Here is a 115,343-nt window from a genome sequence, read left to right on the forward strand (position 1 = left end):
GTGCGGCATGACGACGTCTCCTCCCATGCTGGGGGCCGGGGGTCAGAGGGCGAGGGGGTTGTCGAGGGTGACGTAGACGGACTGGGTGTCGACCGGGCCGACCAGCTCGTCCATCCCGTGCAGGCGGGTGAGCAGGTTGGCCTTGCAGCGGAGCGTGGAGGACTCCAGGAGGAGCGCGGGCAGCGGCGATACGGGCTCGTCCCCGCTGCCGCGCGCCGCGCCCTCCAGGAAGCGCCGGAAGGCGGCGAGCAGGAGATGTTCGTCGGCGAGGCGCTGGGCGCCGAACGCACCGATGAGACCGAGGACGTTGTTGATACCGAGGTAGTAGGCGAAGCGTTCGTCGGTGACGTCGTCGGCGACGAAGGTGTCGCTGGATACTCCGAGACCCGTGCCCGGCAGCCGCTTGTCCAGCTCCTCCCTGCGGGAGGCTCGGAAGTAGTAACCCTGGTTGTCGCGGTAGCGCCCGCCCTCGGGCCAGCCCTCGGCGTCGAGGAGCACAAGGGTGTTCTGCTGGTGCGCCTCCAGCGCGATCCCGGCGTGTGCGTCGAGCCAGAGAATGGGGCGGACGACGGCGTCCAGATACCGCAGGAACCACTCGGCGGCCACGGCCGCGGACGGGCGGCCCGTCCGCGCGGCCAGGGAGGCGATCACCCGGGCGAGCCGAGATCGCAGCGCCATCGGCGGCCCGGCCGGGTCAGGCACGGGCGCGGTCAGTCCGGCGACACAGACGGCGTCGTCGGAGGGGCCGAAGGGGTTGTGCCGGATGACGGTGTCGAAGCCGTGGAGACGTCCCTCACCGGGGAGGTCGACGCCGAGCCAGGCGGGGTCGCGGACGATGTCGAAACCCGGGTGCGCGGCGCGCCACGCCGCGCCCAGGTCGCCGCGCAGCAGCCGGTGCACTTCGACGCCGCGCAGCAGCTCCTTGCGCAGGTTCTCCCGACGGGAGTTGGTGATACGCAGCCCCAGGGAGAGCTTGAGCATGGCGGTGCCGCCCGGCCGGAAGACGGTGCGCACGGAGGAGGTCGGATACCAGTGCTCCCCGCCTTGCCCCAGGTCGTGCAGCAGACCGGCCTCCAGCAGCACCGCGACGGCGGGGCTGTGGCTCAGCTCGCGGGCCTGCCAGGGGTGGAGGGGCAGGGGCACCCGGCCCTCGGGAAGGCGTCCGCTGAGCGCGGGCCCCGCCATCCGGCGCGCCAGTTCGGCGGCCGGGACCGGCTTGCCCCGGTCGGTCCATGCCGAGTCCCCGGCCAGAACGGAGGGGTCGACGGCCATCCAGCGCAGCGGAAAACTGCCGCGCAGCTCGGGTGAGAAGACCCGGGCTTCGCCCTCGGAGAGACCCTCACGGCTCTTGGGCGTGGGGTGGAGGGGGTGTCCGAACAGAAGTGCCTGCTCGCCGTCGAGGAACGGGCAGGTGTCCTCGGGCCGTTCCGGGTGTGCCCTGCGCTCGCTGATGAAGACGGCGGTGCGCTGGAGCGAGTCGGCGACCCGGCCGACCAGGGCGGCGCTCTCCGGCTCGGGCGCGGGGCGCGCTCCGTGCGTGGCCTCGCGCCCGATGAGGGCGGCGAGCGCGACGGCTTCGAGGGGCGGCGCGTCGTCGGGAGCGCGGTCCAGGGTGGGCGGGTCGAAACGGTGGCAGCCGACGGGCGACCAGTGGCGCACCGGAACGGCGAGGGTGGTGCCGGTGGCGGCGAGCGGGACGCGCAGGATGCCGTCCTCGGGGCGGGTGAGTCCCGTCTCGCGTACCCAGCAGCGCAGCAGATTCTCCAGCGCGGCGGCATCGGCGGCCCGCTGCGCGCTGGGGTGTTCCAGGGGGTCGTCGCCCGGGTGGACGGGCTTCCCGCTCTCCGGGTCCGGCGGAAATGTCGCACCATCCGGTCCACCGGTCGAACCGGCGGGCGTCTCTCCTTCCGCCGCCGTGGGTTCGGCCGCCTCCTGATCGCGGACGGCCGGCTCTCCGCCACGGGCGGCCGGCTCTTCACTGCGGCCGTCCAGTACTCCGGTGGGCGCCACCGCACCGCTGGGAGCAGCCGCAACGCCGGGCGCCGCCGCGTCGTGAAGCGAGGAGTCGGTGCACGGATGGCCGGGACCGTGGACCAGCCCTGGGCCGCTCAGCTCCTCGTGGCGTCCGGTGCGCCGCGACTGCCGGGGCACAGCCGGCTCGATGAGCCGGGCGAGCCTCTTACGGACCGGGCCCTTCGGGGCGCCTTCGGCTCCGGAGCGCGCGTTCACTGAGGTGTCCTCCGATGGTGTCGACTGGGCGCGCTGGGCAGCGAGCCACTGTCCCCCGTACGTACCAACGAAGCGAACGGCGGCGGATCACGGGCACGTTGAAGATCCCTTCGGGCTCCGGGAGGCGGTGCGGGGCCCCCTCCTCGCGCGTACGACGCGGCCGGTGCGGGGCAGCCCACGACGCGGCCGGTGTGCGGAACCGCCGACCCTGCTGTGCCCGTCCCCCACCTCACCGGGCATAGTGGGGTGCCGCCCCTCCCGGCGGGATGCATGACAAAAACACAGGCACGAGATCCACTTCAGGGGGAGTTCAGCCATGCCATCGATAGCCAGGCCCGCGCGGCGCCGCTCGGCGCTGGCCGCGGCAGCGGTCATCGCCGCTCTGACAGTGACGGTGAGCGCCTGCGGCCCGGAGGACGACAAGGCGGACGAGAAGCCCAGCGCGTCCCCGACAGAGTCCAAGAAGACCAGGGACGTCAAGGACGATCTCGGGCTGCCGGACGACCTCCCCAAGGACCTGCCGACGTCGCTGGACGATCTCGACAAGTGGCGCAACGGCCAGTGGAAGAACTGGGACCAGGACAAGTGGCTGAGCGAGGCCAAGGAGTTCTTCAACCCCATCATCGATGACCTGTGGGACCCGGATCGCATGAAGGACGCGGACGGGAACGACCGCAAGGTCGACGATTCGGACATCGACGACAGTGAGAGCGGCGGCAAGGACGGCACCGGCGAGGACGAGGGCGTCACCGATGCGACGCCCAAGCCGGTCAAGGCCGCGCCCATGAAGACGCCGTACAACAAGGACAACTTCCCCGTCGGCAAGGTGTTCATGGACACCCCGAAGGGCGCGATGGTCTGCTCCGGCACCGTCATCAAGGACCCGAACAACCCGGGCAAGTCCAACCTCGTGGCCACGGCGGGCCACTGCGTGCACGGCGGCGCCGGCAAGGGCTGGTTCCGCAACGTGGTCTTCGTGCCGGACTACAACCCCAACGGCCTGCCCAACGCGCAGTTGGAGAACGCCCCGAAGAGCGCGGTCGCACCGGACGGCATCTGGTGGGCCAAGCACGCCCGCACCACCAACCACTGGATCCGCAACGGCGCAGACCGGGGCGGCAAGGGCGCGCAGCAGGACTTCGCCGTCCTGAAGGTGCAGCCCGAGGACAAGAGCAGCACCACCTCGCTGGAGGAGAAGGCCGGCGGCGCCGTGCAGGTCGCCTTCAACACCCCGCGGGTCAAGTCGCTGAAGAGCCTGAGCGCCGTCGGGTACCCGGCCGCACCGCCCTTCGACGGCTCGAAGATGTACCGCTGCTCCGACAAGCCGGGCCGCCTCACGCTCGACCCGGCACAGCCGACGATGTACCGCATCGGCTGCACCATGACAGCAGGCTCCTCCGGTGGCCCCTGGCTGAGCGCCTCGGGCAAGCGGCTGCTGTCGGTGACGTCGATCGGTCCGGTCACCGCCGACTGGCTGGCGGGCGCCCGCCTCGGCAAGGAGGCCAAGGGCGTCTTCGACGCCGTCAGCAAGCAGGGCTGAACCAGCGCCTTCCCGCTCCGCCCCCGGTTGCCCTCGCGACCGGGGGCGGAGGAACACCGCCGCACAGGAGCCGTCGCCGCGCAGCAACGCGGCGCAGCACCGCCGCGGCACAGAAACAGGGCGCGCCCACGCGCCGATCCACCTCAGGGGGACACCTTCCATGTCACGCACAAGCAGATCCCGCCACGGACGTCCAGCCGTGGTCTTCGCCGCCCTCGCGGCGGCCCTCGCCGTCACCGCGACCGCCTGCGACTCGGGCGGGGGCGACGACAAGAAGAACGACGCCAAGCCCGCGGCCTCGACACCGGCGAAGGACTCCGGCAAGAAGCAGGACCAGCTCGGCATTCCCGACAAGCTGCCGAAGGACCTTCCCACTTCGCTGAAGGATCTGGACGAGTGGCGCGGCGGGGCCTGGAAGAACTGGAAGAAGGACCAGTGGGTGCGTGACGCGGCCGACTTCATCAACCCGTACATCAAGGGTCACTGGAACCCGGGGCGAATGAAGAAGGCGGAGGACAACGAGAAGCAGGTCCCCAAGAACGTCAAGAGCACCTCGGGCTCGGCCGCGACGGCCCCGGAGCCCACCGCGGTCAGGGCCAAGGGTGTGCGCACGCCCTACACGCGCAACGCGGCACCGGCCGGCAAGGTCTTCATGGAAACCCCCGACGGCCCGATGGTCTGCTCCGGCACCGTCGTGAAGGACCCTCGCCACCCGGGCAGGTCCAACCTCGTGGCCACGGCGGGCCACTGCGTGCACTCCGGCAAGAGCGGCGGCTGGCTGCGCAACATCAGCTTCATCCCGGCCTACAACAACCGGGGCCTCTCCGCCGCCGCGGTCAACAACGCGCGGCCCGAGCAGGTCGCGCCGTACGGGCAGTGGTGGGTGAAGTGGGCGCAGACTTCCGACTACTGGATCCAGAAGGGCGCCAAGTCCGGAGGCGGCGGCTCCCAGCAGGACTTCGCCGTGCTGCGCGTCGAGCCCGTCAACAAGAGCGGCAAGTCCCTTGAGGAGACGGTCGGCAACGCCGTGAAGGTCAACTTCCACGCGTCGTCCTCCCGTATCCGGGGCGTCAGCTCCTACGGGTATCCGGCGGCACCGCCGTTCGACGGCTCGAAGATGTACTCGTGCACCGACCGGCCCAGCGATCTGACCATCGACCCGCAGCAGCCCGCGCTGCACCGTGTCGGCTGCACGATGACAGGCGGGGCCTCGGGCGGCGCCTGGCTGGTCAAGGGCTCGGCAGGCAAGCCGGAGCTGATCTCGGTCAACTCCATCGGCCCCCACCCGGCGACCTGGCTCGCGGGGCCGCGCCTGGGTGCGACGGCCAAGGGGGTCTTCGACACCATCAGCAAGAAGTACGGCGGCAGCTGACCGGAGCGCTCCGCTCCAACGGCAGCACCAGCCACAGCACAAGGCACGGCATAAGCGAAGGCCCCGCCTCCCTCCGGATTCCGGAAGGGAGGCGGGGCCTCCGTCGTTGTGCTCGACGCCCCGCCGGGGGCGGGCTCATGGGTGTGCCGCTCAGGCCACAGGCTGGAACTTCCGCAGCTCGGCCGCCAGCTCCTCGTGCACCCTGGCCTTGAGGACCGTGCCCTGGCCGGTGTGCTCCTCGGAGAGCACCTCGCCCAGGCTGTGCACGCGGGAGACCAGCTTGCCCTCGGTGTAGGGAAGCAGGACCTCCAGCTCGACGGAGGGATGCGGCAGTTCGTTGTCGATCAGCTCGCGCAGGTCGTCGATGCCCTGGCCGTTGCGGGCCGATACGACGAGCGCGTGCTTCTCGGCGTGCAGCAGCCGCTGGAGGACCACGGGATCGGCGGCGTCCGCCTTGTTGACCACGACGATCTCCGGCACCTGTGCGGCGCCCACGTCCCGGATCACCTCGCGCACGGAGGCGAGCTGCTCCTCGGGCGCCGGGTGGGCGCCGTCCACCACGTGCAGGATCAGATCGGCGTCGCCGACCTCTTCCATGGTGGAGCGGAACGCCTCCACGAGGTGGTGCGGGAGGTGCCGTACGAAGCCGACCGTGTCGGCCAGGGTGTAGGCCCTGCCGCTCGGCGTCTCGGCCTTGCGCACAGTCGGGTCGAGGGTGGCGAACAGCGCGTTCTCCACCAGCACGCCCGCGCCGGTGAGGCGGTTGAGCAGCGAGGACTTGCCTGCGTTGGTGTATCCGGCGATGGCGACCGAGGGGACCTTGTTGCGCCTGCGGTCCTGTCGCTGGACGTCGCGGCCGGTCTTCATCTCCGCGATCTCCCGGCGCATCTTCGCCATCTTCTCGCGAATACGCCGGCGGTCCGTCTCGATCTTGGTCTCACCGGGGCCACGCGTCGCCATGCCGCCGCCCGCCGAACCGGAGCCACCGCCACCCATCTGCCGGGAGAGCGACTGGCCCCAGCCACGCAGCCTGGGCAGCATGTAGTTCATCTGCGCCAGCGCGACCTGTGCCTTGCCCTCACGGGACTTGGCGTGCTGCGCGAAGATGTCGAGGATCAGCGCCGTGCGGTCCACGACCTTGACCTTGACGACGTCTTCCAGGTGGATGAGCTGGCCGGGGGTCAGCTCACCGTCGCACACCACGGTGTCGGCGCCGGTCTCCAGGACGATGTCCCGCAGCTCGGCGGCCTTGCCGGAGCCGATGTAGGTGGCGGCATCGGGCTTGTCGCGGCGCTGGATGACGCCGTCCAGGACCAGCGCGCCCGCGGTCTCGGCGAGTGCGGCCAGCTCCGCGAGGGAGTTGTCCGCGTCGGCGGCGGTGCCGGAGGTCCAGACGCCGATCAGCACGACGCGCTCCAGGCGCAGCTGTCGGTACTCGACCTCTGTGACGTCCTCCAGCTCGGTGGAGAGACCTGCCACCCGCCGCAGCGCCGCTCGCTCGGAGCGGTCGAACTGATCACCGTCACGGTTCTCGTCGAGCGTGTGACTCAGAGCGACATCCTCTTCCATCAGGGCGTCGGCTCGGCGGTTCGACTGGGCGATGCGCTGGCCGTTCTGTGGAAGGGAAGAGGAGAGGGTCAAGTGGATCCTTAAGGTCGAGGAGAGATTTCTGTTCCGGACAACGCCCGTGCGGCCGAGAAGATTCCCCGCCGGCCGGGGCCAGGCCCGGAGGCCGCGGCCCCCCGGGGGGGGTGCGGCACAACGATGGTGGCACGCTGGAGCGGAGCAGTCACCCTGGTTTCGAGCGAGGGTATCCGGCGGCCCGCCTCAGCCCGCCGCGGCTCGCCTCCCCTCAGCCCGCCGCGGCTCGCCTCCCCTCAGCCCACCGCAGCTCGCCTCCCCGCACCCCCAAGCCTTCAGCCCTTGGTCCAGCGCGGGTGGCCGGGCATGGGCGGGGTGGTCTTCCCGTAGAGCCACTTCTTCAAGAACGCGCTCTGGTCCTGTCCGGAGATCTCGCTCGCCAGGACGATGAAATCGGCCGTGGTGGCGTTGCCGTCGGCGTACCGCTGGGGCCAGGCCCGCTGGAGCCGTGCGAAAGCCGCGGCGCCGATCCGCTCGCGCAGCGCGTAGAGCACCACGGCCGAGCCGTCGTAGACCATGCTGCTGAACAGCCGCGTCTTGCTGCCTTCCTCGGCGGGCCGCAGCGCGGCAGGTGGACCGAAGCGCTTGCGCCAGGCGTCGGATTGCCGGTACGCCTCCCGCGTCCTGCGCTCCAGAGAGGGGCCGCCGCGCTCCGCGCCGTAGGACCACTCGTACCAAGTGGCGTGGCCCTCGTTGAGCCACAGGTCGGTCCACATACGAGGCGTGACGCTGTTACCGAACCACTGGTGCGCCAGCTCGTGCATCATCAGCGATTCCTTGTACCAGGCCGGGTACGTGCGCGAAATCAGCAGCTCCTGTTCGAACAGCGACAGGGTCTGGGTCTCCAGTTCGAAGCCGGTCTGCGCGTCGGCTGCCAGCACGCCGTAGTTCTCGAACGGGTAGCGCCCCGCCCTGCGCTCCATCCAGATCAGCTGCCGGGAGGTCCGCTCCAGCCACGGCTTGAGCGCCGTGCGCTGTTTGGCGGGTACGACGTGACGCAGCGGCAGGCCGTGCGGCCCGGTGCCCCTGACGACGGCGGAGCGGCCGATGGAGATCTGCGCCAGTTCGGTGGCCATGGGGTGCACCATCCGGTACCTCCATACGGTGTCGGCACCGGCTCCGGCCCTCCCCGCGGGCAGGCCACCCGCCACGACGGTCAGTCCCCGGGGCGCGGTGACGCGGAAGGTGAACAGCGCCTTGTCCGAGGGGTGGTCGTTGGAGGGGAAGACACGGTGGGCCGCGTCGGCCTGGTTGGCCATGGCCAGCCCGTCCTTGGTGCGCAGCCATCCGCCGTCGGGCTTGGAGGTGTCGCTGGTGTGCCTCACATCGATGCGCAGCCGGGAGCCGCGCGCCAGGGGCCGGGCGGGGGTGACCACCAGATCCTCGCCCGCCCGCACGTGCCGCGCGGGCAGCCCGTTGACCCGTACGGAGCGCACCTCACCGGCCGCGAAGTCGAGGTTGAAGCGCTCCAGGAAGTCCGCGGTGACCCCCGCGTCGATCTTCGTACGGGCCGTCAGCGGCTTGGTGTTGTCGCCGCTGTAGTGGAAGTCGAGGTCGTACGCGCGTACGTCGTAGCCCGGGTTTCCCAGGTGGGGGAAAAGGCGGTCGCCGATGCCTGCGGGCCGGGGAGCGGGGAGAGCGGCGGCGACGAGGCCGAGAACAGCCGCTGTGACCGTCCCCGCCAGTACGCAGCGGCGGCGGAGTCCGGAGCGTGAGCGTGTGAGGGGCATGCCCCATCGCTACCAGCGCCCGGCACCCGCTCCGGCGTGGCGCGGGCGCGTCCACCCGAACGGACGGGTACGGCTCAGCCCGCGGCGACCTGGCGGACGGCCCGGGTCACGTCGTAGACGCCGGGCACCTGCTGCATGGCGCGCATCAGCGCGGGGAGCCCGGCGGCGTCGGGCAGTTGGAGCGTGTAGGTGTGCCGTACGCGCTGTTCGCGCGGGGGTTCGACGTCGGCGGAGACGACGGCGGCGCCCTGTGCTGCGATGGTCTCGGTGAGGTCGGCGAGCAGGTGGGGCCTGCTGAACGACTCGGCCCGGAGGGTGACCCTGCATCCCACGGCGCCCTGCTCCCACCGTACGGAGAGCGCGGTGCGCCCGGCGGAGGCCATCCGGGCCACCGACTGGCAGCTGTCGCGGTGCACGGTGACGGCGCCCCCGCGCACCGGGAATCCGGTGACCGCGTCGGTCGGTACCGGTGTGCAGCAGCGGGCGAGCCGGACCGGTGTGCCGGGGTGACCGGGGACGACGGGGGTGTTCTCGGCAGCCGGGTCACCGGATGGTGCGAGAACGGGGCTGTCCGGGCCGGGCTCGCCCGGTGCCGGCGGTGTGGACGAGGCCGCCGCGCCGTCGGCGACGGCCGCTTCGTCGCCGGCGGGGGCCGGGAATCCGGTGACTCCGGAGCGCTCCGCCTGGGGACGGTCCTGGGGCTGGGTGTGGGCGGCCTGCCACTGCCGGATGGCGATGCGGGCGGCCGGGGTGCGCACGTGATCGAGCCACTCGGGGGACGGCCCCGAGGGGCTGCCGCTGCCGGGCTCCAGGAAGAGCTGAAGCGCGTCGCCGTCCCGCAGCACTGTCGTGAGGGAGGTCAGCCGGCCGTTCACGCGCGCGCCGATACAGCGGTGTCCGGCCTCACCCAGCCGGGCGTAGGCGGCGTCGACGCAGGTGGCCCCGGCCGGGAGGGGCTGCGTTCCGCCGCCGGTGCCCTCCGGGGCGGCTACGGCGCAGTAGACGGTGATCTCGCGATCCTGCGCCAGCTCGTCATGGAGCTCGGCCCAGAAGGTGTTCGAGTCCGGCGCGTTGCTCTGCCACTCCAGAAGCCGGGAGAGCCACCCGGGGCGCGTGGGGTCGGCCCGCTCCCCCGGTGCCCCCTCGGATGCTGCGGCCTCGGCGGCCTCGGCGCTCTCGACGGCATCGGCGGCGTGCGGGTCGCCAAGGGCGACGACCCCCGCCTCCGCGACACGGTGCATCCGGTGGGTGCGTACGAGCACCTCGGCGACCCTGCCGTCGGTGTCGGCGATGGCGGTGTGCAGCGACTGGTAGAGGTTGAACTTCGGCGCGGCGATGAAGTCCTTGAACTCGGAGATCACCGGGGTGAAGCAGGTGTGCAGTTCGCCGAGGACGGCGTAGCAGTCCGCGTCCTCGCCCACGAGGATCAGCAGCCGCCCGAAGTCGCAGTCGCCGAGCTCGCCGCGTTTGAGCCGCAGCCGGTGCACGGAGACGGCGTGCCGGGGACGGATGAGCACCTGGGTCGCGATCCCGGCCTCGCGCATCGTGCGGCGCACCTCGGCGGCGATGCCCGTGAGCGGGTCGGGCCGCGCGGTGTGCTCGCGGATCAACTCACGGGTCGTGGCGTGCTCTTCGGGGTGCAGGATGGCGAAGACGAGGTCTTCCAGCTCGCTCTTGAGTGCCTGCACGCCGAGCCGTTCGGCGAGCGGGATGAGCACGTCCCGGGTGACCTTGGCGATCCGGGCCTGCTTCTCGGGGCGCATCACGCCGAGGGTGCGCATGTTGTGCAGCCGGTCGGCGAGCTTGATCGACATGACGCGCACGTCGCTGCCGGTGGCGACGAGCATCTTGCGGAAGGTCTCGGGCTCGGCGGCCGTTCCGTAGTCGACCTTCTCCAACTTGGTGACGCCGTCGACCAGATAGGAGACCTCTTCGCCGAACTCCTCCCTCACCTGATCGAGGGTCACCTCGGTGTCCTCGACGGTGTCGTGCAGCAGGGAGGCGGTGAGCGTCGTCGTCTCGGCGCCGAGCTGCGCCAGCAGGAGTGTGACGGCCAGGGGGTGGGTGATGTAGGGCTCGCCGCTCTTGCGCATCTGGCCGCGGTGGGAGGATTCGGCCAGCACATAGGCCCTGCGCAGGGGGCGCAGATCGGCGCCCGGATGGTGGGCCCTGTGGACCTTCGCCACATGTTCGATGGCGTCCGGCAGGGAACCCCTGGGCGTGACGCCCAACAGCGCCGCCTTGCTGAGCTTCCGCAGACTGCGCACCGCGCTCATGGGCACCTCCCGCTCCTGTGCACCCCGGCAGGGGGTGCGATGCTATCGACCCCATCATGTGCCGCTGACCGGGTCGCGCTCACAGTGAGCGGGATCACCCCATCGTGCGACGTTTAGGACCGGCCTCTCATGGAAGCAGGCCCGAATCGACCCTGCCCTCGGCGATGATTTCCGCGGGGCCGGTCATCTCGATCTCGCCGTCGGGCCGCTCGGTGATGACGAGCCGGCCGCCGGGCACATCCACGGTGTAGGTGGCGGGAACACCGTCCCGCCTGGGGTCGGCGCCGTCCCTGCGCGCGGTCGCCGCCATCACGGCGCAGGCGCCGGTGCCGCAGGAGCGGGTCTCGCCCGCGCCCCGCTCGTGCACCCGCAGCGCCACGTGACGCGGGCCCCGGTCGACGACGAACTCGACATTGACTCCGTCCGGGTACGCGGTGGCGGGCAGCGTCTCGGGCGCTTCCAGCAGCGGTCCGGCTTCCGCCAGATCGGCGACGAAGGCCACGGCGTGCGGATTGCCCATGCCGACCTTGCGCGCGGGCCAGGCGCGGCCCCCCACGCCGACGGTGACCTCGCCGTCGGCGCCCTCGGGCAACTGGGCGGTGCCCATGGCGACGGTGATGTCCCCGCCTTCCTTGGCGATGTGGATCTGCCGCACCCCGGCCCTGGTCGCGATGGCGAGGTCGCCGGGCTGGGCCAGGTCCTCGCGCTCCAGATAGCGGGCGAAGACCCGGGCTCCGTTGCCGCACATCTCGGCCACCGAGCCGTCCGCGTTGCGGTAGTCCATGAACCACTCGGCGTCACCGGCCATGGCCCTGGCCTCCGGATGGGCCGCCGAGCGGACGACGCGCAGGACCCCGTCGGCGCCGATGCCCGCCCTCCGGTCGCACAGCCGTGCTACCGCCTCCGGAGACAGATCGAGCAGGCCGTCCGGGTCGGGGATGATCACGAAGTCGTTCTCTGTGCCGTGTCCCTTCAGGAACGGCACGCCCTGTGCGCTGGTCACGCTTTCGATCGTACGGGACACGTGCACGGCTCAACCACGAAGCCGGGCGACCCGCCAGACCGCCAGGACGACCACCGTGCAGACGACCACGGCGTAGATCAGGACGACGCGCCAGTCGGGCCGCTTGCCGGAGCCTCTCGCCGGAAGCCCCGGCCAGGTCTGGCCGACCCTGCGGGCCGCCATGACGCCCCAGCCCGCGGCGCAGCCGCACAGCAGCAGGCCCAGCATGGAGACCACGGCACCCGAGCTGCCGCCCGGCTCGAAGGCGAGGGGGAAGGCGAACATCAGCGACCCGAGGGCACCCAGCACGACGATGGGGGCCAGCTGCCACAGCCGCAGCTTGCGTTGGGGGCGCAGTTCGTGGGGCTCGACCGGGGGCTCGGCGCCGTCGGGCACCGCACCGTCCTCGCCCTCCTCGGACACCACGTCCTGAGGTTCCGCTTCCTGTTCCGCTTCGAGGTCCTGCTCGGGTTCCGGTTCCGCCCCGGGCGCCGGGACCGAAGCGGCCGGGGCGTCCTTCGTACGGGATACCCCGTTGACCAGATTCATCGCGGGCTCTGCCGTCTCGGGGGACTCTCCGTTCACCGGGATCTCTTCGTTGTCACGAGGGCCGGCCTCCATCGCCACGCGCCCTCCCAACTTCGGCTCAACGGCTCGAACGATGGTCGATGATGGCATGCCGGGGGTAACGGGACGGTCGCACAGTGCCTCCCGATGCCATCACGTGATCAGGCTGTGACCGCGCTCGCGTGCAACGCCAGCGCGGCACCGGGCAGTTCCGCCCTGTCCGCCTCGGCTCCGCTGAGCCAGTGCACCCGGGGATCGCGCCGGAACCAGGAATCCTGACGGCGCGCGAACCGCTTGGTGGCACGGACCGTCTCGGCACGCGCCGCCTCGTCGGTGTACTCGCCCGCCAGGGAAGCGAGCACCTGCTGGTATCCGAGGGCGCGCGAAGCCGTGCGCCCTTCGCGCAGCCCCTCGCCCTCCAGCGCACGCACCTCGTCGACCAGACCCGCCTCCCACATGCGATCCACCCGGCGTGCGATCCGCTCGTCCAGTTCGGGGCGCGCGACGTCGACTCCGATCTGGACGGTGTCGTAGACGGCCTCGTGGCCGGGCAGGTTGGCGGTGAAGGGCCGGCCGGTGATCTCGATGACCTCCAGGGCGCGGACGATACGGCGCCCGTTGCTGGGCAGTATCGCGCGGGCCGCCTCCGGATCCTCGCGGGCGAGCCGAGCGTGGAGCGGGCCGGGGCCGCTCTCGGCCAGCTCCGCCTCCAGCCGGGCGCGCACCTCCGGATCGGTGCCGGGGAAGTCCATGGCGTCCAGCGCACCGCGCACATACAGGCCGGAGCCACCGACGAGAACGGGCACGCGCCCCTGGGAGCGCAGCTTGTCGATCTCGGCGCGGGCGAGCCTTTGGTACTCGGCGACGCTGGCCGCCACCGTGACGTCCCAGATGTCGAGCAGATGGTGCGGCACACCCTGCCGCTCCTGGACGCTCAGCTTGGCGGTGCCGATGTCCATCCCGCGGTAGAGCTGCATGGAGTCCGCGTTGATGACCTCGCCGCCCAGCTCCCGGGCCAGGAAGACGCCCAGGTCCGACTTTCCGGCCGCTGTGGGGCCCACGACGGCGATGACCGGCGGGGCGCCGGGAGAGGCGGGCGGCGGCTGCGGGGTTGCGGCTTGGGCGTTCACGGCTTAAGTCTCGCAAACGCCGCTCCCGCTTCCCGAACGAGCGACGTGACGGGCCGCGCATGGGGTCGTTGCCAGTTGCGAGGTTCCGACAGCCGGTTTGCGCGCCGGTGCCTCGGGGCGGCGCAATGAGACGCTCCGCAAGGCGCGGGATTTCGCCCACACGAGTAAGGTCTGGAGTAGATATGGGCGTTTTTGCGAGGCTTCTCGGTCGTTCGTCCGGCAAGTCAACAGAGGACACCGCTGAGGCCACTCCCGCGAAGGAAACCGCAGCCGACGAGCCGACGGAAAGGGCGGACGAGAAGTCCGCACCGTCCGAGGCCGACCGGACCGACGGGGCCGCTGAAACCCCCGGAGCCGCCGACGCCCCCGGAAGCCCCGCTTCCGGCGCGGAGGCCGGAACCGGGGACACAGCCGGTGACGCCGCCGCCACGGAAAACCCTGCACCATCCGGTGAGCGGGAAGAGCCCTCGGGCACGAACGGGCAGAGCGCGAAGCGCGAGGGCGAGGAGCCCGCCGCCACGGCCGAGGCGGGTGGCGGCGATGATGGCGGTGACAGTGGTGACGGCGGCGTCGGCATCCCCAAGCAGCAGTCGGCCGAGGAGGCCGCCGACAGCGAGAGCGGGGAGAACGCCCGCAAGTAGGCCGTGCGGAGAGCCGGACGGCCTGGGAGAAAGGTGATCACGATGGGCTTCATGGACAAGGTCAAGGGCCTCATGGGCCAGCACGGCGACAAGGTCCAGCGAGGCCTGGACAAGGCCGCGCAGACCGCGGACTCCAAGACCAAGGGCAAGTACAGCGCCCAGATCAAGTCCGGTACGCGAAAGGCCAAGGAAGCGGCCGAGCGGCTCTCCGACGACAGCGGCGGCGGTTCGGGCAAGAGGGGCGGCGGACAGGGCCCGCAGGGCGGTGGGAGCGGCTCCGGACCGCGCGCCTGACGCCGACGGCCCTGGGCCTCGTCCGGCGCGCCGTAGGGGCGCTCGCGGGGGTGTGCGGGACACCGCGCACCCCCGCTGCCATGCGCTCCCCGTGACGCGTTACGGATCAGCCCCGTGACGCGTCACGGCTCAGCGCCCCTACGACCAGCTCGCGACGAGGTAGCCGACACCGTACGGAGCCTCGTCGTACAGGAGGCGGCCGGCGAGCCCCGCGCCCTCCCCCGCGCCCGCGAGGGTCTGCCAGGAGGAGCGCCCCGCCGCCTTCAGGTCGTAGGCCAACTCCTCGTCCAGCGCGAGGATCGCGTCCACATCGGCCGAGCCCAGCGACCGTGCCGCCTCGGCGTCGAAGGCTGCGGCGCGGTCGTCGAAGTATCCGGGAGCCTTCAGAGTGCGGCAGTTGCTGCCGTCGCCCATCACCAGCAGCGCGACGCGGTCCGCGCCCGCGGCCAGTTCGCGCCCGGTCTCCTGGCAGCGGGACCTGGCGAGCGGTTCGCCGATGCCGAGCCCCTCGACCGGGGAGCCCGTCCAGTCCGTGCGCTCCAGCAGCCAGGCGCCGACCGCCAGGGATGGCGGCAGCTCGCGGCGGGCGGGGTCGCCCTTGCCGAGGCTCACTTCCAGGGGGACGCCGAAGCCCGCGAAGGACCCGCGAGTGCCCTGCGGGTGGGGGCCACGGCCGGGCTGCTCGGCGGGGCCGAGGACATACAGCCGGTCGGGGCGCGCGGCGGCCAGGACGCCGAGGGCGTCGTAGCAGGCGGCACGCGCCGGCTCCATCTCGGGGGCAGCGCCACTGGCGACCTCGGGGACGAGCAGCGGCGGACAAGGGCATACGGCTGCGGCGACAAGCATGGCGCGCAGCTTAAGCGCCGTACGTGCCACTTCCCACCCTGCCCGCGCCGTGACTCACCCGCCCGTGCGAGAGCGTTGACGCGGGCCGCGACGGCGGGGATCTCATCTGCCCGCCGTCGCACGGCCGTTCCGCGGCGCTGAGGGTTCAGTGTGTGCCGCAGCCGCCGGTCGCGGCGGGCAGCGGCGCGGGCACGCCGACCGTGGGCAGCCCGAGCATCACGCCCTGGCCCTCCTGGGGAGCGGGATCGGGGGCCGTGGTGCGGCGCTCCCAGGCGTCTCCCGCGCGGGTGCGGCGCACCGCGAGCGGGCCGCCCTCGGCGAGCAGGTGGTGGGGTGCGGCGTAGGTGACCTCGACGGTGACGACGTCGCCGGGGCGTACCGGCTCCTGCGGCCGGGTGAAGTGCACCAGCCGGCTGTCCGGGGCGCGGCCGGACAGGCGCTGGGTGACGTCGTCCTTGCGGCCCTCACCCTCGGCGACCATCAGCTCCAGGGTGCGGCCCACCTGGCGCTTGTTCTCCTCCCAGGAGATCTCCTCCTGGAGCGCGACAAGGCGCTCGTAGCGCTCCTGGACGACCGCCTTGGGGATCTGCCCGTCCATCTCGGCGGCGGGCGTCCCGGGGCGCTTGCTGTACTGGAAGGTGAACGCCTGCGCGAAGCGGGCCTCCCGTACGACGTGCAGCGTCTCCTCGAAGTCCGCCTCGGTCTCACCGGGGAAGCCCACGATGATGTCGGTCGAGAGCGCGGCCTCGGGGATGGCGGCGCGGACCTTCTCGATGATCCCGAGGTAGCGCTCCTGGCGGTAGGAGCGGCGCATGGCCTTCAGGACGCGGGAGGAGCCGGACTGGAGCGGCATGTGCAGCTGCGGCATCACGTTGGGCGTCTCGGCCATGGCGGCGATCACGTCGTCGGTGAAGTCGCGGGGGTGCGGAGAGGTGAAGCGCACCCTCTCCAGCCCCTCGATACGGCCGCAGGCGCGCAGCAGCTTGCTGAACGCCTCGCTGTCGCCGATGTCGGAGCCGTAGGCGTTGACGTTCTGGCCGAGCAGGGTGATCTCGCTGACGCCCTCGTCGACCAAGGCCTCGATCTCGGCGAGGATGTCGCCGGGCCTGCGGTCCTTCTCCTTGCCGCGCAGCTGCGGAACGATGCAGAACGTACAGGTGTTGTTGCAGCCCACGGAGACGGAGACCCAGGCCGCGTAGGCACTCTCGCGGCGGGTGGGCAGCGTCGAGGGGAACGCCTCCAGGGAGTCGGCGATCTCGACCTGCGCCTCTTCCTGGACGCGGGCGCGCTCCAGGAGGACGGGGAGTTTGCCGACGTTGTGGGTGCCGAAGACCACGTCGACCCAAGGGGCCTTCTTCACGATGGTGTCGCGGTCCTTCTGGGCGAGGCAGCCGCCGACCGCGATCTGCATGCCGGGGCGCGCGGCCTTCTTGGGCGCGAGCTGGCCGAGATTGCCGTAGAGGCGGTTGTCGGCGTTCTCCCGGACGGCGCAGGTGTTGAAGACGACGACGTCGGCGGCCTCGGCGCCCTTGGGCGCCGGCACATATCCGGCGTTCTCCAGCAGACCCGCCATCCGCTCGGAGTCGTGGACGTTCATCTGGCACCCGAAGGTGCGCACCTCGTATGTACCCTTGACACCCACTGCCTGGCTCCGGTCGCTGCTGCTCATGCGACAAGAGTAGGCGCTGGACCGGATGCTTCTCGCCCCGGAGGCGGTCGGCGGGCGGGCGGACGACGATCAGCTGTGACGTAGCTCACTGGCCGAATTCGACGGGCAACGGAAGCGTCGCCCACACCGCGTTGCCGCGCGTGAGCGGGGAGCGGCGTACGCCCCACTCGCCCGCCAGTGCCGCCACGATGCACAGCCCGCGCCCGCTCTCCTCTTCGGCGTCGCCGTACCGGGGGCGCGGCACTCTTTCGCCCTCGGCCTGGTCGTGCACCTCTATGCGCAAGAGGCCACCGCCGGATGCTCCCGGACCGGTGGCCGGAGCGAGGGCCGCGCGGCACACGAGGCCGGAGCCGGTCGGGCAGTCCGCGTGGACGACGGCATTGGCGGCCAGCTCCGAGAGGAGCAGGACGGCGCTCTCGGCAACACTCAGGGGCACCGTCGGCTCGCGCCGGCCCTCCAGCCACCGCGTGAACAGGGCGCGCACCCGCGCGACGTGCCCCTTGCGGGCGGGGAAGCTGAGCTGCCAGTCCTGGCACGCGGCCGAGCCGTCCAGGGCGGGGGCGGCGGGTACTGGGTCCCGGCGAGCGGGGGCGGCGTACACGTGAGGCGCCTTCCGTCGGACTGGTCCGGGCCCTGCCACAGGGCCGTGAAGCGTGGTCTGCCCGTCACTATGGCCTCTGGCGCCCCACTCAGCAACCGTCAGGATGAAATTTTCACTTCACTCCCCGCACCCTGCCCCCGGACGGATTTTGCTGTCACACTCTCGCCGGTGCTGATGCGCGGTCAGGAGGTAGATGGATGTGAGTCGTCCAGTGCAGTCGGGAAGCGGAAGCCCTCCCTCCGTACTCCGCATGGTCCTCGCGAAACGGCTGCGGCAACTTCGTGAGCAGGCGGGCGTCTCCCAGGAGGAAGCCGCTTCCGCCCTGGATGTCAGTTTTGCAACGCTTTGGCGGATGGAGGGCGCCAAGACCGCGCTGCGCACGCTCTACCTGCGCTCGCTGCTCCAGTACTACGGCGTGCCCGGCAAGGAGAGCGAGGAATTCCTGCGGCTCGCCAAGAAGGCGGAGGAGCCGGGCTGGTGGCACTCCTTCCGGGACGCGGCGCCCGACTGGTTCGGCGTCTACCTCAGCCTCGAGAGCGGGGCCCGGATGATCGCCGTATATGAACCGCACTATGTCTCGGGCCTGTTGCAGACGCCGGAATACGCCCGCGCCATGCTGCGCGTCGGATTCCCCCACGAGTCCGAGGAGAAGATCGAACGCCGCGTCGGGCTGCGAATGGAGCGCCAGCACATCCTGAGACGCGAGGACCCGCCCACGCTGTGGCTGGCACTGGATGAGACCGCGCTGCGCCGGACCGTCGGCGGTCCCGCCATCATGCGTGCCCAGATCGACGTGCTCCTGGAGGCCGTCGAGCAGCAGCACATCGCGCTGCGCGTCCTGCCGCTGAGCGTGGGCCCGCACCCGGCCGCCGGCGGCCACTACAGCTACCTGCGCTTCGCCGAGCCCGAGATACCGGACACGGTCTACGTCGAGAACCTCACCAACGCGCACTACCTCCAGGAGAGACGGGACATCGAGCCCTATCTGGAGGCCCATACGCGATCGGCGGCCATGGCCTCCGAAGCCGTTCCCGATGTCGGCCGCTGGCTGAGGGCGCTGCGCGAGGAGTACGCGTGAGGCCGACGGAACGGACCGCCGAGCGCCCGCGACAGCCCGCCGAGGAGCGAAAGGGAAGGCGAAGCACACCATGACCGGCGACCCCGCGGCCTCCCGTTCCATCGACACCAGCCGCCCTCACGGCGCCCGGATCTACGACTATCTCCTGGGCGGAAAGACCTACTTCGACGTGGACGTGCAGGCGGGCGAGGACCTGCTGAAGGTCCTCCCGACCGCCCGGAGCGTGACGCGCACCAACCGCGACTTCATGGCCCGCGTCACCCGGACCCTGGCGGCGGAGTACGGCGTACGGCAGTTCCTGGACATCGGCACCGGCATCCCCACCGAGCCCAACCTCCACCAGGTCGCGCAGCGGGTGGCGCCCGAGTGCAGGGTCGTCTACACGGACAACGACCCGATCGTGCTGGAGCACGCGCGCGCCCTGATGCGCGGCGACGCCCAGGGCCGCACGGCGTATCTGCCGGCGGACGTGCGCGATCCGGACCGGATATTGCGCTCGGAGGCCGTCCGGAGGGTGCTCGATTTCGAGCGGCCGGTCGCGCTGTCGCTGCTCGCGCTGCTGCACTTCCTGCCGGACGGGGACGGCCCCTACGAGATCGTCACACGGCTGCGGGATGCCCTGCCGCCGGGCAGCTTCCTCGTCCTGTCGCACTGCACCGCGGACTTCGCCCCCGAGGCCATGGCGGAGGGCGTAAGGATCTACCACGAGCGGGGTATGCACACCCAGGTGCGGACAGAAGCGGAGATACGCCGCTTCTTCGGCGACGCGGCGTTCCTGGAGCCCGGGCTGGTCATGCCGCACCAATGGCGCCCGGACCCGGACACGGAGGTGCTCACGCCCGCGGAGTCGTCCTTCTACGCCGGGGTCGCGCGCACGCCGTGACGCGGGGTCGCGCGCACGCCATGAGCGGCGGCGTGGGGGCCGTACATCTCGCGCGTCACCCCCGACGGCACGGACAAGCCCACAGGGCCCGCAGCGCGCCACCAGCCGGCCCGTACGCGCTCCGGATGGCCGCCGGGCGTGCCCGCCTCTCCCCTCCACCGGCGTGTGCTGGCAGTATCCGTGCCATGGTCAGCACGCGTTCCCTCCTGAAGGCGCCTCATCCGGTGCGGCCTCCCGGCGCGGGTGACCGGCTCCGTCCGGGGCAGCGCCGTGCCCTGTGGGCGGCGGGAGCCATGGTGGTGGTGTGCGGGCTGCTGACCTGGTGGCTGGTGCCGCCCTCCCCGCCCTCGCCCGGCGGGCGGGTCACCTTCGGCACCGGTGTCCGCACCGGCGTGTACGAGCGTTACGGCACGCTTCTGAAGCAGCGCCTCTCACGCGACCTGCCGGATGTCGACCTGCGACTGCGGCGCAGCCAAGGCTCGGTCCAGAACGTGGAGCGCGTGGCCACAGGGGAGTCGGACTTCACCATCACGGCATCCGACGCGCTGGCCACCTACAAGGCCGCGGGCGGCAAATACGCCTCCCGTATCCGGGCGTGCGCGCGGCTGTACGACGACTACATGCAGCTGGTCGTTCCCAGGGACTCTCCGGTGCGCAGCGCCAAGGACCTCAAGGGCCTGCGGGTGGGGGTCGGCGAGCGGCGCTCAGGGGTCTCGCTGGTGACGGGACGGCTGCTGGAGGCCGCTGGGCTGGACATGGACCGGGATGTGGACGCCGTGCGCGAAGGCATCGACCGGATGCCGCGACTTTTGACCGAGGGCAAGCTGGACGCCTTCTTCTGGTCCGGCGGCCTGCCCACGACGGCGGTCGAGCGGCTGGCCGACCGCACCGACATCCGCCTGGTGCAGCTCGGCGACCTGGTGCCGCGGCTGCACGAGATCGAGCCGGAGACGCGCTATTACCGGGCGGCGGTGATGGCACCGGACGCGTACCCCACGGTGCAGCGCGGCCAGTCGGTCAAGACGGTGGCGATCGCCAACCTGCTGGTGACGACGGACCGCACGGATCCGGCGCTCACGGAGGGCATCACGCGTTCGGTCATCAAGAGCAGGGATCAGATCGGTCGCGAGGTGCACGCGGCGCAGAAGGTGGACCTGCGCACCGCCATCTACACCGACCCGGTCCCGCTGCACGAGGGAGCGCGCCGCTACTACCGCTCGGTCAAGCCCTGATGAGGCGCCCTGTCCGGGGCGCTCCGGGGCACGGTGATCACCACGCGCAGGCCTTCGGGCTCGTTGTGCGCGAAGGAGAGCGTGCCGCCTGAGCCGGCGAGCAGCGCACGGGTGATGGACAGGCCCAGCCCCGACCCGGACACGTTCTGGTGCCGGCCGCTGCGCCAGAAGCGGTCCCCGACCCGCTCCAGTTCCTCGTCGGTCAGTCCGGGGCCGCCGTCGGCCGTCTCCACGGTGACACGGTCGCCCCCCGCGGTGACGGTGACCGTGACGGAGCCCGATTCCGGGGTGAACTTCACAGCGTTGTCCACGACGGCGTCCAGCGCGCTGGAGAGCGCCACCGGATCCGCCCACCCGGTGGCGGCCGACTGGCCCGCCGTCGTCAGCTCGACGCCCTTCTGCTCGGCCACCGGCCGCCATGCCGCCACGCGCTCGGCCGCCACCTCGGCGACATCGGTGAGCACGGCGTGCGCGGCGTCCGCGTGCTCGGCCAGCGCGAGGCCGAGCAGGTCGTCCAGGACCTGGGCCAGCCACTTGCCCTCCGCGCGTACGGAGGCCATCTCCTCGCTGTCCTCGGGCAGCTCCAGGGCGAGCAGCTCGATGCGCAGCAGCAGTGCGGACAGCGGGTTGCGCAGCTGGTGGGAGGCGTCGGCGACGAAGGCGCGCTGCTGTTCCAGGGCGTCTTCGACGTTGCCGGCCATCTCGTTGAAGGAGTGGGCGAGCCTGCGCAGCTCGGGCGGGCCGCCGGAGGCGACGACGCGGGAGGTGAGCTTGCCGGTGGCGATCTCGTGGGTCGCCCGGTCCAGGGTGCGTACGGGCCTGAGCACCCACCCGGTCAGGCGCAGCGCGGCACCGACGGCGAGCAGCATCGCGGCGGCCTCCCCGGCGACGATGGCGAGCCACCCGTGCAGGATGCGCGAGCGCATCGGTCCCGTCGGGGAGTCCGTGAGGACGACGGCCGCCACATCGCCGTCCCGGATGACGGGCGAGGCCACCGCGATCCGGCCGTCCTCCTGCCAGGGCCACACCTGTGGCGGGTCGTGGCTGCGGCGTCCGGCCAGCGCCTCGGCGAAGGCCCGCGCGCCGTCCTCTCCCTGCCCGTCGGCGCTCTCCTCGCCGTCGCCGGGAACGCGCCAGCCGTCGGGCGAGGAGGCCATCACCCGGCCGTCACGGTAGAAGACGCCCGCCCGGATGCCGTAGAGAGCGTGGTAGCGGTGCAGCTCCTTCTCCAGGATGGCCTGGCGCTCGTCCGGCTGGCTGGGGGCCGTGACGAACTGGGCGAGGGAGGCGAAGCGCGCCGTGTCGTCGATCCTGTCGACCACCACGCGCTGCTGTTCGCCCTGCGCCTGGCTCACGGCGAGGGGGAAGCCGAGGGCGAGCAGCACCCCGGCCAGCAGGATGAGGAGCAGTGGAAGCAGTCGTGAGCGCATCGTCGTCCGTCCGGCCCGGCCCCGCCCGGGTCAGGCGCCCCGGGCGGCCATGCGGTAGCCGACCCCGCGCACCGTCTCTATGAGAGCCGGCCGCTGGAGCTTGGCGCGCAGCGAGGCGACGTGTACCTCGAGGGTGCGCCCCGTGCCCTCCCAGCTCGTGCGCCAGACCTCGCTGATGATCTGTTCCCTGCGGAAGACGACGCCGGGCCGCTGGGCGAGCAGTGCCAGCAGATCGAACTCCTTTCGGGTGAGAGAGACCTCGGAGCCGTCCACGCTGACCTGCCGGGTGGGCAGCTCGATGGTGACTCCGCCCAGGCGCAGGGTGCCGTGGTCCGCGCCGCCCGCTTTCCCCGCGGTGCCCCCGGCGCTCGCCGTGTCGCGTGCGCCGCTCTCGGGAGCGCCCGCTCCGTCCTCGCCGGTGCGACGGCGGCTGACCGCGTGGATACGGGCCAGCAGCTCGCCCATGTCGTAGGGCTTCACGACGTAGTCGTCCGCGCCGAGGTTGAGGCCGTGGATGCGCGAGCGGACATCGGCGCGCGCGGTCACCATGATCACGGGAGTGGAGCTGGTGCGGCGGATCTTGCCGCAGACCTCGAAGCCGTCCTGGTCGGGCAGGCCGAGGTCGAGCAGGACAACGGCGAAACCCGGTGCGTCCTGTCCGCCCGCGAGCAGTTCCTGGAGAGCCTCGGCACCGCTGCGCACATGCGTGACGTCGAAACCGTGCCGCGCCAGCACAGCGGAGAGCGCCGCGGCAACCCGGTCGTCGTCCTCGACAAGCAGCAGTCTCAACCGACGCTCCTCCTGTCCTTTTGTGACCGCCCCCTGCGAAAGGTCCGACAGTGCATCCACGCCGACAGGCGCAGGTGAGTCAAGAGCCTGTTGAGCACGCCGGGGCATCCGTTATACAGCCGGTACGGCGACGGCCGGAGGGCTGCCGCGAGGAGAGCCCTTACGGGTCCGCGCCCGGGGGCCGGGGGCACCCACCGTCTCCTTCAGCCAGTGTGCCCGGTCGCGGCCAGATCGTTATGCTCAATTTCAGCTCAGATGTAATGACGGTCACGTCAACAGCTCACTAAGGTCCTCGCAACCGACGAGGACGGAGCTATACGCCGATGAGTGAAGTATCGGTGATCAAGGACGCCGGCGGCCCTGACCCGGCGACCGACGAGCTGGTCGTGCTGGACAACGTCAACAAGCACTTCGGTGCGCTGCATGTCCTTCAGGACATTGACCTGACCATCGCGCGCGGCGAAGTCGTCGTCGTCATCGGTCCTTCGGGATCCGGCAAGTCCACGCTGTGCCGCACCATCAACCGTCTGGAGACGGTCGACTCGGGCAGCATCACCATCGACGGCAAGCCGCTGCCCGCCGAGGGCAAGGAGCTGGCGAGACTGCGTGCCGATGTCGGCATGGTCTTCCAGTCCTTCAACCTCTTCGCACACAAGACCGTGCTGGAGAACGTGACCCTCGGACAGACCAAGGTCCGCAAGGCTGACAAGCGGACGGCCGACGAGAAGGCCCGTGCGCTGCTCGACCGGGTCGGCGTCGGCAACCAGGCCGACAAGTACCCCGCGCAGCTGTCCGGTGGCCAGCAGCAGCGGGTCGCCATCGCACGGGCGCTCGCGATGGACCCGAAGGTGATGCTCTTCGACGAGCCGACCTCGGCCCTCGACCCCGAGATGATCAACGAGGTCCTCGAGGTCATGCAGCAGCTGGCCAGGGACGGCATGACGATGGTCGTGGTCACCCACGAGATGGGCTTCGCCCGCTCGGCGGCCAACCGCGTCGTCTTCATGGCGGACGGCCGCATCGTCGAGGAGGCCACTCCCGACCAGTTCTTCAGCAACCCGCGCAGCGACCGTGCCAAGGACTTCCTCTCGAAGATCCTGCACCACTGAGCACCGGGCCCGTGGACGGGCGCGGACCACGCGGGGTGCCGGGAGGCACCTCGGAGCACGGCAGAGCACCGCACGGCGACGACGGCAGCCACTGGCTGGGCCAACGACTGTTAAGTAAGGGATGTTCACCATGAGATTCCACAAGACTGCCGCCTCGGCAGCCGTGATCCTGGCTCTCGCCGCCACCGCGGCATGCGGGGGCAAGGAAGGCTCCGCCGGCGACAAGCCCAAGGACCAGACGAACGAGAAGGCGCTGCCGTCCTACAAGGCCGCCAAGGACGTCAAGGTCGACTCCCCCGCCCTGAAGAAGGCCCAGAAGCGCGGGAAGATCATCATCGGCGCCAAGGCCGACCAGCCCTACCTCGGCTTCCAGGACCAGTCGACCAAGAAGTACTCGGGCTTCGACATCGAGATCGCCAAGATGGTGGCGGCCGACCTCGGCTTCTCCGCCAAGCAGATCGAGTGGAAGACGGTCGACTCCAACGCCCGTGAGACCGCCGTCTCCAAGGGCGACGTGGACCTGATGATCGGCACTTACACGATCAACCCCGAGCGCAAGAAGCAGATCGACTTCGCGGGCCCGTACTTCCACGCCGGCGCCTCGCTGCTCGTCAAGAAGGACCAGAAGGCGGTCAAGGGCCCGGACAGCGTCAAGGGCAAGAAGGTCTGCTCCATCGTCGGCTCGACCCCGCTCCAGACCATCAAGGAGCCGAAGTACGGCGCCAAGGTCACCGAGCTGAGCAAGTACTCCGAGTGCGTCTCGCAGGTGCTCGACGGACAGGTCGACGCGGTCACCACCGACGACGCGATCCTGATGGGCTACGCCGCGCAGAACCCCGGCAAGCTCAAGGTCGTCGGCAAGCCGTTCTCCGAGGAGCCCTACGGTGTCGGCCTGAAGAAGGGCGACAAGGGTCTCCAGAAGGCCGTCGCGGACGCCATCAAGGCGCACCAGGACAACGGTGACTACAAGAAGGCGTTCGACGCGACGCTCGGCAAGTCGGGCTCGAAGTTCCAGGACCCCCCGGCCCTCACCGAGAAGTGACACCGCGCGCCCCGCTCCCCGGCGCACGAGCCGTGCGGGGCGGGGCGCGTGCTGTGGCCGTGCGGTGCGCGCGCCGTGAACCCGTCCGCTCAGCCGGCCCGTTCCCGGTTTCCTCGTCCGCCCCGTCGGTCTTCCCTGCCGTTCCGACGCGATTCCTCGCGGAGAATTCATGAACGTACTGCTCGACAATCTCGCGCTGTTCCGCGAGGGATTCCTCGGCACGCTGTCGTTGACCGTCGTCAGCGGCCTGCTCGCCGTGGTGCTCGGCCTGGTGATCGCCGGCTTCCGGGTCTCACCCGTACCGCCGCTGCGATTCTTCGGCACGATGTGGGTGACGGTGCTGCGGAACACCCCGCTGACGCTGCTTTTCCTCGTGGCGTTCTTCGTGGTGCCCAAGGTGTTCTTCCCCGGCATCAACTCCTTCGTCCTGGCCGTCCTCGCCTGTGGCTTCTACACCTCGGCCTTCGTCGCCGAGGCCGTGCGCTCCGGCATCAACACCGTTCCGCTGGGGCAGGCCGAGGCCGCCCGCGCGATCGGTATGTCCTTCACCCAGATCATGCGGATCGTGGTTCTCCCCCAGGCGACGCGCTCGGTGGTACCCCCGCTGAGCAGCATATTCATCGCCCTGACCAAGAACACCGCGATCGCCGGGGCCTTCGACAACGTCGACCTGTTCAACGTCGGAAAGACGCTGAGCAACGACGGCTACGACATCGCCGTCATCTTCATCTGGATCACCATCGGCTACCTCGTCATCACCTACGCCATCAGCGGCCTGTTCAAGCTGCTGGAAAACCGCCTGGAGGTGGCCCGATGAGTGCGAGCGTCCTGTTCGACGCGCCGGGTCCGAAGGCCCGGGCGCGGAATATCGTCTACACCGTTGTCGGCGTTCTCGCGCTGCTCGGACTCGTCGCATGGGCCGGCATACGGCTCTACGACAAGGGGCAGTTCGAGGGTGAACTCTGGGACATCTTCAACTACTCGGGAATCCGCGAGAACATTCTCGACGCGCTGCTGTCCACACTGAAGGTCTTCGCGCTGGCAGGCGTCCTCTCGCTCGTCTTCGCCGTGATCCTGTGCGTCGCGCGGCTGTCCGACCACAAGCCGGTGCGCTGGGTGGCGGTCGCCTTCATCGACCTGTTCCGGTCGATCCCGCTGCTGATCACGATCTTCGCGCTGTGGGTCGGCATCATCGGCGACATGACCCCGATGTGGGCACTCGTGATCGGCCTGACCATCTACAACGGCTGTGTCCAGGCAGAGGTGCTCCGCGCCGGTGTCAACGCCGTGCCCAGGGGACAGGCCGAGGCCGCCTACGCCATCGGCCTGCGCAAGACACAGGTGACGGCGTCGGTCCTCTTCCCGCAGGCCGTCCGGTCCATGCTGCCGACGATCATCAGCCAGCTCGTGGTCACCCTGAAGGACACCTCGCTCGGCTTCATGATCCTCTACCCGGAGCTGCTCTACTCGGCGCGGCTCATCGCCAACAACACCCCGGTGGGCGGCACCTATCCGATCGTCCAGACGGTCATCGTCTTCGGTCTGATCTACATCGTGCTCTGCCTCGCCCTGGCCGCGCTGGCCAACTGGATCGAGCGGCGCGGACGCCGGTCCAAGGCCGGCATCGTGCCCGCGAAGGCGAAGGAGCTCAAGGAGACGGTGACTTCGGGGCCGTAGAGCTGCGTGCGGCCGGAGGCGGCGGGCCCCTGTGGCCCGCGCCTTCGGCCGTTCGTCGTCTGCCGGCCTCACTTGACGCCCGCTCAGGCAGTGGGTTGCATACGATCGTGATCGTGCACCAGGCTCCAGGAACAGCGAACCCCGGCCCCCGTCAGCACCACCAGGGCTGTGAGGTCTCCCCGCTGTGGACCCGGTGATCGTGGTAGGCGCCGGACCTGCCGGACTCGCGCTTTCTCTTGCCCTTGCCCGGCACTCCGTGCCCTCCGTCGTTCTGGACGCGACCGACGGCAGCACGCCACCCCGCGCGGCCCGCACCTGCGTGCTGCGCGCGGACACCGCGGCCCAGCTCCCGCCGCTGCCCGGGCTGCGCTGGCGCTCCTGGCGCACCCAGCGGCGGGCCCAACCCGTCGAACGGGTCGACCTGCCACCGCACGAGGCACCCGTGCACGTCGAACAGCACGCGCTGGAGCGGGCTTTGCGCACCGCGCTGGAGAGCGAGAAGCTCGTCAGGATCGTCACCGGCAGTCACGTCGACGTCCTGGAGCAGGACCCGCACGGTGTCACGGCCCACACCCGCGGCCCGCAGGGCACCTGGTGGCGCGGCAGCTACGCCGTCGGCTGCGACGGAGCGCGCTCCACCGTTCGCAAGCTGCTCGGAGTCCGCTTCCCCGGCAGGACCGCCGTCGAGCGGCACGCGGTCGCGACGCTGCGCGTACGGCTCCCCTGGGAGGACGAGGGCTTCGGCGCGGGCGGGGAGGGGCGCGGGCCCATCGCGGCGCTGGAGCCCGGACCCTCCGGCCGATCCGGTGAAGCATCCGTCCCCGTACTCGGATCCGAGTACGGGGACGGAGACAGGGACAGGGACGGGGAAGCGGTGTGGGAGCGGGGCGACGCGGGTGCCGCGGGTGCCGCCCTGCTGCACCGGGACCCGGGCGGGACCCCGGGCGAGGTGACAGCCCGTCCGATCGCCGGGGGACTGTGGCGCCTGGACTGGCTGCTGGCGCCGCGCGGCGGCCTGGTGACGCCGGAGGAGATGCTGGAGCGCGTCGGCGACACTCTGACGGTGTGGTCCCAGGAGGCCCTCGCATCCGGCCCCGGCGGGTCCGGCGCCAGTGCGTCCCGCGCCGGCGCGTTCCGCGCCGGTGGCGCCAAGGCGGGCCGGGGCAAGGGAGCCGGCGAGGGCGCAAGCGGCGGCGTCGGCCCGTACGAGCTGGTCGACACCGGAGTGCACACCTCGCATCAGCGGCTGGCCCGACACTGGCGCGTCGACCGCGTCTTCCTCGCGGGGGACGCCGCGCATCTGACGGGCGCGCTGGGCGTGCAGTCCGTCGACGAGGGGCTGCGGGACGCGGCGAACCTCTCCTGGAAGCTCGCACTCGCCTGGCACGACGGCCATGACAGAGCCACGGGCACGCTGCTGGACAGCTACGAGGCGGAGCGGCGCGGCGCCGTCGCCCACCGGCTGCGCTCCGTCGACCAGGCGCTTGCCCTGGTACGGCGCGGCAGTGGGCTGCGCTCGCTGCTGCCCGGCGGAGGCGCTCGGTCCCATCTCGGGCTGCTGACCGACGGCCACTTGGGGCGCGGGCTGCTGGGCGCGCCCCCGGCGTACCCGCGCACCCCGCTCGCGCCCCCGCGCGCTTCTGTGAGCAGGGTGCCCGTAGGCACGGCACCGGGTGCCCCGGTGCACGACGTGCCGGTCACCGCGTCGGACGGCACACGCGGCAGGCTCCGCGACTGGCTGGGCGGCCCGGGCGGCGAGCTGCTGGTCATGCTGGTGGCACCCGGCACCGGCGTGTGGGACAGCCGCCACTGGCTGTCGGCCGGAATGATGCCCGAGCTGGCCGCGCTGGTAGCCGAACTGCCGCTGCGCGCCACGCTGCTGGTCGCCGAGAGCTACCCGGGAGCCGCGGCTCACACGGTCCTGGCCGTCCGCGCCGACGGCCACCTGTCCGCCGCCGTCCCCGCCGGCCGCACCACGGAACTGCGCGCGTGCGCGGTGGCTGTGCGCGGGGGCCCGGGCCAGCAGATCGAAAGGACGACCGGCAAAGAGCTCAACGGGGGTGGCGGTGGCGGGCGTTGAGGGCTCGCGCCCCGTTGAGCGCTCCTCCCGTGTCCGCAGAAACACCCTTTCGTGTAAGGCGTTCTTAGAGCGCCCCTATAAGCGCTCCCCACGCTGACGGCCATGGACGGGCCGACGCCCTCCCCCTTACGGGGACCACGAAGAGCGCGGAACGAGCGGGATGCCGGAGGCAGCCGGGACGTCGGGAGCTTTGGAGCAGCGCGGAAGGAGCGGAACGCACAGACGGCGGAGGACGAGGCGGGCCCTCGGGATCACCGGCGCGCTCGTCGTGACCGCGCCTAGACGTCGGGGAGGTGCTCCTCCAGCAGCTCCGGGTCTTCCCCCTCCTCCTCCAGCGCCCGGCGGACGACGCGCAGCGCGAGCCCTTCCGAATAGCCCTTACGGGCCAGCATCCCGGCCAGGCGCCGCAGCCGCTTGTCCCTCTCCAGGCCCCTGGTGGAGCGCAGCTTGCGCTCCACCAGCGCGCGGGCAGTCTCCTCTTCCCGCTCCGAGTCCAGCTGGCCGACCGCCTCGTCGATCACCGTGGATTCCACGCCTTTGGTACGCAGCTCACGGGCGAGCGCACCACGGGCCAAGCCCCTGCTGTGGTGCCGGGACTCCACCCAGGCGGCGGCAAAGGCGCTGTCGTCGATGAGACCGACGTCCTCAAGTCTGGCCAGCACCTCCTCGGCCGCCTCCTCCGGCACCTCCCGCTTGCGGAGCGCGTCGGCGAGTTGCTGGCGGGTGCGCGGAGTGCCGGTGAGGAGCCGCAGACAGATGGCCCTGGCGCGCTCCACCGGGTCCTGCGGCTCTTGCCCCCGGCCGCCCCGCTCCCCCTCGTCGGGGCGGCCCTGTCTCCCTCGCCCGCCTCGTGGGCTGCGAGGCGCATGCGGTGATCCCGCTCCGGCCCTCGACGAAGCGGGATCACCGCTGTCCTGGGGATCGGCCGCCGGCCCCTCGGCCCGGCCCGAACAGGCCGAGGGGTCTTGGCGCTCCGCGTGCGCGTACTCGTACTCCGGCCAGTCGCTGCGCCGCGTCACGGACTAGCTCTTGGCCGCGGCGGTCTTGGCGGTCTTGCTCGTTTTCGCTGTCCTACTGGCCGCCGGAGCCGGGACGGTCTTGGCCGCCGCCGCATCCGCCTCCCCGCCCGGGGTGCCCGGCGCCGGGGCCGGGGCGGCCGGGTCGGCCGTGCTTCCCGCGGCGTCCGTCCCGGGCTCGGCCGCCGGCTCCTCCGGCTGCACCCCGATGCCCAGCTTCTCCTTGATCTTCTTCTCGATCTCGTTGGCGAGGTCGGGGTTGTCCTTGAGGAAGTTGCGGGAGTTCTCCTTGCCCTGGCCGAGCTGGTCGCCCTCGTAGGTGTACCAGGCGCCGGACTTGCGGACGATGCCGTGCTCCACGCCCATGTCGATCAGTCCGCCCTCGCGGCTGATGCCCATGCCGTAGAGGATGTCGAACTCGGCCTGCTTGAAGGGCGGCGCGACCTTGTTCTTGACGACCTTGACGCGGGTGCGGTTGCCGACGGCGTCGGTGCCGTCCTTCAGCGTCTCGATCCGGCGGATGTCGAGCCGTACGGAGGCGTAGAACTTCAGCGCGCGGCCACCGGTGGTGGTCTCCGGCGAGCCGAACATCACGCCGACCTTCTCGCGGAGCTGGTTGATGAAGATCGCGGTGGTCTTGGACTGGTTGAGCGCACCGGCGATCTTCCGCAGCGCCTGGCTCATCAGCCGGGCCTGGAGGCCGACATGGGAGTCGCCCATCTCGCCCTCGATCTCCGCGCGGGGCACCAGAGCGGCGACCGAGTCGATGATGATCAGGTCGAGCGCGCCGGAACGGATGAGCATGTCGACGATTTCGAGGGCCTGCTCGCCGTTGTCCGGCTGGGAGAGGATCAGTGCGTCGGTGTCGACCCCGAGGCGCTTGGCGTACTCGGGATCCAGGGCGTGCTCGGCGTCCACGAAGGCGACCGTGCCGCCCGCCTTCTGTGCTTGGGCCACCGCGTGCAGGGTCAGGGTGGTCTTACCGGAGGATTCGGGGCCGTAGACCTCCACGACCCGGCCCCGCGGCAGACCGCCGACGCCCAGGGCGACATCGAGGGCGGTCGAACCGGTAGGGATGACCTCGATCGGCTCGTTAGGCCGCTCACCCATGCGCATCACGGCGCCCTTGCCGAATTGCCGTTCAATTTGGGCGAGGGCGGCATCGAGTGCCTTCTCGCGGTCGGTTCCTGCCATGGGGGCCACCCGGTTAGTTGCTTGAGTCGATCGCTTCACGTCAAAAGACGCTAGCGCCTGCCACTGACAATCGGTCCGGCACTCGGCGCGGACCCGCGCTCCTCCGGCCCCGGCCCGAGCGGTCGGGCTCGCCGGAACACCTATAAGAATCGATGTTCGATTTCTGCGTCAAGTCACCCCTCAACCCTGTGGATAACTCGCAAACCAGCAGGTCACAGAGGTATAGCGGCGGTTCAGGACCGACGTCGTCCCCGCCTCTGCGGGCCCTTTTCATCCCTCGAACCCAGCCTGACCCGGACATCCGTCACGTCGTAGCGCCTCACATAGGCGCCGAGAAATCCCTGGAGTGTCGCCGTCACCGGGATCGCGATCAGCGCACCGGCCACCCCCATCAGCGAGGTGCCCGCGATCACCGAGCCGAAGGCGACGGCGGGGTGGATGTCCACGGTCTTGGCGGTGATGCGCGGCTGGATCACATAGTTCTCGAACTGCTGGTAGACCACGACGAACGCCAGCACCCACAGCGCGGACCAGGGGTCGACGGTGAAGGCGAGCAGCATCGGAAGCGCCCCTGCCAGATATGTGCCGACCGTCGGCACGAACTGGGAAAGCACTCCCACCCAGACCGCCAGTGCCGCCGCGTAGGGCACCCCGAGCAGTTGGAGGAAGACGTAGTGCGCCACCCCGGAGACCAGGGCCATCAGCGCCCGCGAGTAGATGTAGCCGCCGGTCTTGGCCACCGCGATCTCCCACGCCCGCAGCGCCTCCGCCTGGTGCGCCGGGGGCAGCACCGAGCACAGCGCCACCCGCAGCCGGGGCCCTTCGGCGGCGAAGTAGAAAGTGAACAGCACGACCGTCAGCAGCTGGAAAACCCCGCCCAGCACGGTCGCCGAGATCCCCCACACGTTCTGCGCGCCGCTGCGCAGGGATCCGCGTACCCAGTCGGAGTGGATGACGTCCGACTGGAGCTTGTCGGCATCGAGATGGGTGTGGAAGGTCGCGTTGATCCAGTCGATGACGTCGCTGACGTAGGCGGGCAGGTTGTCGACGATTTTGGTGATCTGGTCGGCGAAGAGCGAGCCGAGAGCGGTGAAGAACCCGGCGCCGGCGATCAGCACCGCCAGGAAGACCACACCCGTCGCCAGCCCGCGCCGCATTCCCCGCCTGGCGAGGCCGTCGACCGCGGGCTCCATGGCCAGCGCCAGGAAGAACGCGACCAGGATGTTCAGCAGGAGTCCGAGAGCCCTCAGAACAGCCCAGCCGAGGAGCTGGTAGGCGCCGACCAGCGCCAGAGCGAGCACGAGGGCCCGCGGCAGCCAGCGCGGCATCCGGGGCGTGTCACGGACCGTGCTGCCGGATGGTGCCTCGCCCCTGCCGCCGTGCCCGGCCTCTTCCCGGCCGGGACCCTCGCCCTGATCGTCCCGGCCGCCGTCATCTGGTGCGCCCATCGGGCAAGTTTCGCGCTCCGGGACAGAACGCCCGCTTACGACGCGCCTCGTGTCGGGGCCTCGCCCCGGCGGCGCCACCATCCGGCAGCCGGCCTCGGCCCGGAACCGGGCCCGCGTCACGCGGCGTGAGTGCCTTCCCGTACAGCGTGGGCGCCGCCTCGTCCGGCGTTGTGCCGCACCATCCGGCTCAGCCTCCGCCGGTGCGGCTCAGCGCTTGTGCGCGGGGACGTCCATCACCGCGCACACCACCCGCCAGACCTCCTTCGCCTCCCACCCGGCCACGAACGCCTCGTGAACCGTCCGGCCGCCGAGTTCGGACATCACATAATCGCGCGCGAAGGAATCGGCGTACGCCTCACCGAAGTGATCCGCCATGCGCTCCCAGAAGACCGTCAACCGCATGCGTCCATTATCCCGCCCTCCGGGTTGGCTCCTGTCTGTGGCCGTGACCCGGCCGCCGCTCACGCCTACCGTCAGAGGATGGCTCCCTCTGGATCGACTCCTCTCTCCCGTGCCGAACATTTCATCTGGCTGACGGCGCGCGTGCTGGAGCAGCGGCGCTTCGAGCACCACTTCCTGGACGGCGACCCGGGCACCGTCGAGACCGCACTCGACGCCTACCGCAACGTCGACGGCGGCTACGGCCACGCCCTGGAGCCCGACCTGCGCGGTCCGGTCAGCCAGCCGCTGCACACGGCGGCTGCCATCCGGGTGCTGGACAGCATCGGGCGCTGCGCCGGACAGCGGGTGGAGCGCATCGGACGCTATCTGACGGCCGTCTCCACGCCCGAGGGCGCGCTGCCCGCCGTGCACCCCTCGCTGCGCGGGTATCCGGCGGCGCCCTGGATCCCGGTCGTGGACTCCCCGCCGAGCGACCTGCTCGCGACCGGCCCGGTGGTCGGCACGCTGCACCGCAACAGCGTCTGGCACGCCTGGCTGTTCCGTGCGACGGACTACTGCTGGCACACCATCGAGTCCCTGGACAAGACCCACCCCTACGAGGCGCAGGCCGCGCTCGCCTTCCTGGACGGAGTCCCCGACAGGCCGCGCGCCGAGGCGGCGGCCGACCGTCTGGGCACGCTGGTGCGCGAGCAGCGGCTGGCCGTGACGGACCCGGACCGCACGGAGGACTTCCCCGTCCCGGACGGCTACGCGCCCAAGGAGCACCACTACGTGACCGACTTCGCCCGTACCCCCGGCTCACTGGCCCGGCGCTGGTTCACCGGGGACGAGCTGGAGCGCGGCCTCGACCACCTGTTGCGCCGTCAGGAGGAGGACGGCGGCTGGAACATCGCCTGGCGCCGCTGGGCCCCGGGAACGGAGCTGGAGGGACGTCCCCTGGCCACCCTTGACGCGCTGCTGACCCTGCGCGCCTACGGGCGGCTCTGAGAGGACGCTCACGAGCGTGTCAGGGCGGGAGCCGGCCCCAACGCGGCCAGCCGCCCCGTCGGCCCTGGCAAGCCCTCTCCACGGGCCAGGGCCGACGTGCGGCGGGAGGGGACGTCTAGCCCAGTACCCGGACCCCCGCGGTCACCAGCACGGCAGCCGCCACGACCACCAGGAAGGGTGCGCGCAGCAGCAGAGCGACGGCAGCCGCCGCGAGGCCCGCCGTGCGGGCGTCGAGGACCAGCGCGGCGTCCTTGCTGAATGTCTGCTGCGCTATCAGCGCGGACAGCAGCGCCACCGGCACCAGGGCCGCCAGCCGCTTGGTGAGCGGTCGCTCCAGCACCCCCGCGGGCACCGACAGACCGAGCAGCTTCACCAGATAACAGCCGACGATCGTCGCACCGATCGCGATCCACACACTCATCGGGATCCCTCCCCCTTCGCCTCGTGCCGCTCCCGCCCGGACCGGTTTTCGTCCTTCATCCGGTCCGCTTCATCGCTCGTTCCCCGGCCTCGGGACAGCGCCCTCCCATGCGCCAGCAGCACCACGGGGGCGGCCAGCGCAGCCACCAGTACCGGCACCCCGGCCGGCAGCACCGGCAGCAGGCCCAGGCCCAGTACGACGGCCAGCCCGGCAGTGGCCCGCTCGACGCCGGTGCGGAGCATGGGCGCGAGCAGCGCGAGGAAGACGGCGGGACCGGCGGCGTCCAGCCCCCACGTGTCGGTGTCTCCCAGCGCCTCGGCGCCCAGAGCGCCGAGCAGCGTGGTGAGGTTCCACAGTGTGAAGATCGAGGCGCCCGTGACGGTGAAGCCGAGCCTGACCGCGTGCCGGCCGCGCTGGGCGAGCGCGACCGCGGTCGTCTCGTCGATCACCCAGTGGGCCGCCGCGAGGCGCACCCCGGGCCGCAGCCCCAGGAGGGCGGACAGGCGCAGCCCGTAGAAGGCGTTCCTGGCGCTCAGGAAGAAGGCGCCCGCCGCGGCCGTCAGGGGGTTTCCGCCCGCGGCCAGCGCCCCGACGAGCGCGAACTGCGAGGCGCCCGTGAACACGAAGAGGCTGAGCGCACAGGTCTGCGCGACGCTGATCCCGGCGCCGGCCGCGGTCACTCCGAACGCGAAGCCGGACAGCCCGACGGCGACGCCGACGCCCAGCGCGTCCCGGATGACGGCTCGGTCGCCGTCCCGCAGACCACGACCGCTGCCCGGCCCCTCCGGGCCGCCTGCTTCATCCGGCGTGGCATCCCGAGCGGCTTCATCCGGTGCGAAGGAGGCCGCTGTGGTGTTCCGAGCTTCCGGAGGATCGAAGGTGTCTCTCTGATGTGGCACGGCGCCACCTTAGAAATCCAAACGTCAGCGCGTCTTGTACGTTCTTGCGCGCCCGCGCTGGTAGGCGCCGGGAGGAACGCCGACGACGCGTCCGAAGTGCCGCGTCAGATGCGCCTGGTCGGTGAAACCCACCGCCGTGGCGGCCTCCGCGGGCGGCACCCCGTTGTCCAGCAGCGCACGCGCCCGGTGCACGCGGGCGTCGGTCAGCCAGGCGTGCGGCGGCATGCCGTACTCGCTCCGGTACGCGCGAAGCAGCGCGAAGGGGCTGGTGCCCAGTTCCTTCGCGAGCTCCTCCAGGGACGGCGGATCGGCGATCCGCTCCTCCAGAACAGCGCGCGCCCGCTGTGCGTGGAGCGCTCCGGCGGTGCGCGCCGCACGACGGGGCAGCGGCCCGCCGTGCTGTCGCAGGAGGCGGGCGACGAGGACGCGCATGAGGCTGTCGGCGGCCAGCGCGTTGCCCTCCTCGGCGGCACGGTGGATCTCCTGGACGTGGCGCGCCGCGACCGGGTCATCGGCAACGGGCGAGATGAACCCCGGGGCGCCCCGGATGGTGGTGGTTTCGGCTGCGATGTCGGCGATGAGCTGGGGAGCGGGGTAGAGCACGCTGTAGCGCCAGCCCTCGGGCACCCCGGCGTGCCCCGTGTGCATGGTGTCCGGGTTGATCAGTGCCAGCGCTCCCGGCCCCGCGTAGTGGACGCTCCCGCCGTGGTGGAACGCCTCCACGCCCTCGGATATGGCAGCGATGACGTACGTCTCGTGTGTGTGGCGCGTAAACGTCTTGTCGATGTAGCGGGCACGCAGCAGGTCAACGTCGGGCAGCTTCGGGGACTGCCAGTAGTGCGCACTCTCGCCGACGGCCATGTACCCATTCTCCGGCCAGGCCGGCGCGTCCGGCCGCCGGGGGACCGGCGGCCACCACCAGCACCTCGCCAGGACAGCACGAGGACGCCGCCAAAACAGCGCCACAACGCCACCCGCGCGGGCCCGTGCCCCACACGCCCGTCCCCGCTCCCTGCCCGCCCCCGGGGCCGCTGTCAGTGCCGTGCTGCACGATGGGGGCATGGGTCGGACATCGGCGCTGGACGCCTTCTCACCAGCGACCCGTGCGTGGTTCACGGGCGCCTTCAGCGAGCCCACCTCCGCACAGGAGGGCGCCTGGCGTGCCCTGGCCGAGGAGTCGGACGCACTGGTGGTGGCACCCACCGGCTCGGGAAAGACCCTTGCCGCCTTCCTCGCCTCGCTGGACGCCCTGGCCTCCGCCCCGCCGCCCGCCGACCCCCTCAAGCGCTGCCGGGTGCTCTACGTCTCGCCGCTGAAGGCCCTCGCGGTGGACGTGGAGCGGAATCTGCGCAGCCCGCTGACCGGTATCCGGCACGAGTCCCTCCGGCTCGGGCTGCCCGAGCCGGAGATCAAGGTCGGCATCCGCTCGGGCGACACCCCCGCCACGGAGCGCAGGTCCCTCGCCCGCCGTCCTCCGGACATCCTGATCACCACCCCCGAGTCGCTCTTCTTGATGCTGACCTCCAGCGCGAGGGACGCGCTCTCGGGCGTCGAGACCGTCATCCTGGACGAGGTGCACGCGGTGGCGGGCACCAAGCGTGGCGCGCATCTCGCGCTCTCCCTGGAGCGGCTGGACCAGCTTCTGGAGCGGCCCGCGCGCCGCATCGGCCTCTCGGCGACGGTGCGCCCGGTCGACGAGGTGGCGCGCTTCCTCTCCCCCCGGAGGAACGCGGCTATCGTGCAGCCGCCCTCCGGCAAGGAGTTCGCGCTCTCGGTCGTCGTGCCGGTGGAGGACATGGGCGAGCTGGGCAGCTCACCGGCGCAGGACGCGGCCGGGCCCTCGGCCGGCGGCCCCGGTGGCGGCGGCAAGCCGTCGATCTGGCCGTCCGTCGAGGAGCGGATCACCGATCTCATCCAGGAGCACCGCTCCACCATCGTCTTCGCCAACTCCCGCCGCCTGGCCGAGCGGCTGTGCAACAGACTGAACGAGATCGCGTACGAGCGGGCCACCGGCGAGCCGATGCCCGAGGACCACTCCCCCGCAGAGCTGATGGGCAACGCGGGCGCCGTAACGGGCGCCCCGGCCCTGCTCGCGCGGGCGCACCACGGGTCGGTCTCCAAGGAGCAGCGCTCCCAGGTCGAGGAGGACCTGAAGGCGGGCCGGCTGCCGGCCGTGGTGGCCACCTCCAGCCTGGAGCTGGGCATCGACATGGGCGCCGTGGACCTGGTCATCCAGGTCGAGTCGCCGCCCTCGGTCGCCTCGGGCCTCCAGCGCGTGGGCCGGGCCGGTCACCAGGTGGGCGCCGTCTCCGCCGGTGTGGTCTTCCCGAAGTACCGCGGCGATCTGGTGCAGTCGGCCGTGGTCACCGAACGGATGCGCCAGGGCGCCATCGAGGCGCTCCGTGTCCCCTCCAACCCGCTCGACGTCCTCGCGCAGCAGATCGTGGCCATGGTCGCCGTCGACACCTGGGACGTGGAGGAGTTGCTGGCTCTGGTGCGCCGAGCCGCGCCGTTCGCCGCGCTCCCGGAGTCGGCGTACGTCTCGGTGCTGGACATGCTCGCGGGCCGCTATCCCTCCGACGCGTTCGCCGAGCTGCGTCCCCGTCTGGTGTGGGACCGGGTGGCGAACACGGTCAGCGGCAGGCCCGGCGCGCAGCGGCTCGCCGTCACCTCGGGCGGGACTATCCCGGACCGTGGCCTGTTCGGAGTGTTCCTGGCCGGCGCCGATCCCAAGAAGGGCGGCGGCCGGGTCGGCGAGCTGGACGAGGAGATGGTCTACGAGTCCCGCATCGGCGATGTCTTCACTCTGGGCACCACGACGTGGCGGATCGAGGACATCACCCGCGACCGCGTGCTGGTCACCCCGGCGCCGGGTGTGCCGGGCCGGCTGCCGTTCTGGAAGGGCGATCAGCTCGGCAGACCCCTGGAGCTGGGCAGGGCCCTGGGCGCTTTCCTGCGCGAGATCGGGTCCCTCACCCGCGAGCGGGCCGAGCAGCGGCTTGCCGCCTCCGGCATGGACGCACGGGCGGTCAACAACCTCCTGGCCTACCTCGATGAGCAGCGTGAGGCCGCAGGCCACGTCCCCGACGACCGGACGATCGTCGTCGAGCGCTTCCGCGACGAGCTGGGCGACTGGCGGATCGTGGTGCACTCCCCCTTCGGCGCCCAGGTCCACGCCCCCTGGGCGCTGGCCATCGGCGCCCGGCTGACCGAGCGGTACGGCATGGACGCACAGGTCATGCACGCCGACGACGGGCTCGTGCTGCGCCTGCCCGACGCCGAGCTGATGGGCCTCGACCTCTTCGACGAGGAGCCGACTCCTTCCCCGGAGCACGTCGGAGGCCCCGAGCGGGATCTGCCGGTCAACCCCGACCAGCCCCCGCTCGGGGCCTCCGACGTGCTCTTCGACAAGGGCGAGATCGAGCAGATCGTGACCGACCAGGTCGGCGGCTCCGCGCTGTTCGCCGCCCGGTTCCGCGAGTGCGCCTCGCGCGCGCTGCTGCTGCCCCGGCGCAGCCCGGGCAAGCGCACGCCCCTGTGGCAGCAGCGGCAGCGCGCCTCGCAGCTGCTCCAGGTCGCGGGCGAGTTCGGCTCGTTCCCGATCATCCTGGAGGCCGTCCGCGAGTGCCTCCAGGACGTGTTCGACGTGCCGGGCCTGACCGAGCTGATGGGGGACATCGAGTCCCGCCGTGTCCGGATGGTCGAGGTCACCACCCCCGAGCCCTCTCCGTTCGCGCGCTCGCTGCTGTTCGGCTACGTCGCGCAGTACCTCTACGAGGGCGACTCCCCGCTGGCCGAGCGCCGCGCCGCAGCGCTCTCGCTGGACTCCCGGCTGCTGTCCGAGCTGCTGGGTCAGGCGGAGTTGCGCGAGCTTCTGGATGCCGATGTCCTCCACGAGTTGGAGCGCGAGCTTCAGTGGCTCACCGAAGAGCGCCGCGTCAAGGACGCCGAAGGCGTGGCCGACCTGCTGCGCCTGCTGGGCCCCCTCACCACTGCCGAGCTGACCGAGCGGGGCGCCGAGCCGGGCTGGGCCGCGGAGCTGGAGGCGGCCCGCCGCGCCATCCGGGTGCGCCTCGCCGGCCAGGAGCACTGGGCGGCGATCGAGGACGCCGGCCGGCTGCGGGACGCGCTGGGGGTCGCGCTGCCCGTCGGCGTGCCCGAGGCGTTCACCGAGCCGGTGGCCGACCCACTGGGCGACCTGCTCGCACGCCATGCCCGTACGCACGGCCCGTTCATCTCCGCCGACGCCGCCTCCCGCTTCGGGCTGGGCACGGCCGTCGCCGACGGGGCGCTGCACCGGATGGCGGCGAGCGGGCGGCTGGTGCAGGGCGAGTTCCACCCCTCGGGGATCGGCCAGGAGTGGTGCGACGCGGGCGTGCTGCGCCGGCTGCGCCGCCGCTCGCTGGCCGCGCTGCGGCACGAGCTGGAGCCGGTGGCTCCGACGGCACTGGCCGCGTTCCTGCCGCAGTGGCAGCACCTGGGCACCGGCAGCCTGCGCGGCGTCGAGGGCCTGTTGCGCACCGTGGAGCAGCTCCAGGGCGCTCCCGTCCCGGCCTCCGCCGTGGAGAAGCTGGTCCTGCCGGGCCGGGTGGCGGACTACGCGGCGCCGATGCTGGACGAGCTGACCGCCTCGGGTGAGGTCGTCTGGGCGGGCGCCGGCGCACTCCCGGGTAAGGACGGCTGGCTCTCGCTGTATCTGGCCGACACGGCCCCGCTGCTGCTGCCGCCACCGCATCCGCTGGAGCTGACGCCGGTTCATCAGGCGGTGCTGGCCGCGTTGGAGGGCGGGTACGGCCTGTTCTTCCGTCAGATCGCCGAGCGCGTGCGCCACAGCGGCCACCGGGATGCGACGGATCCGCAGCTCGCCGAAGCGCTGTGGGACCTGGTGTGGTCGGGCCGCGTCACCGGAGACACCCTCGCCCCCTTGCGGGCCCTCCTGGGCTCCGGCCGCACGGCCGGCTCGACGGCACACCGCGCCAGGAGACCGACGCCGCGCGGGCGTTACGGCTCGTTCACCGCCGCCGCCGTCGCGGCGGGCACTGGTGCGGGCCGCCGCGCACCCGGCCGGGCCCCGCACCAGGCGCCGCCGACCGTCGCCGGACGCTGGTCCCTGCTCCCACAGCCCGAGAGCGAGCCCACCCACCGGGCACACGCCCTGGCACGCACCCTGCTGGACCGGCATGGGGTGGTGACGCGCGGAGCAGTCGCGGCCGAGGGGGTCGAGGGCGGCTTCTCCGCCGCGTACCGCGTGCTGTCGGCCTTCGAGGAGAGCGGCCAGGCGCGCCGCGGATATGTGGTCGAGGGCCTGGGCGCTGCCCAGTTCGCGATGGACGGCGCCGTCGACCGGCTGCGTGCCGTGAGCACGGCGAAGGAGCGCGAGGGGGGCGAGGGCGCCCAGGTCTCCGGAGGCGGGCGGGCGGCGCCACGTGCGCTGGTCCTGGCGGCGGCCGACCCGGCGAACGCCTACGGCGCGGCGCTCCCCTGGCCCGCGCCCCCGCAAGGCGCCACCCACAAGCCGGGCCGCAAGGCGGGCTCGCTCGTCGTCCTGGTCGACGGCGCGCTGACGCTCTACGTCGAACGGGGCGGAAAGACGATGCTGGCCTGGGCGAACGACCCCGAGTCACCGCCGAATCCGGACGGCGGGAGCACGGGCCCCGCCCCGGCGGACGGCAACGCCACCGAATCGTACGGCTACGACGCGGAGGCGGGAGCCGCCCGGATCGCCGCCGCCGTCGAGGCCCTCGCCCGCGCCGCGCGCAGGGGCGCCCTGGGAACGGTCACGGTCGAACGGGTCAACGGAACAGCCGCGCTCTCCTCGGACCTCAGCACAGCCCTGGAATCGGCGGGCTTCCACCCCACCCCGCGCGGCCTGCGGCTGCGCGCCACGTAGCGGCAGGCCGCGGCACCACATAGCGGCCGGCCGCGCGAGCCGCACCGGTCGTGTGAAGGCTGGTGCGCAGGCGTCGCGCGCGTCACGCGCGTCACGGCAAGGAGCGCGAAACCGAAGCCGCGCGCCCGCCCGTGCTTCTGTTCCCAGCCCTGCCCGCCCCAGCCCCGCCCCGCATCACTCCGCCTCGTACGCCTCGGCCTTCAGCATCATCCTCCGCAACAGCCCTGCGATCAGCCGTCGTTCGTCCGAGTCGAGGCTGCTCAGCAGACGGAACTCCTCGTGCCCCACGGCGTCTATCGCGGCGATCCACGCGGCGTGCCCCTCGTCGGTCAGCTCGATGTCGACGCTCTCCCCGTCCATGTCCGAAGAGGCGCACCGCACATAGCCGCGCTCCTCCAGCCCGTCCAGGCGACCTGCCAGGGAGTCGGGAGCCAGACCCATGTCCGCCGCGAGCTGCAAATCGGAGGCGCTGCCGTCGCGGCCCACGAGGGCGTGCAGCGTGTCGTACTCGTGCCTGTGCAGCCCGGTCTCGGTCAGGGACTTCTCCCGCACCCAGCGCAGATGGTCGCTCAGCAGCTGGATCCGGGTGACCGAACCCTCAACGTCCCTGTCGAGGTCGGGGAGTACCGGCTGCCACCTGTCCAGGTGGTCGTCGATCCGGTCCCGCAATTCCTCTTCGTCCCAGTCCAACTCGTGCGCTTCATCCGCTCCGTCCACTTCAAGCGCGTCGTGCTGTCGTTCGTATCCCCACTGACCCATGGCGGGATCGTATCCCTGAGTTCAGTCCCATCTGAAAGCGTCGACGGCAACGAACCCGACACGACCAGCTCGCCCCGCCACGCCCGGTCCGCCACGGCTCCCCTCCGTCGGTGCGCCCTGCGACCATGGCCGTATGCCCGAGGGAGACACTGTCTGGCGTACGGCGCACGCCCTGCACGCCGCGCTGGCCGGCCACGCGCTGGTCCGTACGGACTTCCGGGTGCCCCGCCTGGCCACCGTCGACCTCTCCGGCCGCACCGTCCTGGAGGTGGCGCCGCGCGGCAAGCATCTCCTCACCCGCCTGGAAGGCGGCCTGACGCTGCACTCGCACCTGGGCATGGAGGGCACCTGGCGCCTCGCCGAAAACCCGTCTCCGGCCCCGTTCCGGCCTGCGGGAAAGCCCGGAAGCCCGCGCGCCGCGCGCACCCGGCCGCCCCTCCTCGGCGGCTCAGGCCCCGCTCACCAGATCCGCGTCGTCTTGACCACCGACGGCCACACGGCGACGGGATACCGCCTGCCCCTGCTCGAACTGGTGCGTACCGCCGAGGAGTTCTCCGTCGTCGGACACCTCGGCCCCGACCTGCTGGGCCCCGACTGGGACCCGGCCGAGGCCGAACGGCGGCTGCTCCAGGACGCCGACCGCCCCCTGGCCGAGGCCCTGCTCGACCAGCGCAACCTCGCCGGGATCGGCAATGTGTACGCCGCCGAGCTGTGCTTTCTGGCCCACACCTCCCCCTGGACGCCTGTCGGTTCACTGACGCAGCCCCTCCTCTCCCGCCTGCTGACCGTGGCCAAGCGGCTGCTGGAAGCCAACAAGGACCGCACGGTACGGCGCACCACCAACGGCCACCGTGCCGACCGGAATCTGGCGGTCTACGGCCGCGAGCACCGCCCCTGCTACCGCTGCGGCACCCCCGTACGCACAGGCCGCTACGGACCCCCTGAACGCATCCGCACCATCTGGTATTGCCCGCACTGCCAGCCTGACCCGCGCAACAATTGACGACCCGTCAGTTCTGCTCGTACGGTCTTTCCCCATGACCGTCACGGCGTACGACCTGACCGGCAGGACCGCTCTCGTCACCGGCGCCGCCAGCGGTATCGGCCGCGCCGCCGCCGTGCTGCTCGCCCGCGCGGGCGCCGTCGTGCACTGCGCCGACCGCGACGAGAAGGGCCTGGCCCGCACCGCCGCCCTCATCACGCGGGCCGACGGCACCGCGCACACCCACCCGCTCGATGTGACCGACCGCCCCGCGCTCGCCGGGGCCGTCGAAGCGGCCGTCCGCACCGGCGGCAAGCTCGACATCGCGGCGGCCGTCGCCGGGATCATGCACCGCAGCAGTGTCCTGGAGACCGACGAGGCGGACCTGGACCGCGTGCTGGACATCAATTTCAAAGGCGTCCTGCGCATCTGCCAGGAGGCCGCCCGCAGCATGATCGCCACTGGGACCGGCGGCAGCATCGTGACCATGGCCTCCGGGGCCGTGGACACCGGCGCTCCCGGCCTGTTGTGCTACGGCGCGGCCAAGGCCGCCGTCGTACAGCTCACCAAGACGCTCGCCTCGGAGGTGGGCCGGCACGGCATCCGGGTCAACGCGGTCGCACCCGGCTGGGTGCGCACTCCCATGACCGCGCGGGACGACGCGGAGTCCCAGCAGCAGGCCGAGGCCGCACTGGCCCGCATGGCGCCGCTGGGGCGGGTGGGCGAGGCCGAGGAGGTCGCCCACGCCGTGCTGTACCTGGCCTCGGATGCCGCGTCCTTCACTACCGGCCAGATCCTCCGCCCCAACGGCGGAGTCGCCATGCCCTGGTAGCCGCCCGCCCCGGCTCCGCCGGTCCACCCACGCTCTTCCAGCGCGCGGAACTCCGGCGCTCGGGGCTCCAGTGCTCAGCTGGGCCCCGCGCCCGCGCCCCGCGTACGCCGCCTCCCGGAGCGCCGCGCGCACACCGCTCACCCGTCGCTGTGCGCCGCTCTCCGCTCCCGGTCGCCACATGGACGGGCAACAGGCTCAGCCCCCAGCCTCCCGCCGCGACAGTGGCCTCCAGCGGCCCGCCCTCCCCCGCCGAGACCCGCCACAGGGCGCACACCCACGCGGCGGCGCACACGGCACCGGCTGCGCAACGGCACAGCAGCACCGGTCCCACAGCCCCCATACCGCTCACCTCCCGCGACGGTACGCAGCTCCTGGCTCGCCGAGGACTTCACGTCATCGTCGCGCACCCCACGCGAGCGCGCGACCACGGAACGTTCCCCACCAGGCATACGACGGTGCCGTCACACCGCGCATACGAAGGGTCCGCCGCACGCACGAAGGTCCCGCCGGGAAATCCCGGCGGGACCTTCGCTCCATGCCTCATGGGTCTGCCTCGAGGGTCGCTCTCGCACCCGGACGGCCCGGAGTGAACCGGTCCGGTCCTGGGGCCGTCCCCGGCCCCCGGACGTCATCTCGCCAGGGCGGCAGCCGCCGGGCCACAGGCGTCGTACGGCGTTCAGGCCGCGACGACGTCCACGGCTTCGGTGGGTGCCTTGATCGTGACGCGCTCTTCGGGCACTCCGGTCACGGACGTGACCGAGAGGGGGTTCAGCACCGGCCGCATGGGCGCGGGCACGGCGTCGCTCGCGGCGGACTCCGCCAGCTCCGCGAGCGCCAGCTCATCGCTGACCTCCCGCATCAGCTCGGACATCCGTACATCGAGAGCGTCACAGATCGACGAGAGCAGTTCGGACGAAGCTTCCTTCTGGCCACGCTCCACCTCTGAGAGGTATCCGAGCGAGACCCTGGCGGATGAAGAGACTTCGCGCAGGGTACGACCCTGGCGTTGGCGCTGCCGACGCAGCACGTCACCCAGCAGGCGACGGAGCAGAATCATCGGTGCTCCTCCCTCTCAACGCGCGGCGTCTTCCACAGCCTGTATCGGGACGGCCAGTTGGCCCCGACTCCTTCAGGCTCCACCGTACCGCCTCGGCCCGCAGCCGTGCGGGGAGCGATGTCGTGTTCACTCAGGGCTGCAAACATCCATTCCCCCCGGTCTGTTCCCCATCCTTTCCCCAGCATTCTCGATCAGTTGCTTGTAGAGCAGCTCCAGCGCTCCTCGAACACTCTCCGTACGGATCCCGGCACGCACACGGTCACCGGCTTCCTCACCGTTCTCGCCGGCTCGATCCCCGCTCCGGCTGCCTTCGAGCTGGAGCAGCTCCGCGACCGGCGGAACGCCGGGGCCCGCGACCGCGACGTACACCGTTCCGACGGGCTGGCCGTCCTGGGGCTCAGGACCCGCCACTCCCGTCGTGGCGACGCCCCAGTCGGCGCCCAGTGCTTCCCGCACGCCCCGCGCCATCTGACGTGCGACCTCGGCGTCGACCGCGCCCCGCTCCTCAAGGAGTGCCCCGTTCACACCCAGTACATCCCTCTTCAGCTCGGTCGCGTATGCGGTGACCGAACCACGGAACGCTCGTGAGGCTCCAGGGACAGCAGTGATCTCTGCGGCGACCAGACCACCGGTGAGGGATTCGGCGGCGGCGAGCGTCTCGCCACGCTGAGTGAGCACCGCCAGCACTCCGGAGACGCGCGAACCCTCTGTGATCATGGCCGTTCCGCTTCCGCCTGCCTGTCCCGCTCCTCCTCCGCGGCCCGCTCGCGCTCGGCTGCCCGCCCCGCCCGGCGCAGCACGACGGCCTGGCGTACGTAGTCGAAACCGGTGACCACGGTCAGCACGACCGCCACCCCCATCACCCACCAGCGCAACGTGGCCAGCGGCCCGGTCAGCGCCAGGACGTACATCCCGACGGCGACGCCCTGAGCGAGAGTCTTCATCTTGCCGCCGCGGCTGGCCGGGATCACCCCGTGCTTGATCACCCAGAACCGCATGACGGTGATGCCCAGCTCGCGGAAGAGGATCACGCCGGTGACCCACCAGGGCAGGTCGGAGAGCGCCGAGAGGCAGACCAGCGCGGCACCCATGATCGCCTTGTCCGCTATGGGATCGGCGATCTTGCCGAAATCGGTGACGAGATCGTACCTGCGCGCCAGCTCACCGTCGAACAGATCCGTGATCATGGCGACGGTGAAGGCCGCCCAGGCGAAGGAGCGCCATGCCGGGTCGTGTCCGCCATCGGCCACCATGAGCAGCACGAAGCCGGGCACGAGCAGCAGCCGCACCATCGTGAGGATGTTCGCGATGTTCCACAGACTCACATGCCGCACAGCTGCCGCCTTCGGCTTCGCGACGGGACCGCGCCCCGCAGCGGAGGCCGGGACTCCCGTCATCTGCGCGCCTCCTCACTCACCTCGCGAGGCCGGCCGACCGCACCGGCGCTCACGCCCGTGCCCGCCGGCTGGAGCGGTTCTGCGACCAGGTCCACACCTTCGGCCGCGACCACCCGTGCTTCGACCATACGACCGACGACCAGGGGCTGTCGCGGTGTGGCCGTCTCGTCGGACGGCTCCAGGCGCACCTGTCCGTCGGTCTCCGGGGCCTGGTGCGCGGCACGCCCCCAGACGCCTTCCGCGTCGTCGACGGACTCCACCAGCACCCGCACGGTCTCCCCGACGCGCTCCTCGGCGCGCTGCGCGGTCAGCTCCTCGGCCAGCCGGGAGAGGTGCGCCAGGCGCTCGGCGACCTCCTCCGGCGGGACCTTGTCCCCGTAGCCCGCGGCCTCGGTGCCGTCCTCGTCCGAGTATCCGAACACACCGATGGCGTCCATCCGGGCCTCGGTCAAGAAGCGCTCCAGTTCGGCGAGGTCCTGCTCGCTCTCGCCGGGGAAGCCCACGATGAAGTTGGAGCGCACGCCCGCGTGCGGCGCCTTGGCTCTGATGTCCGCCAGCAGCCCCAGGAAGCGGTCGGTGTCGCCGAAGCGGCGCATCGCGCGCAGCACCCCGGGCGCCGAGTGCTGGAAGGACAGGTCGAAGTAGGGCGCGACCTTCTCCGTGCCGGTGAGGACCTCGATCAGGCCTGGCCGCATCTCGGCCGGCTGGAGGTAGCTGACGCGGACCCGCTCGATCCCGTCGACGGCCGCCAGCTCGGGCAGCAGCGTCTCCAGGAGCCGGATGTCGCCCAGGTCCTTGCCGTAGGAGGTGTTGTTCTCGGAGACGAGCATGACCTCGCGCACGCCCTGCTCGGCCAGCCAGCGCGTCTCGCCCAGCACATCGGAGGGCCGCCTGGAGATGAAGGAGCCCCGGAAAGAGGGAATGGCGCAGAACGAGCAGCGCCGGTCGCAGCCGGATGCCAGCTTCACGGAGGCCACGGGGCTGCTGCCCAGCCGGCGGCGCAGGGGAGCGCGCGGCCCTGAAGCGGGCGCCAGGCCCACGGGCAGGTCGGAGGGAGCGGAGTCGGCCGGTGACGCCCCCTCCGCTGCGGCCTCCGCCCCCGCGTCTGCTCCCGCGCCGTGGCCCGGCAGCGCCACGGAGGCCGCCTGACGCTCGGCGGGGCTCACGGGCAGCAGCTTGCGCCGGTCACGCGGGACGTGCGACGTGTGCGCGCCGCCGCTCAGGATCGTCTGGAGCCGGTCGGAGATGTCGGCGTAGTCATCGAAGCCGAGGACGCCGTCCGCCTCGGGCAGTGCCTCGGCCAGCTCCTTGCCGTACCGCTCGGCCATGCAGCCCACGGCCACCACGGCCTGCGTTCTGCCCTCTCCGTCCTGCGCGGCCGACTTGAGGTCGTTGGCCTCAAGCAGCGCGTCGACGGAGTCCTTCTTGGCGGCTTCGACGAAGCCACAGGTATTGACGACCGCGACATCGGCGTCGGCGGCTTCCTCGACGAGGTCCCAGCCATCCGCCGCCAGGCGGCCTGCGAGCTCCTCCGAGTCCACCTCGTTACGTGCGCAGCCGAGAGTGACAAGGGCGACGGTACGGCGTTCGGGCATGCGCTCAGCCTACTTCGTCCCGTCCGCACCACCCGCCGCGAGGTTCCGCCCCCGCAGCTCACCGCACTCCCGGGTCACCCTGCCTCGGCGAGGGTCACCCGGCCTCGGGGTCACCCCGCGTGTAGCTGACACGCTGGACCTGACCGACCTCGCCGACGTGCTTGACCTCCTTGCCGTTGACGAACACCTTCACGCCTCCGGCGTTGCCGAGCACCAGGTCGAGCCGCTTGTCGTCGGTGAGGGTCTTGGACTCACCCTCCTTGAGGACGCCTTCGTGGATCTGACGTCCGTTGTGGTCCTTGGCGGAGACCCAGCTGTTGCCCCGCTCCGCCGTCATGCGCACGGTGACCTTGTCGGCCGGTGCGCCCGCGATGGCGCTCTCCGAGGGCTTGGGGTCGCTGGTCCTGGACGGGGAGGGCTTGCCCGATCCGCTCTTGGACGGGCTGTGCGAGGGGGTGTCCTCCGCGACGGGCTTGCCGGATTCGCTGTCGCCTCCGCTGAAGAGGGTGAAGCCGACGAACCCGATCACGGCGACGATGGCGGCGACCATGGCCGCCGTCCAGTTGGGCCTGCGGGGTTCGGGACGGATGCGCTCCGCTTCGAACAGAGTTCCGGGCGGGGTCGGCGCCGGACGGCCGCCGTGCTCCGCGTCGTACTGCTCGACCAGCGCGGCGTCATCGAGGCCGACAGCTCGGGCGAGGGTACGGATGTGGCCGCGCGCGTACACGTCCCCACCGCACCGTGAGTAGTCGTCCTGCTCGATCGCCTGCACGATCGGGGCTCGCACCCGCGTGGACGTACTCACCTCGTCCACGGTCAACCGTGCGTCGATCCGGGCCTGGTGGAGGGCTCGACCGACCGAAGGCCGGTCCTCTTCGGGGGAGTTGCCGATGGACACGGGGGCGCCTTTCGAGCGTGTAGCCACCTGCTGGAGGTTCAGTCTAGGGGCGGGGCAAAAGGGTGGGGCAAGCGGGCGGAGCGACTTTGTACGCCATATGTATGGCTGCTGACGGGTGCGCGGCGCCCCAGCCCACCCTTTCCCTCAACTTGACGTACGGGCTGCGGAAACGGTTGCCTCGCTCGTTCCTTCGAGTGAGGCAGTGCCCTCCGCCCGGCGGGGCGCGCGCCCCGCCGGCGCGCCCCGAACGCGCTCTGCGAGCCCCACAAGCCCCAGCTCGGCCGCCCCTGACCGCGCCGCCCGGCCGCGCCGTACCCGGCCACACCGGGCTCCCAGCCCGGCGCCCCGCTGTGCGGCGCCTACTGCCCGCCGCCCCTGATCACCGTCAGCACCCCGTCCAGCTCGTCCGGCTTGACCAGCACATCCCGCGCCTTGGAGCCCTCGCTCGGCCCCACCACTCCCCGCGACTCCATCAGGTCCATCAGCCGCCCGGCCTTGGCGAAACCCACCCGCAGCTTGCGCTGGAGCATCGAGGTGGAGCCGAACTGGGTGGAGACGACCAGCTCCGCCGCCTGGCAGAGCAGGTCCATGTCGTCGCCGATCTCCTCGTCGATCTCCTTCTTCTGGCCCTGTCCGACGGTCACGTCGTCCCGGAAGACCGGCGCCATCTGTGACTTGCAGTGATCGACGATGACGCCGATCTCGCGCTCGGTGACGAAGGCACCCTGCATACGCACCGGCTTGCTGGAGCCCATCGGCAGGAACAGCCCGTCACCCTTGCCGATGAGCTTCTCGGCGCCCGCCTGGTCGAGGATGACCCGGCTGTCGGCGAGAGAGGACGTGGAGAAGCCGAGGCGGGAGGGCACATTCGCCTTGATGAGACCGGTGACCACGTCCACCGAGGGCCGCTGGGTGGCCAGCACCAGATGGATGCCCGCCGCGCGCGCGAGCTGGGTGATCCGCACGATCGCGTCCTCCACATCGCGCGGAGCCACCATCATCAAGTCCGCCAGCTCGTCCACGATGACCAGCAGATACGGGTACGGGGCCAGCTCTCGCTCGCTGCCCTCGGGGGCCGTGGCCCGGCCCGAGCGCACCGCCTCGTTGAAGTCGTCGATGTGGCGGAATCCGAACGCCGCCAGGTCGTCGTAGCGCAGATCCATCTCGCGCACGACCCACTGGAGAGCCTCGGCTGCCTTCTTGGGGTTGGTGATGATCGGCGTGATCAGGTGGGGAATGCCCTCGTAGGCGTTCAGCTCCACCCGCTTGGGGTCGACCAGCACCATCCGTACGTCCTCGGGGGTCGCTCTGGCCATCACGGAGGTGATCAGGCAGTTGATGCAGGAGGACTTCCCGGATCCGGTGGCACCGGCGACCAGGATGTGCGGCATCTTCGCGAGATTGGCCGAGACATACCCCCCCTCGACGTCCTTGCCGAGCCCGGCGAGCAGCGGGTGCTCCTCGCCGGACGCCTCCGCGGCGCGCAGCACATCGCCGAGGCTGACCATCTCGCGGTCGGTGTTGGGGATCTCGATACCCACCGCGGACTTGCCGGGAATCGGGTTGATGATGCGCACGTCCGGGCTCGCCACGGCGTAGGCGATGTTCTTGGCAAGCGCGGTGATCTTCTCGACCTTCACGCCGGGGCCCAGCTCGATCTCATAGCGGGTCACGGTGGGGCCACGGGTGAAGCCGGTGACGGCGGCGTCGACCTTGAACTCGGTGAACACCGTGGTCAGTGACTGCACCACCTGGTCGTTCGCCGCGCTGCGGGTACGCCCGGGCCCACCCCGGTCCAGCAGGTCGAGGGAGGGCAGCGAGTAGGTGATGTCTCCGGCGAGCTGAAGCTGCTCGGCACGCGGCGGCAGCTCGGCGGGCTCGGGCGGCGCGGGGGCCTTGGTCAGGTCGGGTACGGGGCTGCCCCCGGAGTGCTCGTCCTCGTCCGGCGCCACGGGTCCGGCGGCGCCCGCGCGCTGCCCCTTGGCGCGCGCCTTGGACACGGAGCTGGTCAGGTCGGCGACCAGCGGGGAGGGCTGGATCCCGTTGACCACGGCGCCGTCCAGCGAGGCGGCAGCCGCGGCGGCCACGTCGACCGCGTCCAGCGTCCGCTCGCCGTCACCCGCACCGGCACCGATCGCCCCTGCGGCCGAGGCGCTCTCGGGCAGCGGATCCTGGGTGCCGGCGCCGCGCCTGCCCTTGCGGGCCGTACGCCGGCGGTCGAGCGCTTCCTTCTCGGCGAGCGCCGGGTCGAGATGGTCCTTGCGCATGCTGTGCGAGCGGCGGGACGGGGAAGCCGCGTAGTCCTCGGCGGCTTCGTCTTCCTCGTCGTACGGCTCCAGGGGCTGGACGAGCCCGAGCCGGACTCCTGCCGCGCGCAGCCGCTGCGGGATGGCGTTCACGGGCGTGGCCGTGACGACGAGCAGGCCGAAGACGGTGATCAGGCCCAGGAGCGCCACCGCGAGCATCTCGCCGACGGTGGAGATCAGCGGGCTGGAGACCCCCCAGCCGATGAGGCCGCCGGCGTCCCGCACCGCGTCGCCGCCCCCACCCCGGCCGGGCGCCCCGCAGCCGATGTGCACGAGCCCGAGCACGCCGATCAACAGCGCCGAAAGCCCGATGACGATACGGCCGTTGGCATCCGGCTTCTCCGGATGCCGGATGAGCCGTACGGAGATGACGCCGAGCAGTATCGGCACCAGGAGGTCCAGCCGGCCGAAGGCGCCGGTGACCAGCATCTCGACCAGGTCGCCGACCGGGCCCTGGAGGTTGGACCAGGTGCCTGCCGCGACCACCAGCGCCAGGCCGAGCAGCAGCAGCGCCAGGCCGTCCTTGCGGTGTGCCGGGTCGAGGGCCTTGCCGCTGCGCCCTATGCCGCGGAAGACGGCGGCGACCGCGTGAGCGAGGCCGAGCCAGCACGCCTTCACCAGCCGGAAGAGGCCACCGGTGGGCGAAGGGGCGGGCTTCGGCGCGCTCTTGCCTTTCGCCTTGGCCGCCGGCTTCTTGGCCGGCGCCTTCTTGGCGGGGGCCTTCTTCGCCGGGGGCTTTTTCGCGGCAGCCTTCTTCGCTGGGGCTTTCTTGGCTGCCTTTCCTGTTCCCGACGCACGTGAGGGCATAGGGGTGAGGTTACCCGCGCCGGGCACCCGAGGCACGGAGGGCCGGGGCGCCGGAAGCGCCCCGGAGGTCAGTTCTGGGACGGCACCTGCGCGGAGGGGCCGCCGCCCGTCCCGGGTTCCAGGGCGTCAAGTGCGCTGCGCAGCCCGGTGAGTTTGCGCTCCAGGTGTGCGGCGGTCGCCGCCGTGGCCGCGTCGGCCGAGTCTCCCAACTGCTTGGTGAGCGCCTCAGCCTGCTCCTCCACGGCCGCCAGCCGCGCGGAGAGTTCGACCAGCAGCCCGGGGGCCTCGCCGCTCTCCTCGTGCGTCTCACCGCCCTGTGGGGCTCCGTTGCCCTCCAACTGGAGGCGCAGCAAGGATGCCTGCTCGCGCAGTTGGACGTTCTTCATGTAGAGGTCGACGAAGACCGAGACCTTGGCCCGCAGCACCCAGGGGTCGAAGGGCTTGGAGATGTAGTCGACCGCGCCTGCCGCGTAGCCGCGGAAGGTGTGGTGCGGCCCGTGGTTGATGGCCGTGAGGAAGATGATGGGAATGTCACGGGTGCGCTCTCGGCGCTTGATATGCGCCGCTGTCTCGAAGCCGTCCATGCCCGGCATCTGAACATCCAGCAGAATGACCGCGAAGTCGTCCGTCAGCAGCGCTTTGAGCGCTTCCTCCCCTGACGATGCCCGCACCAGCGTCTGATCGAGCGCGGAGAGAATGGCCTCCAGCGCCAGCAGATTCTCCGGCCGGTCATCGACCAGGAGGATCTTGGCCTTCTGCACCATGGCCCGTCCTCCTCGCCCCGGCAGCCCCTCGGACGCCGCCCCTGGGAGCGGCTCTCTGTCGCCGCCGCCCGTCCTTGTGCCGGTCATGGTAGCCGCACCCTGCGGTCCGCCACACCCTGTCACCGTGATGTCACTGTGCACGAAGCAGAAACGCCCCAGGGGACCAAAAGGTTCCCGGTTTACCGCGTTTCCACACGTGCCTGACCACACTGAGTCAGCATGTGGCCCTCAGTGGACACGGTGTCATATTCACCCGCCCTCCATCCACTGCCGCATGACGGACAACAGGTGATCCGTGTCCACCGGCTTGGTGACATAGTCCGAGGCGCCCGACTCGATACTCTTCTCCCGGTCGCCCTTCATGGCTTTCGCCGTCAGCGCGATGATCGGCAGCCCGGCGAACTGCGGCATCTTCCGGATGGCCGCCGTCGTGGCGTAGCCGTCCATCTCCGGCATCATGATGTCCATGAGCACGACGGCCGCGTCGTCGTGCTGCTCCAGCACCTCGATGCCCTCCCGGCCGTTCTCCGCGTAGAGCACCTGAAGACCGTGCTGCTCCAGCACGCTGGTGAGCGCGAAGACGTTCCGGATGTCGTCATCGACGATGAGCACCTTCCGGCCGGCCAGGTCGCCCCCGCCGACGCCGGCCGCCGAGGACACCAGGCTGCCGTAGATGCCGTCTCCCTGGTCCGCCGCAGGATCGAGGACGGGATGGTCGCCGATTTCCTCATAGGACCCGGGATACTCCACGGACTGAAGTCCGGCGTCCGGCCCCGTGCCGTTCTGCGACGCCGGAGCCACCGGCCGTGCCTCCGGCGGCAGTTCGGGCCGCGCCTGCCCCGAGGCGTCCCTCTTACGGTGCCTGTCGGCCAGAGAGTGGGCTGCCTCCTCGGCCGCCTCCTGCGCGGTCGAGGGACCGGCCTCGCCGCCCGTGGAGGGCCCCTCAGCCGTCTCCACGGGCTCGGCAGCCGCCGCGCCGGTCCCCGCCGCCGCGGTGATGGCGAGCGTCGCGCCCGAGGCGAGCTGCGGATAGCCCTGCGGCGGCAACTCGGTGGGATGCAGCGGCAGGTAGAGCGTGAAGGTCGAGCCCCGGCCCGGCTCGCTGGCGGCGTAGATCTCGCCCCCCAGCAGTCGGGCGATCTCCCGGCTGATGGACAGGCCCAGGCCCGTGCCGCCGTATTTGCGACTCGTGGTGCCGTCGGCCTGTTTGAACGCCTCGAAGATGACGCGCATCTTGCTCTGCGCGATCCCGATACCGGTGTCCGTCACCGAGAACGCGACCAGATCGGCGTCCGCGTCCCGCAGTGAGCCGTGCTCCAGCATCTGCTCGCGAATCGAGTCGGGAACATCCGTGCGAGCCGACCGGATCACCAGCTCCACGGCGCCGGTGTCGGTGAACTTGACCGCGTTGGACAGCAGGTTGCGCAGCACCTGGAGCAGCCGCTGCTCGTCCGTGTGCAAGGTCGCGGGCAGCTCGGGCGAGACCCGCACCGAGAAGTCCAGGCCCTTCTCCGCCGTCAGCGGCCGGAAGGTCGCCTCCACGTAGTCCACCAGCTGCACCAGCGCGATGCGCGTCGGGCTGACGTCCATCTTGCCCGCCTCGACCTTCGACAGGTCCAGGATGTCGTTGATCAGCTGGAGCAGGTCGGAGCCCGCGCCGTGGATCGTCTCGGCGAACTCCACCTGCTTCGGAGACAAGTTGGAGTCGGCGTTGTCGGCCAGCAGCTTGGCGAGGATGAGCAGCGAGTTGAGCGGGGTGCGCAGCTCGTGCGACATGTTGGCCAGGAATTCCGACTTGTAGCGCATCGAGACGGACAACTGCTCGGCGCGCTCCTCCAGGACCTGCCTGGCCTCCTCGATCTCCCTGTTCTTGATCTCGATGTCGCTGTTGGTCTGGGCGAGTTGCTCGGCCTTCTCCTCCAGCGCCGCGTTGGACTCCTGGAGGGCCTTTTGCCGGTTCTCCAGCTCGCCGGAGCGCTCCTTGAGCTGTGCGGTCAGCTCCTGCGACTGCTCCAGCAGCCGCTCGGTTCGCATGTTGACGCTGATGGTGTTGACGCTGGTCGCGATCATCTCCGCGATCTGGTTCAGGAAGTCCTTGTGGATCTGCCCGAACGGCTGGAAGGACGCCAGCTCGATCACGCCCAGGACGGTGCCCTCGAAGATGACGGGCAGCACGACCACATGCGCGGGCGGGGCCTCACCCAGCCCGGAGGAAATCTTCAGGTATCCGGGCGGCACATTGCCCATCTGGATCGTGCGCTTCTCCTTCGCGGCCGTCCCCACCAGGGACTCACCGGGCCGGAAGGAGGTGGGCATGCTGTCGGTGGAGTATCCGTAACTGCCCAGCATCCGAAGCTCGTACGAGCCGTCCTCGCCGGGCCCCGCACCCACGCCGACCGCGCCCTCGGGCGTGCCGGTGGGCAGCGAGATGAAGAAGGCGCCGTGCTGCGCCGAGACCACCGGCGTCAGCTCGCTCATGATCAGACCCGCCACGTCCCGCAGATCACGGCGGCCCTGCATCAGACCGGAGATCCGCGCGAGGTTGCCCTTGAGCCAGTCCTGCTCCTGGTTGGCGAGGGTCGTCTCACGGAGGTTGGCGATCATCGTGTTGATGTAACCCTGGAGCTCCAGGATCTCGCCCGCGGCCTCCACGTCGATGCGCACGTTGTGGTCGCCCCGCGTCACCGCGGTGGCGACCTCGGCGATGGCCCGCACCTGACGGGTCAGGTTGCCCGCCATCTCGTTGACGGAATCGGTCAGGTCCTTCCACGTACCCGCGACGCCCGGCACCCGCGCCTGGCCGCCCAACTGGCCCTCGGTGCCCACCTCGCGGGCCACCCGGGTCACCTGCTCGGCGAACGACGAGAGCTGGTCGACCATCGTGTTGATGGTCGTCTTGAGCTGGAGGATCTCCCCGTTGGCCTCGATGTCGATCTTCTTGGTGAGGTCGCCCTTGGCGATGGCGGTGGTGACCATGGCGATCTGGCGGACCTGGCCCGTCAGGTTGGAGGCCATGGAGTTCACCGACTCCGTCAGGTCCTTCCACGTACCCGCCACGCCCGGCACCCGCGCCTGGCCGCCCAGCACGCCGTCCGTGCCCACCTCGCGGGCCACGCGCGTGACCTGCTCGGCGAACGAGGACAGCGTCGTCACCATCGTGTTGACCGTGTCGGCGAGCTGTGCGATCTCGCCGCTGGCCTCGACGGTGACCTTCTTGGTCAGGTCACCGTTGGCGACCGCCGTGGCGACCTGGGAGATGTTCCTGACCTGTCCGGTCAGGTTGTTGGCCATCAGGTTGACGTTGTCGGTCAGGTCCTTCCAGATGCCGGAGACGTCCCGCACCCGTGCCTGGCCGCCCAACTGGCCCTCGGTGCCCACCTCGCGGGCCACCCGGGTCACCTGCTCGGCGAACGACGAGAGCGTGTCGACCATCGTGTTGACCGTCGTCACCAGCGCGAGAACCTCGCCCTTGGCATCCACGGTGATCTTCTTCGACAGATCGCCCTGTGCGACCGCCGTGGTGACCTCCGCGATGTTGCGCACCTGCGAAGTCAGGTTGTTCGCCATGAAGTTGACGGACTGGGTGAGGTCCTTCCAGGTGCCCGAGACACCCTTGACCTCGGCCTGGCCGCCCAGGATGCCCTCGGTGCCCACTTCGCGCGCGACCCGGGTCACCTGCTCGGCGAAGGACGACAGCTGATCGACCATCGTGTTCAGGGTGGTCTTCAGCTCCAGGATCTCGCCGCGCGCGTCCACATCGATCTTCTGCGACAGGTCACCACGCGCCACAGCGGTCGCCACCTGCGAGATGTTGCGCACCTGGGTGGTGAGATTGCCCGCCATCCCGTTCACCGAATCCGTCAGGTCCCGCCACACGCCCGCGACACCCGGCACCTGGGCCTGACCGCCCAGCCTGCCGTCGGTACCGACCTCACGGGAGACGCGGGTGACCTGGTCGGCGAAGGCGGAGAGCTGGTCGACCATCGTGTTGATGGTGTTCTTCAGCTCCAGGATCTCGCCGCGCGCGTCGACCTCGATCTTCTGCGACAGGTCACCGCGCGCGACGGCCGTGGTCACCTGGGCGATCTGACGCACCTGAGAGGTGAGGTTGTTCGCCATGAAGTTGACGGAGTTGGTCAGGTCCTTCCAGGTGCCCGAGACGCCGTCCACCCGCGCCTGACCGCCCAGCCTGCCTTCCGTACCGACGTCCCTGGCCATCCTGGTGACCTGCTCGGCGAAGGAAGAGAGCTGATCCACCATCGTGTTGACGGTGTTCTTCAGCTGGAGCATCTCGCCGGAGACGTCCACCGTGACCTTCTGCGACAGGTCGCCGTTGGCCACCGCCGTCGTCACCTGGGCGATGTTGCGGACCTGACCGGTCAGGTTGCGGAACGCGGTGTTGACCGAATCGGTCAGGTCCTTCCACGTGCCCGCCGCGCCCGGCACGGCGGCCTGGCCGCCCAGTTCGCCCTCCACGCCGATCTCCCGGGCGACGCGGGTGACCTCGGCGCCGAAGGCGGACAGCTGATCCACCATCGTGTTGACGGTGTTCTTCAACTCCTGCATCTCGCCGGAGACATCGACGGTCACCTTCTGCGACAGGTCACCGTTGGCCACCGCCGTCGTCACCTGCGCGATGTCCCGCACCTGAGCCGTCAGGTTGCGGAAGGCCGTGTTGACCGAGTCCGTCAGGTCCTTCCAGATCCCCGCGGCCCCCGGCACGGCCGCCTGGCCGCCCAGCACACCGTCCGTGCCGACCTCGCTGGCCGCCCGCGTGACCTCGTCGGCCAGGGTGCGCAGCGTGTCCGTCATCGCGTTGATGGTCTCGGCCAACTGCGCGACTTCGCCGCGCGCGTTCACCGTGATCTTCTGCGACAGGTCGCCGTTGGCCACCGCAGTGGTCACCTGGGCGATCTCGCGCACTTGAGAGGTGAGGTTGCCCGCCATCAGGTTGACGGAGTCCGTCAGGTCCTTCCAGACCCCCGCGACGCCCTGCACCCGCGCCTGACCGCCCAGCTCGCCCTCGGTGCCGACCTCACGCGCGACCCTGGTGACCTCCGACTGGAACGAGGAGAGCTGGTCGACCATCGTGTTGACGGTGTTCTTCAGCTCCAGCATCTCGCCCGCGACGTGCACCGTCACCTTGCGTGACAGGTCTCCCTTCGCGACCGCGGTCGTCACCAGCGCGATGTCCCGCACCTGAGCCGTCAGCCGCGAGGCCATCGTGTTGACGGAGTCCGTCAGGTCCTTCCAGGAGCCGGACATGCCCCGCACCCGCGCCTGGCCGCCCAGCTTCCCTTCGGTGCCGACCTCGCTCGCGACCCTGGTGACCTCGTCCGTGAACGCGGACAGCTGATCGACCAGCCCGTTGACCGTACGGCCCACCTTCAGGAACTCCCCGCGCAGCGGGTGGCCGCCTCCCTCGTTGCCCCGCGAGCGCAGATCCATCCGCTGCTCCAGGTCACCGTCCGAGACCGCCGACAGCACTCTGCCGACCTCGGAGACGGGCCGCACGAGATCGTCCACCAGCGCGTTCGCCGCGTCGATCGCCGCCGCCCAGGAGCCTTCGCAGGTGCCGGTCTGTAGCCGCTCTGTGAGTTTTCCCTCACGCCCGACCACCCGCCGCACTCGCGAAAGCTCACCTGTCAGATGCAGGTTCTGGTCCGCGACCTCGTTGAAGACCGCGGCGATCTCTGCCATGGGGCCGTCGCCCGTCACAGTGAGACGCTTGCGGAAGTTGCCGTCGCGCATCGCGGTCAGCGCGGTGAGGAGCTTGTTGACGGAGGCCGCTTCGACCTCGATCGTCCCGTTCTTCCGGGACCGTCCGCCCTTCGCGCGCGTGTTGGTGCTACGCGCCGCTGCGCCAGACTCCACTGTCCCTCCTGCGGGTCGACCTTCACTGCCCGGACCTTTTACTCCGAGCCTTCCCAGTGTTTCACCCTGACCGAACCCGGCGATAACAGTTCGGCAGCATGGCATACCGCACCCGTTCCGGGCCCGGACCGAAATCACCCGCATCCGGCGGCCACGCGCCATGCGAACGTAAGTAACCTGGCACCCGGCTGTCCGTACACCCCTCCCTCTCGGACGGGGGTGCCCCGCCGGGTCCATTGGGTAGGGGACTTCACAGGGGGCAGCGATGTAAGTACGAAGGGCGATGGAGGGGCGCTGCGGTGACGCAAGAACAGGGCGCCGGGCGTGGGGGCACCCCCACCGGGATTTCCCCCGGACCGCTACGCCCGGACGAAGACCCGATCGACGACGCGGGAACCACTGCGGCGCTGACCGCGCAGCGCACACCCGTGCGCTTGGCCGACAGGACATCCATGGGGAGATCAGTGATCACCGCGCGAGCCGCCGCCACCTTCGAGCCGGTAGGCCGCTCGGTCGCCACCGCACGCGGCTTCGTACGCGACACCCTCCAGGGCTGGGGCCTCGCCGACATCGTCGACGACGCCGTCGTCCTGACCAGCGAACTGGTCACCAACGCGGTCGTCCACGCCGGCACGGCGGCCGAAGTGCTGTGTCTGCGCGACGAGGACGGCGTACGCATCGAGATCATCGACCGCTATCCCGAGCGCGAGCTGCCTCTCCAGGAACACAACCCGCAGCCCGTGAGCCCCGACCGCGAAGGGGGCCGCGGGCTGCTGCTCTGCTCGGCCCTGGCCACCCGTTGGGGCGTCGACTACACCGCGGCCGACAAGCGCGTCTGGTTCCGCCTCGACCTGCCCGAGCGCCCCGTCGGCACCCGCACCGCGGGACCCGCGCTCCCCGACACCGCACTGCCCGTCACCGACACCCGCGTCCACGTCGCCGTCATCCAGGTCGACCGCAGCGGCTCGATCAGCTCCTGGAACGAGGATGCCGCCGACCTGTTCGACTACCCGGCCGAACAGGTCGTCGGAAAGCCCCTCACCGACCTCGCCGCCTGGCCGCACACGCCCGGCACCGGCACCGGCGTGGCCGAGGCCCTGCGCCTCTCCCGCTGGGAGGGCTCCTACGGCATGCGCGGCGCCGACGGCCGCACGATCCCCGTCTACGCCTCCCACCTGCGCGTACGCGACAGCGACGGGGAGCCCTCCACCGTCTGCCTCCTGGTGCGCGAGCACGAACGCGCCGTCCTCCAGTCCCCGCCCCGCGTTCATTCGCACGACAACACCGGCAGCGCCGGTGACTCCCAAGAGCAGTCCTCCAGCGACCCGTTCGAGGTTTTCATCGGCTCCCCGGCCCCCGATGACCTCGACGGCCTCCTCCAGCGCACCGTGGAGCGCGCCCGCGACATGCTCGACGGAGACGCCGCCTACCTGCTGCTGGCCACCGACGACGAGACCGAGCTGGAGGTCCGCGCCTCCACCGGCCTCCCCTCGGCCCGCCAGCGGTTCGCCCGCGTGCCCGTCGAGGCGGGCAGCGGCCGGTACGGCTCGGCGCGCATGCCCTCCGTCCACGAGGACCTGACCGTCGTGCCGGGCGCCGTCCCCCTCCTCGCCGGCACCGGCATGCGCTCGGTGGTCACCGTGCCGCTCAAGGTCGAAGGCAGGCTCACCGGTTCACTCGGCGTCGCCACCGAAGCCCCGGGCCGCTACACGAACGAGGAGGCCCTGCGCCTCCAGTTCGCCGCCGACCGCATCGCTCTCGCCGTCGAACGCGCCCGCCTCACCGAGCTGGAGCGGCTGCGCCGCGGCTCGCTCTCCTTCCTCGTCGAGGCCTCCGATCTGCTCGCCGGCACCCTCGACCGCGACCAGACGCTCGCCCTCATGGCCCAGATGACGGTCCCGACCCTGGCCACCTGGTGCGCCGTCTACACCGTCGCGGACCAGGGCTCCGACCCCAAGCTGTCCTACGTCCTGCACGAGGACGAGGACCGCATCGACAACCTCAAGGCCCTCCTCGCCAAGGTCAGCCCACCCGAGCCCGTGCCCACTCCCGGCGCCCGGATGTGGACGGCACCGACCGACGCCGCACACTCCGCCGCCCTGCGTACCTCACTGCGCAGCGTCGTGATGAACGAGGAGGATCACCACCTCTCCCCCGGGACGACCCTCGCCACAGCCGCCGCGGTCGGCGGCGAGACCGTCGTCCTGCCGCTCGTGGCCCGCAACCGCGTCATCGGCATGCTCACCCTCGGCAAACCCACGGACGAACGCTTCCGCCAGGAAATCCTGGAGCTGGCCGAGGACCTCTCCCGCAGGGCCGCGCTCGCCCTGGACAACGCCCGGCTGTACTCGGAACGCACCGCCATCAGCCAGTCCCTCCAGCGCAGCCTCCTGCCGCCCGAACTGCCCGACATCACAGGCGGAGTCGAGCGCGAGGTCATCTATCGCGCGGCCGGTGAAGGCAACGAGGTGGGGGGCGACTTCTACGACCTCTTCGAGATCAGCGAGGGCACCTACGGCTTCGCAATCGGCGACGTCTGCGGCACGGGCCCCGAGGCAGCCGCCGTCACAGGTCTCGCCCGGCACGCACTGCGCCTGCTCGCCCGTGAAGGCCTCAGCGGCCCAGAGGTCCTGGAGCGGCTGAACACCGCGATCCTTGACGAGGGCGCCCGCAGCCGCTTCCTGACGCTCCTGTACGGCGAGATGCGCCCCCAGGACAACGGAAGCGTCGAACTGAAGGTCGTCTGCGCCGGCCACCCGCTCCCCCTGCGGCTGCGCCAGGACGGCTCCGTGGAGCCCGCCGCCGACCCCCAGCCGCTGCTGGGCGTGATGGAGGACCTGGAGCTGTACGAGCAGACGGTGTCCCTCGACCCGGGCGATGTCCTCCTGTGCGTCACCGACGGCGTCACAGAGCGCCGCGAGGGCACCCGGATGCTCGGCGACGACGGCCTGGCCGACGTGCTCACCAGCTGTACGGGGCTGACGGCAGGCGCGGTCGCGGCGCGCATCATGCGTGCCGTCGAACGCTTCGCCAACGACGCTCCTTCGGATGACATGGCCATCCTCGCCATGCGCGTCCCCGAATAGAAAGCACAGACGAGAAAAGGCCCCCGCCGATTGGCGGGGGCCTTCAACTCGCTTGCGCAGAGCCCCAAAACGGAATCGAACCGTTGACCTTCTCCTTACCATGGAGACGCTCTGCCGACTGAGCTATTGGGGCGCGGTCAGCGGGAAAGATCTTACCCGATCTCCGGGGCGCGTACGAACGCTCCCTCGCGCCCCGTCCAGACCTGCCCCGCCGGCGGCCCTCCGCTCTAGCTCGCGCGCTCCTGAAGCAGCCCACCGAGCCCGTTGCAGGCCGAAATGACCTGCTGGAGCTCCTTCTTGGACATGGAAGCCGCCAGAGGCAGCGCGAGGCACTCGTCGGCCGCCCGCTCCGCCTCCGGCAGCCGAACGGCCGTCCTGAACTCGGGAGTCCGGTGCGCGGGCGCCCGCACCGGCACCTCGCACTCGATACCCCTCATCCGCAGAGCCCTGCGGAAGGCATCCCGGTCGGGCCGCCCATTGCCCGGAACCCGGACCACATACCGGGTGAAGGCATGCTCGGCCTCCCTTTCAACTTCAGGAGCAACCACTCCGCTGAGGCGGCGCCCGAGATACGCGGCATGCTGCCGCCTGCGCACGGCGTCCACTGCGTCGGCCCGGGGCAACGGCTCCCAGGCGATGACACGTATTCCTGTACGCGCACCGAGCCTCTGCAACGCGGTCATGTCGGCGGGATGGCCGAAGAGATGGACGGGTACGAAAGCGACGGTCTCAGGAGTAATCGCGGCCTCGGCCGCATCCGGATCAAGGCAGTAGGTGTGGGCGTCGATGTCGGCGAAGACCGGCCGTGCTCCGAGCTGCCGCACGGCTTGGGCCACTTCGGCACCGCCGAACGACGGCACCACCACGTCGTTCCCCGCGCCGATGCCGGCTGCGGTCAACTGTGTAGTCCCCATAGAGCGGATGCTGTCGGCGCAACATGAACTCCGGGTAACAGTACACAAAAAAGCCGTGGTCCCTGAATCGAAATTCAGGGACCACGGCCTTATGTTTAGTTCGGCGGTGTCCTACTCTCCCACACGCTCCCGCATGCAGTACCATCGGCGCTGTAAGGCTTAGCTTCCGGGTTCGGAATGAGACCGGGCGTTTCCCTCACGCTATGACCACCGAAACACAATGAAACACACAACCGGCACAACCAACCCCCACAAAGTGGGGGCGGGTGCCCGTGGTTGCTGTCTCAGAAACCACACAGTGGACGCGAGCCTCTATGGACAAGCCCTCGGCCTATTAGTACCGGTCACCTCCACCCATTACTGGGCTTCCAGATCCGGCCTATCAACCCCGTCATCTCCAGGGAGCCTTAACCAATCAAGTTGGTGGGAGTCCTCATCTCGAAGCAGGCTTCCCGCTTAGATGCTTTCAGCGGTTATCCTTCCCGAACGTAGCCAACCAGCCATGCCCTTGGCAGAACAACTGGCACACCAGAGGTCCGTCCGTCCCGGTCCTCTCGTACTAGGGACAGCCCTTCTCAAGACTCCTACGCGCGCAGCGGATAGGGACCGAACTGTCTCACGACGTTCTAAACCCAGCTCGCGTACCGCTTTAATGGGCGAACAGCCCAACCCTTGGGACCGACTCCAGCCCCAGGATGCGACGAGCCGACATCGAGGTGCCAAACCATCCCGTCGATATGGACTCTTGGGGAAGATCAGCCTGTTATCCCCGGGGTACCTTTTATCCGTTGAGCGACGGCGCTTCCACAAGCCACCGCCGGATCACTAGTCCCGACTTTCGTCCCTGCTCGACCCGTCAGTCTCACAGTCAAGCTCCCTTGTGCACTTACACTCACCACCTGATTACCAACCAGGCTGAGGGAACCTTTGGGCGCCTCCGTTACCATTTAGGAGGCAACCGCCCCAGTTAAACTACCCACCAGACACTGTCCCCGATCCGGATCACGGACCCGGGTTAGACATCCAGCACGACCAGAGTGGTATTTCAACAACGACTCCACGAACACTGGCGTGTCCGCTTCACAGTCTCCCACCTATCCTACACAAGCCGAACCGAACACCAATATCAAGCTATAGTAAAGGTCCCGGGGTCTTTCCGTCCTGCTGCGCGAAACGAGCATCTTTACTCGTAATGCAATTTCACCGGGCCTATGGTTGAGACAGTCAAGAAGTCGTTACGCCATTCGTGCAGGTCGGAACTTACCCGACAAGGAATTTCGCTACCTTAGGATGGTTATAGTTACCACCGCCGTTTACTGGCGCTTAAGTTCTCAGCTTCACCACACCGAAATGTGACTAACCGGTCCCCTTAACGTTCCAGCACCGGGCAGGCGTCAGTCCGTATACCTCGCCTTACGGCTTCGCACGGACCTGTGTTTTTAGTAAACAGTCGCTTCTCGCTGGTCTCTGCGGCCACCCCCAGCTCAAGGAGTAAATCCCATCACCAGGCGTGGCCCCCCTTCTCCCGAAGTTACGGGGGCATTTTGCCGAGTTCCTTAACCATAGTTCACCCGAACGCCTCGGTATTCTCTACCAGACCACCTGAGTCGGTTTAGGGTACGGGCCGCCATGAAACTCGCTAGAGGCTTTTCTCGACAGCACAGGATCATCCACTTCACCACAATCGGCTCGGCATCAGGTCTCACCCCAAAAGTTGCGCGGATTTACCTACACAACGGGCTACACCCTTACCCCGGGACAACCACCGCCCGGGCTGGACTACCTCACTGCGTCACCCCATCACTCACCTACTACAAGCTTGGACCGTCGGCTCCACCACTCCCCTACACTCCGAAGAGCTCAGGGCGGCTTCACGGACTTAGCATCACCTGATTCAATGTTTGACGCTTCAAAGCGGGTACCGGAATATCAACCGGTTCTCCATCGACTACGCCTGTCGGCCTCGCCTTAGGTCCCGACTTACCCTGGGCAGATCAGCTTGACCCAGGAACCCTTAGTCAATCGGCGCACACGTTTCTCACGCATGTATCGCTACTCATGCCTGCATTCTCACTCGTGAACCGTCCACAACTCGTTTCCACGGCTGCTTCACCCGGCACACGACGCTCCCCTACCCATCACAACACCCGTTAAGGCTTCATGCTGCAATGACACGACGTCGGCGGTGTGCTTGAGCCCCGCTACATTATCGGCGCGGAATCACTTGACCAGTGAGCTATTACGCACTCTTTCAAGGATGGCTGCTTCTAAGCCAACCTCCTGGTTGTCTCTGCGACTCCACATCCTTTCCCACTTAGCACACGCTTAGGGGCCTTAGTCGATGCTCTGGGCTGTTTCCCTCTCGACCATGGAGCTTATCCCCCACAGTCTCACTGCCGCGCTCTCACTTACCGGCATTCGGAGTTTGGCTAAGGTCAGTAACCCGGTAGGGCCCATCGCCTATCCAGTGCTCTACCTCCGGCAAGAAACACACGACGCTGCACCTAAATGCATTTCGGGGAGAACCAGCTATCACGGAGTTTGATTGGCCTTTCACCCCTAACCACAGGTCATCCCCCAGGTTTTCAACCCTGGTGGGTTCGGGCCTCCACGACCTCTTACAGCCGCTTCACCCTGCCCATGGCTAGATCACTCCGCTTCGGGTCTTGAACACGCTACTCAACGCCCTATTCGGACTCGCTTTCGCTACGGCTCCCCCACACGGGTTAACCTCGCAACATGCCGCAAACTCGCAGGCTCATTCTTCAAAAGGCACGCAGTCACGACACCAAGTGCAAGCACTTGATGCGACGCTCCCACGGCTTGTAGGCACACGGTTTCAGGTACTATTTCACTCCGCTCCCGCGGTACTTTTCACCATTCCCTCACGGTACTATCCGCTATCGGTCACCAGGGAATATTTAGGCTTGACGGGTGGTCCCGCCAGATTCACACAGGATTTCTCGGGCCCCATGCTACTTGGGTGGCTCTCAAGTGAGCCGCAATGATTTCAGCTACGGGGGTCTTACCCTCTACGCCGGGCCTTTCGCATGCCCTTCGCCTACCACTACGGTTTCTGACTCACCGACCGGCCGGCAGACCGATCAAGAAAGCTCCCACAACCCCGCATGCGCAACCCCTGCCGGGTCTCACACACATACGGTTTAGCCTCATCCGGTTTCGCTCACCACTACTCCCGGAATCACGGTTGTTTTCTCTTCCTACGGGTACTGAGATGTTTCACTTCCCCGCGTTCCCTCCACACCGCCTATACATTCAGCGGCGGGTGACAGCCCATGACGACTGCCGGGTTTCCCCATTCGGACACCCCCGGATCACAGCTCGGTTGACAGCTCCCCGGGGCCTATCGCGGCCTCCCACGTCCTTCATCGGTTCCTGGTGCCAAGGCATCCACCGTGCGCCCTTAAAAACTTGGCCACAGATGCTCGCGTCCACTGTGCAGTTCTCAAACAACAACCAGCCACCCACCACCCCGCCACATACGTGCGAGTTCACCGGGACCGGCACCGAAGACCCAGCCAAGCGGCCATGCCCTCAGACACCCAACAGCGCGCCCGACACGACTCCCCCACCCACACCTTCCACACTCCGAAGAGCAGTACCAGCGCAAACAGTTGAACCGTGCCGAATAGTCAACGTTCCACCCATGAGCAACCACCGTCAGACACTCGCTGACGTTGTGGCCCCTGACTGCCTTGCGGCAGCAAGATGCTCCTTAGAAAGGAGGTGATCCAGCCGCACCTTCCGGTACGGCTACCTTGTTACGACTTCGTCCCAATCGCCAGTCCCACCTTCGACGATTCCCTCCCCACAAGGGGGTTGGGCCACCGGCTTCGGGTGTTACCGACTTTCGTGACGTGACGGGCGGTGTGTACAAGGCCCGGGAACGTATTCACCGCAGCAATGCTGATCTGCGATTACTAGCAACTCCGACTTCATGGGGTCGAGTTGCAGACCCCAATCCGAACTGAGACCGGCTTTTTGAGATTCGCTCCACCTCACGGCTTCGCAGCTCATTGTACCGGCCATTGTAGCACGTGTGCAGCCCAAGACATAAGGGGCATGATGACTTGACGTCGTCCCCACCTTCCTCCGAGTTGACCCCGGCAGTCTCCTGTGAGTCCCCGTCACCCCGAAAGGCACGCTGGCAACACAGAATGAGGGTTGCGCTCGTTGCGGGACTTAACCCAACATCTCACGACACGAGCTGACGACAGCCATGCACCACCTGTACACCGACCCAAAGGGGGACCCTGTCTCCAGGGTTTTCCGGCATATGTCAAGCCTTGGTAAGGTTCTTCGCGTTGCGTCGAATTAAGCCACATGCTCCGCTGCTTGTGCGGGCCCCCGTCAATTCCTTTGAGTTTTAGCCTTGCGGCCGTACTCCCCAGGCGGGGAACTTAATGCGTTAGCTGCGGCACCGACGACGTGGAATGTCGCCAACACCTAGTTCCCAACGTTTACGGCATGGACTACCAGGGTATCTAATCCTGTTCGCTCCCCATGCTTTCGCTCCTCAGCGTCAGTATCGGCCCAGAGATCCGCCTTCGCCACCGGTGTTCCTCCTGATATCTGCGCATTTCACCGCTACACCAGGAATTCCGATCTCCCCTACCGAACTCTAGCCTGCCCGTATCGAATGCAGACCCGGGGTTAAGCCCCGGGCTTTCACATCCGACGTGACAAGCCGCCTACGAGCTCTTTACGCCCAATAATTCCGGACAACGCTCGCACCCTACGTATTACCGCGGCTGCTGGCACGTAGTTAGCCGGTGCTTCTTCTGCAGGTACCGTCACTCTCGCTTCTTCCCTGCTGAAAGAGGTTTACAACCCGAAGGCCGTCATCCCTCACGCGGCGTCGCTGCATCAGGCTTTCGCCCATTGTGCAATATTCCCCACTGCTGCCTCCCGTAGGAGTCTGGGCCGTGTCTCAGTCCCAGTGTGGCCGGTCGCCCTCTCAGGCCGGCTACCCGTCGTCGCCTTGGTAGGCCATCACCCCACCAACAAGCTGATAGGCCGCGGGCTCATCCTGCACCGCCGGAGCTTTCCACACCCTTCCCATGCGGGAGGATGTCATATCCGGTATTAGACCCCGTTTCCAGGGCTTGTCCCAGAGTGCAGGGCAGATTGCCCACGTGTTACTCACCCGTTCGCCACTAATCCACCCCGAAAGGCTTCATCGTTCGACTTGCATGTGTTAAGCACGCCGCCAGCGTTCGTCCTGAGCCAGGATCAAACTCTCCGTGAATGTTTACTCGGCCAGCAGACGAATCCACCACCGGTACAACACCACGAGAGCGGAACCAGGAGAGGAATAATCCCCCGGTTCACAGCGTCCTCGCTGTGTGTTTCTTCAAAGGAACCTCAACCCACCGGAAACCCGGTAGGTCGGGGTATCAACATATCTGGCGTTGACTTTTGGCACGCTGTTGAGTTCTCAAGGAACGGACGCTTCCTTCGAAACCATTTCACCGGTTTCTCCGGGCGCTTCCCTTTCGGTGTTTCCAACCTTACCAGAATCTTTTTCCGCTCCGTTTCCGGAGCTTTTTGGATTCCTGGCCAACCGAGTCCCGTAGGGCACAGAGTGACCCGGGGTTCCCGTTGCGGTGGAGATGTAAACGTACTGGAGCGGGGCGCCTGGAGGCAAATCGAGGCGCCCCGCCCTTCAGTTGCTCGCGCCGCGGCTCATGCCTCGGCGACGCCGCAGCTCAGACCTCGACGACCACGGGGAGGATCATCGGGCGGCGGCGGAAGGTGTCCGAGACCCACTTGCCGACCGTGCGACGCACCAGCTGCTGGAGCTGGTGGGGCTCCACGACCCCGTCCTGCGCCGATCTGGCGAGTGCTTCGTCGATCTTCGGCATGACGTCGGCGAACGACGAGTCGTCGATGCCGGAGCCCCGGGAGTGGATGTGGGGACCTCCGACGATCTTGCCGGTGGTGCTGTCGACCACGATGAAGACCGAGATGATGCCCTCGTCGCCGAGGATTCGGCGGTCCTTGAGGGAGGTCTCGGTGACGTCTCCGACGGAGAGGCCGTCGACGTAGACGTAGCCGGCCTGGACCTTGCCGCTGATCTTGGCCTTGCCGTCGACCATGTCGACGACGACGCCGTCCTCGGCGATGACGATGCGATCGTGCGGGACGCCGGTCTTGGCGCCCAGTTCGGCGTTGGCCCGCAGGTGGCGCCATTCCCCGTGCACCGGCATCAGGTTCTTCGGCTGGCAGATGTTGTAGAAGTACAGCAGCTCGCCGGCCGAGGCGTGTCCGGAGACGTGAACCTTGGCGTTGCCCTTGTGGACCACATGGGCGCCCCAGCGGGTCAGGCCATTGATCACGCGGTAGACCGCGTTCTCGTTGCCCGGGATCAGGGACGACGCCAGGATCACCGTGTCGCCCTGGACGATGCGGATCTGGTGGTCGCGGTTGGCCATGCGGGACAGAGCCGCCATGGGCTCGCCCTGGGAGCCGGTGCAGACCAGCACGATCTCGTCGTCCGGCAGGTCGTCCAGCGTCTTGACGTCGACGACGAGCCCCGCGGGTACCTGGAGGTATCCGAGGTCGCGGGCGATGCCCATGTTGCGGACCATGGAGCGTCCGACGAAGGCGACGCGGCGGCCGTGCTCGTGGGCGGCGTCCAGGATCTGCTGGATGCGGTGCACATGGCTGGCGAAGCTGGCAACGATGATGCGCTTCTGGGCGCTGGAGAAGACCTGGCGCAGCACTCCGGAGATCTCGCGCTCGGGCGGGACGAATCCGGGGACCTCGGCGTTGGTCGAATCGCTCAGTAGCAGGTCGATGCCCTCTTCGCCGAGGCGCGAGAAGGCACGCAGGTCGGTGAGGCGGCCGTCCAGCGGGAGCTGGTCCATCTTGAAGTCGCCGGTGTGGACGACCATGCCGGCGGGGGTGCGGATGGCCACGGCGAGGGCGTCGGGGATGGAGTGGTTGACCGGGACGAACTCGCAGTCGAACGGGCCGACGCGCTCCCGGTGCCCCTCCTCGACCTCCAGCGTGTACGGCCGGATGCGGTGCTCCTGGAGCTTGGCCTCGATCAGGGCGAGGGTGAGCTTGGAGCCGATCAGCGGGATGTCCGGCTTCTCGCGCAGGAGGTAGGGGACGCCGCCGATGTGGTCCTCGTGGCCGTGGGTCAGGACGATGCCGTCGATATCGTCGAGGCGATCCCTGATCGAGGTGAAGTCCGGGAGGATCAGATCGATGCCGGGCTGCTCCTCCTCGGGGAAGAGGACGCCGCAGTCGACGATCAGCAGCCGTCCACCGTATTCGAAGACGGTCATGTTGCGGCCGATCTCGCCGAGGCCGCCCAGCGGGGTGACGCGGAGTCCACCCTCGGGCAGCTTCGGCGGCGGGCCGAGCTCGGGATGCGGATGACTCAAAAGACTCTCCTTACCACGCGCGCCACGCACCCGCCTGGGCACGTGGCGCGCGATATTCATGATGCGTACGTAGACGTACGTGTCGTGCTGTTGCGTGGGGGTTGTGCACTGCCGTAGTCCGGCGGTATGCAGTTGTGAAGTCTGAGATCTACAGGTGTACCCCACCGTGCACGAGATCGTGCTTGAGCTGGTCCGTTTCCTCCGGAGACAGCTCGACCAGCGGGAGACGGAGCGGGCCTGCGGGGAGGCCGAGGTGACCGAGGGCGGCCTTGGTGGTGATCACGCCCTGGGTTCGGAACATGCCCGTGAAGACCGGCAGCAGCTTCTGGTGGATCTCGGTGGCCTTGGCGACGTCACCGCTCAGGTGCGCCTCCAGCATGGAGCGCAGCTCGGGGGTGACCAGATGGCCGACCACGGAGACGTAGCCGACGGCGCCGACCGACAGCAGCGGCAGGTTGAGCATGTCGTCGCCGCTGTACCAGGCGAGTCCGCTGGTGGCGATGGCCCAGCTCGCGCGTCCGAGGTCGCCCTTGGCGTCCTTGTTCGCGACGATGCGGGGGTGCTCGGCGAGGCGGACGATCGTCTCCGTGTTGATCGGGACTCCGCTGCGGCCGGGGATGTCGTAGAGCATCACCGGGAGGTCGGTGGAGTCCGCGATGGCGGTGAAGTGCCGGTAGAGCCCCTCTTGCGGAGGCTTGCTGTAGTAGGGCGTCACGGCGAGGAGGCCATGTGCGCCGGCCTTCTCGGCGGCGCGGGCCAGCTCCAGGCTGTGGGAGGTGTCGTTGGTGCCGGCTCCGGTCACCACGTGTGCACGGTCTCCGACTGCCTCCACGACGGTCTTGACCAGCTGCGCTTTCTCCGCGTCGGTCGTGGTCGGGGACTCTCCGGTGGTGCCGTTGACAACGAGACCGTCGTTGCCTGCGTCCACCAGATGGGCAGCGAGCCGCTGCGCGCCATCGAGGTCGAGAGCACCGTCCGCGGTGAACGGCGTGACCATCGCGGTCAGGACCCGCCCGAAGGGCGTCTGCGGTGTGGAGGTCGGAGCCATGGGGTCCACGCTACTCGCAGCGCCCCCCGCCTGGCTCGCTCGGGGCTGAGGATCGGCGTGGAAGGGCGCAAAACCGGGGGCCTCGGCACTGCCTGCTCGGGGGTTCAGGCAGTGCCGAGACCGCTTAATCACCCTAGATGAACTTATTGAAACGCCGCAATACGGACACCTGTAGTTGCGGGCAGACCGGTGACGGGGAAGGCCAAGACGCGGAGTGCGCCGGGGCGCGTCGTCAGGGCGCGACGCGGCCGTTGGCGTTGAAGGCGGCGTACGTCAGCGGCATGAGCCTGGCCCACTGCTCCTCCATCTGCTCGCCCACCATCTCGATCTCGCGCTGCGGGAAGCTGGGGACCTTGGCCTCCTCGTGCTGGGTGCGCAGCCCGAGGAAGTGCATCAGGGAGCGGGCGTTGCACGTGGCGTACATCGAGGAGTAGAGCCCCACGGGCAGGACGGCGCGCGCCACCTCGCGCGCAACCCCCGCGGCGAGCAGCTCCTGGTAGGTCTCATACGCCTGCCGGTAGGTGTCTTCCATGGCGCGGCCGGTGAGCTTGTGCTGTTCGGGTGTGCCCTCGACGAACTCGTACTTGCCGGGCCGGCCCTGCTGGACGAGCTTGCGGGACTCGTCGGGGACGTAGAAGACCGGCTGGAGCTGGCGGTAGCGGCCGGATTCCTCGTTGTAGGACCAGCCGACGCGGTGGCGGTGGAACTCGCGGAAGACGAAGAGCGGGGCGCTGATGAAGAAGGTCATCGAGTTGTGCTCGAAAGGGCTGCCGTGGCGGTCCCGCATCAGGTAGTTGATCAGACCCTTGGAGCGCTCCGGGTCCTTGTTCAGCTCCTCAAGGGACTGCTCGCCCGACGTGGAGACCCGGGCCGCCCACAGCACGTCGGTGTCGGCCGCGCTGTGCTTGATCAGTTCGACCGTCATGTCGCTGCGGAAACTCGGGGCGGGCGGGGCGGGGGTGTCGGTCACCGGCTGGTCCTTCCACGTACGTCTGCCAGGGCGGAGCCAGCCTAAAGGGAGGCACCGACAGCCCCGCACCATCGACTGGGTGGGTGGCTTTGCCCGGTATTGATGGGAGATAAGGGATTCGATGCGGAGATACGGCACCCCGGTGGCATACGTCTTTGAAGCAATTGATATTTTTCACGTGGGATCGCCGGGAGCAGGCACTCAGGTGCCGCCCCGGACGTTTGCCCCTTAACAACCCAGAAAGATCACCTTCCAGAACGATCTCAGGAGAGGCCCCTCATGTTCCGCCGCGGAGAGCCAGTGCCGTTCGCCTTCGTAGCCGAGGCCGACCGCTTCCGCAGTAATGTCACCCCGCCGGCCCGGGCCCGCCGCAGCTTCGGCGAGGTCGCCGGGAGCGCCCTGGTGGGGCTGACGATCGTCGCCGGTCTCGTGGGTTCCGTCCTGCTCGGCCTGCCCGCGCTGAGTGCGGATCACAGTGGTCCGGCGAAGGAACACCCGGCGGCTGCCGAGCGCCGCTGACCTGTGGCCTCCCCCGGGGTGGCCACCCTGGGGTGGCCCGGTCCCCCGGACCTCGCTAATCTCACGGCTCACAGCCCCTGTTGCACAGCCCCGCCGTGGGCTGTTGTGAGCGAGCGAGGATCCTGCCGTGCCCCTGCCTTTTCTGACGGCCGACCGTGAGTCGAGCGTGCTCGCGGCCCAGGCGGTTCCGCTGCCGTACGCCGACCGTGACCTGTGGCGGCGTCCCTACCGCCCCGGGCCGTGGCGCGTCGGCGGCGGTGCGCTGCTGCTCCTGCTCGCGTCCTACGTGCTCTTCTCCGCGCTGATCATCGCCTTCGCGGGGGCAGCGGTGAGCGCCGCGGCCTGCGCGGGGGCTGCGGTGATCGTGATCGTCTTCGCGCTGCGGCTGCTGAGGGCGGGCGTCTGGGTCAGCTCCCACGGACTGCGCCAGGTGGGGCTGTTCCGTACGACGACGCTGCCCTGGCGCGAGATAGCGGCCCTGCGGACCGTTCAGCGGCCCGTGAGGTGGCTGGGGATGCCCCGTACGGTGCAGGGCGAGGCGCTGTTGCTCACACCCGCCGGGAGCGCGCGCACGGGCGCCAAGGGCACGAGCGGTGGCGAAGCGGAGGCCTATCGGGTGCTGCTGACCAACCACAACGCGGACTTCCTCTCCCGCACCGCCGCGTTCGACCGGGCCGCCGACATCATAGAGAGCTGGGCCGCAGAGTCGCGGCACACGGAGGCTCGGGAGAGCTAGCGGCCTTCGGCTGGCGCCCTGTCGTGCAGAGTGATGGCGTGCTGCATGGCCTTGCGGGCGCGGGGGGTGTCGCGGGCGTCGTGATAGGCGACGGCCAGCCGGAACCAGGAGCGCCAGTCGCCCGGGTTCTCCTCCGTCTCGGCCTGGCGGCGTGCGAAGGCCGCGTCGGCCGAGGCCCTGTCGATGCGGCCCGAGGGCATGCGCTCCAGCTCGTCCGGCGGCAGCCCGCCCTCGGCCTCCAGCACCCGCGCCAGCCGTCCCGCGCGGCGTGCGAAGCGGGTGGTGTGCCACAGGAACCAGGCTCCGATGAAGGGGAGCACCAGCACCGCGGCACCGAAGGGGACGGTGATCGCGGTGCCCTGCTGAATGAGCAGCACGCCGCGGCTGCCGACCAGGACGAAGTAGACGACCAGGACGGCGGCCAGCAGAAAATAGGTGATCTTCGCGCGCACGCTGCTCAGTCCCGTCAGTCCAGGTCGAGGAAGTGCTCAAGCCCGAAGGTCAGCCCCGGCGTGGAGGGGACCTTGCGTACTCCGAGGAGCACGCCCGGCATGAAGGAGGAGCGGTGCAGCGAGTCGTGCCGGATGGTGAACGTCTCGCCCTCCTCGCCGAAGAGGACCTCCTGGTGGGCGACCAGCCCACGCAGCCGTACCGCGTGCACGGGGACGCCGTTGACGTCGGCTCCCCGGGCACCCTCCAGCGCCGTGCTGGTCGCGTCGGGCTGGTCGGGCAGGCCGGCGGCCTGCCGGGCCTCTCCGATGAGCTGGGCGGTGCGTACGGCCGTGCCGCTGGGTGCGTCGGCCTTGTTCGGATGGTGCAGCTCCACGACCTCGACCGACTCGAAGAACCGGGCCGCCTGCTGCGCGAAGCGCATGGTGAGGACGGCGCCGATGCCGAAGTTCGGGGCGATGAGGACGCCGGTGCCTGGCGAGGCGTCGAGCAGGCCGCGCAGCCGCGACAGGCGCTCCTCGGTCCATCCGGTGGTGCCGACGACGGCGTGGATGCCGTTCGCGACGCAGAACTCCAGGTTGCCCATGACCGACCCGGGGTGGGTCAGGTCGACGGCGATCTGGGCGCCGGCCTCGGTGAGGGCGTCGAGGGAGTCGTCGCGGCCGAGGGCGGCCACCAGTTCCATGTCCTCGGCCGCCTCCACGGCGAGTACGGCCTCGGAGCCCATCTTGCCCCTGGCGCCGAGAACGGCTACGCGCAGCTTGCTCATCTGTTGCTTTCCTTCGGGGGACGTGGGCCGGCCTTCGGGCGACGTGGGCCGGCGATCAGGCGACGGCTTCGTGCAGGTGTGCGGCCTGCCGGTCGGTGAGCGGGCCGATGACCGACAGCGAGGGGCGGTGGTCGAGCACCTCGCGGGCGACCTCGCGGACGTCGTCGGGGGTGACGGCGGAGATCTTCGCGAGCATCGTGTCGACGGACATCTGCTCGCCCCAGCACAGCTCGCTCTTGCCGAGGCGGTGCATCAGCGCGCCGGTGTCCTCGAGCCCGAGCACCGTCGATCCGGACAGCTGTCCGATGGCGCGGCGGACCTCGTCGTCCTTGAGCCCGGAGCGTGCGACCTGGTCCAGCTCCTCGCGGCAGATCTTGAGCACGTCCGGAACCTGCGCGGCACGGCAGCCCGCGTAGACACCGAAGAGGCCGCAGTCGGCGTAGCCGGAGGTGTAGGCGTAGGTGCTGTAGGCCAGGCCACGCTTCTCGCGGATCTCCTGGAAGAGCCGCGAGCTCATGCCGCCGCCCAGCGCCGTGCTGAGCACGGCGAGCGGCCAGCGGCGCTCGTCGTTGCGGGAGACGCCGGGCATGCCGAGCACCAGGTGTGCCTGCTCGGTGGGGCGGTCCAGCAGCTCGACACTCGCGGCTGTCCGGATGGTGCGTGTTCCCGTGCGGGGGCCGACCGGCTCCGCGCCCTCCATGCGGGCCAGCGCGCCTGCCCGGTCGAACGCTGCCCGGACCTGTCGTACCACCTTCGAGTGGTCGATGTTTCCGGCGGCGGCGACGACCAAGCGGGTCGGGTCGTAGTGCTTGCGGTAGAAGCGGGCCACGCGGTCGCGGGTCAGCGCGTTGACGGTGTCGACGGTGCCCAGGACGGGGCGGCCCAGCGGGGAGTCGCCGAACATCGTCTTGGCGAACAGGTCGTGGACGCAGTCGCCCGCGTCGTCCTCCGTCATCGCGATCTCTTCGAGGATGACGCCGCGCTCGGACTCCACCTCTTCGGGGTCGATGACGGAGCTGGTGAGCATGTCGCACACGACGTCGATGGCCAGCGGCAGATCGGCGTCGAGGACCCGCGCGTAGTAGCAGGTGAACTCCTTCGCCGTGAAGGCGTTCATCTCGCCGCCCACCGCGTCCAGCGCGCTGGAGATCTCCAGGGCGCTGCGCCGCTCGGTGCCCTTGAAGAGCAGGTGCTCCAGATAGTGGGTGGCGCCGTTGAGCGTCGGGGTCTCGTCGCGGGAGCCGACGTGTGCCCAGATGCCGAAGGTGGCGGAACGGACGGTCGGCAGGGTCTCGGTGACCACCCGCAGCCCGCCGGGGAGCACGGTCTTGCGGACGGTGCCCATTCCGTTCTCGCCCTGGAGCAGTGTCTTGGTACGGGCGACGGCCCGCCCCGCCGTGGTGGCGGGGCGGGCCGTCGTACGGGTCGTACGGGTCACTTCGCGGACTCGTCCTCGGGCTCGCCGGCCTCGGAGTCCTCGGAGCCCGCCTCGCTCTCGTCCATGACGGGGATGAGGGAGAGCTTGCCGCGCTGGTCGATCTCGGCGATCTCGACCTGGACCTTCTGGCCGACGCCGAGAACGTCCTCGACGTTCTCCACGCGCTTGCCGCCGGCGAGCTTGCGGATCTGCGAGATGTGCAGCAGACCGTCCTTGCCGGGCAGCAGGGAGACGAACGCGCCGAAGGTGGTCGTCTTCACGACCGTGCCCAGGTAGCGCTCGCCGACCTCGGGCATCGTCGGGTTGGCGATGCCGTTGATCGTGGCGCGCGCGGCCTCGGCGGCCGGGCCGTCGGCGGCACCGATGTAGATGGTGCCGTCGTCCTCGATCGTGATGTCGGCGCCGGTGTCCTCCTGGATCTGGTTGATCATCTTGCCCTTGGGGCCGATGACCTCACCGATCTTGTCCACCGGGATCTTGACGGTGATGATCCGCGGGGCGTTCGGGGACATCTCGTCCGGGACGTCGATGGCCTCGTTCATGACGTCCAGGATGTGCAGACGCGCGTCACGGGCCTGCTTCAGCGCGGCGGCCAGGACCGAGGCGGGGATGCCGTCGAGCTTGGTGTCGAGCTGGAGCGCGGTCACGAACTGCTTGGTGCCGGCGACCTTGAAGTCCATGTCACCGAAGGCGTCCTCCGCACCGAGGATGTCGGTGAGGGTGACGTAGTGGGTCTCGCCCTCGACCTCCTGGGAGATGAGACCCATGGCGATACCGGCGACGGGGGCCTTCAGCGGCACACCGGCGTTCAGCAGCGACATGGTGGAGGCGCAGACCGAGCCCATGGACGTCGAGCCGTTGGACCCGAGCGCCTCGGAGACCTGACGGATCGCGTACGGGAACTCCTCGCGCGTCGGCAGCACCGGCACGAGCGCGCGCTCGGCGAGCGCTCCGTGGCCGATCTCGCGACGCTTGGGGGAGCCGACGCGGCCGGTCTCACCGGTGGAGTAGGGCGGGAAGTTGTAGTTGTGCATGTACCGCTTGCGGGTCACCGGCGAGAGGGTGTCCAGCTGCTGCTCCATGCGGAGCATGTTCAGCGTCGTGACGCCCAGGATCTGGGTCTCGCCGCGCTCGAAGAGCGCCGAGCCGTGCACCCGCGGGATGGCCTCGACCTCGGCACCGAGCGTACGGATGTCCGTGACGCCGCGGCCGTCGATGCGCTTCTTCTCCTTGATGACGCGCTCGCGCACCAGGGTCTTGGTCAGCGAGCGGTACGCGGCGGAGATCTCCTTCTCGCGGCCCTCGAACTGCGGGATCAGCTTCTCGGCGGCCAGCGCCTTGACGCGGTCCAGCTCGCTCTCGCGCTCCTGCTTGCCCGCGATGGTGAGGGCCTGGGCCAGCTCGTCGCGGACGGCGGTGGAGAGGGCCTCGAGGACGTCGTCCTGGTAGTCCAGGAAGATCGGGAACTCGCCGGTGGCCTTGGCCGCCTTGGCGGCGAGCTCGGCCTGGGCCTTGCACAGCACCTTGATGAAGGGCTTGGCAGCGTCGATACCGGCGGCGACGACCTCCTCGGTGGGGGCCTCGACACCGCCCTTGACCAGCTCGATGGTCTTCTCGGTGGCCTCGGCCTCGACCATCATGATCGCGACGTCGCCGTCCTCCAGGACACGGCCGGCGATGACCATGTCGAAGACGGCGTCCTCCAGCTCCGTGTGGGTCGGGAACGCGACCCACTGGCCCTTGATCAGGGCGACACGGGTGCCGCCGATCGGGCCGGAGAAGGGAAGGCCCGCCAGCTGCGTGGAGCAGGAGGCGGCGTTGATGGCGACCACGTCGTAGAGGTGGTCGGGGTTGAGAGCCATGATCGTCTCGACGACCTGGATCTCGTTGCGCAGGCCCTTCTTGAAGGACGGGCGCAGGGGGCGGTCGATCAGGCGGCAGGTGAGGATCGCGTCCTCGGAGGGGCGGCCCTCGCGCCGGAAGAAGGAACCGGGGATCTTGCCGGCGGCGTACATCCGCTCCTCGACGTCCACCGTCAGGGGGAAGAAGTCGAGCTGGTCCTTGGGGTTCTTGGACGCGGTCGTGGCCGACAGCACCATGGTGTCGTCGTCCAGGTACGCCACGGCGGAGCCGGCGGCCTGCTGGGCAAGGCGGCCCGCCTCGAAGCGGATGGTCCGGGTGCCGAAAGCGCCGTTGTCGATGACGGCCTCGGCGTAGTGGGTCTCGTTCTCCACCAGGAAAATCTCCTCGTCTGTGTCCGCAGCCCGTATGGCCGCGGACCGTCTGCGGCGGAGCGCTCCCGGTGCGGGCCGGTCTTCGATCGAAGCACCCGGAAGCTTCGTGCTCTCCGGGGGCCACTACCGAGGACCGGCGTCGGGGGCGCGCTCCTGCCTTGTTCTCGATGTGCTGTGTTGCGGCTCGCTGTGACCAGACTACAAAGCATCCCTGTCACACGAGATATGGCTGTACTGCGATACGGCGAAGGGAGCGGCCCCCGGTCCGGGAACCGCTCCCTTCCGCACGTGCTAGCGGGCGCCGGCCGCGCCGCGGCGGATGCCGAGGCGCTCGACCAGGGCACGGAAGCGCTGGATGTCCTTCTTCGCGAGGTACTGAAGCAGGCGGCGGCGCTGACCGACCAGGAGCAGCAGACCACGACGCGAGTGGTGGTCGTGCTTGTGGAGCTTCAGGTGCTCGGTCAGGTCGCTGATCCGCCTGGAGAGCAGCGCCACCTGAACCTCGGGGGAGCCGGTGTCACCCTCCTTGGTGGCGAACTCGGACATGATCTGCTTCTTCGTCGCGGCGTCGAGAGACGACACTCGTACTCCTAAGGGATTCCGGCCACCGAGCGCCCCTGGTCTTTTTCACAGGGGATCCTTCACTACTCGTGAGGCCACCACAGCGTATCAGTGGCTAGCTGGTGAGACTGCGGGCGGCCGAGTAGACGTTCATCACCGCCAGGCACAGCGGGACCAGCGTGAGCAGGACGAAGGTCTCCAGGATCTCCACGAAGCGGCCCCAGAAGGGGGTCACGCCCTTGTTGGGGACGGCCAGACCGATCCCGATGATCAAGGCGGCGGCCCCGGCGAGCGCGGCGGTCAGCCACACGGTGCGCAGCGAGCCGCCCTCCGCGGGGAAGTCCCCGGCAAGGCCGACGCCGAGCAGTACGAGCGCGGCGAGACCCGCGACCAGGGAGCAGCTGACCTGCGAGGTGTAGCGGAAGAGGCGGGCGCGCAGCAGCATGGCGACGCCGGTCATCAAGGTGAGCAGCTGGCCCCAGCCGGAGCCGGAGAAGCTGAGCGCGGCGCAGGAGACGGTGACCACCGCCGCGCAGCCGCCGACGAGGCCGACGAGCATCTCGTGGCCGCGCCTGGCCTGCGCCGCGATGCGCTCGGCGTCGATCGCGCCCTGGGTCTCGGGGGCCGCGTCGGGGTCGGTGTCGTAGTCGCTCGTCGCGCTGCGCGTCGTCTCGAAGCCGATGGGCAGCCGCGCGAAGCGGGTGGACAGGCCCGGCAGGAAGGCGAGGATGCCGACGGCGAGCGGGGCGCAGATGGAGGCGGTCTCGACGGGGCGGATGTCGGTCACGATCGAGATGAAGGTGACCAGCGTGCCGATGGTCGAGGTGAAGGCGGCGGCGACGAAGGGGCCGTCGCCGTTGGGAGTGAGGGCGATCAGGATCGAGGAGATCAGCAGCACGGCCACACAGCCGAGCAGGAACTGGAGCCTGCCGATGCCCTGCCCGTCCTCCAGGGGCAGCAGGCCGCTGCCGGCGACCATGATGTGCGGCAGGGCGCCGAGGCCGAGCGCGATGGTGGTGGGCCGGTCGTCGTAGACGCGGGCGCGCACGGCGGACAGCGCGGTCAGCAGCACGCCGGTGACGGCGGCCAGGATGCCCGACAGGCCGTGCATGTCGTGCCCGGCCGGGTCGGAGAACCACAGCACCACCGCCATGAGGGCCAGCAGCGCTCCCCCGCCGATGAGGCCGGCGGCGCGCATCATGCTGTCGCCCCACAGCTTGCGATCCCGGGTGACGGCGGAGGCCACGGCGTCGGAGACGTCGTCGAAGACGGCGGGCGGCAGGGACTCGGCGAACGGGCGGAGGCTGAGCACCTCGCCGTCGAGGATCCGCTGGGCCACGAAGGAGCGGGAGCTGTCCAGGACGGTGCCGTCGCGGCGCACCAGGTGATAGCCGACCGGGGCTCCCTCGGCGGGGCTCTGTCCCGACAGCCGGAGGATCTCCGGGTAGATGTCGGCGACCGGGATGTCCTCGGGCAGGGCGACGTCGATGCGGCTGTCGGGCGCGACGATGGTCACCCGGCAGAATCCGGTGTCCAGGGCGGCTCCGGCCGCCGGGCGCGGCGCTCCGGCCGCTCCCGAGGCTCCTCCGGCACCCGGTCCACTGCCGGGTCCTGTGGCCGCGGCGGAAGCCGTCGTACTCACCTGTGTGTCCCCCTCGGAAGCCTGCTGTTGAACGCCTGCTCGTGCTGCTGCCGAACGCCTGCCCGGGCTCGGTCTGCTCCGTTTGGCCTGCCGGCTCCGCTCGGGCCCGGGTCGGCGGCGGCGTGCGGCGGCGGGCCCGCCAGGGCCGATCCCGGACGTCCGCGGCGGTCACGCCGACAGCGCGCGCCACCCTACCGCTCCCCGTCAACTCGACGTGCCACTAGGATCGCCCCCCGCGGAGGGGGACCGTCGCCACGGGGGCGCCGGCATCGAACTGTCCCTTCCGCGCGAGGGAATTGGTGCGCGAGTGACCCAGATTGTCGTCAAGCGTCCGCCACGGGCGTTGCCACCCGAAGTGCCCGATGAGGAACTTCGGGTGGAGCCACCGCCCGAGCTGCCCCGGGGCCAGCAGGAGGGCATGCTGATGCAGATCCTGCCCATGCTCGGCATGGGCGGCTCCAGCATGTTCTTCTTCATGCCCGGCATGAACACCCATCCGATGATGCGGATCATGGGCGTCCTGATGCTGGCGTCCACGGTCGGCATGGTCGTCGCCATGGCCGTGCGGTTCCGCAAAGGCACCCAGGGCGACCTGGCGCAGACGCGCCGCGACTACCTCAAATATCTGGCCCAGACCCGCCGTACGGTGCGTAAGACGGCGCTCAAGCAGCGGGACGGCCAGTTCTATCTGCACCCCGCTCCCGACCAGCTGTGGTCGCTGGTGGCCGAGGGCAGCAGGGTGTGGGAGCGGCGCTCCACGGACGAGGACTTCGGGCAGGTCCGCGTCGGGCTGGGCACCCAGCAGCTGGCCACTCCGCTGGTCGCGCCGGACACCGCCCCCGTGGACGAGCTGGAGCCGCTGACGGCCGGCGCGATGCACCAGTTCCTCAACACCCATGGCACCCTCGACGGGCTGCCCATGGCCGTCTCGCTGCGGGCCTTTTACCACGTGACCGTCAGCGGGGAGCCCGAGTCGGTCTACGCCTCGGCGCGGTCCATGCTGTGCTCCCTCGCGGCCATGCACTCCCCCGAGGACCTGGTGATCGCGGTCGCCGCGGGCCGGGAGACGTACGGGGCCTGGGACTGGGCCAAGTGGCTGCCGCACGCCCAGGCCAGGGACCTCGCGGACGGCGCGGGCACCCGGCGGCTGATCGTGAACGACATGATCGAGCTGGAGGACCTGCTCCACACCCGGCTGGAGGGGCGGCCCCGCTTCAACCCGGCCGCCGACCCGTTGGTGGAGCAGCCGCACATCGTCATCGTGCTGGACGGCACGGTAGTGCCGCCCAGCTCCGTGCTGGCGGCGCCCGAAGGGCTTCAGGGCGTCACCGTGGTGGAGATCGTGCCCGGCGACATCGACGGTTCGCGCGGCGGGCTCTCGGTGCTCGTCCGGCCCCGTGCCCTCCAGCTGGAGTCGGGCCAGGGCCTGGTCTACGACGGGGCGCCGGACGCGCTCTCGTACCCCGCGGCCGAGGCGGTGGCCAGGCAGCTGGCACCGCTGCGGGTGGGGACGGGCGGGGACGACGAGCCCCTGCTGGCGAAGCTGGAGTTCACCGACCTGCTCAACCTGGGCGACGCCGCCTCGGTGGATGTGAGCCGCACCTGGCGGCCCCGCTCGCAGGCCGAGCGGCTGCGGGTGCCCATCGGTGTGGGCGAGGACGGCCAGCCGGTCATGCTGGACCTCAAAGAGGCCGCGCAGGACGGCATGGGCCCGCACGGGCTGTGCGTGGGAGCCACCGGCTCCGGCAAGTCCGAACTGCTGCGGACGCTGGTGCTGGGCCTGGCCGTGACCCACTCCTCGGAGACCTTGAACTTCGTCCTCGCCGACTTCAAGGGCGGTGCGACGTTCGCGGGTATGGCACAGATGCCGCACGTCGCGGCTGTGATCACCAACCTGGCGGACGACCTGACGCTCGTCGACCGCATGGGCGACTCGATCCGGGGCGAGCTGAACCGGCGCCAGGAGATGCTGCGCGACGCGGGCAACTACGCGAACATCCACGACTACGAGAAGGCCCGTGCCGCGGGTGCGCCGCTCTCACCGATCCCCTCACTCGTTCTGGTGATCGACGAGTTCAGCGAACTGCTCACCGCCAAGCCGGACTTCATCGATATGTTCATCCAGATCGGACGTATCGGACGTTCGCTGGGTGTCCATCTGCTGCTGGCCTCGCAGCGACTGGAGGAGGGCAGGCTGCGCGGCCTGGAGACCTACCTGTCCTACCGCGTGGGTCTGCGCACCTTCTCCGCCGCCGAGTCGCGCGCCGCGCTCGGTGTGCCGGACGCCTACCACCTGCCGTCGGTGCCGGGCTCGGGCTACCTGAAGTTCGGCACCGACGAGATGACCCGCTTCAAGGCGGCCTACGTCTCCGGCGTCCACCGCGCGGGCGACGGCGGAGAGCTGTCCTCGGGCCCGAGGTCCTCGAACCGCAAACCGGTCCTGTTCACCGCGGCGCCCGTGGCCGTGCAGCAGCCGGACCCGGACTCGACAGCACCCGTACCCGCACAGACCGCCGGGGAGGACGACGCGTTCGCCGACACGGTGCTGGACGTGGTCGTACGGCGCCTGGAGGGCCAGGGCACGCCCGCCCACCAGGTGTGGCTGCCGCCGCTGGACCACGCCTCGCCGCTGGATGAGCTGCTGCCGGGGCTGGCACCTGTGGAAGGCCGCGGCCTGACCGTTCCGGACTACCCGAAGCTGGGGCAGCTCGTGGTGCCCGTCGGGCTGGTCGACAAGCCGTTCGAGCAGCGCCGGGACCCGCTCTACCTCGACTTCTCCGGCGCCGCGGGCCACATGCTGGTCGTCGGCGGACCGCAGTCCGGCAAGTCCACACTGCTGCGCACCCTGGTCGCCTCGTTCGCGCTCACTCACACCCCGTCCGAAGTGCAGTTCTACGGGCTCGACTTCGGCGGCGGCGGCATGTCCTCGATCGGCGAACTGCCGCACGTCGGCGGCACCGCCTCCCGCCTCGACCCCGAGCGGGTACGGCGCACCATCGCCGAGGTCTACGGCATCCTCAACCGGCGCGAGGAGTACTTCCGGGCCAACAACATCGACTCCATCGCCACCTACCGCAGGCGCCGCTCACGCGGCCAGATCACAGACCAGCCCTGGGGCGACGTCTTCCTGCTGATCGACGGCTGGGGCAACTTCCGCAACGAGTACGAGGCCCTGGACGGCTTCATCCACGACATCGCGGGCCGCGGCCTCGGCTACGGCATCCACCTCGTCGTCACGGCCTCCCGCAACATGGAGGTGCGCGCCTCGCTCAAGGACCAGCTGGCGAACCGGCTGGAGCTGCGGCTCGGCGACACCATGGACTCCGAGTTCGACCGCAAGGTCGCCGCGAACGTGCCCCCCGGCGTGCCCGGGCGCGGCCAGACCCCGCAGAGGCTGCACTTCATGGGCGCCGTGCCGCGCATCGACGGCACCGGCTCCGACGACGAAATCTCCGACGCGACGGCCGCCATGTGCGAGACCGTCAAGTCCCACTGGCAGGGCCAGCCGGCACCCGGCGTACGGCTGCTGCCGCGCGAACTGGACGCCGGACGGCTGCCGCGCGGCGGGGACCACCCCGGGCGGGGCCTGGCGTTCGCCATCGACGAGAACGAACTGGAGCCGGTCTTCGTCGACTTCGAGACCGACCCGTTCTTCCTCATCTTCGGCGAGAGCGAGTCCGGCAAGACCGCCTTGCTGCGGCTGCTCGCCCAGCGGATCACGGAGCGCTACAGCGGCGACGAGGCGAAGATCGTCGTCGGTGACTACCGGCGCTCGCTCCTCAGTGTGATCCCGGACTCGCACCTGCTCGAGTACGCGCCCATGTCCAACGCCATGGAAACCCACATGAACGCCCTGCGCGACCTCATGGAACGGCGCGCTCCGGCGCCGGACGTCACGCCGCAGCAGCTGCGTGACCGCAGCTGGTGGAGCGGCCCGAAGATCTTCATCATCGTCGACGACTACGACCTGGTCGCCACCTCCAGCGGCAACCCGCTGGCCGTGCTGACCGAGAGCCTGCCCTTCGCCCGCGACGTGGGCGTGCGCTTCATCATCGCGCGCAGCTCGGCGGGGGCGTCCCGGTCGATGTTCGAAACCTTCATCACCCGGATCAAGGAGCTGGGGGCACAGGGCGTCATCCTGTCCGGCGACCCCTCGGAGGGCGACATCCTCGGCAATGTACGGCCGCGGCCGATGCCGCCGGGACGGGGCTTCTTCGTCTCCCGGAAGCGGGGGACGCCGATGGTGCAGATCGGCTGGTCACCGGAGCAGTGACGGCCTGACAGCCTGGCGGCCCGCGGCGGCCGGTCCGATTCGATTGGACCGGCCGCCGCGGTGCTGGAATCATTTCGGACGACCAGGGGGCCCACGCGGCCATTCGAGCAACGGCCCCGAACAGCTTGGGGAGGAGCATCCGCTGATGGGCACTCAGCAGGAGAAGGAAGAGCTGTACGCGATGGACATCTCCGACGTGGAGTGGGAGAGCGCGCCGGGAAGCCCCGAGGACGAGCGCGTGGAAATCGCCCACCTCCCCGGCGGCGGCGTCGCGATGCGGAATTCCAAGGACCCCGACACGGTGCTCCGCTACACCGCGGCGGAGTGGGAGGCATTCGTCCTGGGGGCGCGGGACGGGGAGTTCGACATCATGTGAGTCGGTGACTCTTGAGAGAGCTGCACGGCTGAAAGAGCCGCACGGCTGCCCGACAGAGCTGTACGACAGAGCTGTACGGCTGTGAAAGCATCACGGCTGAAGGCAGAAGAGGGCGGCAGGAGCTTTCGCTCCTGCCGCCCTCTTCTCAGCTGATTGCGACTACCAGGCGAGGTCGTCGAAGAAGCTGGCCGCCTTTTTGTCGGTGGCGTGGTACTGGTCCTTGCCGTTGCGGACCGTCGTCTCCATCCGGGTGAGCGTGCTGGTAAGGCTGTTCACACGCTGGTCCCACTTGCGCTTGATGATGTTGAACGCCTGCCGGGCGTCGCCCTCCCAGGCGTCGTCGACCTTCGTCACCGCGCCCCACAGCGCGTCGAGCTGGCGCTCCAGCAGCTCGCGGCGCACCTTGATGTCGCCCGCGATCTGCTCAACGGTCCCGTAGTGGACCTCCATCACCATGTCGCCGCCGGAGTTGGCTGCCATCGTGACTCCCTTCCAAAAAAGATGTGTGGGTGGGGTACGTCACCGCCTGGAGCGGTGACGGTGGCTGCTCAGATTCCGTGCAGCTTGCTCATGCCGCCGATGCCGCCGCCGGGAACCGACTGGGGGCCGCCCGGGCCGCCCCCGGCGGGCTGGTCGCCCTGCTGGAGGTCGTTCATGTCGATCTTCTTGAACTCGTCCAGGATCGAGTCGTCGTTCCCGGAGCCCACCTTCTGGGTCTGGTCGACGGCGTTGTAAATACCCATGAGCATGTTGCGCAGCGCGCGGTGGTCCTCATTGATCGTCATCTGCGCGGTGCGGAAGGCGCCACCACCGGCACCCTTCCAGCCGGCCTCAGCCGTGGCGATGAGCTGGGAGAGCATCCGGAGATTGGTCTCCAGATTGCCACCGATCTCGTCGAGGGTCCCCTTGAACGTGACGACTTCGCCGTGGCTTAGCTTCTGCTTACCTGGCATGAACTACATCCTCCGTTTCGCTGCGTTCCGCTCTGCGGACAGCTCGCGCTGCCTGTGACGCCCTGTGCGCCGCGTCTAGTTCCGCCTGAGGCGTACGACGGCGAAGCCGCACCCCGCGAGGATGAGAACCCCCGCCCCCACCCCGAGGATGGGAAGAAGCTGACTACTGTCCCCGTCTTCCGACTTCGAGTCTGCCACCTTCACCTTGTCAGGAGCATCATCTTTGGTGGAACCATTTTTGTCGGAATCCTTACCCCCAGGTGATTTCGGGCCCGGGGCCGAGCTTCCGGTCTTCTTCCCGGTGAGCGGGCTGATGTCCGGGTCACCCGGCTTACCCTTTCCCTCCAGAAGGTTCATACGGGGACGGATCGCGCCGTTCCCGATGTACTTGCTGACGGTGTCCTTCTTCCCGTCCTTCCGACCTGCCGTGTCGATCAGAACGCGCAGCACCTGATTGGCCGTCCATGTCGGGTGCTTGGCCCAGACGAGGGCGGCTGCGCCGGAGGCGATGGCGGAGGAGGCGCTGGTGCCCTCGATATTGGGGCAGTACTGCTCGCGCTTTCCATCACACCACCCGGGCATCTCCTGGCCGGGAGCAGCGAAGGTCGTAGCCCTTCCGGATGAAGAGAATTTCGAGACCTTCAGATTCTTACCGTAGGACGCGATTGCTGCGACGTTGGGGTGAGAGGCGGGATATCCGAGGCCGTCGGTATTACCCGACTGACCATCATTCCCCATGGCCGCGATCAGCAACTTCCCCTTGCTGACAGCGTAATCGAGAGCCCTTTTGGTCGGACCATCGGTCGATGTACCCCAGGACATGTTGATAATCTTGGCATCGCTGTCCGCCGCAGCTCTGATGGCTTCAGCGTGACGATTCAAGTTCTTATCGATCCCTTTGATACCCCGCAACGTGGTTCGGATAGGCAAGATTTTCGCATCGGGCGCCACACCTTTAACTGTTCCGCCTCTACCGGTCCCCGCGATCAATTCCGCCATCGTGGTTCCGTGACCCACGTCATCCTTGTTCTCGTCGCCGGGAGCACCCGAAATATCCTTTCCCGGGAGAACCTGGCCGCGAAGGGATTGGGTCGACGAGTCAACGCCGCCGTCAACCACGGCGACCTTGACCCCCTTCCCTGTACTTACCTTCCAGATCTTCTTGATCTGCATCCCGTCCAGATACCACTGCTGGGACTGAACGTCCTCGGCGACGGCAGTGGGGGCCAATCCTCCCTGTAGGGCGGCCATTGCTCCCACCGCCGCTACAACGGACACCACCCGGCGGCGGGCTGTACCTGCGGCCCACCGCCGTGATCGGACACTTCCTGCCGTCATCTCCGCACTCACCCTGGGTTACTCGACTACTGGCGGGACACTGTTGCGCTGCCCCGTCGACCCTGTTCCTTCGTTTTCGGTCAGATAGTTCGGACGACGGGGTTCATTGCCAGTACGCTCCACGGATTCCCGATTTCCGGTCGCCGGGGCCGTGTCTTCGCCTTGGCCGTCGTTCCGGACCAGGCCAGCTCCGCCTGAGGTGAACTCGCGTGACCCGCGGCCCTGTTCTGGTGTACCGGACCGGGGTTCGCCGACGATGCCGCCGGGGGTCGAAGCGATCCTTCGTCCTGGCCCGTCGGTGTCCTTGTCTTTCCGCTTACCCCGGCCCTTGCCGCCCATAGGCGTCATACCCAGGGGTCCGCGGCCGGTTCGAGATCCCTCATTACCGACCACTTTCCCGCGGGGAATCGCGGAGGAACCACCCGGAGTGGTTCGTCCAGGTGTGCCGCCGACGATCCCAGGACGCATCGCGCGGGGCCCCGTACCCCCGTTCGCCGGGCTCCGGCCGGTCGATCCACCAGGATTCGTCATGCCCGGATGCATCATTCCGGGACGACCCAAGCCCCGCGGGCTGGCTGGAGGAGTACCGGTCGGCTTGCCGGTGGGGCCCGTGATGGGGCCTGGCCTCCCTGGACCCGGCATCCCTGGTCGCCCTGTGGGGCCTGGCACGCTGGGGCCCGTCCGACCGGGCGTGACAGGCGGCATGGACTTGCCCATGCCAGGCTTCCCGAGTGACGGAGGCATCGTTTTCGGTGGGGGAGAACCACCCACAGGAGGGATGACGGGAGGCGGCTGCCACCCGCTTTGCGCCACGGGAGGCGGAGCGGTGGGCGGTGAGGTGACCGGCGGTCCGCCTCCGGTGGGCGGGTTCAGGGTAGGCGTGTGCGGAGTGCTGTCGAGTCCCGTGGAGATGTCTCCGTCCGACTGTGCGGAGGGTACGAAGCCATGGCCCCGGGGGGTCACAGAACCGCCGTCACCACCGCTGAACGGGGCTCCGTCTGGATTCGCCTGCCCGTGGGGCCCCTGGAAGCTCGCACTGTCGTGAGAGCCAGGGCCGAAACCACCCGGGCCTCCCGTGTCTGGAGCTCCCCTCCCAGTCCAACCGTCACCCGGAGGAGGCGGCGGCACGCCAACATCCGGCAACGGCCGGAACGTCGGCTTCTGGGTCTCAGCCCGGTCCATGGCCTGCTGCGAGACCGAGTAGTACGAGCTGAGCTTGTTCATCTCCTCAATGGCCGCCGAGCGGTCCTTCTCGTACTTGAAGTCCTTGTTTCCCTCTACCTGGGCAGGCGAGGGAATGTCCTTGAGGCTGTGCCCTTTGCCGCCCTTGGCACCGTCCATGAGCAGCGAGGATTTAGGCGGTTCGCTCTGCAGGGTCGTCATCGTCTTCTTCACGCCGGTCAGTCCGGTACTCAGAATGGTGAGTTCGGTACTGATCGCCTCGAAGAAGCCACCCATCTTCTGGGTGTCTTTACCCAGCTGCTCCGTCCAGTCCCCGACGGCCACGGCTGCCTTGCCGTCCCAGTCGACACGGCCGGCTTCCCGCTGTAGCCAGGAGCCGGCCTTCTTGATGGCCGTCGACGCTTCGTACAGCGCTGCGCCCACATCCTCCAGGTCGGACGGCTTCGCGCCTTCCACCAGATCTTTCATCTCGGCGAGGCTGTGGTCCTCGAAGCTCGTGCGGTGCTTGGCCGGCAACAGCGGCATGTGCTCCGGCGCCAGCACGAGCGGCGGCCCGGTCTTCCCGTACTGCTTCTCCTGCAAGAACCTTTGGAACATCTCCGGGGCGACGTTGGGGTTTTCCGTGTCCCCACCGCCCCCACCGGGCTGCCTCTCAACCCCGTTCGTCCCGCCCACGAACTGCCTCCCTCTGAACGTCAACGCCCGCTACTGATCCACCGCTGTGCTGCCGTCGCCGGACTTGTCAGACTGTTTGCCCCCACCGTGGTGATGGCCCTGTTTGCCCCCACCGCCGTGGTGGCCGGGCTCGTCCGCCCCCAGCCGCTTCTGGATCTGCCAGAACTCCCGCCGCTGGTCGGCGTCCACCTTGTCCAACTCCCCGTTGGCGGCCAGCACGGCGACGCCGAAAGCGACGATCTGATCCTCAAGATCCTTTGAGAGCTGCGTCAGAGACGTGTGCACCGTCTTGTAGCGCTGGTAGAGCGCATCGGCCTCGCGGAACTCACCCGAGCCGCTACGGAGAGCCGCCTCGGTGAACTGTTTCTGTTCCATCATCTTGCGTCCGCCGGGCGACTTCTCCAGTTCGCTCAAGGCGTCGTCGATCTTCTTCTTGAACTTCTTCAGGACGTCTTCGCCGCCGCGGCGCAGGTCCGACTTCTTGCCCGACCCACCACCTGAGCCCCCCGGCTCTGCCATGTCGTCCTCCCCGTCCGTCCACCCGTTACGGCCCGTGCAGCGCGCAGTGCGCCGAGAGTCACTTTAGCCACACCATACGTCTGTTCCAACTGCAAATCAGCGGCTCTCAGTTGGTCGCAACACGTATGTGACACACGTATGTGACACACACATCTTTTCTATCAGCCACCACTGTCAGCCGACCCTCGCCGGCGGCGCCAGTCACGGTAGATGAACGAGGTGCCGGCGACGACCGCGACCAGAGTGCCGCCTCCCACAAGGACGTAGGTCCCGAGCCTCTCGTTCCGTTCTTGCGGGGTTTCTCCCATCTGGAGTTTGGCCGGTGTCGGCTTCTCCCCTTTTGCGATGCCTTCCTTCGCCACCGGGCGGTTGATGCGGTGGTCGTCCTCGGTCAGCGCGCGGACGGGGTCGACCACACCCCAGCCGACCAGACGGTCGTGGCCCGGGACGGAGCGCTCGGCGGTCTGCTCGATCTGGGCGACGATATTGCGCTGCGTCCATTTGTCGGCGCCCTTGTTGTGCTTGGCACGAAGCAACGCGGCGACTCCGGCAACATACGGCGCCGAGAAGCTGGTGCCGTTGTCGGCGCAGTGTCCGCCCTTGGGGACGGTGGAGATCATGTCGACGCCGGGCGCCGCCACGCCCACGAAATCCCCGGACTGGGAGAACGGCGCCCGCTCGTTGTTGCGGTCGGAGGAAGCGACGGCCAGGACACCTTCGTAGGAGGCGGGGTACGTCTCCTTGACGTTGCCGCCGAGCCCGTCGTTGCCTGCGGAGGCGACGACCACCACGTCCTGCTCCAGAGCCCGTTTGACCGCGAGTTCGAGGCTGGATTCCGACCGAAGGGCCTCGGCGGTGTCCTGGGAGATGTTGATGACGTCGGCCCGAGCTTTGACGGCGTAGTCGATGGACTGCGCGAGTGTGTCGGCGGTGCCGCTGCCGTTGGAGTCGTTCTGCTTGATCGGGATGATCGTCGCCTTGGGGGCGAGGCCCACGAAGCCGGTGTTGTCGGCCGGACGGGCGGCGATGAGGCCGGCGACCTTGGTGCCGTGGCCGACATCGTCGGTGGTGCCGTTGGACTTGCCCCGGGGCTGGGCCCGTCCCGACTCGTCCTTCTTGAGCTTCTTGGGAAGCAGATTCTTGCCCGCCGAGGCGTCGACGGCGTCCTTCAACTGCTCGTGTTCGGTGCTTACTCCGGTGTCGATGACGGCGACGCGTACTCCGGCGCCCTGGTTCGTCCCGCGCCACAGCTCGTTCAGCAGGACTCTTTGGAGTGCCCAGGGGCGGCCCTTGTACGGCTTGGAGGGGAAGCTGCACTGGCTGGCTTCGTCAGCGGCGGCGGGCGGCGCTGTGGCGACTGTGACGGTCAGGATGGAGGCCATGACGGCGGTCGCTGCTCCGAGGGCGGCCAGCCGCCGCACGCCGCCCCTGCTCCTGCGCGTGCCGGCCCGCGTCCTGCTTGTGCGGGCATCCGTAGGCGCACGCGTTCCGGTCGTTCCAGTCGTACGCCCGGCGGCGGCACCGTCCGGCACCGTGCCCGCGGTCTCGTGTGTGCTCCGTTGCGGCATCGCTCTCACCCGCCCTCAGGAGCCCTGCGGCTGGCGTGCGCTGCCGGTCGACAGACGGGGGCCCGTCGGCAGGAAGGCGGCCCACTCGGCGGGGACGTGTGCGGGTTTGACCCTCTCGTAGCCGAGCCGCCGCTGCGCGTTCTTGTCCTCCTGCTGCGCCTGCTGTTCGGACTTGCTCTTCTTGTCCTTGCCGATATCCGAGTCGTCCCGGTCACTGTCGAGGTTGGACTGCATGGCGTAGCGCAGTCCGGTGTCGGTGACGAGGAAGACGCCGCCATCCTTGGTGTTCCGTCCCTTGAACTGGCGGAAGAGCTGGCCGGTGCCGGGGGTGACGTAGGCGCTGGTGGAGCCGGAGGGGACGTCTTCGGGGAAGTCCTTGCCGGACCAGGTGCTGAGCGTGGTGACGCCCTTTTTGCCCTTGACGTCGCGCAGGACGTTGCAGGCGACGTTGCGGCTTCCGGAGCGGGTGCCGGCGGAGTTGATCGCGTGCCCCTTCTCCTCCGGCCACTTCAGCGAGGCTCCGAATTCCTGGTAGGTGGGAGAGAAGGCGCTCGCGTTGACCTCTTCCGCCTGGTTGTTCTGCTTCAGGGGCTCCAGCTGCGTGGAGGAGAGCAGAAGCTGGGCCATGAAGTCGGTGACAGGCATGACCTTGCCGCGCAGCACCACGTAGTGCTGCATGTGATTGCCCGCCGGCGCCTTGATGACCGTGCCGATCTTGTTGGTGTTCGGATCGAGGCCGGAGATGCCCGCCTCCTCCCCCACCGGCTGGGAGATGCGCGGGAATCCGATGTGGGAGCCGGTGTGCAGAGTCGCCAGCCACTGGCGTGAGACACGCTGCGGCTTGCGGTTGTCGGCCAGGATGCGCTGGAGGAGTTCGTTGTTGGGCATCCGGTACTTCGTTCCCGACTTGTCCACCATGTACAGCCGGTCGTCGGGGCCCTGTACGAAGAGCAGCTCTCCGCCCTCCAGCCGGTTCTTCCCCTCGACCTTGTGCTCGTCGCGCTCGGCCAGCACGAAGGATGCTTTCTGGACGGCGCGGTCGCCCTGACTCGGACGCTCGCAGACGGCCCAGCGCTTCTTCTTGCCCGCCTCCCCCGGGTCGGGGAGCCGGTCGGGGGCGTACGGGATGCCGATGGTCGGACCGTGCGGGATGTCCCCGTTGTCCAGGATCTTCTCGTCGATCTCCTCGACCTTGCCCTTGCCCGGGTCGAGGAGCAGCTTGGCGGAGGCGAGATTGAGCACCGGATGAAGCTGCTTTTGCCCGTCGGTCATCAGCACCACGTAGCGCGTGGTCGACTCCGAGCCGATGATGACCTTCTCCTGGGGCTGGTCCCAGCCCTGTGGAGCCTTGGGTTTGAACATGCCCCAGGCTCCGAAACCCACCAATATCAACGCTCCGACGATGACTCCGGGAAGAAAGCCGCGCATCGGCCGGGGGGCGCCCTCTTCGGTACCTGTCGGTGAGGGCTGGAGAAATGCCGCAACCAAGCGCTTCTTCGCGAAGGTGTAGGCATTGAGCTCATCGCGCCGTGATGCCATGAGTGAAAGACGCTCCCCTGAAGTGCCTGCTGTCCCCTGTTGGTCCCGCTCGGTCCGGGCGCCCGGCCACGCCCTCCCGCGGGGCTCCGCACCACCCTGGGACGCTGCCGATTGTCGGACCGGGCACCTACTATGCCGGTTGGGGATCGTGCTCCGCTGCTCCGGTATCGTGATCGCCCACCCAACGCCCCTGACGAGTGGGGTGAATTCGGACATGAGGGGGCCTTCTCAGATGGGATCTGCGACGCGGGCGCGGGGTGCTGCGGGCACCGCGAGGCGCCGTGGGCCTGCCGGGCCCGGGCGCCCGGGGGCCGCCACACCCGCCGCGAGGGCGCCGCGTCCCCGGGTCCCGGCCTCCACGACACTGCGCACCGAATCCCGCACCAGTCGGCTCGGGCCGTTCCAGTTGCAACAATTCGTGCTGCTGGAGCTGGCTGCCGCCGTGCTGCTGATCGCCGCCGCCGTCGACCGGCTGATGCTGGTGCCCGCAGCCGTGGTCGCGGCCGTGCTCGTCCTGCTGGCGTTGCTGCGCAGGCACCAGCGGTCGCTCCACGACTGGGGCGGGACGCTCATGGCGCTGCGCGCGCGCAGACGCGCCGCCGCCCAGCCCCTGACGCCCTCGATGGTCCTGGACGACGAGGGCGAGAGGGTGAACGCCAGCTTCCTGCCGGTGGTGGAGTGCGCGCCGGGGCTGCGGACGTACGCGTATCTCGACAAGAAGCGGCGCACCATCGGCATGCTCGGTGACGGCACGTTCCTGACGGCCGTCGTACGGATCGAGGCCAGGTCCAGCGCTCTTCGTCCCGCCTTCGGCACACGCGCCCTTCCGCTGGGGCTCATGCACGACGCCCTGGACGTGGACGGCATCGCCCTGGAGTCGGTGCAGATCGTCCAGCACGTCCAGCCCGCCCCCGCACCTCACCTGCCCGAACAGTCGGTGGCCAGGAGGAGCTACGGCCCGCTCCAGGAGCAGACCGGCTCGCCTGCCCTGCGCCTGACGTGGGTGGCGCTCAAGCTCGACCCCGAGCTGTGCCCGGAGGCCGTCGAGGCGCGTGGCGGCGGTCTGGACGGCGCGCAGCGCTGCCTGGTGAGAGCGGCCGACCATCTGGCGAGCCGCGTGACCGGCGCCGGTTTCGTCTCGACGGTGCTCAACGAGGAAGAGCTGATCTCCGCCGTCGCGACCTCGGCCTGTGTGAGCCCGATGGCGACGGCGCGCGCGAGCCGACCGGATGCCGCACCGGCACGGCGCACCGCCGAGTCCACCCGCGCCTGGCGGTGCGACGACCGCTGGCACACCACGTACGGAGTGGGCCGCTGGCCGGAGCTGGGCCGGGCCGCCACGCCGCTGCCACGGCTGGTGGCACTGCTGACCTCGGTGCCGACGCTCACGACCACCTTCAGCCTGACGCTGGGCCGATCGGCGCGCCGCACGGCGGTGACGGTCAGCGGTCATGTGCGGCTGACCGGCCGGTCGGACAACGAGCTGGCCGCGGCCCGGCGGCATCTGGAGCGGGCCGCGCGCTCGGCCCGGCTGGGGCTGGTGCGGCTCGACAGGGAGCAGTTGCCCGGCGCCCTCTCCACTCTTCCGCTGGGAGGTACCCACTGATGGCCGCCAGTTCTCACCCCCAGGGCCTGCTGGGGCCGCGCCGTTCGGCGCACGCCCTTCCGGCCGACCACTTGGCCGCGCTGTCCCTGCCCATAGGGGACGACGGCGTGGTCGTCGGGAACGACTCGGAGGGCCGCCCGCAGGTCGTGGGCTTCCACCATCCGGTCGCGTACGACGTGCTGCTGATCGGGGGCCTGTGGACGGCGCAGGTCCTCGCGCTGCGCCTGGCCGGGACGGGCGCCCGCGTCGCGGTGGAGACCGGCCGCGCCCATGTGTGGACGACTCTGGTACAGGCCGCAGGCGCGGGCCAGGAGTGCATCTCGCTCTACGACGTGGGCCGGGTGCCGCCCATGGGGGCCACCGTCGGCAGCCCTGTGCTGGTCATCCGGGACTGCGGGATGCGTCCGCCGCGCGGCCGGGTGTCGTCGATGCCGTGGCAGTCGGTGCTGACGCTGCTGCCGTATCTCAGCCCGGTGGCACCCCGGTTGCTGCGCAGTTCGTCGCTGGTGGGGATCCAGCGGGTCTCACCGGATGAGGCACAGCACATCGGCCGCATCATGCAGCTGCCCCACCAGGAGGTGGAGGCGCTGTCCACCCTGGGCGACGGCGTCACGCTGTGGTGCACGCGGCACGACCGGCAGTACGCGCTCACACAGCCGACAGACGCGGAATCCGGCCTGCTGGGCACGGCACGCCGGCTGGACTGAGGCCGGTTGAGGGCCGGGCTGAGGGCCGGTCCGACAACGGAGGTGACGGTCGGGCGCGGCCACAGTGCACACTGGGCGGAGCGGCCGTCGGACAACGGCAGTTGAGCGGGAAGCGACCACTGAGGCGGTTGGGGTAGATTCGCCCGAAGTTCGTCGCCCGCTTCCGCTTGCGCCGCACACGGGCGGAGTTGGAAGGTTCGGTCGAAGGGCACACTTCCTTCCCCTTCCGCTGGCAGGACCGAACTGCCGTATCGGCAGTCGCGATGATTAGGCTTGACTGACGTGCGTGGGCTGGCGCGCGGCAAACCGGGGTGAATGACCACAGCAGGAGGCATTGTGAGCAGCGATCGGGACGAGATCCGCGTCGGCGGGACCACGCCCGGCTCCGATCGGCTCGAGGCGGAAGACGTTGAGTCCGAGACGGAATCGACGGGGCAGTTCACCATCGATTACACACCTCCGGCCTGGTACACGCAGGACGCGGGCAGCCAGCCCGAGGGCACTCCGGTGAGCGCCCCCGCCGAGTCCCCCGACAGGGGGTACGACGCGGGCTACGGATCCGGTTACGGCCGGGACGGCGCGTCCGGCTACGGCGCGGGGCATGGCTCAGGATTCGGCCCGGACCCCGCCTCCGGATACGCGGATCCTGCCTCCGGTCATGGGGCCCCTTCACCGGATGCCCCGGTCTACGGCACGCCCTACGACAGCGCCCGGCCGTCGGCCGCCCCGACCGCGCCGCCGCCGGCCGAGGTCCCGCAAGTGCCCTCCGCCGAGCCGGAGGCGCCCGCACCAGTCGCCGACTTGCCCGCCTTCCCCTCCCTGAAGCCCTTCGGTGAACAGCGGGAGGAGCGGGAGCCGGGCGGTGTACGCGAGCCGGACGGCCCCGGCGGTCCGGATGCCGGGGCCCCGAGCGGTGAGGGCGGCGTACTCGGCCCTGACTCGTTCGGTGCGGACCCACTGGACGGGAGCTCCCTGAGCGAAGGCTCGTCGCGCTTGGGCACACCGGGTGCTGACTCCCCCGGCCCCGCTCCGGATGCCGACTCGTTCAGCCCCGCTCCGGATGCTGACTCCTCCGGCCCCGCTCCGGATGCCGACTCGTTCAGCCCCGCTCCGGATGCCGACTCGTTCAGCCCCGCTCCGGATGCCGACTCGTTCGGCGACTCACCAGACGGGGACTCCTTCAGCAACTCACCGGATGCCGACTCGTTCGGCATGAGTTCATGGCGGCCGGAGTCCGTCACTTCGGACGCGCGGAGTTCCGAAACACCTGAACCGCCCTCCTACGAGCCGGAACCGCACTCCTTCTCCGAGCCGCACGGCGAAGACGAGCAGGAGCACACCGGATCCCCGGTGGATCTCCAGGACGACGAGAGCGCCGTCCGGACGCCCAGCTTCCGTACGGGGCTGGACGAGCCGGAAGAGGACGCTCGCGACGAGGCGGCGGACGCCGACGGGGACGAGCGGGACGAGGACAACGGCGGGGACGCGGAGGACGCCGACGCGCTCCCCGGGCTCGACGGGGAGACCGACGAGCCGGAGGCCGACGGACCCGAAAGCGGCACTCAAAACGACAGCGACAGCGACAGCGCAGACAGTGCCCCCAAGGGCGCTGCCGATATCGAGGACGGCGCCACCATGCGCTTCTCGGCTGCCGCCCTGCGCCGTGAGATGGCCGCGTACGCCGAGGCCGAGGCGGAGCGCGAGCGTGAGGAGGCCGCCGCAGCGGATGAGGCCTTCCCCTCCCCCGCAGCGACCGACGACAGCCCCTCAATAGCCCCCACGACCGTCTCGGCCGCCTCCACCACGGTGGAGGACGAGCCCAGGGACGACTTCGGCGATACGTCCGATGACGAGCCGTCAGACTTCGTGCCCCGTACGAGCTTTGAGGCGGAGGAAGGCAGCCCGGAGCCGCAGGACGCCATCCCGGCCGCGTACGACTTCGACCTGGAGTCGCCCTCCGAGGAGCGCCGGATCGCGCACGCCCCACCGCCTCCGGCTCCCTCCGAGCCCCGCGATGCCGAGCCCCGCGATGCCGAGCCGCAGGACGCCGTACCTCCGCACCCGCTCTCTCCCGCAGCGCCCCAGCAGGCCGCGCCGTGGCCCACCACTCCCGCCGAGGGGAGCGGCAACACGGCCGGGGGCGGACTGCCGCCGCTGCCGCCGGACTTCCAGCCCGCTGCCGCGCCCCCGCCGCCAGGTACGCCCTGGCCCGCGACCGGCTCGCAGCAAAGTAGTGGTCCACAGCCCCCGCAGCAGACGCCCCAGACGCCGCAGCCCCAACAACCCCAGCCCCAGCCCCAGGCGCAGGACCCACAGGGGCCGGGCGCGCTGCCGTCCGCCGGACAGGGCAGCTATGGGTACCCGCAGACGGCTGTACCCGGCCGGCAGCAGCCGGGGCAGGCACCTCCCGGCCAGCCCCAGCAAGGCCAGCCCCAGCCAGGACAGCCGCACCCCGGCCAGCCGCAGGCGGGACCCGGTGTGCCCGTCCCTCCGGGCGGCACTCCCCCGCCCTCGGCTCCCCAGGAACAGCAGTTCCCGCAGCAGGGCGGTCAGCAGCCCGCCCTGCCCGCAGCGCCCTACGCGCCGCAACAGCCCCAGCAGGCCCCGCCCACAGCGCCTTCGCACACGCCCAACGTCCCGCACGCCTCACAGCCACCCCAGCTCCCCCAGGGCCAGCAGGGACCACAAGGCCAGCAGGGCGCCTACGGTTATCCGCAGCAGGGCGGCCAGCCGCAGGACGGCGCCGCCATGCCCCCCTCGTCCGTGCCTCCCGCGCAGCCGCAGGCCGGTCAGCCCCAGCCCGGGCAGGCTCCCCCCGGCCACGCACAGCCGGATCAGCACCCCCAGCCCCTGCCCCAGTACGACCAGCAGGCCCACCCCGGACAGGCCCACCCCGGACAAGCACGCCCCGGACAGGCACAGCCCGGCCATCCGGGCCAGGCGCAACCCCCGGCCCCGGCCCAGCCCCAGGCCCAGAACCCCGGTCAAGGCCAGGCCCAGCTCCCCGCGGGGGCGCAGCCGCAGCCAGATCCCCAGCCGCCCGCCCAGACGCACGCCCCGCTCCAGCCCCACCCCGGTGCGGTCGATCCGCGTCGGATGGACCAGTCGGGCTCTCCGCTGGGCTACACAGCCGCAGTTGAGCTGTCCTCCGACCGGCTGATCAACAGCAAGAAGAAGCCGCGTCCGCAGAACCCGAACCGGGGCCCCAACCGCTTCCGCTTCGGCGCCAAGAAGGAGGAGGCCGAGCGGCAGCGCAAGCTTGAGGTGATCCGCACCCCGGTGCTCTCCTGCTACCGGATAGCGGTCATCAGCCTCAAGGGCGGCGTCGGCAAGACGACGACCACTACGGCGCTGGGCTCCACGCTCGCGACCGAGCGCCAGGACAAGGTCATCGCCATCGACGCCAATCCCGACGCCGGTACGCTCGGCCGCCGCGTGCGGCGCGAGACGGGTGCCACCATCCGGGACCTGGTCGGGGCGATCCCGTACCTCAACAGCTATATGGACATCCGCCGGTTCACCTCGCAGGCCGCCTCAGGGCTGGAGATCCTGGCGAACGACGTGGACCCGGCGATCTCGACCACGTTCAACGACGACGACTACCGCCGCGTCATCGACGTGCTGGGCAAGCAGTATCCGATCATCCTGACCGACTCCGGCACGGGTCTGCTCTACTCCGCGATGCGCGGAGTGCTGGACCTCGCCGACCAGTTGATCATCATCTCCACCCCCTCCGTCGACGGTGCCAGCAGCGCGAGTACCACGCTCGACTGGCTGGCGGCGCACGGATACTCCGACCTGGTGCAGCGGAGCCTCACCGTGATCTCCGGGGTCCGCGAGACAGGCAAGATGATCAAGGTCGAGGACATCGTGTCGCACTTCGAGACGCGTTGCCGCAGTGTGGTGACCATTCCGTTCGACGAGCACCTATCGGCGGGCGCCGAGCTGGACCTGAGCCTGATGCGGCCAAAGACCCGTGAGGCGTACTTCAACCTGTCAGCGCTGGTCGCCGAGGACTTCGTCCGCGCCCAGCGCGAGCAGGGCCTGTGGACGGCCGACGGCAACCCGCCCCCGCAGCTGGCCCCGCCCATGCCGGGTTACGGCGGACAGCCGGGCCAGTCGGAGCCCGGCCAGATTCCGGGGCAGCAGGCGCAGCCGCCCCAGCAGGCCCAGCCGCCGTACGGGACCGGGGGGATGACCTATCCGCAGCCGCCTCAGTCCGGCGGCGGCTGGCAGCAGTAACACCGCATGAGCGGAAGCAACAGAAACAAAGGAGGGGCCCGGCGGACACGATCCGCCGGGCCCCTCCCCTGTTGTCTCCTGCGGCCGGCTGCCTGCTTCGGCACAGTCCGGCGCCGGCGGCGCTGCCGGGCGTCAGCTCCGCCCCGCGTCAGCCACCGAGATCAAGTCCCTGGCCCGGTCGACGTCCTGCGCCATGCGGGCCTTGAGCGCGTCCAGGGTGTCGAACTTCTCCTGGCCCCGGATGTAGTCCAGGAAGTCGACCTCGACGTGCAGCCCGTACAGGTCCAGGTCCACCCGGTCGATGGCGTACGCCTCAACCGTGCGCTCCGTACCCTCGAACTGCGGGTTCGTGCCGACGGAGATCGCGGCGGGCATCGCCTCGCCCTCCACCGTCAGCCAGCCCGCGTACACGCCGTCCGCGGGGATGGCGGTGTGCGGCAGGGTCTCCACGTTCGCCGTGGGGTATCCCAGCTCGCGCCCGCGCTGTGCCCCGCGCACCACGACGCCCTCGACGCGGTGCGGCCTGCCGAGGATCTCGGCTGCCTTTCGCGCCTCGCCCTCGGAGATCAGGCGCCGCGTCAGCGTCGAGGAGAACGGCTCACCGCTCTCCGCGCGCTCGAACAGGTCGACGACGACCACGTCGTAGTCGTACGTGCCGCCCAGCTCGGCCAGCGACTCGACATTGCCCGCCGCCTTGTGGCCGAAGCGGAAGTTGGGGCCTTCGACGACGCTGCGGGCGTGCAGCTTGTCCACCAGGACCTTCACCACGAAGTCGGCCGGCGACAGCTTGGAGAAGTCCGAGGTGAAGGGCAGCACCAAGGCCGCGTCCACCCCGAGGTCCGCCATGAGGTCGGCCCGCCGGTGATGGGGGGCGAGCAGCGGGGGGTGGCTGCCGGGGCGTACGACCTCGCTGGGGTGCGGGTCGAAGGTGACGACGACGGCGGGGACGTCCAGCTCCCTGGCGCGCTCCACCGTCTTACCGATGATGAGCTGGTGCCCGCGGTGCACCCCGTCGTACGAGCCGATGGTGACGACGCTGCGCCCCCAGCCCTCGGGGATGTCCTCCAAGCCACGCCAGCGCTGCACGTCCTGCTCCTCGCCGATACCTAGTTAGCCAGTGCCTGAGCCGATGGTGATGACGATGGTTCTCGCCGGTCCAAGGGTGCCATGCCGCACACCCGTGCCCGGCACGGACCCACCTCAGGCCGGACGGGCGGCCGGGCGGGACACCGGCAGGGTCTGGGGCCGGGGGCGGCCCCCGCGCCTAAACGCGGGCATCCAGCGCATCACACATACGGCGGGCGCTCGGCCCCACCACCACCGCCCAGGCATCCGGTGCGCCGGTCGCCCACGCCCGGACGGCCGCCGCGAAGCCCGGCAGCTCGCGCGCGAGGCTCACCAGGGCCCGGTCGAAGCAGGCGGCGCCCTGCGGCGTGACGGCCATCCGCAGCCCGATGCGCCGCACCAGCTCCCCTTCGGGCCAGCATCCGACCTCAGCGGCAGCCCCTGCCCCTGGAGCCCCGGTGTTCCCCTCTCCCCCGGATGCCGCGGACCTTCCGCCTCCCCCGGATGCCGCGAATCTTCCATCTCCTCCGGATGCTTCAGATTTTCCGGCCCGCCGCTGCCGCCCGCCCCGCACCACCGCGTCCAATGCCGTCTCCAGGACCGGCAGCTCGTGCTCGGCCGCCAGCAGAAGGTCCAGCAGTTCATCGCGCAACGGTCCCTCTCCCGCGCCGAGCACCCGGGCCAGGCTCGCCCTCAGCGGCGCCTCGTGATCGCGCAGCAGATCCGCCACCAGGGGGCGCAGCACGGCTCGGGCGGCTGGACCGTGCCCCAGCCTGCGCCCCACATAGCCGGCGACGGCCTCCTTGGTGCGGCCGGGGCCGAGGGCGGCGTGCTCGCGCACCAGAACGGCGGCGCGACTGGCCAGCGCCGGCGTACGCACTTGTGCGAGAGCCCACAGCGCCTGCCCCTGTGCGGCCTCCGAGGAGGGCATCGGCTCCGCCAAGAGCGCGTGGAAGGCCGCGAACACCGGCTCCGGATGCGTGACCAGCGCCGTGCCCAGCGCGGCGGCCAGCTCCGGGTCGCCCGTCTCGGCGAAGCGCTGGAGCGCGGCGTCCACGTACCGCGTACGGCTGACGGGGTCCCGTACGAGCAACGCCAGCGCCGCGTCACCCAGCACGGAGTCACCACGGTGGCGCAGCAAGGAGAGCGCGGCTCCGCGCAGCGGTTCGCGATCGGCGTCGGTACGGACGCGGCGCGCGGCCCGCAGCCCATAGGTGGCCGCCGCGTCCCGGCGCTCCTCGCGGGTGTCGCGCGCCCAGCGGTCGACGGCGCGGCAGACAGCCGAAGGCTCGTCGAGCACCAACTCTCCGAGCAGTTCGTCAGCGTGCGGGTGCGCCGCCTCGATCAGCGCCTCAAGCAGCTCGTCCAGGGCGCGGCCCCGGTGGGTGTACAAGAGCGCCTGCGCCGCGGTGGCCACGGTCGGAGCCAGGGCGCCGTCCCCCTCCTCGCGGTCCGTACGCTGCCGCAGGGGACGCGGGTCGCTGAACCACTCGCACAGCAGCGGCTGTACGGTCGCCGGCTCGGCCGCGAGCAGTTCGCCCAGCACGTCGAGGAAGCGGTCGCCCGTCACGGCATCCGGACAGCCGGGCAGGGGCCCCTCCCCGAACGGCGCGTCCGCCGGGAGCAGGAGCCGCATCAGCGCCGCCTTGTCGGCCACCGGCAGGGGAAGCCGCCGCCAGAACCACGGCCCGAAACCGGAACGCGGCACGCTCCCAGGACCCGGCACGCTTCCGGCACGGAGAGCGCCCCCGGCCCCGGCCCCGGATCCGGGGCCTTTCTCTGCCGCTTCCTCCGGCGCGACGTATCCGGCGAGGGCGCGCAGCACCCCGGTGTACGGGCGCGCGTCCGGCACCCGCAGCAGGGTCTCCCCCAGCAGATGCGCGGCCCACCACACCGCCTCGTCCCCGTCGCCGCCCTCGGCCCCGTCAGCGCCCTCCTCGCCGTCGCCGCCTCCGCCTTCGCCCCCGCCCCCGTCGCCGTCCCCGTCGTCGTCCCCGCGTGCGGAGGCGGCCCCGAGGGCCCCGGCCAGCCGTTCCAGACGCGGCGCCAGCGCCTCGGGGCCGTCCCTGCGACCGCACAGCAGGAGCGACTCCACCACCGGGCCGATGCGGTGGCGCGGGACGGGCACGAGAGCTGTGGCGCTCCTGTGGTGCACCAACGCGTCCAAGGCGACGTCCAGTTCGAGGTGGCGGCCCTGGAGCCAGTCGGCGAACTCCTCGTCCGCGAAGCGGTATCCGTCGCCCGCCGGGGCGAGCGCGCCCTCCGCGAGGACGGCGGAGGCCCAGCCGCCGCTCCAGGGGAAGATCTCCTCGAACACGGCCGGTTTCAACTCCCCCTGCCCCGGGCCCAGACAGCGCCGTGCGGCCTCGTGGAGCTGTCCCGCGACCCGCGCCGCCAGCCGTCGGACGGCCCCCGGCGTCCCTGCCTCCGGCCGCTCTCCCGCCCCCAGGCGGAGGGCGATGCGCAGGCAGAGCAGATCCAGGTAGGCGGAAAGGATGTCCGCCCGCGCGGGGTGCGGCGCCCGCACCGCCGAGCCACCCTGCGCGGCCCGCACCTGGGCCAGCATCCGCATCGCCAAAGGGTGTCCCTCGTCCCCGGGCGCGAGCGCCCCGTCCGGCAGCCCGTAGGACGTGCGGGCGCGTGCGGCCTCCCGTTCGGGCAGATCGCCGATCCGTACGCATGCGGCCAACGGCTCTCCCGGCGACTGCCGCAGGGCCGTCCCCGCCCCGGTGCCCGTCGCCTCGTGCAGCATGTCCCGGGGGAACAACGCCCCGGCGTGCTCCCAGTACTCGGGACGGCAGGCCACGGCCATACGGGCACCCGCGGCACGCAGCCAGCTCGCCGTGCCGGTGGTCCATCGGCGCAGTCGGTGGGCGAGTTGGGGCGGCATCTCCTCGGGAGAGTCGAGGAGGACGAGCAGCGGGCGGCCCGCCGCACGGGACACGCGCGCGATCACGTCGGGGTTGGCCTCGTGGGGGTCCCCCACCGGGCGGGTGCCCAGGCCTGCCGTTTGGTGGGAGGCGGCGACGACGCGGCCCGCCGTGGCCAGGGCCCGCCCCACCGCTTCCCGTACGCTGCCGTCGACGTCGCGCAGGTCGGCGCCGCGCAGCCATACGGTCGGCGCGGGCGCCGCGCCACGGGCCCGCCGTGCGGCGAACGCGGCGAGTTCGGTCGTACGGCCCGTGCCGGGGTCGCCTACCAGCCCGAGGACGGAGGCGGCTCCGTTCGCGAACGTATCCAGGACAGCGGCGATGTCGGGCCTGGTCACCGCGTGCGCGCACCGCTCCGCCGCCGGCCCGACGGAGGTCGCCGTCAGCTGGAGCGCCCCGGCGAGGTTCAGATCGGGTCCAAAGCCCGGCAGGCTCGCGCCGTTGCGCCGCAGGAGCACTCCGAGCGGCCCCTCGGGCGCCAGCACCCCGGCCGCGTACAGCGGCACGGCGAAGGCCGAGGTGCGGCCGGGGGCGTGCAGCGCGGTGCCCAGGACGCCGAGGACGGCGCCGGTGGCAGCGTCCAGCACGGGTGCTCCCGACGCCCGCCTGCTGAGCCGCAGTTGGACGCTGGCGGCCTCGGGCAGCGCCAGCTCCAGCACCTGTTCCAAGGGGTGGTAGCGCTCGGTGGAGGTGTAGGTGGCGGCGGTGGTGCCGACGAGTGTCGCCTTCAGTGGCTCGTCCGTCCACAGCTCGACCGTGCCGCCGCCGGGATGCGCCCGATCGCCGCCGATCACCAGCTCCGCGAGCCCCAGCCCCTGGGTGCGGATCAGCGCGAGGTCCCACTCGGGAAGCGGCGTGATGTCGCCGATCTCGGCCAGACAGCTGCGCTCGCCCGCGTGGACGACAGCCCGGACCAGCCCGTCGACCGCTTCATGGCTGGTGACGAGGGTGCCGAGGTCATCGGCCTGGAAACCGGTGCCCCTCGGCCGTCCCGCCAGATCACAGATGCGCACCAGCGTGGGTCTCCCACGCACCGCCGACATTGCCCGAACCTCCACGCTGGCCACCCCGCATTCCCGACCGTAGAGCGGAGTTGATCAGCGGCGACAGGCCATGCGGCGAACGCGCCCCCGTCCGCGCCCATGATTCACTCCAAGCGCCCGCACATTGGGGTGAAACGACGCCCACAAGTGGATATAGAGATCTCGGGGATCGGGAGGGGGAGGAACGTGGGGCGGGCGCCCACAGGTGGAGTTCGGGCGCCCGGGGCGTGCGCACGAACGCCCGGCGCCCGCCGCACGCTCACCCCGGCCCAGAGCCCGAAGACGAAGCCCGCCCGCACCTGAAGACGGCTCAGCGGAAGATCGCGCGAGCGAAACCGCCCAAGGCAGGACCGCTCAGGCGATGACCGCCCGGGCCAAGACCACCCGGGCGAAGCAAGCTCAGCCCCAGCGAGCTCGGGCGAAGCAGGCTCAGACGAAGACGGCCAGGCTCTTCGCCTTGCCGTCGCGCTCCTCGACCAGCGCCACGAACCGCTCACCGGGCCCGAAGACCGCGACAGGCCCCCCGGGCGCCCCGGCCTCTCCGGGCTCCCCCTGCTTCGTGAACCCCGCCGGCATCCGCAGCTGCGCGCCGTTCCCGATCAGCCGAGCCTGCTCCTCATCGACGTCCCAGCGGAGGAACGCCTCGGCGGCTGCCTCGCTCAACGGCAGTACGGGGAGCGGCTCTTCGCCGTCCACGCGCTCCTGGAGCTGCTCCAGCGTGTGCGCGCCGTCCAGCCCGTACGGGCCGACCCGGGTGCGGCGCAGCGCCGTCAGATGGCCGCCTGTGCCGAGCGCCGATCCCAGGTCGCGGGCGAGCGCGCGCACATACGTGCCGGACGAGCACACGACGGAGACCAGCAGATCGGTGACGGGTGTGCCGTCCTCCGCCGTCTCCTCGCGCAGGTCGTGCACCTCGAACGAGGAGACGGTGACCGGGCGTGCGGCCAGCTCGACCTCCTCGCCCTCGCGCACCCGCGCGTAGGCCCGCTTGCCGTCGACCTTGACGGCGCTGACTTTGGAGGGGGTCTGGAAGATGTCGCCGGTGAACCGTGCGACGGCGGCGTCGACGGACTCCCGCGCGAGGTCCTTGGCACCGGCCGAGGCGGTGAACTCGCCCTCCGCGTCCTCGGTCACGGTGTCCTGGCCGAGCCGGACGGTCGCGACGTACTCCTTCTCGGTCAGCGCGAGATGGCCGAGCAGCCGGGTCGCCCGCTCGGTGCCGAGGACGAGCACCCCGGTGGCCATCGGGTCGAGCGTTCCCGCGTGTCCCACGCGCCGTGTGCGTGCCATGCCGCGCAGCTTGGCGACGACATCGTGGGAGGTGAACCCGGCGGGCTTGTCGACAATGACGAGCCCGCCCGGGCCGTTGTCTCTCTTACGTGCCACGGCTCAGGCGCTCTCGTCCTTGCCGCGCACGTCCTTGCCGTCCGGGTCCCCGCCGGAATCCGCCGCCCCGCCGTCGTCCGCCGCCTCGATGTCGTCGGTCCCGTCGGCGTCCTCGGCTTCGTCGGCGTCCTCGCCCGGCTTGCGGTACGGGTCGGCCTCGCCGGCGTACGAGGCGCCGGAGGAGACCTTGCGCACCTCCTCGTCGGCGGCCCGCGCCCGTGCGAGCGCCTCGTCGATCGTCTTTGCGTTCTCCGGCAGGGCGTCCGCCACGAAGGTCAGGCTCGGCGTGTGCTTGATGCCCGCAGCCGCGCCGACGGCGGAGCGGAGGACGCCCTTGGCGCTCTCCAGACCGGCCGCAGCCGCCTTGCGTGCCTCTTCATCGCCGTAGACGGTGTAGAAGACCGTCGCCTCCCTGAGGTCACCCGTGACCCTGGTGTCCGTGACGGTCACATGTGTGCCGAGCCGCGGATCCTTGATACCGCGGTACAGCTTTTCCGCGACCACCTCACGGATGAGGTCCGCCAGCCTCTTCGCCCGCGCATTGTCGGCCACTGGTCCGTCTCCTTGCTCATGCGCTCATTCGTCATCATCGCTGTGGATCCGCCGTCGTACCGACAGCAGCTCCACCTCTGGCCGCGCCGCGACAAGCCGCTCGCAGCGGTCCAGCACTTCCGTGAGGTGCCCCGCCTCGCCCGAGACCGCCGCGAGGCCGATGCGGGCCCTGCGGTAGAGGTCCTGCTCGCTGGTCTCCGCCACGCTGACCGCGTACTTGCGGTGCAGCTCGGCGACGATCGGGCGGACGACGGAGCGCTTCTCCTTGAGCGACCGTACGTCGCCGAGAAGCAGATCGAAGGACAGCGTCCCTACGTACATACAGTGCGGGTCATGCCACCCGGGGGGCCTGAGAGGTACGAGTCCCTGGAACCGTACACGCAACGGCCGGGGCCGATCGACGGAATTCCTTCCGCCGACCGGCCCCGGAACGAAACCACGGATCAGCCGCGGGGCTTCTCCCTCATCTCGTACGTCGCGATGACGTCGTCCACCTTGATGTCGTTGAAGCTGCCGAGGTTGATACCGCCCTCGAAGCCTTCGCGGATCTCGGTGACGTCGTCCTTGAAGCGGCGCAGGCCCACGATGTTGAGGCTCTCCGCCACGACCTTGCCGTCGCGCACCAGGCGTGCCTTGGTGTTCCGCTTGACCTCGCCGGAGCGGATGAGGACACCCGCGATGTTGCCCAGCTTGGACGAGCGGAAGATCTCGCGGATCTCCGCCGTGCCCAGCTCGACCTCTTCGTACTCCGGCTTCAGCATGCCCTTCAGGGCCGCCTCGATCTCCTCGATGACCTGGTAGATCACCGAGTAGTAGCGGACGTCGACGCCCTCGCGCTCGGCCAGCTGCGTCGCGCGCCCCTCGGCGCGGACGTTGAAGCCGATCACGATCGCATCGGAGCCGGTCGCCAGGTCGATGTCGGTCTCGGTGACCGCACCCACCCCGCGGTGCAGGATGCGCAGGTCGACCTCTTCGCCGACGTCGAGCTGGAGCAGCGAGGACTCCAGGGCCTCGACCGAACCGGACGCGTCGCCCTTGATGATGAGGTTGAGCTGCTGCACCTCGCCCGCCTTGAGCACCTTGTCCAGGTCCTCCAGGGAGACGCGGCGGGTCCGCTTGGCGAAGGCCGCGTTGCGCTCACGCGCCGCGCGCTTCTCGGCGATCTGCCGGGCCGTACGGTCCTCGTCGACCACCAGGAAGTTGTCGCCGGCGCCCGGGACGTTGGTCAGGCCGAGCACCAGGACGGGGGTCGAGGGACCCGCTTCCTTGATGTTCTCGCCCTTGTCGTCGAGCATCGCGCGGACCCTGCCGTAGGCGTCGCCCACGACCATGGTCTCGCCGACCTGGAGCGTGCCGCGCTGGACCAGCACGGTCGCCACGGCGCCGCGGCCACGGTCGAGGTGGGCCTCGATCGCGATGCCCTGCGCGTCCTGGTCGGCGTTGGCCCGCAGGTCGAGCGAGGCGTCCGCGGTCAGGACCACGGCCTCCAGCAGCTCCTCGATGTTCAGCCCCTGGCGCGCGGAGATGTCGACGAACATCGTGTCGCCGCCGTACTCCTCTGCCACCAGGCCGTACTCGGTGAGCTGGCCACGGACCTTGGTCGGGTCCGCGCCTTCCACGTCGATCTTGTTGACCGCGACGACGATCGGGACCTCGGCCGCCTTGGCGTGGTTCAACGCCTCGACGGTCTGCGGCATCACGCCGTCGTTGGCCGCGACCACGAGGATCGCGATGTCGGTGGACTTGGCGCCGCGGGCACGCATGGCGGTGAACGCCTCGTGACCCGGGGTGTCGATGAAGGTGATCTTGCGCTCTTCACCGTTCACCTCGGTCGACGCCTGGTAGGCACCGATGTGCTGGGTGATGCCGCCGGCCTCGCCCTCGATGACGTTGGTCTTCCGGATGGCGTCCAGAAGGCGCGTCTTACCGTGGTCGACGTGGCCCATGACGGTGACCACCGGAGGCCGCGCCGTGAGCGCTTCCTCGCCGCCCTCGTCCTCACCGAACTCGATGTCGAAGGACTCCAGCAGCTCGCGGTCCTCTTCCTCCGGGCTGACGATCTGAACCGTGTAGTTCATCTCGTCGCCGAGGAGGTGCAGGGTCTCGTCGGAGACGGACTGGGTCGCGGTGACCATCTCGCCCAGGTTGAACATCACCTGGACCAGCGACGCCGGGTTGGCGTTGATCTTCTCCGCGAAGTCCGTGAGCGAGGCACCACGCGACAGCCGGACGGTCTCGCCCTTGCCGCGCGGCAGCATCACACCGCCGACGGACGGCGCCTGCATCTGCTCGTACTCCTGGCGCCTCTGCCGCTTCGACTTGCGGCCACGGCGCGCGGGGCCGCCGGGGCGGCCGAAGGCGCCCTGTGTGCCACCACGGCCACCGGGACCGCCGGGACGACCCGCGAAACCAGGACGGCCACCGCCGCCACCACCGGGACGGCCGGCGAAGCCGCCACCGCCACCGGGACGACCGGCACCGGGACCGCCGGGACGACCGGCGAAGCCGCCGCCACCGCCGCCGGGACGACCAGCGCCGCCACCGCCACCGGGACGGCCGCCACCGGCGCCGCCGCCAGGACCACCACGGCCCGGACCGGGACGCGGGCCCGCCGCGGGACGCTGCGGCATCATGCCCGGGTTCGGACGGTTACCGCCCCCCGGACGCGGGCCGGCGCCGCCGCCCTGCGGGGCCTGCGGACGGGGCATGTTGCCCGGCGTCGCACGGCTGCCACCCGGCGCCTGCGGACGCGGACCGCCCTGGCCGCCGGATCCGCCCTGACCCTGACCGGGCTTGGGCGCACCGCCGGGCTTGGGACCGCCCTGACCGGGCTTGGGGGCACCGCCGGGACGGGGCGCCTGGGGGCGCGCCATGCCGGTGGAGCCACCGGAGGTGAAGGGGTTGTTGCCGGGGCGCGGCCCGGAGGGACGGCCACCCGGCTTCGGGGCGCCACCCTGGCCCGGCTTGGGGGCCTGGCCGCCCTGGCCACGACCGCCCTGGCCCTGGCCCTGACCCTGGCCACCCTGGCCGCCGGGGCGAGGTGCCTGGCCCGGCTTGGGGCCCTGGGGCGCCTGGGGCGGCTTGGGCGCACCGGGCTTCGGGGCGCCAGGGGCCGCGGGCGGCGCCTGGAACTCCGGCCTGGCCGGGGTCACCGGCTGTGCGGGACCCGGCCTGGGTCCCGCGTCGGCGGCAGGCTTGGGAGCCTCGGCGGGCTTGGGGGCCTCGGCGGGGCTGGGAGACGTGCCCTGGGCGGGGCCCGGGGCGGGAGTTGCCGGGGCCTCCGGAGCCGGCTTGGGGGCACCGGGCTTCGGTGCTCCTCCCGGCTTGGGGGCCGCGCCGCCACCCGGCTTGGGTGCGGCGGTGTCGGCTGCCTTCTTGGGCGCCGCGGGCTTCGCGGCGGACTTCTTGGCGCCTGCGGCACCGCCCGCCTCGAACGCGTCGGACAGTTTGCGGACTACCGGCGCCTCGATCGTCGAGGACGCCGAACGGACGAATTCTCCAAGTTCTTGGAGCTTGGCCATGACGACCTTGCTCTCGACTCCAAGCTCCTTGGCGAGCTCGTATACCCGGACCTTAGCCACTTCGCTCCTTACGGCCCGGGGGATCGTCCGCCGGACCTTCGCTACTTATGCATGGGCGTACTCATCGCGTACTCATCGAGTGCTCATCGCAATCTCGACCTACTTCCAACTCGCGAGGTACCTCGGCCCGCACGGGGATCCCGTGCGAGCTCACTTACGGTGTTGCCTGTGCTGTCCGCTCCACGTGCTCCCGCAGTTCTGCGAGATCGAACGGACCCGGACCCCGGAAGGCCCTGTTGAACGCCCGGCGCCGGACGGCCTGCTCAAGACAGGCCGGAACGGGGTGCAGGTACGCACCCCGGCCGGGCAGCCTACCGCGAAGATCGGGGATCAGGCTTCCCTTGACCAGGACCACCCGCAGCAGATCGCTCTTGTCCGTACGCTCCCGGCAGCCCACGCAGGTCCGCTGAGGATATGCCCGGTCACACGTCCGGCCAGACACTGCTTAAGTCTACCTCCCCGAAGCCCCGAACCCCTTGGGGGGTAAGGGCGCCGTTACTCATTCGCGGCCGGGCGCACCCGGCGCACCCGGTCTCAGTCCTGCTCGGGCGCCCTGCGCTGGGCCTGTGCCGGCTGCTGCTCGCCCTCCTGGGCACCGCCGTCCGCCGTGTCCGGGCGGATGTCGATGCGCCAGCCGGTGAGACGGGCCGCAAGGCGCGCGTTCTGGCCTTCCTTGCCGATGGCCAGCGACAGCTGATAGTCGGGCACGGTCACCCGCGCCGAGCGGGCCGCCAGGTCGACGATCTCGACCTTGCTCACCCGGGCCGGGGACAGCGCGTTGGCCACCAGGTCGTCCGGCTCCTCCGACCAGTCCACGATGTCGATCTTCTCACCGTGCAGCTCCGCCATCACGTTGCGTACCCGGCCGCCCATCGGGCCGATGCAGGCACCCTTGGCGTTCAGCCCGGAACGGGTGGAGCGTACGGCGATCTTGGTGCGGTGACCTGCCTCACGGGCGATGGCCGCGATCTCGACCGAGCCGTCGGCGATCTCCGGAACCTCCAGCTCGAAGAGCTTCTTGACGAGGTTGGGGTGGGTCCGCGAGAGGGTCACCGAGGGGCCGCGCACGCCCTTGGCGACGCGCACCACGTAGGTACGCAGGCGGGTGCCGTGTGCGTAGTCCTCGCCGGGGACCTGCTCCTGCGGGGGCAGGATCGCCTCCAGCTTGCCGATGTCCACCAGCACGCTCTTGGGGTCCTTGCCCTGCTGGACGACCCCCGCGACAACGTCTCCCTCACGGCCCGCGTACTCACCGAAAGTGACCTCCTCCTCGGCGTCCCGCAGCCGCTGGAGGATGACCTGCTTCGCGGTGGTGGCCGCGATCCGGCCGAAACCTGTGGGGGTGTCGTCGAACTCCTTTGGCTCGGCGCCCTCTTCGAGGTCGTCCGGGCTCTCCTTGGCCCACACGGTGACGTGCCCGCTCTTCTGGCTCAGCTCGACGCGTGCGTCGCGCCTGCTGCCCTCCGTGCGGTGGTACGCGATGAGGAGGGCCGACTCGATCGCCTCCACCAGCAGGTCGAGGGAGATCTCCTTCTCCCTCACCAGCCCCCGCAGGGCACTCATGTCGATGTCCACGGCTACGCCTCCTCCTTGTTCTCTTGGTCTGTGGCCGCGGACCCGTGCTGCGCCTTCTCAGCGGCCTTGCGGTTGAACTCGATCTCCACGCGCGCCTTGGCGATCTCGCCGAAGGCGAGCCGCCGCGAGGTGGGCTTGCGCCCCTTGACGCCGGGGATCTCCAGGTCGACGCCCTCGTCGTCCACCGCCATCAGCCGGGCGGTCACTTCGCCGCCGCCGGCCTCCTCGGTGAGCTGGGCCTTGATCAGCCTGCCGACGGCGCGGCGGTAGTGCCGCTGCTCGGTCAGCGGACGGTCGGCTCCGGGGGAGGTGACCTCCAGCACATAAGGGGAGCCACCCATGGCATCGCTCTCGTCGAGCACCTCGGACAGGGCGCGGCTCAGATCGGCGCAGGTGTCGAGCTGGACCCCGTCGTCAGCGTCCACGACGACGCGCAGCACGCGTCGCTTTCCGGCCGGGGTCACTTCGATCTCTTCGAGATCCAACCCCCTTTTGCTGACGAGCGGTTCCAGCAGTCCGCGCAGCCTCTCGCTCTGGGTGGTGCTCATCCGGGTGACTCCTCGGCCGCGTGTGCTGTTGTAGGGGGGCCTTGTGACAAGGGCGTGTCGCCGCACAAGCCTATCGTCTGTGGCGCGCTGCGCCGACCCGCTCGGGGCAGGCGGGACCTGTGCTGCCTGTGGGATGTCTGGGTGCGGAGTGAGGCACAGCAGGGTGGCCCGTCGCCGCGGCGGAGTGCGGCACGGGTACTCTCGCGTGGCGGTGATCGCCGACCCGCGAGGCTCAGAAGTACGGGCGAGGGCCCATATCCAGGGAGTTCACACATGCCGCTCACGCCGTCACCGGCAGCAGCCCGGCCACGCCGCAGGTCGCTGCTGACCGGCGGGCTCGGAGCCGTCGGCGCCGGAGCGGTCCTGACAACGGGGCTGGTCTCCGGTTGCAGCGGCGACTCCGGCCAGGACGCCGCTGACCCCGAACACTCGGACGCCGCCCGGCGGTTGCGCGCCCGCGGCGCCCGCGACAGCGAGCGGCTGGCGGCCCGCTACGACGGCACCATCAAGGTGCACCCCGCCCTGGCCGAACGGCTGCGCCCGCTGCGCGAGGAGGTCGCGCGCCACGCACAGGCGCTGCGCGGCAGCGGCACCGGCACCGGCACCGGTTCGCCCTCCCCCTCCCCGTCCGGCACGCAGGCGAGGCCGAGCCCCTCATCAGGGTCGCCGGGCGCCGGGAGCCCGGAGCGGCCGGGCGGACAGGACGGCCCCGCGCAGACGCCCTCGCGCACACCCTCGCCGGACACGTCCGGGGTGCCGGACAGCCGGAAGGAAGCGCTCGCCGCGCTCGCCGGGGCCGAGCGGAAGCTGGCCGGGGCGCGCGCCAAGGCGCTGGTCACCGCGCCGCCGGAGCTGGCCAGGCTGCTGGCCTCGGTCGCGGCCTGCGGCGGGGCGCATGTCTACCTCCTGGAAGAGGGCGGCGGGAGCGAGGACGACGGAGCAGACGGAGCGCCGGAATGAAGAAGGAACTGACCGCGGTTCAGGCCGCGTTGCGCGCGGAGCACGCGGCCGTCTACGGCTACGGCGTGGTGGGCGGCCGGATCGCCGAGAGCCGCAGGAGCCAGGTGCGTCAGGCGTACGACGCCCACCGCGCCCGGCGGGACGCGCTGCGCCGCACCGTGCGGAGCCTGGGCGGCAAGCCCGAGCCCGCCGCCGCCGCCTACACGCTGCCGTTCGCCGTCCCCGACAGCGCCGCCGCCGTACGGCTCGCGGCCGAGCTGGAGAACCGGGTCGCGGGCGTGTACGCGGACCTCGTACGGGCAAGCGAGGGGGCGCGGCGGCGGGAGGCGGCGGACGCGATGCGCGAGGCCGCCGTCAGATCCGTGCGGTGGAAGGGCGGCGGCGTAGCCTTCCCAGGTCTCACCGAGCTGGGTGCGGGCGACGCGCCCTCCCCCTCGGACTCCCCGAGCGGGTCCGGCGCGCCCGGCACGCTGTAACCCCGGCTCTCCCGCGTTCCCCGCGCCTTCGCGGTGCGCGTCTCGGCCCCGCTCTGAAAGGCCCTTCGACATGGCTTCCGCAGTGCCCTTCGACCCACCGCAGCGGCTCGTACGTGCCCTGGCGGCACAGCCGGACGCCGAGGCGGTCGCCGTGGCACAGGCGTGGCTGGAGCGGACCCCGGAGCTGCTGGGCCGGTGGCTGGAGCGCTGGGAGCTGTCGCTGGAGCGGGTGATCTCCCCCGGCGGGCGCAGCAGCGTGGTGGCGCTGGTGCGGCAGGCCGACGGCTCGCCCGCGACGCTGAAGCTGGTGGCGCCCGACGGTGCCCCCGCGCCCGTGCGGGCCGCTCGCGAGCATGAGGCGCTGACCGCCTGGCACGGCCTTGGGGCCGTACGGGTGCTTCGGGCGGCGCCGGAGGAGGGGGCGCTGCTGCTGGAGCGGCTGCGCCGCGAGGTGTCGCTGCGCTCGCTGCCGGAGGCCAAGGCCACGCTGGAGGCTGTCTCCGTGGTGCGCAGGCTGTGGGTGCCCGTGGAGCGGGGGCACGGCTTCGAGACCGTGGCCGAGCACACCGAGGCGGAGGCGGCGCTGATGCGCTCGGCCGTGCCGCTGGACGCCGAGCCGCTGGTGGCCGCCGCTCTGGAGGCGCGCGAGACGCTGCTGGCCGAGCCGGCGCCGGCTGTGGGACAGGTGCTGCTGCACGGCGACTTCCGGCAGGGCGCCGTGCTGGCCAGCTCCTCGGCCCCCGGCTCCGGGGAGCGGGCGCCATGGCTGACCGTGGGACCCGATCCGCTCGTGGGGGAGCCCGCCTACGACCTCGCGCGGCTGGCGCGCGACCGGCTGCACGACCTGATGGCCTCCACCGGCGCCGCCGCCGCGGCCCGCCGCCGCGTCAACAAGCTCGCGGACTCGCTGGATGTGCCGCGCGAGCGGGTGCGCCTGTGGGCGCTCTACCGCGCCGTCGAGTCCGCCGTGCGCCAGGCCGCCGGGGGCGGGCGGGCGGACGCGGAGATGCTGCTGGAGTTCGCCGCCTGGCTGTGAGCGGGCCGCCCGGGGAGACACAGCCCCCGGAAACGGCCCGCTCCGCTCGGGTCAGCCCTCCGTGAGGCGGGCGAAGGCGGCGTCGATGGCCAGCTCTTCGCGCTCGCCGGTGCGCCGGTCCTTCAGCTCGACCAGGCCGTCCTTGATGCCCCGGCCCGCGACGAGGATCGTGGGCACGCCGATCAGCTCGGCGTCGGTGAACTTGACGCCCGGCGAGACGCTCGTACGGTCGTCGACCAGCACCCGCAGCCCGGCGGCGCCGAGCCGCTCGGCGATCTCCAGCGCCGCCTCGGTCTGCTGCGCCTTGCCCGCGGCGACGATGTGGACATCGGCGGGCGCGACCTCACGCGGCCAGCACAGGCCCTGCTCATCAGCGCTCTGCTCGGCGATCGCGGCGACGGCGCGGGAGACGCCGATGCCGTAGGAGCCCATGGTGACGCGGACGGGCTTGCCGTCCTTGCCCAGGACGTCCAGCTCGAAGGCGTCGGCGTACTTGCGGCCGAGCTGGAAGATGTGGCCGATCTCGATGGCGCGGTCCAGCTCGATGCCGGAGCCGCAGTTCGGGCAGGGGTCGCCGGGCTCGACGACGACGACGTCCAGGTACTGGTCGACGTCGAAGTCACGGCCGCACACCACGTTGCGCGCGTGCTTGCTCTCTTCGTTGGCTCCGGTGATCCAGCTGGTGCCGGGGGCGACGCGGGGGTCGGCGAGGTAGCGGAACGCCTTGCCCGCCATGCCGCCCTGCGGGCCCACGTAGCCGCGCACCAGGTCACCGCGGCCCTCGAAGTCCTCGGCCGTCACCAGCTCGACGGTGGCGGGCGCCAGGTGCTCGCCCAGCTTGCCCATGTCCACCTCGCGGTCCCCCGGCACGCCGACAGCGGTGATCTCGCCGTCGACCTTGACCAGCAGGTTCTTCAAGGTGGCCGAGGCCGGGACGCCCAGATGGACGGCGAGGGTCTCGATGGTGGGGGTGTCGGGGGTGTCCAGCTTCTCCACGGGGCCGTGGGCCTCGGTGGAGGCGGGCGGCACGGTGAAGGTGAAGGC

82 protein-coding genes, 1 tRNA gene and 3 rRNA genes (2 of these 86 running past the window's edge) are annotated in these 115,343 nt (G+C 70.2%); 27 read left to right on the top strand and 59 right to left on the bottom strand.

Going from position 1 to position 115,343, the window contains the following annotated elements; all coding sequences use genetic code 11:
- Together OHB04_RS11455 and OHB04_RS11460 are read right to left on the bottom strand one after the other, a co-directional pair.
- A protein-coding gene (locus OHB04_RS11455; protein WP_326687572.1) for a GNAT family N-acetyltransferase crosses the window boundary here: on the bottom strand, positions 1-9 show its start. 750 nt of this gene lie to the left of the window's left edge; 9 of the gene's 759 nt are visible here — the first part of the coding sequence; its start codon is at positions 7-9; the stop codon falls past the left edge of the window.
- 33 nt (positions 10-42) lie between these two features.
- A complete protein-coding gene (locus OHB04_RS11460) occupies positions 43-2,229 on the bottom strand; it encodes an IucA/IucC family protein (RefSeq protein ID WP_326807410.1) in 2,187 nt (728 codons plus the stop codon).
- A 316-nt stretch (positions 2,230-2,545) separates the two neighbouring features.
- On the opposite strand from OHB04_RS11460, the gene OHB04_RS11465 reads away from it, so the two are divergent.
- Both OHB04_RS11465 and OHB04_RS11470 read left to right on the top strand, forming a co-directional pair.
- Positions 2,546-3,769, top strand: coding sequence for a trypsin-like serine peptidase (locus OHB04_RS11465; protein WP_326687574.1), 1,224 nt, complete (start codon positions 2,546-2,548; stop codon positions 3,767-3,769).
- 160 nt (positions 3,770-3,929) lie between these two features.
- On the top strand, positions 3,930-5,141 hold the full coding sequence (locus OHB04_RS11470) for a trypsin-like serine peptidase (protein WP_326807411.1): 1,212 nt from the start codon (positions 3,930-3,932) through the stop codon (positions 5,139-5,141).
- Between the two features lie 150 nt (positions 5,142-5,291).
- On the opposite strand, the gene hflX is transcribed toward OHB04_RS11470, so the two are convergent.
- From hflX to miaA, 6 genes are all read right to left on the bottom strand, one after another.
- Positions 5,292-6,782 (bottom strand): GTPase HflX, encoded by a 1,491-nt coding sequence (gene hflX / locus OHB04_RS11475; protein WP_326807412.1) that lies wholly within the window; start codon positions 6,780-6,782, stop codon positions 5,292-5,294.
- Between the two features lie 275 nt (positions 6,783-7,057).
- Positions 7,058-8,512 carry a M1 family metallopeptidase gene (locus tag OHB04_RS11480; protein WP_326807413.1) on the bottom strand — a complete coding sequence of 485 codons (1,455 nt, stop codon included), beginning with the start codon at positions 8,510-8,512 and terminating at the stop codon, positions 7,058-7,060.
- Positions 8,513-8,586: 74 nt separating this feature from the next.
- Positions 8,587-10,788 (bottom strand): RelA/SpoT family protein, encoded by a 2,202-nt coding sequence (locus OHB04_RS11485; RefSeq protein WP_326687578.1) that lies wholly within the window; start codon positions 10,786-10,788, stop codon positions 8,587-8,589.
- Positions 10,789-10,915: 127 nt separating this feature from the next.
- Positions 10,916-11,791: a diaminopimelate epimerase gene (dapF, locus tag OHB04_RS11490; RefSeq protein ID WP_326687579.1), complete on the bottom strand. Its 876-nt coding sequence runs from the start codon at positions 11,789-11,791 to the stop codon at positions 10,916-10,918.
- Between the two features lie 30 nt (positions 11,792-11,821).
- A complete protein-coding gene (locus tag OHB04_RS11495; protein WP_405807552.1) occupies positions 11,822-12,412 on the bottom strand; it encodes a hypothetical protein in 591 nt (196 codons plus the stop codon).
- A gap of 107 nt (positions 12,413-12,519) precedes the next feature.
- A complete protein-coding gene (gene miaA / locus OHB04_RS11500) occupies positions 12,520-13,488 on the bottom strand; it encodes a tRNA (adenosine(37)-N6)-dimethylallyltransferase MiaA (protein ID WP_326687581.1) in 969 nt (322 codons plus the stop codon).
- Positions 13,489-13,670: 182 nt separating this feature from the next.
- Between miaA and OHB04_RS11505 the strand changes: the two genes are divergently transcribed.
- A complete protein-coding gene (locus OHB04_RS11505; RefSeq protein ID WP_326807414.1) occupies positions 13,671-14,129 on the top strand; it encodes a hypothetical protein in 459 nt (152 codons plus the stop codon).
- 42 nt (positions 14,130-14,171) lie between these two features.
- Complete coding sequence (locus tag OHB04_RS11510) at positions 14,172-14,423, top strand: antitoxin (RefSeq protein ID WP_326687583.1); 252 nt, start codon at positions 14,172-14,174, stop codon at positions 14,421-14,423.
- Positions 14,424-14,561: 138 nt separating this feature from the next.
- Here OHB04_RS11510 and OHB04_RS11515 read toward each other — a convergent pair whose 3' ends face one another.
- The 3 genes from OHB04_RS11515 to OHB04_RS11525 form a co-directional block, all read right to left on the bottom strand.
- Positions 14,562-15,269 carry a class III extradiol dioxygenase subunit B-like domain-containing protein gene (locus OHB04_RS11515; RefSeq protein ID WP_326687584.1) on the bottom strand — a complete coding sequence of 236 codons (708 nt, stop codon included), beginning with the start codon at positions 15,267-15,269 and terminating at the stop codon, positions 14,562-14,564.
- Positions 15,270-15,414: 145 nt separating this feature from the next.
- Positions 15,415-16,938 carry a tRNA (N6-isopentenyl adenosine(37)-C2)-methylthiotransferase MiaB gene (miaB, locus tag OHB04_RS11520; RefSeq protein WP_326807415.1) on the bottom strand — a complete coding sequence of 508 codons (1,524 nt, stop codon included), beginning with the start codon at positions 16,936-16,938 and terminating at the stop codon, positions 15,415-15,417.
- An 85-nt stretch (positions 16,939-17,023) separates the two neighbouring features.
- Positions 17,024-17,539 carry an ATP-binding protein gene (locus OHB04_RS11525; protein WP_326807416.1) on the bottom strand — a complete coding sequence of 172 codons (516 nt, stop codon included), beginning with the start codon at positions 17,537-17,539 and terminating at the stop codon, positions 17,024-17,026.
- A gap of 250 nt (positions 17,540-17,789) precedes the next feature.
- Between OHB04_RS11525 and OHB04_RS11530 the strand changes: the two genes are divergently transcribed.
- The 3 genes from OHB04_RS11530 to OHB04_RS11540 all read left to right on the top strand — a co-directional run bounded on the left by OHB04_RS11530 (position 17,790) and on the right by OHB04_RS11540 (position 20,732).
- Positions 17,790-18,617 (top strand): helix-turn-helix domain-containing protein, encoded by an 828-nt coding sequence (locus OHB04_RS11530; RefSeq protein WP_326687587.1) that lies wholly within the window; start codon positions 17,790-17,792, stop codon positions 18,615-18,617.
- Positions 18,618-18,687: 70 nt separating this feature from the next.
- Positions 18,688-19,500, top strand: a complete 813-nt coding sequence (locus OHB04_RS11535; RefSeq protein ID WP_326687588.1) for an SAM-dependent methyltransferase — start codon at positions 18,688-18,690, stop codon at positions 19,498-19,500.
- 185 nt (positions 19,501-19,685) lie between these two features.
- Positions 19,686-20,732 carry a TAXI family TRAP transporter solute-binding subunit gene (locus OHB04_RS11540; protein ID WP_405805816.1) on the top strand — a complete coding sequence of 349 codons (1,047 nt, stop codon included), beginning with the start codon at positions 19,686-19,688 and terminating at the stop codon, positions 20,730-20,732.
- On the opposite strand, the gene OHB04_RS11545 is transcribed toward OHB04_RS11540, so the two are convergent.
- Together OHB04_RS11545 and OHB04_RS11550 are read right to left on the bottom strand one after the other, a co-directional pair.
- Positions 20,711-22,162, bottom strand: a complete 1,452-nt coding sequence (locus OHB04_RS11545) for a sensor histidine kinase (RefSeq protein ID WP_326687589.1) — start codon at positions 22,160-22,162, stop codon at positions 20,711-20,713. The genes OHB04_RS11540 and OHB04_RS11545 overlap by 22 nt on opposite strands.
- A gap of 30 nt (positions 22,163-22,192) precedes the next feature.
- Positions 22,193-22,951: a response regulator transcription factor gene (locus OHB04_RS11550; RefSeq protein WP_326687590.1), complete on the bottom strand. Its 759-nt coding sequence runs from the start codon at positions 22,949-22,951 to the stop codon at positions 22,193-22,195.
- 323 nt (positions 22,952-23,274) lie between these two features.
- Here OHB04_RS11550 and OHB04_RS11555 point away from each other — a divergent pair, with 323 nt between their 5' ends.
- The 5 genes from OHB04_RS11555 to OHB04_RS11575 all read left to right on the top strand — a co-directional run bounded on the left by OHB04_RS11555 (position 23,275) and on the right by OHB04_RS11575 (position 28,859).
- Positions 23,275-24,060, top strand: coding sequence for an amino acid ABC transporter ATP-binding protein (locus OHB04_RS11555; RefSeq protein ID WP_326687591.1), 786 nt, complete (start codon positions 23,275-23,277; stop codon positions 24,058-24,060).
- A 130-nt stretch (positions 24,061-24,190) separates the two neighbouring features.
- Entirely contained in the window at positions 24,191-25,102 is a 912-nt protein-coding gene (locus OHB04_RS11560) for a glutamate ABC transporter substrate-binding protein (RefSeq protein ID WP_326687592.1), read from the top strand.
- Positions 25,103-25,271: 169 nt separating this feature from the next.
- Entirely contained in the window at positions 25,272-25,919 is a 648-nt protein-coding gene (locus OHB04_RS11565; RefSeq protein ID WP_326687593.1) for an amino acid ABC transporter permease, read from the top strand.
- Complete coding sequence (locus OHB04_RS11570; protein WP_326687594.1) at positions 25,916-26,779, top strand: amino acid ABC transporter permease; 864 nt, start codon at positions 25,916-25,918, stop codon at positions 26,777-26,779. The genes OHB04_RS11565 and OHB04_RS11570 overlap by 4 nt, the downstream gene beginning before the upstream one ends.
- A 184-nt stretch (positions 26,780-26,963) precedes the next feature.
- The gene (locus tag OHB04_RS11575) at positions 26,964-28,859 is read left to right on the top strand and encodes an FAD-dependent monooxygenase (protein ID WP_326687595.1); all 1,896 of its coding nucleotides are present in this window, start codon (positions 26,964-26,966) and stop codon (positions 28,857-28,859) included.
- A 278-nt stretch (positions 28,860-29,137) separates the two neighbouring features.
- Here the strand turns inward: OHB04_RS11575 and recX are convergent, their stop codons facing one another.
- From recX to OHB04_RS11595, 4 genes are all read right to left on the bottom strand, one after another.
- Positions 29,138-29,878 (bottom strand): recombination regulator RecX, encoded by a 741-nt coding sequence (gene recX / locus OHB04_RS11580; protein WP_326687596.1) that lies wholly within the window; start codon positions 29,876-29,878, stop codon positions 29,138-29,140.
- Positions 29,879-29,881: 3 nt separating this feature from the next.
- Positions 29,882-31,069 carry a recombinase RecA gene (recA, locus tag OHB04_RS11585; RefSeq protein WP_326807417.1) on the bottom strand — a complete coding sequence of 396 codons (1,188 nt, stop codon included), beginning with the start codon at positions 31,067-31,069 and terminating at the stop codon, positions 29,882-29,884.
- A 233-nt stretch (positions 31,070-31,302) separates the two neighbouring features.
- On the bottom strand, positions 31,303-32,517 hold the full coding sequence (locus OHB04_RS11590; protein ID WP_326687598.1) for an AI-2E family transporter: 1,215 nt from the start codon (positions 32,515-32,517) through the stop codon (positions 31,303-31,305).
- A 207-nt stretch (positions 32,518-32,724) separates the two neighbouring features.
- Entirely contained in the window at positions 32,725-32,919 is a 195-nt protein-coding gene (locus tag OHB04_RS11595) for a DUF3046 domain-containing protein (protein ID WP_326687599.1), read from the bottom strand.
- Positions 32,920-32,997: 78 nt separating this feature from the next.
- On the opposite strand from OHB04_RS11595, the gene OHB04_RS11600 reads away from it, so the two are divergent.
- Positions 32,998-33,906 (top strand): hypothetical protein, encoded by a 909-nt coding sequence (locus OHB04_RS11600; RefSeq protein WP_326687600.1) that lies wholly within the window; start codon positions 32,998-33,000, stop codon positions 33,904-33,906.
- Positions 33,907-34,021: 115 nt separating this feature from the next.
- Here OHB04_RS11600 and OHB04_RS11605 read toward each other — a convergent pair whose 3' ends face one another.
- From OHB04_RS11605 to OHB04_RS11615, 3 genes are all read right to left on the bottom strand, one after another.
- Complete coding sequence (locus tag OHB04_RS11605) at positions 34,022-34,327, bottom strand: AzlD domain-containing protein (protein ID WP_326687601.1); 306 nt, start codon at positions 34,325-34,327, stop codon at positions 34,022-34,024.
- A complete protein-coding gene (locus OHB04_RS11610) occupies positions 34,324-35,088 on the bottom strand; it encodes an AzlC family ABC transporter permease (RefSeq protein ID WP_326809431.1) in 765 nt (254 codons plus the stop codon). Before OHB04_RS11610 ends, OHB04_RS11605 begins: the two co-directional genes overlap by 4 nt.
- Positions 35,089-35,250: 162 nt before the next feature.
- Entirely contained in the window at positions 35,251-36,087 is an 837-nt protein-coding gene (locus tag OHB04_RS11615) for an AraC family transcriptional regulator (RefSeq protein WP_326807418.1), read from the bottom strand.
- A gap of 199 nt (positions 36,088-36,286) precedes the next feature.
- Between OHB04_RS11615 and OHB04_RS11620 the strand changes: the two genes are divergently transcribed.
- On the top strand, positions 36,287-41,116 hold the full coding sequence (locus OHB04_RS11620; RefSeq protein ID WP_326807419.1) for an Lhr family ATP-dependent helicase: 4,830 nt from the start codon (positions 36,287-36,289) through the stop codon (positions 41,114-41,116).
- 174 nt (positions 41,117-41,290) lie between these two features.
- Here the strand turns inward: OHB04_RS11620 and OHB04_RS11625 are convergent, their stop codons facing one another.
- Positions 41,291-41,875, bottom strand: coding sequence for a MarR family winged helix-turn-helix transcriptional regulator (locus tag OHB04_RS11625; protein WP_326687604.1), 585 nt, complete (start codon positions 41,873-41,875; stop codon positions 41,291-41,293).
- 133 nt (positions 41,876-42,008) lie between these two features.
- On the opposite strand from OHB04_RS11625, the gene OHB04_RS11630 reads away from it, so the two are divergent.
- Both OHB04_RS11630 and OHB04_RS11635 read left to right on the top strand, forming a co-directional pair.
- On the top strand, positions 42,009-42,878 hold the full coding sequence (locus OHB04_RS11630) for a DNA-formamidopyrimidine glycosylase family protein (protein ID WP_326687605.1): 870 nt from the start codon (positions 42,009-42,011) through the stop codon (positions 42,876-42,878).
- A gap of 34 nt (positions 42,879-42,912) precedes the next feature.
- The gene (locus OHB04_RS11635; RefSeq protein ID WP_326687606.1) at positions 42,913-43,689 is read left to right on the top strand and encodes an SDR family NAD(P)-dependent oxidoreductase; all 777 of its coding nucleotides are present in this window, start codon (positions 42,913-42,915) and stop codon (positions 43,687-43,689) included.
- A gap of 676 nt (positions 43,690-44,365) precedes the next feature.
- Here the strand turns inward: OHB04_RS11635 and OHB04_RS11640 are convergent.
- From OHB04_RS11640 to OHB04_RS11675, 8 genes are all read right to left on the bottom strand, one after another.
- Positions 44,366-44,746: a helix-turn-helix domain-containing protein gene (locus OHB04_RS11640; protein ID WP_019360111.1), complete on the bottom strand. Its 381-nt coding sequence runs from the start codon at positions 44,744-44,746 to the stop codon at positions 44,366-44,368.
- 126 nt (positions 44,747-44,872) lie between these two features.
- Positions 44,873-45,463, bottom strand: a complete 591-nt coding sequence (locus OHB04_RS11645) for a CinA family protein (RefSeq protein ID WP_326687608.1) — start codon at positions 45,461-45,463, stop codon at positions 44,873-44,875.
- On the bottom strand, positions 45,460-46,143 hold the full coding sequence (gene pgsA, locus OHB04_RS11650; protein WP_326687609.1) for a CDP-diacylglycerol--glycerol-3-phosphate 3-phosphatidyltransferase: 684 nt from the start codon (positions 46,141-46,143) through the stop codon (positions 45,460-45,462). Before pgsA ends, OHB04_RS11645 begins: the two co-directional genes overlap by 4 nt.
- Positions 46,140-47,738 carry a 30S ribosomal protein S12 methylthiotransferase RimO gene (gene rimO, locus OHB04_RS11655; RefSeq protein ID WP_326687610.1) on the bottom strand — a complete coding sequence of 533 codons (1,599 nt, stop codon included), beginning with the start codon at positions 47,736-47,738 and terminating at the stop codon, positions 46,140-46,142. The genes pgsA and rimO overlap by 4 nt, the downstream gene beginning before the upstream one ends.
- Before the next feature lie 94 nt (positions 47,739-47,832).
- Positions 47,833-48,636: a helix-turn-helix domain-containing protein gene (locus OHB04_RS11660; RefSeq protein ID WP_326687611.1), complete on the bottom strand. Its 804-nt coding sequence runs from the start codon at positions 48,634-48,636 to the stop codon at positions 47,833-47,835.
- A 359-nt stretch (positions 48,637-48,995) separates the two neighbouring features.
- Complete coding sequence (locus OHB04_RS11665) at positions 48,996-51,749, bottom strand: FtsK/SpoIIIE family DNA translocase (RefSeq protein ID WP_326807420.1); 2,754 nt, start codon at positions 51,747-51,749, stop codon at positions 48,996-48,998.
- Positions 51,750-51,817: 68 nt separating this feature from the next.
- Entirely contained in the window at positions 51,818-52,513 is a 696-nt protein-coding gene (locus OHB04_RS11670) for a response regulator (protein ID WP_326687613.1), read from the bottom strand.
- A 249-nt stretch (positions 52,514-52,762) separates the two neighbouring features.
- Positions 52,763-58,387 (bottom strand): HAMP domain-containing protein, encoded by a 5,625-nt coding sequence (locus tag OHB04_RS11675; protein WP_326687614.1) that lies wholly within the window; start codon positions 58,385-58,387, stop codon positions 52,763-52,765.
- A 452-nt stretch (positions 58,388-58,839) separates the two neighbouring features.
- Between OHB04_RS11675 and OHB04_RS11680 the strand changes: the two genes are divergently transcribed.
- Complete coding sequence (locus OHB04_RS11680) at positions 58,840-61,473, top strand: SpoIIE family protein phosphatase (RefSeq protein ID WP_326692684.1); 2,634 nt, start codon at positions 58,840-58,842, stop codon at positions 61,471-61,473.
- Positions 61,474-61,533: 60 nt separating this feature from the next.
- Here the strand turns inward: OHB04_RS11680 and OHB04_RS11685 are convergent.
- The 8 genes from OHB04_RS11685 to thyX all read right to left on the bottom strand — a co-directional run bounded on the left by OHB04_RS11685 (position 61,534) and on the right by thyX (position 71,820).
- Positions 61,534-61,606 (bottom strand) — tRNA-Thr (locus tag OHB04_RS11685).
- 94 nt (positions 61,607-61,700) lie between these two features.
- Positions 61,701-62,387 carry a DegT/DnrJ/EryC1/StrS family aminotransferase gene (locus tag OHB04_RS11690; RefSeq protein WP_326687615.1) on the bottom strand — a complete coding sequence of 229 codons (687 nt, stop codon included), beginning with the start codon at positions 62,385-62,387 and terminating at the stop codon, positions 61,701-61,703.
- Positions 62,388-62,485: 98 nt separating this feature from the next.
- Positions 62,486-62,602, bottom strand: a 5S ribosomal RNA gene (gene rrf, locus OHB04_RS11695).
- 99 nt (positions 62,603-62,701) lie between these two features.
- Positions 62,702-65,825: ribosomal RNA gene (locus OHB04_RS11700) — 23S ribosomal RNA — on the bottom strand.
- Positions 65,826-66,127: 302 nt separating this feature from the next.
- A 16S ribosomal RNA gene (locus OHB04_RS11705) occupies positions 66,128-67,656 on the bottom strand.
- Together the 16S, 23S and 5S rRNA genes form the textbook arrangement of a ribosomal RNA operon.
- 460 nt (positions 67,657-68,116) lie before the next feature.
- Positions 68,117-69,802, bottom strand: a complete 1,686-nt coding sequence (locus OHB04_RS11710; RefSeq protein ID WP_326687616.1) for a ribonuclease J — start codon at positions 69,800-69,802, stop codon at positions 68,117-68,119.
- Between the two features lie 148 nt (positions 69,803-69,950).
- On the bottom strand, positions 69,951-70,850 hold the full coding sequence (gene dapA / locus OHB04_RS11715) for a 4-hydroxy-tetrahydrodipicolinate synthase (protein ID WP_326807421.1): 900 nt from the start codon (positions 70,848-70,850) through the stop codon (positions 69,951-69,953).
- Between the two features lie 232 nt (positions 70,851-71,082).
- Positions 71,083-71,820, bottom strand: a complete 738-nt coding sequence (gene thyX / locus OHB04_RS11720; RefSeq protein ID WP_326687618.1) for an FAD-dependent thymidylate synthase — start codon at positions 71,818-71,820, stop codon at positions 71,083-71,085.
- A 279-nt stretch (positions 71,821-72,099) separates the two neighbouring features.
- Here thyX and OHB04_RS11725 point away from each other — a divergent pair, with 279 nt between their 5' ends.
- Both OHB04_RS11725 and OHB04_RS11730 read left to right on the top strand, forming a co-directional pair.
- Positions 72,100-72,339 (top strand): hypothetical protein, encoded by a 240-nt coding sequence (locus tag OHB04_RS11725; RefSeq protein ID WP_326687619.1) that lies wholly within the window; start codon positions 72,100-72,102, stop codon positions 72,337-72,339.
- Positions 72,340-72,466: 127 nt separating this feature from the next.
- The gene (locus tag OHB04_RS11730; protein WP_326687620.1) at positions 72,467-73,075 is read left to right on the top strand and encodes a PH domain-containing protein; all 609 of its coding nucleotides are present in this window, start codon (positions 72,467-72,469) and stop codon (positions 73,073-73,075) included.
- Here the strand turns inward: OHB04_RS11730 and OHB04_RS11735 are convergent.
- The 6 genes from OHB04_RS11735 to eccD all read right to left on the bottom strand — a co-directional run bounded on the left by OHB04_RS11735 (position 73,072) and on the right by eccD (position 80,169).
- Positions 73,072-73,527, bottom strand: a complete 456-nt coding sequence (locus OHB04_RS11735) for a hypothetical protein (RefSeq protein WP_326687621.1) — start codon at positions 73,525-73,527, stop codon at positions 73,072-73,074. The genes OHB04_RS11730 and OHB04_RS11735 overlap by 4 nt on opposite strands.
- A gap of 14 nt (positions 73,528-73,541) precedes the next feature.
- Entirely contained in the window at positions 73,542-74,294 is a 753-nt protein-coding gene (dapB, locus tag OHB04_RS11740) for a 4-hydroxy-tetrahydrodipicolinate reductase (RefSeq protein ID WP_326807422.1), read from the bottom strand.
- 55 nt (positions 74,295-74,349) lie between these two features.
- Entirely contained in the window at positions 74,350-75,732 is a 1,383-nt protein-coding gene (locus OHB04_RS11745) for a M16 family metallopeptidase (protein ID WP_326687623.1), read from the bottom strand.
- Positions 75,729-77,966 (bottom strand): polyribonucleotide nucleotidyltransferase, encoded by a 2,238-nt coding sequence (locus OHB04_RS11750; RefSeq protein WP_326687624.1) that lies wholly within the window; start codon positions 77,964-77,966, stop codon positions 75,729-75,731. Before OHB04_RS11750 ends, OHB04_RS11745 begins: the two co-directional genes overlap by 4 nt.
- Before the next feature lie 291 nt (positions 77,967-78,257).
- Entirely contained in the window at positions 78,258-78,548 is a 291-nt protein-coding gene (gene rpsO / locus OHB04_RS11755) for a 30S ribosomal protein S15 (protein WP_326687625.1), read from the bottom strand.
- 94 nt (positions 78,549-78,642) lie between these two features.
- Positions 78,643-80,169 carry a type VII secretion integral membrane protein EccD gene (gene eccD, locus OHB04_RS11760; protein WP_405805795.1) on the bottom strand — a complete coding sequence of 509 codons (1,527 nt, stop codon included), beginning with the start codon at positions 80,167-80,169 and terminating at the stop codon, positions 78,643-78,645.
- A gap of 307 nt (positions 80,170-80,476) precedes the next feature.
- Between eccD and eccCa the strand changes: the two genes are divergently transcribed.
- The gene (eccCa, locus tag OHB04_RS11765) at positions 80,477-84,442 is read left to right on the top strand and encodes a type VII secretion protein EccCa (RefSeq protein WP_326807423.1); all 3,966 of its coding nucleotides are present in this window, start codon (positions 80,477-80,479) and stop codon (positions 84,440-84,442) included.
- A gap of 145 nt (positions 84,443-84,587) precedes the next feature.
- Positions 84,588-84,818, top strand: a complete 231-nt coding sequence (locus OHB04_RS11770; protein ID WP_326687627.1) for a DUF397 domain-containing protein — start codon at positions 84,588-84,590, stop codon at positions 84,816-84,818.
- 159 nt (positions 84,819-84,977) lie between these two features.
- Here the strand turns inward: OHB04_RS11770 and OHB04_RS11775 are convergent, their stop codons facing one another.
- The 6 genes from OHB04_RS11775 to eccB form a co-directional block, all read right to left on the bottom strand.
- Entirely contained in the window at positions 84,978-85,298 is a 321-nt protein-coding gene (locus tag OHB04_RS11775) for a WXG100 family type VII secretion target (RefSeq protein ID WP_326687628.1), read from the bottom strand.
- A 68-nt stretch (positions 85,299-85,366) separates the two neighbouring features.
- Positions 85,367-85,771: a WXG100 family type VII secretion target gene (locus OHB04_RS11780; protein ID WP_326687629.1), complete on the bottom strand. Its 405-nt coding sequence runs from the start codon at positions 85,769-85,771 to the stop codon at positions 85,367-85,369.
- A 75-nt stretch (positions 85,772-85,846) separates the two neighbouring features.
- Positions 85,847-87,022, bottom strand: coding sequence for a S8 family serine peptidase (locus tag OHB04_RS11785; RefSeq protein ID WP_326807424.1), 1,176 nt, complete (start codon positions 87,020-87,022; stop codon positions 85,847-85,849).
- Positions 87,023-88,996: 1,974 nt separating this feature from the next.
- Entirely contained in the window at positions 88,997-89,485 is a 489-nt protein-coding gene (locus OHB04_RS11790; protein WP_326807425.1) for a hypothetical protein, read from the bottom strand.
- A gap of 161 nt (positions 89,486-89,646) precedes the next feature.
- On the bottom strand, positions 89,647-90,867 hold the full coding sequence (gene mycP, locus OHB04_RS11795) for a type VII secretion-associated serine protease mycosin (RefSeq protein WP_326692686.1): 1,221 nt from the start codon (positions 90,865-90,867) through the stop codon (positions 89,647-89,649).
- A gap of 201 nt (positions 90,868-91,068) precedes the next feature.
- Positions 91,069-92,592: a type VII secretion protein EccB gene (gene eccB, locus OHB04_RS11800; RefSeq protein WP_326687633.1), complete on the bottom strand. Its 1,524-nt coding sequence runs from the start codon at positions 92,590-92,592 to the stop codon at positions 91,069-91,071.
- A gap of 232 nt (positions 92,593-92,824) precedes the next feature.
- Here eccB and eccE point away from each other — a divergent pair, with 232 nt between their 5' ends.
- The 3 genes from eccE (at position 92,825) to OHB04_RS11815 (ending at position 99,147) form a co-directional block, all read left to right on the top strand.
- Positions 92,825-94,198: a type VII secretion protein EccE gene (gene eccE, locus OHB04_RS11805; RefSeq protein ID WP_326687634.1), complete on the top strand. Its 1,374-nt coding sequence runs from the start codon at positions 92,825-92,827 to the stop codon at positions 94,196-94,198.
- Complete coding sequence (locus OHB04_RS11810; RefSeq protein ID WP_326687635.1) at positions 94,198-94,905, top strand: hypothetical protein; 708 nt, start codon at positions 94,198-94,200, stop codon at positions 94,903-94,905. The genes eccE and OHB04_RS11810 overlap by 1 nt, the downstream gene beginning before the upstream one ends.
- A 336-nt stretch (positions 94,906-95,241) precedes the next feature.
- Complete coding sequence (locus tag OHB04_RS11815) at positions 95,242-99,147, top strand: SCO5717 family growth-regulating ATPase (RefSeq protein WP_326807426.1); 3,906 nt, start codon at positions 95,242-95,244, stop codon at positions 99,145-99,147.
- A 132-nt stretch (positions 99,148-99,279) separates the two neighbouring features.
- Here the strand turns inward: OHB04_RS11815 and OHB04_RS11820 are convergent, their stop codons facing one another.
- The 9 genes from OHB04_RS11820 to rimP form a co-directional block, all read right to left on the bottom strand.
- A complete protein-coding gene (locus OHB04_RS11820; protein ID WP_326687637.1) occupies positions 99,280-100,233 on the bottom strand; it encodes a bifunctional riboflavin kinase/FAD synthetase in 954 nt (317 codons plus the stop codon).
- A 178-nt stretch (positions 100,234-100,411) separates the two neighbouring features.
- A complete protein-coding gene (locus OHB04_RS11825; protein WP_405805786.1) occupies positions 100,412-104,185 on the bottom strand; it encodes a serine protease in 3,774 nt (1,257 codons plus the stop codon).
- 429 nt (positions 104,186-104,614) lie between these two features.
- Complete coding sequence (gene truB / locus OHB04_RS11830; RefSeq protein WP_326807428.1) at positions 104,615-105,571, bottom strand: tRNA pseudouridine(55) synthase TruB; 957 nt, start codon at positions 105,569-105,571, stop codon at positions 104,615-104,617.
- A gap of 3 nt (positions 105,572-105,574) precedes the next feature.
- Entirely contained in the window at positions 105,575-106,123 is a 549-nt protein-coding gene (gene rbfA, locus OHB04_RS11835; RefSeq protein ID WP_326687640.1) for a 30S ribosome-binding factor RbfA, read from the bottom strand.
- A 24-nt stretch (positions 106,124-106,147) separates the two neighbouring features.
- Positions 106,148-106,444 carry a DUF503 domain-containing protein gene (locus OHB04_RS11840; RefSeq protein WP_326687641.1) on the bottom strand — a complete coding sequence of 99 codons (297 nt, stop codon included), beginning with the start codon at positions 106,442-106,444 and terminating at the stop codon, positions 106,148-106,150.
- Positions 106,445-106,566: 122 nt separating this feature from the next.
- A complete protein-coding gene (gene infB / locus OHB04_RS11845) occupies positions 106,567-109,704 on the bottom strand; it encodes a translation initiation factor IF-2 (RefSeq protein WP_326807429.1) in 3,138 nt (1,045 codons plus the stop codon).
- Between the two features lie 154 nt (positions 109,705-109,858).
- The gene (locus tag OHB04_RS11850; protein ID WP_326687643.1) at positions 109,859-110,146 is read right to left on the bottom strand and encodes a YlxR family protein; all 288 of its coding nucleotides are present in this window, start codon (positions 110,144-110,146) and stop codon (positions 109,859-109,861) included.
- Positions 110,147-110,238: 92 nt separating this feature from the next.
- On the bottom strand, positions 110,239-111,279 hold the full coding sequence (nusA, locus tag OHB04_RS11855; RefSeq protein ID WP_326687644.1) for a transcription termination factor NusA: 1,041 nt from the start codon (positions 111,277-111,279) through the stop codon (positions 110,239-110,241).
- Between the two features lie 2 nt (positions 111,280-111,281).
- Positions 111,282-111,827 (bottom strand): ribosome maturation factor RimP, encoded by a 546-nt coding sequence (rimP, locus tag OHB04_RS11860; protein ID WP_326687645.1) that lies wholly within the window; start codon positions 111,825-111,827, stop codon positions 111,282-111,284.
- A 273-nt stretch (positions 111,828-112,100) separates the two neighbouring features.
- Between rimP and OHB04_RS11865 the strand changes: the two genes are divergently transcribed.
- From OHB04_RS11865 to OHB04_RS11875, 3 genes are all read left to right on the top strand, one after another.
- Positions 112,101-112,787 carry a hypothetical protein gene (locus OHB04_RS11865; RefSeq protein ID WP_326807430.1) on the top strand — a complete coding sequence of 229 codons (687 nt, stop codon included), beginning with the start codon at positions 112,101-112,103 and terminating at the stop codon, positions 112,785-112,787.
- Positions 112,784-113,263, top strand: a complete 480-nt coding sequence (locus tag OHB04_RS11870) for a ferritin-like domain-containing protein (RefSeq protein WP_326687647.1) — start codon at positions 112,784-112,786, stop codon at positions 113,261-113,263. The genes OHB04_RS11865 and OHB04_RS11870 overlap by 4 nt, the downstream gene beginning before the upstream one ends.
- Before the next feature lie 70 nt (positions 113,264-113,333).
- Positions 113,334-114,299 carry an aminoglycoside phosphotransferase family protein gene (locus tag OHB04_RS11875; protein WP_326807431.1) on the top strand — a complete coding sequence of 322 codons (966 nt, stop codon included), beginning with the start codon at positions 113,334-113,336 and terminating at the stop codon, positions 114,297-114,299.
- 51 nt (positions 114,300-114,350) lie between these two features.
- On the opposite strand, the gene OHB04_RS11880 is transcribed toward OHB04_RS11875, so the two are convergent.
- Positions 114,351-115,343 carry the 3' portion of a proline--tRNA ligase gene (locus OHB04_RS11880; RefSeq protein ID WP_326687649.1) on the bottom strand. The gene runs 717 nt beyond the window's last position, so only the last 993 of its 1,710 coding nucleotides appear in the window; its start codon lies beyond the right edge, outside the window — the gene reads right to left on this strand; the stop codon is at positions 114,351-114,353.

Origin of the sequence: Streptomyces sp. NBC_01775, from assembly GCF_035917675.1 — a bacterium.
Lineage (GTDB): Bacteria > Actinomycetota > Actinomycetes > Streptomycetales > Streptomycetaceae > Streptomyces.

Excerpts from the sequence above, each read along its gene's own strand:
- OHB04_RS11465 (WP_326687574.1), top strand. The coding sequence starts at position 2,546 with ATGCCATCGATAGCCAGGCCCGCGCGGCGCCGCTCGGCGCTGGCCGCG.
- OHB04_RS11470 (WP_326807411.1), top strand. The coding sequence starts at position 3,930 with ATGTCACGCACAAGCAGATCCCGCCACGGACGTCCAGCCGTGGTCTTC.
- OHB04_RS11480 (WP_326807413.1), bottom strand. The coding sequence starts at position 8,512 with ATGCCCCTCACACGCTCACGCTCCGGACTCCGCCGCCGCTGCGTACTG.
- OHB04_RS11485 (WP_326687578.1), bottom strand. The coding sequence starts at position 10,788 with ATGAGCGCGGTGCGCAGTCTGCGGAAGCTCAGCAAGGCGGCGCTGTTG.
- OHB04_RS11495 (WP_405807552.1), bottom strand. The coding sequence starts at position 12,412 with ATGGAGGCCGGCCCTCGTGACAACGAAGAGATCCCGGTGAACGGAGAG.
- OHB04_RS11505 (WP_326807414.1), top strand. The coding sequence starts at position 13,671 with ATGGGCGTTTTTGCGAGGCTTCTCGGTCGTTCGTCCGGCAAGTCAACA.
- OHB04_RS11510 (WP_326687583.1), top strand. The coding sequence starts at position 14,172 with ATGGGCTTCATGGACAAGGTCAAGGGCCTCATGGGCCAGCACGGCGAC.
- OHB04_RS11515 (WP_326687584.1), bottom strand. The coding sequence starts at position 15,269 with ATGCTTGTCGCCGCAGCCGTATGCCCTTGTCCGCCGCTGCTCGTCCCC.
- miaB (WP_326807415.1), bottom strand. The coding sequence starts at position 16,938 with ATGAGCAGCAGCGACCGGAGCCAGGCAGTGGGTGTCAAGGGTACATAC.
- OHB04_RS11530 (WP_326687587.1), top strand. The coding sequence starts at position 17,790 with ATGGTCCTCGCGAAACGGCTGCGGCAACTTCGTGAGCAGGCGGGCGTC.
- OHB04_RS11535 (WP_326687588.1), top strand. The coding sequence starts at position 18,688 with ATGACCGGCGACCCCGCGGCCTCCCGTTCCATCGACACCAGCCGCCCT.
- OHB04_RS11540 (WP_405805816.1), top strand. The coding sequence starts at position 19,686 with ATGGTCAGCACGCGTTCCCTCCTGAAGGCGCCTCATCCGGTGCGGCCT.
- OHB04_RS11545 (WP_326687589.1), bottom strand. The coding sequence starts at position 22,162 with ATGCGCTCACGACTGCTTCCACTGCTCCTCATCCTGCTGGCCGGGGTG.
- OHB04_RS11555 (WP_326687591.1), top strand. The coding sequence starts at position 23,275 with ATGAGTGAAGTATCGGTGATCAAGGACGCCGGCGGCCCTGACCCGGCG.
- OHB04_RS11560 (WP_326687592.1), top strand. The coding sequence starts at position 24,191 with ATGAGATTCCACAAGACTGCCGCCTCGGCAGCCGTGATCCTGGCTCTC.
- OHB04_RS11565 (WP_326687593.1), top strand. The coding sequence starts at position 25,272 with ATGAACGTACTGCTCGACAATCTCGCGCTGTTCCGCGAGGGATTCCTC.
- OHB04_RS11570 (WP_326687594.1), top strand. The coding sequence starts at position 25,916 with ATGAGTGCGAGCGTCCTGTTCGACGCGCCGGGTCCGAAGGCCCGGGCG.
- recA (WP_326807417.1), bottom strand. The coding sequence starts at position 31,069 with ATGGCAGGAACCGACCGCGAGAAGGCACTCGATGCCGCCCTCGCCCAA.
- OHB04_RS11590 (WP_326687598.1), bottom strand. The coding sequence starts at position 32,517 with ATGGGCGCACCAGATGACGGCGGCCGGGACGATCAGGGCGAGGGTCCC.
- OHB04_RS11595 (WP_326687599.1), bottom strand. The coding sequence starts at position 32,919 with ATGCGGTTGACGGTCTTCTGGGAGCGCATGGCGGATCACTTCGGTGAG.
- OHB04_RS11600 (WP_326687600.1), top strand. The coding sequence starts at position 32,998 with ATGGCTCCCTCTGGATCGACTCCTCTCTCCCGTGCCGAACATTTCATC.
- OHB04_RS11605 (WP_326687601.1), bottom strand. The coding sequence starts at position 34,327 with ATGAGTGTGTGGATCGCGATCGGTGCGACGATCGTCGGCTGTTATCTG.
- OHB04_RS11615 (WP_326807418.1), bottom strand. The coding sequence starts at position 36,087 with ATGGCCGTCGGCGAGAGTGCGCACTACTGGCAGTCCCCGAAGCTGCCC.
- OHB04_RS11620 (WP_326807419.1), top strand. The coding sequence starts at position 36,287 with ATGGGTCGGACATCGGCGCTGGACGCCTTCTCACCAGCGACCCGTGCG.
- OHB04_RS11625 (WP_326687604.1), bottom strand. The coding sequence starts at position 41,875 with ATGGGTCAGTGGGGATACGAACGACAGCACGACGCGCTTGAAGTGGAC.
- OHB04_RS11630 (WP_326687605.1), top strand. The coding sequence starts at position 42,009 with ATGCCCGAGGGAGACACTGTCTGGCGTACGGCGCACGCCCTGCACGCC.
- OHB04_RS11635 (WP_326687606.1), top strand. The coding sequence starts at position 42,913 with ATGACCGTCACGGCGTACGACCTGACCGGCAGGACCGCTCTCGTCACC.
- OHB04_RS11640 (WP_019360111.1), bottom strand. The coding sequence starts at position 44,746 with ATGATTCTGCTCCGTCGCCTGCTGGGTGACGTGCTGCGTCGGCAGCGC.
- OHB04_RS11645 (WP_326687608.1), bottom strand. The coding sequence starts at position 45,463 with ATGATCACAGAGGGTTCGCGCGTCTCCGGAGTGCTGGCGGTGCTCACT.
- pgsA (WP_326687609.1), bottom strand. The coding sequence starts at position 46,143 with ATGACGGGAGTCCCGGCCTCCGCTGCGGGGCGCGGTCCCGTCGCGAAG.
- rimO (WP_326687610.1), bottom strand. The coding sequence starts at position 47,738 with ATGCCCGAACGCCGTACCGTCGCCCTTGTCACTCTCGGCTGCGCACGT.
- OHB04_RS11665 (WP_326807420.1), bottom strand. The coding sequence starts at position 51,749 with ATGCCCTCACGTGCGTCGGGAACAGGAAAGGCAGCCAAGAAAGCCCCA.
- OHB04_RS11670 (WP_326687613.1), bottom strand. The coding sequence starts at position 52,513 with ATGGTGCAGAAGGCCAAGATCCTCCTGGTCGATGACCGGCCGGAGAAT.
- OHB04_RS11680 (WP_326692684.1), top strand. The coding sequence starts at position 58,840 with ATGGGGAGATCAGTGATCACCGCGCGAGCCGCCGCCACCTTCGAGCCG.
- OHB04_RS11690 (WP_326687615.1), bottom strand. The coding sequence starts at position 62,387 with ATGGGGACTACACAGTTGACCGCAGCCGGCATCGGCGCGGGGAACGAC.
- dapA (WP_326807421.1), bottom strand. The coding sequence starts at position 70,850 with ATGGCTCCGACCTCCACACCGCAGACGCCCTTCGGGCGGGTCCTGACC.
- OHB04_RS11725 (WP_326687619.1), top strand. The coding sequence starts at position 72,100 with ATGTTCCGCCGCGGAGAGCCAGTGCCGTTCGCCTTCGTAGCCGAGGCC.
- dapB (WP_326807422.1), bottom strand. The coding sequence starts at position 74,294 with ATGAGCAAGCTGCGCGTAGCCGTTCTCGGCGCCAGGGGCAAGATGGGC.
- OHB04_RS11770 (WP_326687627.1), top strand. The coding sequence starts at position 84,588 with ATGGGCACTCAGCAGGAGAAGGAAGAGCTGTACGCGATGGACATCTCC.
- OHB04_RS11775 (WP_326687628.1), bottom strand. The coding sequence starts at position 85,298 with ATGGCAGCCAACTCCGGCGGCGACATGGTGATGGAGGTCCACTACGGG.
- OHB04_RS11780 (WP_326687629.1), bottom strand. The coding sequence starts at position 85,771 with ATGCCAGGTAAGCAGAAGCTAAGCCACGGCGAAGTCGTCACGTTCAAG.
- OHB04_RS11785 (WP_326807424.1), bottom strand. The coding sequence starts at position 87,022 with ATGGCCGCCCTACAGGGAGGATTGGCCCCCACTGCCGTCGCCGAGGAC.
- OHB04_RS11790 (WP_326807425.1), bottom strand. The coding sequence starts at position 89,485 with ATGGCAGAGCCGGGGGGCTCAGGTGGTGGGTCGGGCAAGAAGTCGGAC.
- mycP (WP_326692686.1), bottom strand. The coding sequence starts at position 90,867 with ATGGCCTCCATCCTGACCGTCACAGTCGCCACAGCGCCGCCCGCCGCC.
- eccB (WP_326687633.1), bottom strand. The coding sequence starts at position 92,592 with ATGGCATCACGGCGCGATGAGCTCAATGCCTACACCTTCGCGAAGAAG.
- eccE (WP_326687634.1), top strand. The coding sequence starts at position 92,825 with ATGGGATCTGCGACGCGGGCGCGGGGTGCTGCGGGCACCGCGAGGCGC.
- OHB04_RS11810 (WP_326687635.1), top strand. The coding sequence starts at position 94,198 with ATGGCCGCCAGTTCTCACCCCCAGGGCCTGCTGGGGCCGCGCCGTTCG.
- OHB04_RS11825 (WP_405805786.1), bottom strand. The coding sequence starts at position 104,185 with ATGTCGGCGGTGCGTGGGAGACCCACGCTGGTGCGCATCTGTGATCTG.
- OHB04_RS11840 (WP_326687641.1), bottom strand. The coding sequence starts at position 106,444 with ATGTACGTAGGGACGCTGTCCTTCGATCTGCTTCTCGGCGACGTACGG.
- rimP (WP_326687645.1), bottom strand. The coding sequence starts at position 111,827 with ATGAGCACCACCCAGAGCGAGAGGCTGCGCGGACTGCTGGAACCGCTC.
- OHB04_RS11865 (WP_326807430.1), top strand. The coding sequence starts at position 112,101 with ATGCCGCTCACGCCGTCACCGGCAGCAGCCCGGCCACGCCGCAGGTCG.
- OHB04_RS11870 (WP_326687647.1), top strand. The coding sequence starts at position 112,784 with ATGAAGAAGGAACTGACCGCGGTTCAGGCCGCGTTGCGCGCGGAGCAC.
- OHB04_RS11875 (WP_326807431.1), top strand. The coding sequence starts at position 113,334 with ATGGCTTCCGCAGTGCCCTTCGACCCACCGCAGCGGCTCGTACGTGCC.